74 protein-coding genes, 5 tRNA genes and 1 rRNA gene are annotated in these 81,430 nt (G+C 56.6%); 60 read left to right on the top strand and 20 right to left on the bottom strand.

Annotation, left to right across the window (positions count from 1 at the left end):
- The first annotated feature begins 65 nt into the window (after positions 1-65).
- Positions 66-141, top strand: a tRNA-Trp gene (locus B498_RS09985).
- A gap of 100 nt (positions 142-241) precedes the next feature.
- On the opposite strand, the gene hdfR is transcribed toward B498_RS09985, so the two are convergent.
- Positions 242-1,063 (bottom strand): HTH-type transcriptional regulator HdfR, encoded by an 822-nt coding sequence (gene hdfR, locus B498_RS09990; protein WP_008501578.1) that lies wholly within the window; start codon positions 1,061-1,063, stop codon positions 242-244.
- Positions 1,064-1,181: 118 nt separating this feature from the next.
- Here hdfR and B498_RS09995 point away from each other — a divergent pair, with 118 nt between their 5' ends.
- Positions 1,182-1,520, top strand: coding sequence for a DUF413 domain-containing protein (locus B498_RS09995; protein ID WP_008501577.1), 339 nt, complete (start codon positions 1,182-1,184; stop codon positions 1,518-1,520).
- A 30-nt stretch (positions 1,521-1,550) separates the two neighbouring features.
- On the opposite strand, the gene B498_RS10000 is transcribed toward B498_RS09995, so the two are convergent.
- Positions 1,551-3,071, bottom strand: a complete 1,521-nt coding sequence (locus tag B498_RS10000) for a YifB family Mg chelatase-like AAA ATPase (RefSeq protein ID WP_008501576.1) — start codon at positions 3,069-3,071, stop codon at positions 1,551-1,553.
- A gap of 340 nt (positions 3,072-3,411) precedes the next feature.
- Here B498_RS10000 and ilvL point away from each other — a divergent pair, with 340 nt between their 5' ends.
- The 7 genes from ilvL to ilvA all read left to right on the top strand — a co-directional run bounded on the left by ilvL (position 3,412) and on the right by ilvA (position 9,962).
- Positions 3,412-3,510, top strand: a complete 99-nt coding sequence (ilvL, locus tag B498_RS22355) for an ilv operon leader peptide (RefSeq protein WP_001311244.1) — start codon at positions 3,412-3,414, stop codon at positions 3,508-3,510.
- A gap of 86 nt (positions 3,511-3,596) precedes the next feature.
- Positions 3,597-3,647: a peptide IlvX gene (gene ilvX / locus B498_RS23295; protein WP_192930497.1), complete on the top strand. Its 51-nt coding sequence runs from the start codon at positions 3,597-3,599 to the stop codon at positions 3,645-3,647.
- A 2-nt stretch (positions 3,648-3,649) separates the two neighbouring features.
- A complete protein-coding gene (gene ilvG / locus B498_RS10005) occupies positions 3,650-5,296 on the top strand; it encodes an acetolactate synthase 2 catalytic subunit (protein ID WP_008501575.1) in 1,647 nt (548 codons plus the stop codon).
- The gene (gene ilvM / locus B498_RS10010) at positions 5,293-5,556 is read left to right on the top strand and encodes an acetolactate synthase 2 small subunit (protein ID WP_003860184.1); all 264 of its coding nucleotides are present in this window, start codon (positions 5,293-5,295) and stop codon (positions 5,554-5,556) included. The genes ilvG and ilvM overlap by 4 nt, the downstream gene beginning before the upstream one ends.
- Before the next feature lie 18 nt (positions 5,557-5,574).
- The gene (gene ilvE, locus B498_RS10015; protein WP_003860182.1) at positions 5,575-6,504 is read left to right on the top strand and encodes a branched-chain-amino-acid transaminase; all 930 of its coding nucleotides are present in this window, start codon (positions 5,575-5,577) and stop codon (positions 6,502-6,504) included.
- A 60-nt stretch (positions 6,505-6,564) separates the two neighbouring features.
- Positions 6,565-8,415: a dihydroxy-acid dehydratase gene (ilvD, locus tag B498_RS10020; RefSeq protein ID WP_008501574.1), complete on the top strand. Its 1,851-nt coding sequence runs from the start codon at positions 6,565-6,567 to the stop codon at positions 8,413-8,415.
- Positions 8,416-8,417: 2 nt separating this feature from the next.
- Positions 8,418-9,962: a threonine ammonia-lyase, biosynthetic gene (gene ilvA, locus B498_RS10025; RefSeq protein WP_085930308.1), complete on the top strand. Its 1,545-nt coding sequence runs from the start codon at positions 8,418-8,420 to the stop codon at positions 9,960-9,962.
- Here the strand turns inward: ilvA and ilvY are convergent.
- On the bottom strand, positions 9,959-10,849 hold the full coding sequence (gene ilvY, locus B498_RS10030; RefSeq protein WP_008501572.1) for an HTH-type transcriptional activator IlvY: 891 nt from the start codon (positions 10,847-10,849) through the stop codon (positions 9,959-9,961). The two genes, ilvA and ilvY, sit on opposite strands and share 4 nt — an antisense overlap.
- 152 nt (positions 10,850-11,001) lie before the next feature.
- Here ilvY and ilvC point away from each other — a divergent pair, with 152 nt between their 5' ends.
- Positions 11,002-12,477 carry a ketol-acid reductoisomerase gene (ilvC, locus tag B498_RS10035; RefSeq protein ID WP_008501571.1) on the top strand — a complete coding sequence of 492 codons (1,476 nt, stop codon included), beginning with the start codon at positions 11,002-11,004 and terminating at the stop codon, positions 12,475-12,477.
- An 86-nt stretch (positions 12,478-12,563) separates the two neighbouring features.
- On the opposite strand, the gene ppiC is transcribed toward ilvC, so the two are convergent.
- The gene (ppiC, locus tag B498_RS10040) at positions 12,564-12,845 is read right to left on the bottom strand and encodes a peptidylprolyl isomerase PpiC (RefSeq protein WP_008501570.1); all 282 of its coding nucleotides are present in this window, start codon (positions 12,843-12,845) and stop codon (positions 12,564-12,566) included.
- A gap of 85 nt (positions 12,846-12,930) precedes the next feature.
- On the opposite strand from ppiC, the gene rep reads away from it, so the two are divergent.
- On the top strand, positions 12,931-14,955 hold the full coding sequence (rep, locus tag B498_RS10045) for a DNA helicase Rep (RefSeq protein ID WP_008501569.1): 2,025 nt from the start codon (positions 12,931-12,933) through the stop codon (positions 14,953-14,955).
- Between the two features lie 51 nt (positions 14,956-15,006).
- Here the strand turns inward: rep and gppA are convergent, their stop codons facing one another.
- Both gppA and rhlB read right to left on the bottom strand, forming a co-directional pair.
- Complete coding sequence (gene gppA, locus B498_RS10050; protein WP_008501568.1) at positions 15,007-16,491, bottom strand: guanosine-5'-triphosphate,3'-diphosphate diphosphatase; 1,485 nt, start codon at positions 16,489-16,491, stop codon at positions 15,007-15,009.
- A 6-nt stretch (positions 16,492-16,497) separates the two neighbouring features.
- A complete protein-coding gene (rhlB, locus tag B498_RS10055; protein ID WP_008501567.1) occupies positions 16,498-17,766 on the bottom strand; it encodes an ATP-dependent RNA helicase RhlB in 1,269 nt (422 codons plus the stop codon).
- A gap of 144 nt (positions 17,767-17,910) precedes the next feature.
- Between rhlB and trxA the strand changes: the two genes are divergently transcribed.
- From trxA to B498_RS10140, 17 genes are all read left to right on the top strand, one after another.
- Positions 17,911-18,240 carry a thioredoxin TrxA gene (gene trxA, locus B498_RS10060; RefSeq protein WP_006179218.1) on the top strand — a complete coding sequence of 110 codons (330 nt, stop codon included), beginning with the start codon at positions 17,911-17,913 and terminating at the stop codon, positions 18,238-18,240.
- A gap of 345 nt (positions 18,241-18,585) precedes the next feature.
- Entirely contained in the window at positions 18,586-19,845 is a 1,260-nt protein-coding gene (rho, locus tag B498_RS10065) for a transcription termination factor Rho (protein WP_008501566.1), read from the top strand.
- A 238-nt stretch (positions 19,846-20,083) separates the two neighbouring features.
- Positions 20,084-21,187, top strand: coding sequence for a UDP-N-acetylglucosamine--undecaprenyl-phosphate N-acetylglucosaminephosphotransferase (gene wecA / locus B498_RS10070; RefSeq protein WP_008501564.1), 1,104 nt, complete (start codon positions 20,084-20,086; stop codon positions 21,185-21,187).
- A gap of 13 nt (positions 21,188-21,200) precedes the next feature.
- Positions 21,201-22,247: an ECA polysaccharide chain length modulation protein gene (wzzE, locus tag B498_RS10075; RefSeq protein ID WP_008501563.1), complete on the top strand. Its 1,047-nt coding sequence runs from the start codon at positions 21,201-21,203 to the stop codon at positions 22,245-22,247.
- Positions 22,248-22,303: 56 nt separating this feature from the next.
- Positions 22,304-23,434: a non-hydrolyzing UDP-N-acetylglucosamine 2-epimerase gene (gene wecB, locus B498_RS10080; protein ID WP_032622928.1), complete on the top strand. Its 1,131-nt coding sequence runs from the start codon at positions 22,304-22,306 to the stop codon at positions 23,432-23,434.
- Positions 23,431-24,693: a UDP-N-acetyl-D-mannosamine dehydrogenase gene (wecC, locus tag B498_RS10085; protein ID WP_008501561.1), complete on the top strand. Its 1,263-nt coding sequence runs from the start codon at positions 23,431-23,433 to the stop codon at positions 24,691-24,693. Before wecB ends, wecC begins: the two co-directional genes overlap by 4 nt.
- Positions 24,690-25,367, top strand: coding sequence for a dTDP-4-amino-4,6-dideoxy-D-galactose acyltransferase (gene rffC, locus B498_RS10090; protein ID WP_008501560.1), 678 nt, complete (start codon positions 24,690-24,692; stop codon positions 25,365-25,367). The genes wecC and rffC overlap by 4 nt, the downstream gene beginning before the upstream one ends.
- A gap of 4 nt (positions 25,368-25,371) precedes the next feature.
- Positions 25,372-26,502 carry a dTDP-4-amino-4,6-dideoxygalactose transaminase gene (rffA, locus tag B498_RS10095; protein ID WP_008501559.1) on the top strand — a complete coding sequence of 377 codons (1,131 nt, stop codon included), beginning with the start codon at positions 25,372-25,374 and terminating at the stop codon, positions 26,500-26,502.
- A 1-nt stretch (position 26,503) separates the two neighbouring features.
- Positions 26,504-27,754: a lipid III flippase WzxE gene (gene wzxE / locus B498_RS10100; RefSeq protein ID WP_008501558.1), complete on the top strand. Its 1,251-nt coding sequence runs from the start codon at positions 26,504-26,506 to the stop codon at positions 27,752-27,754.
- Positions 27,751-28,830 (top strand): TDP-N-acetylfucosamine:lipid II N-acetylfucosaminyltransferase, encoded by a 1,080-nt coding sequence (locus tag B498_RS10105; protein ID WP_008501557.1) that lies wholly within the window; start codon positions 27,751-27,753, stop codon positions 28,828-28,830. Before wzxE ends, B498_RS10105 begins: the two co-directional genes overlap by 4 nt.
- Entirely contained in the window at positions 28,827-30,179 is a 1,353-nt protein-coding gene (gene wzyE / locus B498_RS10110; protein ID WP_008501555.1) for an ECA oligosaccharide polymerase, read from the top strand. The genes B498_RS10105 and wzyE overlap by 4 nt, the downstream gene beginning before the upstream one ends.
- Before the next feature lie 12 nt (positions 30,180-30,191).
- Entirely contained in the window at positions 30,192-30,932 is a 741-nt protein-coding gene (gene wecG, locus B498_RS10115) for a lipopolysaccharide N-acetylmannosaminouronosyltransferase (protein WP_008501554.1), read from the top strand.
- A 197-nt stretch (positions 30,933-31,129) separates the two neighbouring features.
- Positions 31,130-32,515, top strand: coding sequence for a bifunctional threonine/serine APC transporter ThrP (gene thrP / locus B498_RS10120; RefSeq protein WP_008501553.1), 1,386 nt, complete (start codon positions 31,130-31,132; stop codon positions 32,513-32,515).
- Between the two features lie 102 nt (positions 32,516-32,617).
- Positions 32,618-32,694 (top strand) — tRNA-Arg (locus B498_RS10125).
- A 67-nt stretch (positions 32,695-32,761) separates the two neighbouring features.
- Positions 32,762-32,837: transfer RNA gene (locus B498_RS10130), tRNA-His, on the top strand.
- A 21-nt stretch (positions 32,838-32,858) separates the two neighbouring features.
- Positions 32,859-32,944 (top strand) — tRNA-Leu (locus tag B498_RS10135).
- A 45-nt stretch (positions 32,945-32,989) separates the two neighbouring features.
- Positions 32,990-33,066, top strand: a tRNA-Pro gene (locus tag B498_RS10140).
- 506 nt (positions 33,067-33,572) lie between these two features.
- On the opposite strand, the gene B498_RS10145 is transcribed toward B498_RS10140, so the two are convergent.
- From B498_RS10145 to hemC, 5 genes are all read right to left on the bottom strand, one after another.
- Positions 33,573-34,784 (bottom strand): MFS transporter, encoded by a 1,212-nt coding sequence (locus tag B498_RS10145; protein ID WP_008501552.1) that lies wholly within the window; start codon positions 34,782-34,784, stop codon positions 33,573-33,575.
- Positions 34,785-34,956: 172 nt separating this feature from the next.
- Positions 34,957-36,156: a protoheme IX biogenesis protein HemY gene (gene hemY, locus B498_RS10150; RefSeq protein ID WP_008501551.1), complete on the bottom strand. Its 1,200-nt coding sequence runs from the start codon at positions 36,154-36,156 to the stop codon at positions 34,957-34,959.
- 2 nt (positions 36,157-36,158) lie between these two features.
- Positions 36,159-37,355, bottom strand: coding sequence for a uroporphyrinogen-III C-methyltransferase (gene hemX / locus B498_RS10155; protein ID WP_008501550.1), 1,197 nt, complete (start codon positions 37,353-37,355; stop codon positions 36,159-36,161).
- Between the two features lie 20 nt (positions 37,356-37,375).
- Positions 37,376-38,116: a uroporphyrinogen-III synthase gene (hemD, locus tag B498_RS10160; RefSeq protein ID WP_008501549.1), complete on the bottom strand. Its 741-nt coding sequence runs from the start codon at positions 38,114-38,116 to the stop codon at positions 37,376-37,378.
- Positions 38,113-39,054, bottom strand: a complete 942-nt coding sequence (gene hemC, locus B498_RS10165) for a hydroxymethylbilane synthase (RefSeq protein WP_032622927.1) — start codon at positions 39,052-39,054, stop codon at positions 38,113-38,115. Before hemC ends, hemD begins: the two co-directional genes overlap by 4 nt.
- A gap of 349 nt (positions 39,055-39,403) precedes the next feature.
- Here hemC and cyaA point away from each other — a divergent pair, with 349 nt between their 5' ends.
- Positions 39,404-41,947, top strand: coding sequence for a class I adenylate cyclase (cyaA, locus tag B498_RS10170; protein ID WP_008501547.1), 2,544 nt, complete (start codon positions 39,404-39,406; stop codon positions 41,945-41,947).
- Between the two features lie 91 nt (positions 41,948-42,038).
- On the opposite strand, the gene cyaY is transcribed toward cyaA, so the two are convergent.
- Positions 42,039-42,359 carry an iron donor protein CyaY gene (gene cyaY / locus B498_RS10175; protein ID WP_008501546.1) on the bottom strand — a complete coding sequence of 107 codons (321 nt, stop codon included), beginning with the start codon at positions 42,357-42,359 and terminating at the stop codon, positions 42,039-42,041.
- 135 nt (positions 42,360-42,494) lie between these two features.
- Here cyaY and lptM point away from each other — a divergent pair, with 135 nt between their 5' ends.
- From lptM to corA, 8 genes are all read left to right on the top strand, one after another.
- Positions 42,495-42,698 (top strand): LPS translocon maturation chaperone LptM, encoded by a 204-nt coding sequence (gene lptM, locus B498_RS0121485; protein ID WP_021242847.1) that lies wholly within the window; start codon positions 42,495-42,497, stop codon positions 42,696-42,698.
- Between the two features lie 35 nt (positions 42,699-42,733).
- A complete protein-coding gene (gene dapF, locus B498_RS10180; protein WP_008501545.1) occupies positions 42,734-43,558 on the top strand; it encodes a diaminopimelate epimerase in 825 nt (274 codons plus the stop codon).
- Positions 43,555-44,262, top strand: coding sequence for a DUF484 domain-containing protein (locus tag B498_RS10185; protein WP_008501544.1), 708 nt, complete (start codon positions 43,555-43,557; stop codon positions 44,260-44,262). Before dapF ends, B498_RS10185 begins: the two co-directional genes overlap by 4 nt.
- Positions 44,259-45,161 (top strand): tyrosine recombinase XerC, encoded by a 903-nt coding sequence (gene xerC, locus B498_RS10190; RefSeq protein ID WP_008501543.1) that lies wholly within the window; start codon positions 44,259-44,261, stop codon positions 45,159-45,161. The genes B498_RS10185 and xerC overlap by 4 nt, the downstream gene beginning before the upstream one ends.
- On the top strand, positions 45,161-45,877 hold the full coding sequence (yigB, locus tag B498_RS10195; RefSeq protein WP_008501542.1) for a 5-amino-6-(5-phospho-D-ribitylamino)uracil phosphatase YigB: 717 nt from the start codon (positions 45,161-45,163) through the stop codon (positions 45,875-45,877). The genes xerC and yigB overlap by 1 nt, the downstream gene beginning before the upstream one ends.
- 107 nt (positions 45,878-45,984) lie before the next feature.
- A complete protein-coding gene (gene uvrD, locus B498_RS10200) occupies positions 45,985-48,147 on the top strand; it encodes a DNA helicase II (protein ID WP_008501541.1) in 2,163 nt (720 codons plus the stop codon).
- A 149-nt stretch (positions 48,148-48,296) separates the two neighbouring features.
- A complete protein-coding gene (gene ysgD / locus B498_RS23375) occupies positions 48,297-48,353 on the top strand; it encodes a YsgD/CorL family protein (protein WP_212743980.1) in 57 nt (18 codons plus the stop codon).
- A gap of 150 nt (positions 48,354-48,503) precedes the next feature.
- Positions 48,504-49,454, top strand: a complete 951-nt coding sequence (gene corA / locus B498_RS10205; RefSeq protein ID WP_008501540.1) for a magnesium/cobalt transporter CorA — start codon at positions 48,504-48,506, stop codon at positions 49,452-49,454.
- 83 nt (positions 49,455-49,537) lie between these two features.
- On the opposite strand, the gene rarD is transcribed toward corA, so the two are convergent.
- Positions 49,538-50,434: an EamA family transporter RarD gene (gene rarD / locus B498_RS10210; RefSeq protein WP_008501539.1), complete on the bottom strand. Its 897-nt coding sequence runs from the start codon at positions 50,432-50,434 to the stop codon at positions 49,538-49,540.
- 51 nt (positions 50,435-50,485) lie between these two features.
- The gene (yigI, locus tag B498_RS10215) at positions 50,486-50,953 is read right to left on the bottom strand and encodes an acyl-CoA thioesterase YigI (RefSeq protein ID WP_008501538.1); all 468 of its coding nucleotides are present in this window, start codon (positions 50,951-50,953) and stop codon (positions 50,486-50,488) included.
- A gap of 163 nt (positions 50,954-51,116) precedes the next feature.
- On the opposite strand from yigI, the gene pldA reads away from it, so the two are divergent.
- The 3 genes from pldA (at position 51,117) to rhtC (ending at position 54,588) form a co-directional block, all read left to right on the top strand.
- Positions 51,117-51,986 carry a phospholipase A gene (gene pldA, locus B498_RS10220; RefSeq protein WP_008501537.1) on the top strand — a complete coding sequence of 290 codons (870 nt, stop codon included), beginning with the start codon at positions 51,117-51,119 and terminating at the stop codon, positions 51,984-51,986.
- 90 nt (positions 51,987-52,076) lie between these two features.
- Positions 52,077-53,906, top strand: coding sequence for an ATP-dependent DNA helicase RecQ (gene recQ, locus B498_RS10225; protein WP_008501536.1), 1,830 nt, complete (start codon positions 52,077-52,079; stop codon positions 53,904-53,906).
- 61 nt (positions 53,907-53,967) lie between these two features.
- Complete coding sequence (gene rhtC / locus B498_RS10230; RefSeq protein ID WP_008501534.1) at positions 53,968-54,588, top strand: threonine export protein RhtC; 621 nt, start codon at positions 53,968-53,970, stop codon at positions 54,586-54,588.
- Here the strand turns inward: rhtC and rhtB are convergent.
- Positions 54,585-55,205, bottom strand: coding sequence for a homoserine/homoserine lactone efflux protein (gene rhtB, locus B498_RS10235; RefSeq protein ID WP_008501533.1), 621 nt, complete (start codon positions 55,203-55,205; stop codon positions 54,585-54,587). The genes rhtC and rhtB overlap by 4 nt on opposite strands.
- Before the next feature lie 109 nt (positions 55,206-55,314).
- Between rhtB and pldB the strand changes: the two genes are divergently transcribed.
- The 3 genes from pldB to B498_RS10250 all read left to right on the top strand — a co-directional run bounded on the left by pldB (position 55,315) and on the right by B498_RS10250 (position 58,121).
- Positions 55,315-56,307 carry a lysophospholipase L2 gene (pldB, locus tag B498_RS10240; RefSeq protein WP_008501532.1) on the top strand — a complete coding sequence of 331 codons (993 nt, stop codon included), beginning with the start codon at positions 55,315-55,317 and terminating at the stop codon, positions 56,305-56,307.
- A 31-nt stretch (positions 56,308-56,338) separates the two neighbouring features.
- Positions 56,339-57,139, top strand: a complete 801-nt coding sequence (yigL, locus tag B498_RS10245; RefSeq protein WP_008501531.1) for a sugar/pyridoxal phosphate phosphatase YigL — start codon at positions 56,339-56,341, stop codon at positions 57,137-57,139.
- A gap of 82 nt (positions 57,140-57,221) precedes the next feature.
- Positions 57,222-58,121 carry a carboxylate/amino acid/amine transporter gene (locus B498_RS10250; protein WP_008501530.1) on the top strand — a complete coding sequence of 300 codons (900 nt, stop codon included), beginning with the start codon at positions 57,222-57,224 and terminating at the stop codon, positions 58,119-58,121.
- Here the strand turns inward: B498_RS10250 and metR are convergent.
- Positions 58,009-58,962 carry an HTH-type transcriptional regulator MetR gene (metR, locus tag B498_RS10255; protein WP_008501529.1) on the bottom strand — a complete coding sequence of 318 codons (954 nt, stop codon included), beginning with the start codon at positions 58,960-58,962 and terminating at the stop codon, positions 58,009-58,011. The genes B498_RS10250 and metR overlap by 113 nt on opposite strands.
- A 115-nt stretch (positions 58,963-59,077) precedes the next feature.
- Between metR and metE the strand changes: the two genes are divergently transcribed.
- On the top strand, positions 59,078-61,339 hold the full coding sequence (metE, locus tag B498_RS10260; protein WP_008501528.1) for a 5-methyltetrahydropteroyltriglutamate--homocysteine S-methyltransferase: 2,262 nt from the start codon (positions 59,078-59,080) through the stop codon (positions 61,337-61,339).
- Positions 61,340-61,383: 44 nt separating this feature from the next.
- On the opposite strand, the gene B498_RS10265 is transcribed toward metE, so the two are convergent.
- Entirely contained in the window at positions 61,384-62,190 is an 807-nt protein-coding gene (locus tag B498_RS10265) for a dienelactone hydrolase family protein (RefSeq protein ID WP_008501527.1), read from the bottom strand.
- A gap of 255 nt (positions 62,191-62,445) precedes the next feature.
- Between B498_RS10265 and udp the strand changes: the two genes are divergently transcribed.
- The 9 genes from udp to tatD all read left to right on the top strand — a co-directional run bounded on the left by udp (position 62,446) and on the right by tatD (position 70,357).
- Positions 62,446-63,207, top strand: coding sequence for a uridine phosphorylase (udp, locus tag B498_RS10270; RefSeq protein ID WP_003860792.1), 762 nt, complete (start codon positions 62,446-62,448; stop codon positions 63,205-63,207).
- 140 nt (positions 63,208-63,347) lie between these two features.
- Positions 63,348-64,805 (top strand): DNA recombination protein RmuC, encoded by a 1,458-nt coding sequence (rmuC, locus tag B498_RS10275; protein ID WP_008501526.1) that lies wholly within the window; start codon positions 63,348-63,350, stop codon positions 64,803-64,805.
- A 66-nt stretch (positions 64,806-64,871) separates the two neighbouring features.
- Positions 64,872-65,627: a bifunctional demethylmenaquinone methyltransferase/2-methoxy-6-polyprenyl-1,4-benzoquinol methylase UbiE gene (ubiE, locus tag B498_RS10280; RefSeq protein WP_008501525.1), complete on the top strand. Its 756-nt coding sequence runs from the start codon at positions 64,872-64,874 to the stop codon at positions 65,625-65,627.
- Between the two features lie 13 nt (positions 65,628-65,640).
- On the top strand, positions 65,641-66,246 hold the full coding sequence (gene ubiJ, locus B498_RS10285) for a ubiquinone biosynthesis protein UbiJ (RefSeq protein ID WP_008501524.1): 606 nt from the start codon (positions 65,641-65,643) through the stop codon (positions 66,244-66,246).
- A complete protein-coding gene (gene ubiB, locus B498_RS10290) occupies positions 66,243-67,883 on the top strand; it encodes a ubiquinone biosynthesis regulatory protein kinase UbiB (protein ID WP_008501523.1) in 1,641 nt (546 codons plus the stop codon). The genes ubiJ and ubiB overlap by 4 nt, the downstream gene beginning before the upstream one ends.
- Positions 67,884-67,959: 76 nt before the next feature.
- Positions 67,960-68,214, top strand: coding sequence for a Sec-independent protein translocase subunit TatA (gene tatA / locus B498_RS10295; protein ID WP_008501522.1), 255 nt, complete (start codon positions 67,960-67,962; stop codon positions 68,212-68,214).
- 3 nt (positions 68,215-68,217) lie between these two features.
- Positions 68,218-68,760 carry a Sec-independent protein translocase protein TatB gene (gene tatB, locus B498_RS10300; RefSeq protein WP_008501521.1) on the top strand — a complete coding sequence of 181 codons (543 nt, stop codon included), beginning with the start codon at positions 68,218-68,220 and terminating at the stop codon, positions 68,758-68,760.
- Between the two features lie 2 nt (positions 68,761-68,762).
- A complete protein-coding gene (gene tatC / locus B498_RS10305; RefSeq protein WP_008501520.1) occupies positions 68,763-69,533 on the top strand; it encodes a Sec-independent protein translocase subunit TatC in 771 nt (256 codons plus the stop codon).
- A 41-nt stretch (positions 69,534-69,574) separates the two neighbouring features.
- Positions 69,575-70,357 carry a 3'-5' ssDNA/RNA exonuclease TatD gene (gene tatD / locus B498_RS10310; RefSeq protein ID WP_008501519.1) on the top strand — a complete coding sequence of 261 codons (783 nt, stop codon included), beginning with the start codon at positions 69,575-69,577 and terminating at the stop codon, positions 70,355-70,357.
- Here tatD and rfaH read toward each other — a convergent pair.
- On the bottom strand, positions 70,354-70,845 hold the full coding sequence (gene rfaH / locus B498_RS10315; RefSeq protein WP_008501518.1) for a transcription/translation regulatory transformer protein RfaH: 492 nt from the start codon (positions 70,843-70,845) through the stop codon (positions 70,354-70,356). The genes tatD and rfaH overlap by 4 nt on opposite strands.
- A gap of 170 nt (positions 70,846-71,015) precedes the next feature.
- On the opposite strand from rfaH, the gene ubiD reads away from it, so the two are divergent.
- Entirely contained in the window at positions 71,016-72,509 is a 1,494-nt protein-coding gene (gene ubiD, locus B498_RS10320) for a 4-hydroxy-3-polyprenylbenzoate decarboxylase (RefSeq protein ID WP_008501517.1), read from the top strand.
- Positions 72,510-72,551: 42 nt separating this feature from the next.
- Positions 72,552-73,253, top strand: a complete 702-nt coding sequence (gene fre / locus B498_RS10325) for an NAD(P)H-flavin reductase (RefSeq protein WP_008501516.1) — start codon at positions 72,552-72,554, stop codon at positions 73,251-73,253.
- Positions 73,254-73,414: 161 nt separating this feature from the next.
- On the opposite strand, the gene fadA is transcribed toward fre, so the two are convergent.
- Both fadA and fadB read right to left on the bottom strand, forming a co-directional pair.
- Positions 73,415-74,578 carry an acetyl-CoA C-acyltransferase FadA gene (fadA, locus tag B498_RS10330; RefSeq protein ID WP_008501515.1) on the bottom strand — a complete coding sequence of 388 codons (1,164 nt, stop codon included), beginning with the start codon at positions 74,576-74,578 and terminating at the stop codon, positions 73,415-73,417.
- 9 nt (positions 74,579-74,587) lie between these two features.
- Positions 74,588-76,777, bottom strand: a complete 2,190-nt coding sequence (fadB, locus tag B498_RS10335; RefSeq protein WP_008501514.1) for a fatty acid oxidation complex subunit alpha FadB — start codon at positions 76,775-76,777, stop codon at positions 74,588-74,590.
- Positions 76,778-76,966: 189 nt separating this feature from the next.
- Between fadB and pepQ the strand changes: the two genes are divergently transcribed.
- The 5 genes from pepQ to B498_RS0121480 all read left to right on the top strand — a co-directional run.
- The gene (pepQ, locus tag B498_RS10340) at positions 76,967-78,298 is read left to right on the top strand and encodes a Xaa-Pro dipeptidase (protein ID WP_008501513.1); all 1,332 of its coding nucleotides are present in this window, start codon (positions 76,967-76,969) and stop codon (positions 78,296-78,298) included.
- A complete protein-coding gene (locus B498_RS10345) occupies positions 78,298-78,912 on the top strand; it encodes an IMPACT family protein (protein WP_008501512.1) in 615 nt (204 codons plus the stop codon). The genes pepQ and B498_RS10345 overlap by 1 nt, the downstream gene beginning before the upstream one ends.
- 39 nt (positions 78,913-78,951) lie before the next feature.
- Positions 78,952-80,403 carry a Trk system potassium transporter TrkH gene (gene trkH, locus B498_RS10350; RefSeq protein ID WP_008501511.1) on the top strand — a complete coding sequence of 484 codons (1,452 nt, stop codon included), beginning with the start codon at positions 78,952-78,954 and terminating at the stop codon, positions 80,401-80,403.
- A 10-nt stretch (positions 80,404-80,413) separates the two neighbouring features.
- Entirely contained in the window at positions 80,414-80,959 is a 546-nt protein-coding gene (gene hemG / locus B498_RS10355) for a menaquinone-dependent protoporphyrinogen IX dehydrogenase (RefSeq protein WP_008501510.1), read from the top strand.
- A gap of 353 nt (positions 80,960-81,312) precedes the next feature.
- Positions 81,313-81,430, top strand: a 16S ribosomal RNA gene (locus B498_RS0121480); the annotation flags it as partial.

Genomic DNA, 81,430 nt, shown 5'->3' with positions numbered 1-81,430 from the left:
TCCGTTCCGCCACTTATTAAGACATTAAGCCTGCCTTACTGGCAGGCTTAATGGCAAAAAACTTTAGGGGCGTAGCTCAGTTGGTAGAGCACCGGTCTCCAAAACCGGGTGTCGCGAGTTCGAGTCTCTCCGCCCCTGCCATGTAGAATCCTTTGCTTCGGCAAAGGATTTTTTTTTTGCCTGAAAGACTGTAAAAACGCCTCTTCTTACTATTCAGCCAGCATTCCTGCTGGCTGATGTATCAATCCATTACATTGATTTTTAACAGATCTTTTATCTGCGACTGCTTATCACTGTTTTGCAGCCAAATCGCATACAGCGGTCTGGTAAGCGTGGTGGAATCCATTACGGTATGCAGCCCAGCTTTAGTGTCTGCCCAGCGAACAGGTAACCAGGTACAACCTCTCAGCAAGGGCAGTTGCTGACAGGCGATCTCTGCAGAGCTGGTCGTTAACTGTGGGACGTCATCAGGTGCAATCAAGCCCGTCTCATGCTGCTGAAAATCAGGCCCCCATTCCAGGCGCAAATAGGTCAGGTCTGCCTTCATCATCGAAGGTTCAGAGGCATAAAGCGCCAGGCCAAACTGGCCCACAATCTGGCTGCTAAATTCGTCCATCTTGGGGGCTTCGGTTGTGAAAAGAAGATCAAGCTGGCGCTCATGAAGTTGCTTAACTAGCGACTGCCGTTGCGCAATCCTGGCTTCAAATTGCAAGTGGCTATGAGATTGATAAAGCCGGGTAAGCCACTGACTTAGCATACATTCCCACAGGGAAGCGCTGGCCCCTATCGAGAACTCATTATGCCTCGAAGTATGTGCAACCTCTTTGCGTGCCGCCTGCCAGGTATTCATCAGCGTTTCTGCGTACGGCAGTAGTTTTTCGCCGGCGGGCGTGAGGCGGATATTGTTGCGATGGCGGGTAAAAAGATTCACACCCAGTTGATTTTCCAGCTGTCGAATACGAAAACTGACTGCTGACTGCGTCAGGTAAAGGGCTTCAGCTGCTCGCCCAAAGTGGCGTGTTCTGCTCACTTCAAGGAAAGTTTTAAGCAATTCCGTATCCACATCTTTCTCCGCAAAATTATTTGTCGTTATGATTTAAATATTTTGTTTTACACTCTGTCAAGCGTAACTAATACTCCGCGCCATAAATAGCTCGGCCAAAGAATTAGGAGCGTGTAGGATGGCGGAAAGCTTTACGACGACTAATCGTTTTTTCGACAATAAACATTATCCGCGCGGGTTTTCTCGTCACGGCGATTTCACCATCAAAGAAGCTCAACTGCTTGAGCGCCATGGTTATGCCTTTAACGAGCTGGATCTGGGCAAGCGTGAGCCTGCTACCGAAGACGAAAAACAGTTTGTTTCCGTTTGCCGTGGTGAGCGTGAGCCGCAGTCTGAAGCGGAACGTGTATGGATCAAGTATATGGCACGCATTAAGCGTCCAAAGCGCTTCCATACGCTGTCTGGCGGTAAGCCGCAGATGGAAGGTGCAGAAGACTACACCGAGTCTGATGACTAAGATGATAAGAAGGGGCTACGGCCCCTTTTTTTATGCCAGCAACTTCTGCAGGTGCAGCAGCAAACGATCGATAGCGCGGTAACTCAGCGCCTCCTGCAAGTGTTTCCTCTCAATGTCAGTACATCCCTCCACGTCAGCAATGGTTCTGGCCACTTTTAGCAAACGTTGCCACGCACGTATAGACAGCCCAAAGCGCGTCAATGTCTCCTCAAGCCATCCTGCATCTTCACTATTAAGCGAACAAAACTGCCGGATCCCGGCATTATCAAGCCGAGCATTCAGCCTGTTTTGACGGGCGTATTGTCGTGCCTGGGCAGCGATCACCCGCTCGCGCACTTTTACTGAGCTCTCACCCGTTATGCCCGTCTGCCTGAGCAGGCCCGGCGGCGGGAGGGGGATTTCGAGGGATAAATCGAAACGGTCGAGGAATGGGCCGGAAAGCTTTCCCAGATAGCGCAGCGTCTGCTCTGGCGTACAGCGGTTATGGTTGCCCTGATAATGCCCCGTGGGGCTGGGGTTCATCGCAGCGACCAGTTGAAATTGCGCGGGATAGCTTATTTTGGCCCTCGTGCGCGAGATATGTATCTCACCAGATTCAATTGGTTCTCTCAGTGCATCCAGCACGCGACGCTCAAACTCAGGCAACTCATCAAGAAACAGAATGCCATTGTGTGCCAGTGAAATCTCACCCGGTCCGGGGATAGACCCACCGCCGACCATTGCCGTCAGTGAAGCGCTATGATGTGGGGAACGAAAAGGGCGACGGCGCCACTGTTTTTGCAACGATGCCGAACTGATGAGGCTATATATGGCAGCGCTTTCCAGCGCTTCATGATTATTGAGCGGCGGGAGCAACCCGCTCAGCCTGCTCGCCAGCATCGTTTTACCTGTACCAGGCGGGCCAATCAGCAGGAGATTGTGTCCGCCTGCAGCCGTAATCTCCAGCGCCCGTTTACCTTGCTCCTGTCCCATGATCTCACTGAGATCTTCTGGCGCATCTGCTACAGCCTCGTCGCACTCTTCCGGCTCGGACAGTTCATGTCGGCCTTCCAGCCAGGCACACACTTCCTGAAGATGCCCGGCGATAAGGCACCCCTTTTCGGCAATAAGACTCACTTCTGATGCGTTTTCATTGGCGACAATGATTTGCCGCCCTGCACGAATGGCTTCCAGCGCTCCCGATATCGCACCGGGAACGCCTCTCAATGCGCCTGTGAGCGCGAGTTCACCCACGAATTCGTACGAGCCTAGCCTGGTCGTAGTAAGCTGCTCAGAAGCCGCGAGAAGCGCAATTGCGATAGGTAAATCGTATCGCCCGCCCTCTTTGGGCAGATCGGCGGGGGCAAGGTTGATGGTGATCTTCTTCGCGGGGAAGGTATAACCGCTATTTATTATTGCGCTGCGAACGCGATCCCTGGCCTCTTTAACCGTCGTTTCAGGTAACCCGACAAGCGTGAGTCCGGGCAGCCCATTACTCAAATGAACCTCTACGGAAACAAGCGGTGCCTTTACCCCGAGAGCCGCACGCGTATAAACAACTGACAGTGACATTTGCACTACCTCCTGGTGTGACTATGCCAGTACGCGTTATGCCTGTTTAGCGCTATTTAGCGAATTTACGCTGCCTGTTCAGGGATTTTAAAAGCACAATGAAACTATTGCACAATCGTGGAACCCTCCTCGCAGAGCGAAAAAAACCTGGTTTGACGGTTAGCGGAGGAGTAAAAAAGTGAAAAATATTCATTTTCTAATTTCCGTATATAAAACAACGCTTTTAAGAAATATGATTCGCGGGCTAACCAAATCCGTCATAAATAAATCTTGTGTTTGATTTAAAAACTGTGATAACTCTTTAGGTATTCCTTCGAACAAGATGCAAAAAGAACTGAAAATGACAGCCCTTCTACGAGTGATTAGCCTGGTCGTGATTAGCGTGGTGGTGATTATTATCCCACCGTGCGGGGCTGCACTTGGACGAGGAAAGGCTTAGAAATCAAGCCTTAACGAACTAAGACCCCCGCACCGAAAGGTCCGGGGGTTTTTTTATGACTAAAAAACGGAAATGAGGAGCAGAGAATGACAAGTAGCACAAAATTCTGTTTCTCCCGATTTATGACGGGGAACTAACTATGAATGGGGCGCAGTGGGTAGTACATGCGTTGCGCGCGCAGGGAGTCGAGACAGTATTCGGTTATCCGGGTGGCGCAATTATGCCGATTTACGATGCACTGTATGACGGCGGCGTGGAGCACCTGTTGTGCCGACACGAGCAGGGCGCAGCGATGGCCGCCATCGGTTATGCCCGTGCCACCGGTAAAACCGGTGTCTGTATGGCGACCTCAGGTCCGGGCGCAACGAACCTGATCACCGGTCTGGCTGATGCACTGCTGGATTCTGTTCCCGTTGTTGCCATCACCGGACAGGTTGCCTCTCCGTTCATCGGCACCGATGCCTTCCAGGAAGTGGATGTGCTCGGTTTATCGCTGGCCTGCACCAAACACAGCTTCCTCGTTCAGTCTCTCGAAGAGCTGCCGCGGGTGATGGCCGAAGCGTTCGAGGTTGCCAGCTCTGGCCGTCCTGGCCCGGTTCTGGTTGATATCCCGAAAGATATCCAGGTTGCACTCGGCGATCTGGAACCGCATTTCTCTACCGTGAAAAGCGATGATGCGTTCCCGCATGCACAGGTGGAAGAGGCGCGTCAGATGATGGTGCAGGCCAAACAACCGATGCTGTACGTTGGTGGTGGCGTAGGTATGGCGCAGGCGGTTCCTGCCCTGCGCGAATTTATCGCGGCAACGCAAATGCCTGCCACCTGCACGCTGAAAGGGTTGGGTGCGGTAGATGCTGATTACCCCTACTATCTGGGCATGCTGGGGATGCATGGTACCAAAGCGGCAAACCTGGCGGTGCAGGAGTGTGACCTGCTCATCGCCGTCGGCGCCCGTTTTGACGACCGCGTCACCGGCAAGCTGAACACCTTCGCGCCAAACGCCAAAGTGATCCATATGGACATCGACCCGGCGGAGATGAACAAACTGCGTCAGGCGCATGTCGCGTTGCAGGGCGATCTTAACGCGCTGTTACCGGCCCTGGAGCAGCCGCTGGATATTAACCTATGGCGTCAGCACACCGCCGATATGCGCGCTGAACACGCCTGGCGTTACGACCACCCCGGCGAGGCCATCTACGCGCCGCTGCTGTTGAAGCAGTTGTCCGACCGTAAGCCCGCCGACAGCGTGGTGACGACCGATGTCGGCCAGCATCAGATGTGGTCTGCCCAGCACATGACCTACACCCGTCCGGAAAACTTCATCACGTCCAGCGGGTTAGGGACGATGGGCTTCGGTCTGCCAGCCGCCGTTGGTGCACAGGTTGCCCGCCCGAACGATACCGTTATCTGTATCTCCGGTGACGGCTCCTTCATGATGAACGTTCAGGAGCTCGGCACCGTGAAGCGCAAGCAGTTACCGTTGAAGATCGTGTTGCTCGATAACCAGCGTTTAGGGATGGTTCGCCAGTGGCAACAGCTGTTCTTCCAGGAACGTTACAGTGAAACCACCCTGACCGATAACCCCGATTTCCTCACCCTGGCCAGCGCCTTCGGCATTCCTGGCCAGCACATCACCCGTAAAGACCAGGTTGAAGCGGCACTCGACACCATGCTGTCAAGCGAAGGCCCATACCTGCTTCATGTCTCAATCGATGAGCTTGAGAACGTCTGGCCGTTGGTACCGCCCGGTGCCAGTAACTCACAAATGCTGGAGAAATTATCATGATGCAACATCAGGTCGCCGTGCAGGCTCGCTTCAACCCGGAAACATTAGAACGCGTTTTGCGTGTGGTGCGTCATCGTGGTTTTCAGATTTGCTCTATGAATATGGAAACGGCCACCGACGCGCAAAACATCAGTATCGAATTAACCGTTGCCAGCCCGCGGCCGGTCGACTTACTGTTTAGTCAGTTATCAAAACTGGTAGACGTTGCCCATGTTGCCATCTGCCAGAGCACAACCACATCACAACAAATCCGCGCTTAAGCGTGACAGGACGAAAAAATGACGACAAAAAAAGCTGATTACATTTGGTTCAACGGTGAGATGGTTCGCTGGGAGGACGCGAAAGTTCACGTGATGTCCCACGCGCTGCACTACGGCACCTCCGTGTTTGAAGGGATCCGTTGCTACGACTCTCACAAAGGACCAGTGGTGTTCCGCCACCGTGAACACATGCAGCGTCTGCATGACTCAGCCAAAATTTATCGTTTCCCGGTCTCCCAAAGCGTTGATGAGCTGATGGAAGCCTGCCGCGAGGTGATTCGCCAGAACAAACTGACCAGCGCCTATATTCGTCCGCTGGTCTTCGTGGGTGATGTCGGCATGGGCGTCAACCCGCCCGCCGGCTATAACACCGATGTGATCATTGCCGCGTTCCCGTGGGGCGCCTACCTGGGCGCGGAAGCGCTGGATCAGGGGATCGACGCAATGGTTTCTTCCTGGAACCGCGTGGCGCCAAACACTATCCCGACTGCGGCTAAAGCGGGCGGTAACTACCTGTCCTCACTGCTGGTCGGCAGCGAAGCGCGCCGTCACGGTTACCAGGAAGGTATCGCGCTGGATGTGAATGGCTACATCTCCGAAGGTGCGGGCGAAAACCTGTTTGAAGTAAAAGACGGCATTCTGTTCACCCCGCCGTTTACCTCGTCCGCGCTGCCAGGCATCACCCGTGACGCCATCATCAAGCTGGCAAAAGATCTGGGTATCGAAGTGCGCGAGCAGGTGCTGTCCCGCGAATCCCTGTACCTGGCTGACGAAGTGTTTATGTCCGGTACCGCGGCTGAAATTACGCCGGTGCGTAGCGTCGATGGCATTCAGGTGGGCGAAGGCCGCTGTGGCCCGGTGACCAAACGCATTCAGCAAGCGTTCTTTGGCCTCTTCACCGGCGAGACAGAAGATAAATACGGCTGGTTGGATCAGGTTAATCACTAAATATAAATTTGGGACGGCACGCACCGTCCCATTAAATAGTCAGACGGGAGTAAATAAAGCATGCCTAAGTATCGTTCAGCCACCACCACCCACGGCCGTAATATGGCGGGTGCCCGCGCACTGTGGCGCGCCACCGGAATGACCGACGCCGATTTCGGCAAGCCAATTATCGCCGTGGTGAACTCCTTCACCCAGTTTGTGCCGGGCCACGTGCACCTGCGCGATCTCGGTAAGCTGGTTGCCGAGCAAATCGAAGCCTCCGGCGGCGTGGCGAAAGAGTTCAACACCATTGCGGTGGATGACGGTATCGCAATGGGCCACGGGGGGATGCTCTATTCGCTGCCGTCGCGCGAGCTGATCGCCGACTCGGTGGAGTATATGGTTAACGCCCACTGCGCCGATGCGATGGTCTGTATCTCCAACTGCGACAAAATCACCCCGGGGATGCTGATGGCCTCCCTGCGTCTGAACATTCCGGTGATCTTCGTTTCCGGCGGCCCGATGGAAGCGGGGAAAACCAAGCTTTCCGACAAAATCATCAAGCTCGACCTGGTCGATGCGATGATCCAGGGCGCGGACCCGAAAGTCTCTGACGAGCAGAGCGACCAGGTGGAACGCTCCGCGTGCCCGACCTGCGGCTCCTGTTCCGGGATGTTCACCGCCAACTCCATGAACTGCCTGACCGAAGCGCTGGGCCTGTCTCAGCCGGGCAACGGCTCGCTGCTGGCGACCCACGCCGACCGTAAGCAGCTGTTCCTTAACGCGGGCAAGCGCATCGTTGAGCTGACCAAACGCTACTACGAGCAGGACGACGCCAGCGCGCTGCCGCGTAACATCGCCAGTAAAGCGGCGTTCGAAAACGCCATGACGCTGGATATCGCCATGGGCGGTTCCACCAACACCGTTCTGCACCTGCTGGCCGCCGCGCAGGAAGCTGAAATCGACTTCACCATGAGCGACATCGACAAGCTCTCCCGCAAAGTGCCGCAGCTGTGTAAAGTCGCGCCGAGTACCCAGAAGTACCACATGGAAGATGTCCACCGTGCGGGTGGCGTGATTGGTATTCTCGGCGAGCTGGATCGCGCCGGGCTGCTGAACCGCGACGTGAAAAACGTGCTCGGCCTGACGCTGCCGGAGTCGCTGGAGCAGTACGACGTGATGCTGACCAAAGACGACGCGGTGAAAAACATGTATCGCGCCGGTCCGGCGGGCATCCGTACCACCCAGGCGTTCTCGCAGGATTGCCGCTGGGACACGCTGGATGACGATCGCGCCGAAGGCTGCATTCGCTCGCTGGAACATGCCTACAGCAAAGACGGCGGTTTGGCCGTGCTGTACGGTAACTTCGCAGAAAATGGCTGCATTGTGAAAACCGCAGGCGTGGACGACAGCATCCTGAAATTTACCGGCCCGGCAAAAGTGTATGAAAGCCAGGACGAAGCGGTAGACGCTATCCTCGGCGGCAAAGTGGTGGAAGGCGACGTGGTGGTCATTCGCTACGAAGGGCCGAAAGGCGGTCCGGGCATGCAGGAGATGCTCTACCCGACCACCTTCCTGAAATCGATGGGCCTCGGCAAAGCCTGCGCGCTGATCACCGATGGTCGTTTCTCTGGCGGCACGTCAGGCCTCTCCATTGGCCACGTCTCGCCAGAAGCGGCAAGCGGCGGCAATATCGCGATCATCGAAGATGGCGACCTGATCGAAATCGACATTCCGAACCGCGGCATTCAGCTGAAGCTGAGTGACCAGGAGATTGCGGCCCGTCGTGAGGCGCAGGAAGCCCGCGGCGACAAAGCCTGGACGCCGAAAGATCGTCAGCGTGAAGTCTCCTTCGCCCTGCGCGCTTACGCGAGTCTTGCCACCAGTGCAGATAAAGGCGCGGTGCGCGATAAATCTAAACTGGGGGGCTAATGATGGCCGAGTCACAACCCTTATCCGCCGCCCCGGAGGGGGCGGAATACCTGAGAGCGGTACTACGCGCGCCGGTCTATGAAGCGGTGCAGGTCACGCCCCTGCAAAAAATGGACAAACTCTCTTCGCGTCTCGACAACGTCATTCTGGTGAAGCGTGAAGACAGGCAGCCGGTGCACAGCTTCAAGCTGCGCGGCGCCTACGCGATGATGGCCGGGCTGACGGACGAGCAGAAAGCACGCGGGGTGATTACCGCCTCGGCGGGCAATCACGCGCAGGGCGTGGCGTTCTCCTCGGCGCGTCTGGGGCTGAAGGCGCTGATCGTGATGCCGGTCGCCACCGCAGATATCAAGGTCGACGCGGTGCGCGGGTTCGGCGGAGAAGTGCTGCTTCACGGCGCTAACTTTGACGAAGCCAAAGCCAAAGCGATTGAGCTGGCGCAGCAGCAGGGCTTCACCTGGGTGCCGCCGTTCGATCACCCGATGGTGATTGCCGGGCAGGGTACGCTGGCGCTGGAACTGTTGCAGCAGGACGCCCATCTCGACCGCGTTTTCGTCCCGGTGGGCGGCGGTGGCTTAGCCGCAGGTGTGGCGGTGCTGATCAAACAGCTGATGCCGCAGATCAAAGTGATTGCGGTTGAAGCGGAAGACTCTGCCTGCCTGAAGGCGGCGCTGGACGCGGGACATCCGGTAGATCTGCCGCGCGTCGGGCTGTTCGCCGAGGGCGTGGCGGTGAAGCGCATTGGCGACGAAACGTTCCGCCTGTGCCAGGAGTATCTCGACGATATAGTCACCGTCGACAGCGACGCTATCTGCGCGGCGATGAAAGATCTGTTCGAAGACGTGCGTGCGGTGGCGGAACCCTCCGGCGCGCTGGCGCTGGCGGGGATGAAGAAATACATCGCCCAGCACAATATCCGCGGCGAGCGTCTGGCGCACGTGCTTTCCGGTGCCAATGTGAACTTCCACGGCCTGCGCTACGTTTCCGAGCGCTGCGAGCTCGGCGAACAGCGTGAAGCCCTGCTGGCGGTGACCATTCCGGAAGAGAAGGGCAGCTTCCTGAAGTTCTGCCAGCTGCTGGGCGGCCGTTCGGTAACGGAGTTCAACTACCGCTTTGCCGACGCCAAAGATGCCTGCATTTTTGTCGGCGTGCGTCTGAGCCGTGGCGTGGAGGAGCGCAAAGAGATCCTCAGCCTGCTGCACGACGGCGGCTACAGCGTGGTCGATCTCTCTGACGATGAGATGGCGAAGCTGCACGTGCGTTACATGGTCGGCGGCCGTCCTTCCAAGCCGCTCCAGGAACGCCTGTTCAGCTTCGAGTTCCCGGAATCACCGGGCGCGCTGCTCAAGTTCCTGCACACGCTCGGCACGCACTGGAACATCTCCCTGTTCCACTACCGCAGCCACGGCACCGACTACGGGCGCGTGCTGGCGGCGTTCGAACTGGGCGAGCACGAGCCGGATTTCGAAACGCGGCTGAACGAACTGGGCTATGAATGTCATGACGAAACCCATAACCCGGCTTTCAGGTTCTTTCTGGCTGGCTAGTGGTTCGGCAATATCGTCCAGAACGCATCAATAAGCGGCTCATGCAGCCGCTTTTTTTGTGCGCACACGCCCAGCTCAAACGGCGTCTTCTCGTCGCTGCGCTCCAGAATCATCACGCGGTTGCGCACCGGTTCCGGGCTGTTTTCCAGCACCACTTCCGGCAGCAGCGCCACGCCGCAGCCCAGCGCCACCATCGACACCATCGCCTCATGGCCGCTGACGGTGGCGTAAATCGACGGGTTGCTGATTTTCTGACGGCGGAACCACAGCTCAATGCGGCGGCGAACCGGGCCCTGATCGGCCATGATAAACGGCACCGTGGACCAGTCCGGTTTTTCCACCGATACCTGGTTACGCACCGGGCAGGGCAGCGCCGGGGCAATCAACACCACCGCCAGATTTTCCAGCATCGAGAACGCTACCGCGCCCGGCAGGGTTTCCGGCTTCCCGGCAATGGCGAGATCCGCTTCGCCTGTCACCACTTTTTCCATCGCGTCGGCAGCGTCGCCGGTAGTGAGCTTAATTTCAACCGACGGATGCGCCGCGCGAAAGCGGTCAAGGATGGGCGGCAGATGGCTGTAGGCGGCGGTCACGGAGCAGAAAATATGCAGCTCACCGGAGAGTGACGGCCCCTGCTGATCGATAGAGTGCCGCAGCTGCTGGTACTGCAACAGCGTCTGCTGGGCAAAAATACGCAGCTCTTCGCCCGCTTCCGTGAGGGTGACGGTGCGGTTATCGCGCACGAACAGCGGCTGGCCGAGGTCTTCCTCAAGGCGCTGGATCTGGCGCGACAGCGTGGAGGGGCTGACGTGCATCGCCCGGGCGCTGCGGCCAAAGTGACGGCTTTCCGCCAGGTGCAGGAACATTTTCAGATCGCGTAAATCCACCGATTCCACTCCCTCTTTTTACATTGCATAAATTGCAATGTGACGTTGTGAATATATCAATTTCCGCAATAAATTTCCTGTTGTAATGTGGGTACATTCTCGCTGAAACGCGAACCGAACAATAAGACACACAACATCACGAGGTATCACCCATGGCTAACTACTTTAATACACTGAACTTGCGCCAGCAGCTGGCGCAGCTGGGCAAATGCCGCTTCATGGCGCGCGATGAATTTGCCGATGGCGCGAGCTACCTTCAGGGTAAAAAAGTGGTCATCGTCGGCTGTGGCGCACAGGGTCTGAACCAGGGCCTGAACATGCGTGACTCCGGTCTGGATATCTCCTACGCACTGCGCAAAGAAGCGATTGCCGAGAAGCGCGCTTCATGGCGTAAAGCGACCGAAAACGGCTTCAAAGTGGGTACCTACGAAGAGCTGATCCCGCAGGCGGATCTGGTGGTTAACCTGACGCCGGACAAGCAGCACTCTGACGTTGTGCGTTCCGTACAGCCGCTGATGAAAGACGGCGCGGCGCTGGGTTACTCCCACGGCTTCAACATCGTTGAAGTGGGCGAGCAGATCCGTAAAGACATCACCGTAGTGATGGTGGCACCGAAGTGCCCGGGTACCGAAGTCCGTGAAGAGTACAAACGTGGCTTCGGCGTGCCGACGCTAATCGCGGTTCACCCGGAAAACGATCCGAAAGGCGAAGGCATGGCGATTGCCAAAGCATGGGCTGCGGCGACCGGCGGCCACCGTGCGGGCGTGCTGGAATCGTCCTTCGTTGCCGAAGTGAAATCCGACCTGATGGGCGAGCAGACCATTCTGTGCGGCATGCTGCAGGCCGGTTCTCTGCTGTGCTTCGATAAGCTGGTGGAAGAGGGCACCGACCCGGCATACGCGGAAAAACTGATTCAGTTCGGCTGGGAAACCATCACCGAAGCGCTGAAGCAGGGCGGTATTACGCTGATGATGGACCGTCTGTCCAACCCGGCAAAACTGCGTGCTTACGCGCTGTCTGAACAGCTGAAAACCATCATGGCGCCGCTGTTCCAGAAACATATGGACGACATCATCTCCGGCGAGTTCTCTTCCGGCATGATGGCTGACTGGGCGAACGACGATAAGAAACTGCTGACCTGGCGTGAAGAGACCGGTAAGACCGCGTTCGAAACCGCGCCACAGTACGAAGGTAAAATCGGCGAGCAGGAGTACTTCGATAAAGGCGTCCTGATGATTGCGATGGTGAAAGCAGGCGTTGAGCTGGCGTTCGAAACCATGGTGGATTCCGGCATCATTGAAGAGTCTGCGTACTACGAATCACTGCATGAGCTGCCGCTGATCGCGAACACCATCGCCCGTAAGCGTCTGTACGAAATGAACGTGGTTATCTCGGATACCGCAGAATACGGTAACTACCTGTTCTCTTACGCCTGCGTACCGCTGCTGAAAGAGTTTATGACCACTCTGCAGCCGGGCGATCTGGGTAAAGCGATTGCAGAAGGTGCCGTGGATAACGCGCAGCTGCGCGACGTGAACGAAGCCATTCGCAGCCACCAGATCGAGAAAGTGGGTCACAAACTGCGTGGCTACATGACCGACATGAAGCGTATCGCGGTAGCGGGTTAACAACCTTGTCGGGTGGCGCTTCGCTTATCCGACCTACAAAACCGTAAGATGTAGGCCGGGTAAGGCGCAGCCGCCACCCGGCTTGTTTATTTGCGGTACAGCACTTTAATCACGTGGTAGCCGAACTGCGTGTGCAGCGGGCCGGTTGGCTCCAGCACCGGGCAGGAGAAGACCACTTTATCGAATGCCGGTACCATCTGACCCTGGCGGAATTCACCCAGATCGCCGCCGCGTTTGCCTGACGGACAGATAGAGTGCTTCTTCGCCAGCTTGCCGAAGTCGGCGCCGTTTTTGATCTGCTCCAGAAGATCCAGAGCCAGTTTCTCTTCTTTAACAAGAATATGCAGTGCTGCTGCTGTTTTTGCCATGATCGTGCCTTGAGTGGTATGGATTAGGCTCGCTATACTACCACGCTGTTATTCTCCCCTCCTGACTTTCATTGAGTGATCATTTATGCGTTTAAACCCCGGACAACAACAAGCCGTCGAATTTGTCACCGGACCGTGTCTGGTGCTGGCGGGTGCAGGATCCGGCAAAACGCGCGTTATCACCAATAAGATTGCGCACCTGATCCGCGGCTGTGGCTACCAGGCCCGGCACATTGCGGCGGTGACGTTTACCAATAAAGCGGCGCGTGAGATGAAAGAGCGTGTCGGCCAGACGCTGGGACGAAAAGAGGCGCGCGGCCTGATGATCTCCACCTTCCACACGCTGGGGTTGGATATCATCAAACGCGAGTATGCTGCGCTGGGAATGAAGTCCAACTTCTCCCTCTTTGATGACACCGACCAGGTGGCGTTGCTCAAAGAGCTCACCGAGGGGCTGATCGAAGATGATAAGGTGCTACTGCAGCAGCTGATCTCGACGATCTCAAACTGGAAAAACGATCTGATGACCCCGGCCCAGGCCGCGGCGATCGCCAAAGGCGAACGGGATCGGATCTTCGCCCACTGCTACGGTCTGTACGATGCGCACATGAAAGCGTGCAACGTGCTGGACTTTGACGACCTGATTCTGCTGCCCACGCTGCTGCTGCAGCGGAACGAAGAGGTTCGCGAGCGCTGGCAGAACAAAATCCGTTACCTGCTGGTGGATGAGTATCAGGACACCAACACCAGCCAGTACGAGCTGGTGAAGCTGCTGGTGGGGCAGCGCGCGCGTTTCACCGTGGTCGGCGACGACGACCAGTCAATTTACTCCTGGCGCGGCGCGCGTCCGCAAAACCTGGTGCTGCTGAGCAAAGATTTTCCGGCGCTGCAGGTGATAAAGCTGGAACAGAACTACCGCTCCTCCGGGCGTATCCTGAAGGCAGCAAATATCCTGATTGCCAATAACCCGCACGTGTTTGAGAAGCGTCTCTTCTCCGAGCTGGGTTACGGTACTGAATTGAAGGTGCTCAGCGCCAATAATGAAGAGCATGAGGCGGAGCGCGTGACGGGCGAACTGATCGCCCACCACTTCGTCAATAAAACCGAATATAAGGATTACGCGATCCTCTATCGCGGCAATCACCAGTCGCGCGTCTTTGAAAAGATGCTGATGCAGAACCGCATCCCGTACAAAATTTCGGGCGGTACGTCGTTCTTCTCACGGCCAGAGATTAAAGATCTGCTGGCCTATCTGCGCGTCCTCACGAACCCGGATGACGACAGCGCGTTTCTGCGCATCGTGAATACGCCGAAGCGCGAGATTGGCCCTGCGACGCTGCAAAAGCTGGGCGAGTGGGCGATGACGCGTAATAAAAGCCTGTTTACCGCCAGCTTCGACATGGGGCTGAGCCAGACGTTAACCGGTCGCGGCTATGATTCGCTAACGCGATTCACCCACTGGCTCGGCGAAGTGCAGCGTCTCGCGGAGCGCGAGCCGGTGGCGGCGGTGCGCGATCTCATTCACGGCATCGACTATGAGTCCTGGCTGTACGAAACCTCGGCCAGCCCGAAAGCCGCTGAGATGCGGATGAAAAACGTTAACCAGCTGTTCAGCTGGATGACCGAAATGCTGGAAGGCTCTGAAATCGACGAGCCGATGACCCTGACGCAGGTCGTCACCCGCTTTACCCTGCGCGACATGATGGAGCGCGGCGAGAGCGAAGAAGAGGCCGATCAGGTTCAGCTGATGACGCTGCATGCGTCCAAAGGGCTTGAGTTCCCGTATGTCTATCTGGTTGGTATGGAAGAGGGGTTGTTACCGCACCAGAGCAGCATTGACGAAGATAACGTCGACGAGGAACGCCGCCTGGCCTACGTGGGGATTACTCGCGCGCAGAAAGAGCTGACGTTCACACTGTGTAAAGAGCGCCGTCAGTATGGCGAACTCGTCCGCCCGGAGCCGAGCCGTTTCCTGCTGGAGCTGCCGCAGGACGACCTGATCTGGGAACAGGAACGCAAAGTGATTACCGCAGAAGAGCGGATGCATAAGGGGCAGGCTAACGTGGCGAACATTCGCGCCATGCTGGCAAAAGCCAAAGAGAAAGGATAATGATGAGTAGGCCGGGTAAGGCGAAGCCGCCACCCGGCAATGTTCAGCGTATTACTTCACTTCCAGCACCCAGTGCACATAGCTCTGCCACTGGCACTCCTGCTCGATCATCTCTGCCCCAAGCGGGTGACGCTCAATCCAGTTTTCCGGTAACGTCAGCGACAGTTTTTCGTCATCGGCCACCAGATTGATTGCAGGCAGCAAATCATCGCGACGGCGGCTGGCAAAGAGAATCGCCAGACGCAGCAGGCGGCACAGATGTTCGGCCACGCGCGGCGGTACGGCGTTTTGCTGATGCAAAGATGAGAGGTCAACGGCGTTGGTCTGGTTCAGCAGCAGCGTTGCCAGCAGCTTTTTCTGTGCGGGCGTGTAGCCCGGTAAATCCAGGTTGCGAACCAGATACGCTGCGTGAGCGGGGGCCTGCTTAAAATCAATGCTCAGCCCCACTTCATGCAGCGCACAGGCGCTCAGCAATAAATCGCGGCTCAGATGATCAAGATCCCAGGCGTTAGCGACCTGGTCGGCAAAGCGTGATGCCAGCTGCGATACGCGTCCTGCCTGATCGATATCAACCAGAAAACGACGCTGTACGTTGCGCAGGGTTCGGCTGCGGATATCCTGATCGACCGACAGATGCAGCATCCCGTAGACCAGGCCTTCGCGCAGCGCGCCGCCGGCAAGGGTCATACACTGGATGTTGAGCTCGGTGAAAATGGCGATCAGAATGGCCAGCCCGCTCGGGAAGACCAGCGCGCGTTCCAGCGTCAGGCCTTCAATTTCCAGTTCTTCCAGGCGTCCGCACTGGATGGCGCGCTGTTTTAGCTGCTGAAGTTTGGCAAGCGTAATCCGCTCGTCCATTCCCTGCGCCATCATGATTTCCTGCAGGGCCTGCACGGTTCCCGACGCACCCACGCACACTTTCCAGCCGTGATAGCGCAATTCGTCCATCACGGGACGTAATACCTCGCGCGCGGCATTTTCTGCCTCGTCGAAGTTCTCTTTACCCAGATTACGATCGGTAAAATAGCGCTCAAGCCAGGTCACGCAGCCCATCGACAGGCTGAACAGCGACGTAGCCTGCGCGCCGGTGCCGGTCACCAGCTCGGTACTGGCTCCGCCGATATCCACCACCAGGCGGCGATCGTCACCCCCCGTGGTGTGTGCAACACCCTGATAAATCAAGCGAGCTTCTTCTTCACCGCGGATAACCTGAACCGGGCAACCGAGAATCTCCTGCGCTCTGGCAATAAAATCCACGGCGTTAACCGCCAGGCGGAGTGTCGCAGTGGCGACAACGGTGATTTGGGCGTGCGGGATATCCTGCAGACGCTCGGCAAAGAGTCGCAGGCACTGCCAGCCACGTTCCATGGCTTCAGGCGAGAGGTGATTGTCGCTGCTCAGGCCCGCCGCGAGGCGGACCTTGCGCTTAATGCGCGTCAGCGTTTGTATGCTTCCCGCCACCTCGCGCACAACCAGCATATGAAAACTATTCGAACCGAGATCAATTGCCGCATAAAGCGAGGTGGAGCTGAGCATATTTTCTTAACCTGAACGACGACGATTACGCGGTGCGCCGCCTGAACGACGCGGACCATTGCCGGAGCGTGGGCGGGTAAGACGCTTAGGCGGCGGCAGTTCGCTTAACAGCGCTTCCGGATTGTATTTGCTCTGCGGAATAGAGTGACCGATGTAGGTCTCAATGGCCGGAAGGTTCAGCGCATACTCTTCACACGCAAGGCTAATAGAGTGACCGCTTGCGCCCGCGCGACCGGTACGACCGATACGGTGTACGTAGTCTTCACAGTCGTCTGGCAGATCGTAGTTAAAGACGTGCGTTACGGCCGGAATGTGTAAACCACGTGCAGCCACGTCGGTGGCGACCAGAATATCGAGATCGCCGCGGGTAAACTCTTCGAGAATTCGCAGGCGTTTTTTCTGCGCCACGTCGCCGGTCAACAGGCCAACACGGTGACCATCGGCAGCCAGGTGGCCCCAGATTTCTTCACAACGGTGTTTGGTGTTCGCAAAGATGATGGCGCGATCTGGCCATTCTTCTTCAATCAGCGTTTGCAGCAGGCGCATTTTCTCTTCATTAGAAGGATAGAAGAGCTCTTCTTTAATGCGGTGACCCGTTTTCTGCTCCGGTTCCACTTCTACGTATTCAGCGTTGTTCATCTGTTCGAACGCCAGCTCGCGAACGCGGTAGGAGAGGGTTGCAGAGAACAGCATATTCAGGCGCTGGTTGGCCGGAGGCATACGGCGGAACAGCCAGCGGATGTCTTTAATGAAGCCCAGATCGTACATGCGGTCAGCTTCATCGAGCACCACAACCTGGATGGCACCGAGGTTAATGTGGTTCTGTTTGGCGTAATCAATAAGACGGCCGGTGGTACCGATCAGGATATCCACACCGCTTTCCAGCACTTTCAGCTGCTTATCGTAGCCGTCGCCGCCATAGGCCAGGCCCAGCTTCAGGCCGGTAGCCTGCGCCAGGGGTTCAGCGTCTGCGTGGATCTGTACCGCCAGTTCTCGCGTCGGGGCCATAATTAGCGCGCGCGGCTGGTTAACTTTGCGGTCTGCAATCGCTGGGTGAGAAAGTAAATAATGAAACGTTGACGTTAAAAACGCCATCGTTTTGCCGGTACCGGTTTGCGCCTGCCCGGCAACATCGCGACCGGCCAGCGTCAGCGGCAGCGCGAGGGCCTGAATGGGCGTGCAGTTATGAAACCCTTTATTTTCAAGGGCTTCAATCACCTTCGGGTGCAGCGCGAAGTCGGAAAACTTCTGTTCTGTTAAATGTGTTTTGCTCATAGTGTGGTAGAATATCAGCTTACTATTGCTTTACGAAAGCGTATCCGGTGAAATAAAGTCAACCTTTAGTTGGTTAATGCGACATCAACGCGTCGTTGGTGGAGACAAAACCAACGTACCAGGCTTATTCCTGTGGAGTTATATATGAGCGATAAAATTATTCACCTGACTGACGACAGTTTTGACACGGACGTACTTAAGGCTGACGGGCTGATCCTCGTCGATTTCTGGGCTGAATGGTGTGGTCCTTGCAAAATGATCGCCCCGATTCTGGATGAGATCGCCGACGAATATCAGGGCAAACTGACCGTTGCCAAGCTGAACATCGACCAGAACCCGGGCACCGCACCAAAATACGGTATCCGTGGTATTCCGACCCTGCTGCTGTTCAAAAACGGCGAAGTGGCGGCGACCAAAGTGGGCGCGCTGTCCAAAGGTCAACTGAAAGAGTTCCTCGACGCTAACCTGGCGTAAGGTTTCTCCGCTGTGCGTTCAGAGCCCCCGGCTAAATGATTCGGAACTCTGGACGCCCGGCTGAAGTCGTGCTAAGTTAGCTATGACTTCGTTTTAAACATATCTTGTTGTTTGAATCTTGTTTTACCCGATACTTCCCGTTGTTAACATGAACAGTGCGTGAAGTGGCTAAATTCCGGGCTTGTCACTCAATCCGTCTTGTCGTTTCAGTTCTGCGTTCTTTCCCTGTGACCAGACAGCGAACAGACATGAGTTGATGGCCGCTAAACAGGCATGGATGACCCTGCCATACCATTCACAACATTAAGTTCGAGAATCACCCCGAGTTTAAGAACCCACACCATTATGAATCTTACCGAATTAAAGAATACGCCGGTTTCTGAGCTGATCACTCTCGGCGAAAATATGGGGCTGGAAAACCAGGCTCGTATGCGCAAGCAGGACATCATTTTCGCCATCCTGAAGCAGCACGCTAAGAGTGGCGAAGATATCTTTGGCGACGGTGTGCTGGAGATATTGCAAGACGGATTTGGTTTCCTCCGCTCTGCAGACAGCTCCTACCTCGCCGGCCCTGACGACATCTACGTATCCCCCAGCCAAATCCGCCGTTTCAACCTCCGCACTGGTGACACCATTTCAGGTAAGATTCGTCCTCCTAAAGAGGGTGAACGCTACTTTGCGCTGTTGAAAGTCAATGAAGTTAACTTCGATAAGCCAGAAAACTCGCGCAATAAGATCCTCTTTGAGAACTTAACGCCGCTGCACGCGAACTCTCGCCTGCGCATGGAGCGTGGTAACGGTTCTACCGAAGACTTAACCGCGCGCGTTCTGGATCTGGCCTCACCAATCGGTCGTGGTCAGCGTGGTCTGATTGTGGCGCCGCCAAAAGCGGGTAAAACCATGCTGCTGCAGAACATCGCGCAGAGCATTGCTTACAACCACCCTGACTGTGTGCTGATGGTGCTGCTGATTGACGAACGTCCGGAAGAAGTGACCGAGATGCAGCGTCTGGTTAAAGGTGAAGTGGTTGCTTCTACCTTCGACGAGCCAGCATCTCGCCACGTTCAGGTTGCGGAAATGGTTATCGAGAAGGCAAAACGCCTGGTTGAGCACAAGAAAGACGTGATCATCCTGCTCGACTCCATCACCCGTCTGGCGCGTGCCTACAACACCGTGGTCCCGGCGTCTGGTAAAGTCCTGACCGGTGGTGTGGATGCTAACGCCCTGCATCGTCCAAAACGTTTCTTCGGTGCTGCACGTAACGTCGAAGAGGGCGGCAGCCTGACCATCATCGCGACCGCGCTGATCGATACCGGCTCTAAGATGGACGAAGTTATCTACGAAGAGTTTAAAGGGACAGGCAACATGGAACTGCACCTCTCTCGTAAGATCGCTGAAAAACGCGTCTTCCCGGCTATCGACTACAACCGTTCCGGTACCCGTAAAGAAGAGCTGCTCACCACCCAGGAAGAGCTGCAGAAAATGTGGATCCTGCGCAAAATCATTCATCCAATGGGTGAAATCGACGCGATGGAGTTCCTCATTAACAAACTGGCAATGACCAAAACCAACGACGATTTCTTCGACATGATGAAACGCTCGTAACGCAAATAAAGCCAGCGAACGCCACGTTTTTACGTGGCGTTTTTCTTTTATGGACTATACGCTAGTACCACCTACTCCCAATTTTGATGTGTAGGTGCGACAATAAGACGATTCGTAGAGTAAAAACATTAATAGCTTGAATAATATACAAATGAGGTCACAAGAAGTTTACTTTTACCTTCGGGCTATGAGCCTTCGTGGTTATACTTCCGAGACTAACATTTGTTGAGAATCCATTGTGAACCTATTCGATACGTTTACTGATCTAACCAGTATTTTTTTATTCACCACCTGTTTTCTGTTTATTGCGCGTAAGGTGGCGAAATACGTGGGGTTAGTGGATAAACCCAACTTCCGGAAGCGTCATCAGGGCATGATCCCCCTGGTGGGTGGTATTTCCGTTTTTGCCGGCATTTGCTATGCCTTCGCAATTGCTAACTACTATGTCCCACATGTCAAATTATATCTGATGTGTTCAACGGTACTGGTCATCGTCGGCGCGCTTGACGATCGTTATGACATCAGCGTTAAAATCCGCGCCTTTGTGCAGGCGGCAGTTGGCATTGCCATGATGGTCTCAGCAAAACTCTACTTGAGTAGCCTGGGCTATATTTTTGGCTCGTGGGAGATGGTGCTCGGCCCGTTCGGCTATTTTCTGACGCTTTTCGCCGTATGGGTTGCTATAAATGCCTTCAACATGGTCGATGGTATTGATGGCTTGCTGGGGGGACTCTCCTGCGTCTCGTTTGCCGCGATCGGTTTTATTTTGTGGTTTGACGGTCAATATAGTCTTGCTATGTGGTGCTTCGCCATGATTGCCGCCATCCTGCCTTATATCCTGTTAAACCTCGGTGCGCTGGGGCGTCGCTATAAAGTCTTTATGGGTGATGCGGGCAGCACACTCATTGGGTTTACCGTCATCTGGATTTTGCTGGAAACGACTCAGGGGCAAGTCCATCCTATCAGCCCTGTCACCGCGTTGTGGATTATCGCAATCCCGTTAATGGATATGGTTGCGATTATGTATCGCCGCTTGCGCAAAGGAATGAGTCCCTTCTCAGCCGACCGACAGCATATTCATCATTTGATCATGCGCGCTGGATTCACCTCCCGGCAGGCATTTGTTTTGATAACCGTGGCGGCCGCCATCCTTGCGGGAGTGGGTGTTGCCGCGGAGTATGCTCATTTTGTGCCAGAATGGGTTATGTTGGCATTATTTTTGCTAGCGTTTTTCCTTTACGGCTACTGCATTAAGCGCGCATGGAAAGTAGCGCGGTTCATTAAACGTATTAAACGCAGGATGCGTCGTAACAGTGGCAAAAACACAACATTAACTAAGTAAAACCGGGACTATGATGACTCAACCGTTGGCGGGAGCGAAATCAGTGGTAACTGAGAATGAACTGGATATTCGGGGTTTGTTTCGCGTGTTATGGGCAGGCAAACTTTGGATTGCGGGGATCGCGCTGGGGTTTGCACTGTTAGCGCTGGCCTATACGTTCTTTGCAAAACAAGAGTGGAGCGCCACGGCAATCACTGACAAACCAACGGTTAACATGCTTGGGGGGTTCTATTCCCAACAGCAATTCCTGCGAAACCTGGATATCAAAGCTAACCTCGCCACGCCGGATCAGGTCTCCGTTATGGATGAGGCCTATAAAGAGTTTGTGATGCAACTGGCTTCGTGGGATACGCGCCGCGACTTCTGGTCCCAGACGGATTACTACAAGCAGCGTCGGGTTGATAACACCAAAGCCGATGCCGCTCTGCTGGACGATCTGATTAACAATATTCAATTTATGCCGGGCGACGCGCTGCGTAATGTGAATGACAGCGTCAAGCTGATTGCAGAAACCGCGCCGGACGCCAACAACCTGCTGCGTCAGTATGTCGCGTTTGCCAGCCAGCGTGCCGCAAGCCATCTTAACGAAGAGCTTAAAGGCGCCTGGTCGGCTCGCACCATCCAGATGAAAGCGCAGGTGAAACGTCAGGAAGAGGTGGCTAAAGCGATTTTCGCTCGCCGTGTACACAATATTGAGCAGGCGCTGAAAATTGCGGAACAGCACAATATTTCCCGTACTGAAACGGACGTGCCGGCTGATGAACTGCCTGATTCAGAGATGTTCCTCCTTGGCCGCCCCATGTTGCAGGCACGTCTGGAAAACCTTCAGGCCGTCGGTCCTGATTTTGACCTCGATTACGATCAAAATCGCGCGATGCTCAATACGCTTAATGTCGGTCCATCTCTGGACCCGCGTTTTCAGACCTATCGTTATTTGCGAACGCCTGAAGAACCTGTAAAACGCGATAGTCCGCGTCGTGCATTCCTGATGATCATGTGGGGGATTGTAGGCGCACTGACGGGCGCTGGCGTGGCGTTAACGCGTCGTCGCACAAACTAAGAATGCCGTCTACGATGAAGGCTGCGGCCTTCATCGCCTAATCGAAGAGAATCGATGTGAAAGTACTAACCGTATTTGGCACCAGGCCGGAGGCCATTAAGATGGCACCTCTGGTTCATGCGCTGGCCAGCGATCCTGATATTGAAGCGAAAGTGTGCGTCACGGCCCAGCACCGTGAGATGCTCGATCAGGTGTTAACGCTCTTTTCCATCGTCCCGGATTACGACCTCAATATTATGAAACCGGGGCAAGGATTGACGGAGATAACCTGTCGCATTCTGCAAGAGCTGAAGCCTATCCTGGAGTCATTCAAGCCTGACGTGGTGCTGGTACACGGCGACACTACCACGACCGTGGCGACCAGCCTGGCCGCGTTTTACCAGCGAATTCCCGTGGGGCATGTTGAGGCGGGTCTGCGTACCGGCAATCTCTATTCGCCGTGGCCGGAGGAGGCCAACCGCACGCTTACCGGCCATTTGGCGATGTACCACTTTGCCCCAACGGAAAACTCGCGTCAGAACCTGCTGCGTGAAAATATCGCCGATAACAAGATCTTTGTGACCGGCAATACGGTCATCGATGCGTTAATTTGGGTACGTGACCGGGTCCTGGCAAACCACGAGCTTAAGAACGAACTCGCTGCCCGCTATCCATTCCTGCACAACGGCAAAAAAACCATTCTGGTCACCGGCCACCGTCGCGAAAGCTTTGGCCGGGGTTTTGAGCAAATCTGTCACGCGCTGGCTGAAATCGCGGCGCAGAACGACGACGTGCAGATTGTCTATCCGGTCCATCTTAATCCTAATGTCAGCGAGCCGGTTAACCGCATCCTGGGTCATATCGAGAATGTCCTTCTGATTGAACCTCAGGACTATCTGCCGTTTGTCTGGCTGATGAACCATGCCTGGCTGATCCTTACCGATTCCGGCGGCATTCAGGAAGAAGCGCCTTCTCTTGGCAAACCGGTGCTGGTGATGCGTGAAACCACCGAACGTCCGGAAGCGGTCAAAGCCGGTACGGTGCGTCTGGTCGGCACCAACGCGGAACTCATCGTCGAAGAGGTCACGCGCCTTCTGCATGACGACGAAACGTATCAGGCGATGAGCCGGGCCCATAATCCGTATGGAGACGGGCAGGCTTGTGGCCGTATTTTGCATGCACTTAAACACAATCGGGTATCGCTATGAGTTTTACTACCATCTCTGTCATTGGTCTTGGCTACATTGGCTTGCCCACCGCGGCGGCGTTTGCCTCTCGTCAGAAACAGGTTGTCGGTGTGGATATCAACGCCCGTGCGGTGGAAACCATTAACCGTGGCGAGATTCATATTGTCGAGCCCGATTTGGATCGCGTAGTGAAAGAGGCGGTGGAGGGCGGCTTCCTGCGCGCCAGTACCACGCCGGTTGAAGCGGATGCCTACCTGATTGCTGTTCCAACGCCCTTTAAAGGCGACCACGAGCCCGACATGGTCTACGTCGAGGCGGCGGCAAAGTCCATTGCCCCTGTGCTGAAGAAAGGGGCGCTGGTGATCCTGGAATCAACCTCTCCGGTCGGTGCTACCGAGCAGATGGCGCAGTGGCTGGCCGACGCGCGCCCTGATTTAAGCTTCCCGCAACAGGCGGGGGAGCAGGCGGATATCAACATCGCCTACTGCCCGGAGCGCGTCCTCCCGGGCCAGGTCATGGTCGAACTGATTAAAAACGACCGCGTCATTGGCGGTATGACGCCCGTCTGTTCCGAGCGTGCCAGCGCGCTGTACAAGATTTTCCTGGAAGGCGAGTGTGTGGTGACAAACTCCCGCACCGCCGAGATGTGCAAGCTGACGGAAAACAGCTTCCGTGACGTTAATATCGCCTTTGCGAACGAACTGTCGCTGATTTGCGCCGATCAGGGGATTAACGTCTGGGAGTTGATTAGCCTGGCGAATCGCCATCCGCGTGTAAACATTCTCCAGCCAGGCCCGGGCGTGGGTGGACACTGCATCGCCGTCGATCCGTGGTTTATTGTGGCTCAGAATCCGGCGCAGGCGCGCCTGATTCGCACCGCGCGTGAAGTGAACGACAGCAAACCTCACTGGGTGCTCAATCAGGTCAAAACCACGGTAGCGGATTGTCTGGCAGAGAGCGGAAAGCGCGCCAGCGAGCTGAAAATTGCCTGCTTTGGTCTGGCATTCAAACCCAACATTGACGACCTGCGCGAAAGCCCGGCAATGGAAATTGCTCAGATGATTGCCGAATGGCACAAGGGTGAAACGCTGGTGGTTGAGCCGAATATCCATGAGTTGCCGGCAAAACTGGCGGGGCACTGCACGCTGGCTGCGCTGGATGAGGCGCTGGCGACGGCGGACGTGCTGGTGCTGCTGGTGGATCATAAAGCGTTTAAAGCGACGTCCGGTGATGCGGTGCGTCAGAATTATGTGGTTGATACCAAAGGTGTCTGGCGTTGAACAGCCTGAACGGGGTACTTGAGCCCCTGCAGTGGGAGAGTGCCTTTTTCGGCCTGCCGTCGGCCATTGTGCGTCTGCGCGATGATGCGCCGGTACTGGCTGAATCGGATTTCATCGCCTGGCAACGGATTCAGGCGAAGATCCCGGCGGACCGTACCGACCTGCTTGATGCGCTCCAGCAACGCGGTTTTCAGCTGGTGGAAGGTGAGGCAGACCTTTCCATAACCCTCACCCGGCATGATGCACCCGGCGCTGAAATCGCAACCGAACAGGATATTCCCGTGCTGCGTCAGATGGCGGCTCAGGCGTTTGCGCAGAGTCGCTTTCGTACGCCCTGGTACGCACCTGACGATAGCGGCCGTTTCTATGCCCAGTGGATAGAGAATGCGGTTAAAGGCACCTTTGACCACGTCTGCCTGGTTTTACGCGCAGGGGACGGTCAACCCCAGGGGTTCGTCTCGCTTCGCAAGCTCAACGTGCGCGAGGCGCGTATTGGCTTATTAGCCGGGCGCGGCATGGGTGAGAAACTTATGCAGGCGGCGCTGCACTGGGCGCAGCAGCAGCAGGTTGAGACGCTGCGGGTGGCGACCCAGGTGGGCAACACCGCCGCGCTTAAACGTTATATTGCGAGTGGTGCCAACATCGACGCCACCGCCTACTGGTTATACAGGTGACAAGATGATTCCATTTAACGCACCACCCGTCGTCGGAACGGAACTCGACTATATGCAGTCTGCCATGGGCAGCGGCAAACTCTGCGGTGACGGCGGTTTCACCCGTCGCTGTCAGCAGTGGATGGAACAGCGTTTTCGCAGCGCCAAAGTACTGCTGACCCCGTCCTGTACGGCATCGCTGGAAATGGCCGCACTGCTGCTGGATATCCAGCCCGGCGATGAAGTGATCATGCCGAGCTACACCTTCGTTTCCACGGCGAATGCGTTTGTCCTGCGCGGGGCGAAAATCGTCTTTGTGGATATCCGCCCGGATACCATGAACATTGATGAGACGCTGATTGAAGCGGCGATCACCGACAAAACGCGCGCGATCGTGCCGGTTCACTACGCAGGTGTGGCCTGTGAAATGGACACCATCATGGCCATCGCCAAAAAACATAACCTGTTTGTGGTGGAAGATGCCGCGCAGGGCGTGATGTCGACCTACAAGGGACGCGCGCTGGGCACCATCGGCCACATCGGCTGCTTTAGCTTCCACGAAACCAAAAACTACACGGCAGGCGGAGAGGGTGGCGCGACGCTGATTAACGACCGGGCGCTCGTGGAGCGTGCGGAAGTGATCCGCGAAAAAGGCACCAACCGCAGCCAGTTCTTCCGCGGCCAGGTAGACAAATACACCTGGCGCGATATTGGCTCCAGCTATCTGATGGCGGATCTGCAGGCCGCGTACCTGTGGGCGCAGCTGGAAGCCGCGGATCGCATCAACCTGCAGCGTCTCTCCCTGTGGCAAACCTATTACGATGCGCTGGAACCTCTGGCAAAAGCCGGGCGTATTGCGCTGCCAACGATTCCGGCGGATTGCGTCCACAACGCGCACATGTTCTACATCAAGCTGCGCGATAACGACGACCGCAGCGAGCTCATCGCCTGGCTGAAAGAAGCCGAAATTATGGCGGTGTTCCACTATATCCCGCTGCACTCCAGTCCGGCGGGCGAAGCGTTTGGAACGTTCGCGGGTGAAGACCGTTACACCACCAAAGAAAGTGAGCGGTTGCTTCGTCTGCCACTGTTCTACAACCTCGCGCCAGTTAACCAGCGTACGGTGATTAATACCCTCCTGAGTTATTTCGGCTGATATGTCACTGGCAAAAGCATCGGTGTGGACCGCCGCGTCCACGCTTGTAAAAATTGGGGCCGGGCTGTTGGTCGTCAAGCTCCTGGCCGTCTCATTTGGCCCGTCAGGAGTGGGGCTGGCGGGTAATTTCCGTCAGCTTGTCACCGTCCTTGGCGTGCTGGCTGGTGCCGGTATCTTCAACGGCGTCACCAAATACGTTGCGCAGTATCATGATGATGCGGCCCAGCTCCGCAGGGTGGTGGGCACCTCGTCGGCGATGGTCACGGGTTTTTCGACCCTGATGGCGATTATCTTTCTGCTGGCGGCGGCGCCCATCAGCCAGGGATTATTCGGTCACACCCACTATCAGGGGCTGGTGCGTCTGGTCGCATTGGTTCAGATGGGGATTGCCTGGGCTAACCTGCTGCTGGCGCTGATGAAAGGGTTTCGTGATGCTGCCGGGAACGCGCTTGCGTTGATCCTGGGCAGCGTCATCGGCGTGATTGCCTATTATTTCTGCTATCGCCTGGGTGGCTATGAAGGCGCACTGCTGGGGCTGGCGCTGGTTCCGGCGCTGGTGGTTGTGCCTGCGGCATTTATGCTGATGCGTCGGGGCGTCATTCCGCTGAGCTACCTGAAACCGCAATGGGACTCGATGCTTGCCAGCCAACTGGGTAAATTTACCCTGATGGCGCTCATCACCTCCGTCACGCTGCCGGTGGCCTACGTGATGATGCGAAACCTGCTGGCGGCGCACTATAGCTGGGATGAGGTCGGGATCTGGCAGGGCGTAAGCAGTATTTCCGATGCCTATCTTCAGTTTATTACGGCTTCCTTTAGCGTTTACCTGCTGCCAACCCTGTCGCGTCTGACGTCCAGACAGGACATAACGCGCGAGATTTTCCGATCGCTGCGCTTTGTATTGCCGGCCGTCGCGGCTGCCAGCTTTACCGTCTGGTTATTGCGCGATGTCGCCATCTGGCTGCTGTTCTCGGCGAAGTTCACCGCCATGCGCGATCTCTTTGCCTGGCAGCTGGTGGGTGATGTACTGAAAGTGGGGGCTTACGTTTTCGGCTATCTGGTGATCGCGAAAGCGTCCCTTCGGCTCTATATCCTGGCGGAAATTAGCCAGTTTGTTTTACTGACGGCATTTTCACACTGGCTGATCCCCACGCACGGTGCGCTGGGGGCGGCCCAGGCCTACATGGCAACCTATATCGTTTATTTCGCCGCCTGTTGCGGTGTATTTTTATTGTGGCGTAAACGCGCATGACTGCACTGATTCACATCCTGGGATCGGATATCCCACACCATAACCAGACCGTTTTGCGGTTCTTCAACGACGAGCTGGCATCGGGCGATCCTGATGCGCGTGAGTTTATGGTTGCAGGTCAGGATAAGGGCCTGAGCGAGGCGTTTCCGGCACTGACGATTCGCTTCTGGCCGGATAAGGCCTCACTGGCGAAGGCGGTGGTTGCCAAAGCCAAAGCGGATCGTAAGCAACGTTTCTTTTTCCACGGGCAGTTCAATACCGGCCTGTGGCTGGCGCTTCTCAGCGGAGGGATTAAACCCTCCCAGTGCAGCTGGCATATCTGGGGAGCCGATCTTTATGAAGTCTCCCGCGGCTGGAAATTCCGTCTTTTTTATCCCCTGCGCCGCATGGCTCAGGGGCGCGTAGGCTGCGTTTTTGCTACCCGCGGCGATCTCAACTATTTTGCTAAACAGCACCCGAACGTGCGCGGCGAGTTGCTCTATTTCCCCACCCGCATGGATCCGGCGCTGAACGCCATGGCGAATGACGCGGTGCGAGAAGGCAAGCTGACGATTCTGGTGGGGAATTCCGGCGATCGCAGTAACGAACATGTCGCGGCGCTCAGGGCGGTGCATCAGCAGTTTGGCGACACAGTGAACGTGGTGGTGCCGATGGGCTATCCCGCCAACAACAGCGCCTATATCGACGAGGTTCGTCAGCAGGGGCTGGCGCTGTTTAGCGCTGAAAATCTGCACATCCTCAGCGATAAGCTGGAATTTGATGACTATCTTGCGCTGCTGAGAAAATGCGATCTCGGTTATTTCATCTTTGCCCGGCAGCAGGGGATTGGCACGCTGTGCCTGCTGATTCAGGCAGGTGTACCGTGCGTGCTCAACCGCGACAACCCGTTCTGGCAGGACATGGCCGAGCAGCATATTCCGGTGCTGTTTACCTCAGACACGCTGAATGTCGAGGTGGTACGTGAAGCTCAACGTCAGCTCACGCTGGTGGATAAAAACAGCATCGATTTTTTCAGCCCGAATTATCTCACGCCGTGGCACCGCGCGCTGCGTATCGCTGCAGGAGACAAAGCATGAGTCAGTTGCAATTCAGCGGCTTACTGGTTGTCTGGCTTCTGAGCAGCCTGTTCATCGCCACGCTCACCTGGTTTGAATTCCGGCGCGTGCGCTTCAACTTTAACGTCTTCTTCTCGTTACTGTTTCTGCTGACGTTCTTTTTCGGCTTCCCGTTGACCAGCATACTGGTCTTCCGTTTTGACGTGAGCGTCGCGCCGCCGGACATTCTGCTCCAGGCGCTTCTGGCGGCGACCTGCTTCTATGCGGTCTACTACGTCACCTATAAAACGCGTCTGCGTTCAGCGCAGGCTGCAGCCCCACGCCGGGCGCTCTTTACCATGAATCGGGTGGAAACCCACCTGACATGGGTGATGCTGATGACTATCGCCCTGGTCAGCGTTGGCATCTTCTTCATGCATAACGGCTTCCTGCTTTTTAAACTCCACTCCTACAGCCAGATTTTTTCGGCAGAAGTCTCGGGCGTGGCGCTTAAGCGTTTCTTCTACTTCTTCATCCCGGCGATGCTGGTGATCTTCTTCCTGCGCCAGGACAGCAAAGCGTGGCTGTTCTTCCTGGTCAGTACCGTCGCATTTGGCATCCTGACCTACATGATTGTGGGCGGTACGCGCGCGAACATCATCATCGCCTTCGCGATCTTCCTGTTTATCGGCATTATCCGCGGCTGGATCTCGCTCTGGATGCTGGTTGCAGCAGGCGTGTTTGGCATTGTGGGGATGTTCTGGCTGGCGCTGAAGCGCTACGGGATGAACGTGGCGGGTGATGAGGCGTTTTATACGTTCCTTTACCTCACGCGCGATACCTTCTCGCCATGGGAAAACCTGGCACTGCTGCTGCAAAATTACGACAAGATTGATTTCCAGGGGCTGGCGCCGATTGTTCGCGACTTCTACGTCTTTATTCCTTCCTGGCTATGGCCGGACCGTCCTGGCGTGGTGCTGAATACGGCGAATTACTTCACCTGGGAAGTGCTGAACAACCATTCCGGTCTGGCAATTTCACCTACGCTGCTCGGTTCCCTGGTGGTGATGGGCGGGGCATGGTTCATTCTGCCCGGTGCGGTTGCCGTGGGGTTGATTATCAAGTGGTTCGACTGGCTTTACCTGCGTGGCAATGAAGAGACCAACCGCTATAAAGCGGCCATTTTGCACAGTTTCTGCTTTGGTGCCATTTTCAATATGATCGTTCTGGCGCGCGAAGGTCTGGACTCGTTCGTTTCGCGCGTGGTGTTCTTCATGGTCGTTTTCGGCATCTGCCTGTTACTGGCCAAGCTGTTGTACTGGCTGTTTGACAGCGCCGGGCTTGTGCACAGGCGCGAGCGGCAGGGCAGCACAACGCTGTCGCAAGTCTGAGTAAGGATAGTAATGACTGATAGAATTTCTGCACCGCGCTATGCGCTACGTGGTCTGCAGCTGATTGGCTGGCGCGACATGCAGCACGCGCTGGATTTTCTGTTCGCCGACGGCCAGATGAAATCCGGTACGCTGGTGGCCATCAACGCGGAAAAGATGCTGGCGGTTGAGGATAACGCGGAAGTCAAAAGCCTGATAGACGCGGCCGAATTTAAATACGCGGACGGGATCAGCGTGGTTCGCTCTATCCGTAAAAAGTATCCTGACGCTAATGTTTCCCGCGTGGCGGGTGCCGATCTCTGGGAGCAGCTTATGGCCCGTGCAGGCGCGCAGGGCACGCCCGTGTTCCTGATTGGCGGGAAGCCGGAGATACTGGCCCAGACGGAAGAGAAACTGCGTCGTCAATGGAATGTTAATATTGTCGGCAGCCAGGATGGTTACTTCAAACCGGAAGATCGGCAGGCGCTGTTTGAGCGCGTTCGTGACAGCGGGGCGAAGATTGTCACCGTGGCGATGGGGTCCCCGCGCCAGGAGATCCTGATGCGTGACTGTCGTCTGGTCTGCCCGGATGCCCTCTACATGGGCGTTGGCGGCACATATGACGTCTTTACCGGCCACGTCAAGCGTGCGCCAGCGGTCTGGCAACATCTGGGGCTGGAGTGGCTGTATCGCCTGCTATCGCAACCGACACGCATTAAACGACAGATCCGTCTGCTTCGCTACCTCGCCTGGCATTACACCGGGAAAATGTAATCAAAATGTAGCGCGATATGCTATTCGCGCTGCAACTCGCCTGCAAAACTGCTGATAATCTGTGCAATGCATTCATTTTTTTTATGCATCGTTTGCCATTTGGCACATTTTAAGAAACCATTCGCTCCGTATTTTAGTCCCCCTAAAAAACAATACCCGGTCTTAAGTCGGGAAACAGCAAACACAATCGAGGATCTATGGCAGAGAAAAAACCGGAGCTACAGCGTGGGCTGGAAGCTCGTCATATTGAACTGATAGCGCTGGGCGGCACTATCGGCGTGGGCCTGTTTATGGGCTCCGCAAGCACGCTCAAGTGGGCAGGCCCTTCCGTATTACTGGCGTACATTATTGCCGGGCTGTTTGTTTTCTTCATCATGCGTTCCATGGGCGAAATGCTCTTCCTGGAGCCGGTAACCGGCTCCTTCGCCGTTTACGCGCACCGGTATATGAGCCCCTTTTTCGGCTACCTGACAGCCTGGTCATACTGGTTCATGTGGATGGCGGTGGGCATCTCCGAGATCACCGCGATAGGGGTCTACGTCCAGTTCTGGTTCCCGGACATGGCCCAGTGGATACCCGCGCTTATTGCCGTGGGGCTGGTGGCGCTGGCAAACCTGGCCGCCGTGCGTCTTTATGGTGAGATCGAGTTCTGGTTCGCGATGATTAAAGTCACCACCATCATCGTGATGATTGTTGTCGGCCTGGGCGTGATTTTCTTCGGCTTTGGCAACGGTGGACACGCTATCGGTTTCGGTAACCTGACCGAAAACGGCGGCTTCTTTGCCGGCGGCTGGAAGGGTTTCCTGACGGCGCTGTGTATCGTTGTGGCTTCGTATCAGGGCGTGGAGCTGATCGGTATTACTGCCGGTGAAGCGAAAAATCCTCAGGTCACGCTGCGTAGCGCGGTGGGCAAAGTGCTGTGGCGCATCCTGATTTTCTATGTGGGCGCGATCTTCGTTATCGTAACCATCTTCCCGTGGAACGAAATTGGCACGACGGGTAGCCCGTTTGTTTTAACCTTTGCCAAAATTGGTATCACGGCGGCGGCGGGCATCATTAACTTTGTGGTCCTGACGGCCGCGCTGTCAGGCTGTAACAGCGGGATGTACAGCTGTGGGCGTATGCTCTATGCGCTCTCGAAGAATAACCAGCTGCCTGCGGCGATGAGCAAAGTGTCACGTGCTGGCGTGCCGGTGGCGGGCGTGGCGGTTTCGATTGCGATCCTGCTGATTGGTTCTTGCCTGAATTACATCATTCCCAATCCGCAGCGGGTGTTCGTTTACGTCTACAGCGCCAGCGTCCTGCCGGGCATGGTGCCGTGGTTTGTTATCCTCATCAGCCAGCTGCGTTTCCGTCATGCGCATAAAAAGGCGATTGAAAGCCATCCGTTCCGTTCAATTCTGTTCCCGTATGCGAACTATTTAACGATGGCGTTCCTGATTTGCGTATTAATCGGAATGTACTTTAATGAAGATACCCGCATGTCGCTGTTTGTCGGGATGATCTTCCTGGCCGCTGTAACGGCTGCCTATAAGCTTTTTGGTCTCGGTCGCCGTGCCACCACGCAGAAAGTGGAGGAATAAGCGGCAAAATGTGCAAACGATAACCAAACGCGCATTTTTTTCAAAAAAGCACTAGACAGCGGGGACGGAGGTACGTAATATCCAGCCCCGCAACGGCGCTAAGCGCCCGTAGCTCAGCTGGATAGAGCGCTGCCCTCCGGAGGCAGAGGTCTCAGGTTCGAATCCTGTCGGGCGCGCCATTTTAGTCCCGGCGCTAGAGCTGCGGTGGTCTGAGAAGTAGTCAGTACCGCGTGAAAGAATACAGTGGTGGCTATAGCTCAGTTGGTAGAGCCCTGGATTGTGATTCCAGTTGTCGTGGGTTCGAATCCCATTAGCCACCCCATTATTGAAAGAGTTGTGAATTGCGAAGGTGGCGGAATTGGTAGACGCGCTAGCTTCAGGTGTTAGTGTCCTTAGGATGTGGGGGTTCGAGTCCCCCCCCTCGCACCACGACTTTTTAAATGAATTGAACTAAAAATTCAAAAAGCAGTACATCGGCGAGTAGCGCAGCTTGGTAGCGCAACTGGTTTGGGACCAGTGGGTCGGAGGTTCGAATCCTCTCTCGCCGACCAATTTTGAACCCCGCTTCGGCGGGGTTTTTTGTTTTGTGCCACTTTTCACCCCTGTAGTGATTCCCCGACAGCGCCCTGTTTCATTGTCGCGATTCAGCGACATATAATGCATTGAAAATAAACATATTTACTATCCATAGGTTTTGCTGTCTCCTCCTGGCGACATATTTCTGCGTTGACCGATATGTTGTAGCGATTAAGACGACGCTTAACAGCATAATTTCCTTTTATCTTAAAATGTTGCGTCATGTAAAAGTTCTGCGTGTCATGTTGGCACGTTACGTGCAATAATATGCGTGTAGATGCTCATTCCATCTCTTATGTTCGCCTTCGTGCCTCATAAACTCCGGAATGACGCAGAGCCATTTACGGTGCTTATCGTCCACTGACAGATGTCGCTTCGGCCTCATCAGACACCATGGACATAACGTTGAGTGAAGCACCAAATATGTTGTCTTACAGACCTGTTTTAACGCCTGCTTTTATAGCAGGCGTTTTTTTATGCCTTATTCCCGATACCGGCGCACGATCAGGGCAACCATCACCAGGGCCGCTGACGAGACAGCATAGAGTGCGGCTACTGAGCCAAACCCGGCAGCCACTGCCGCTGCGATGCCGGTGAAGAGAGAGGCGCTGAGCGTTTGCCAGCGCCAGGCTTTACCACTGGCCGAAGCGGTTTGCGTAATATGAAAACTACTGAGAACGCTAAACGTCCCGGCCGCGAACAGAACATTCGAAGCCAGATGCGCGATAAAGATCATCCCCAGCGCACATGCCATCCACCCGGACAACAACGGTAGCGTTCCATAAGCGGCCAGAAAGATGCCAAGACAAACGATGATGCGTGGCGTGCGAGCGGCAAAGCGCGTCAGGCTCTCTTTTTTTAGCAACATGGGGCCGCAAAGCTGTCCCAGGCTCCTGGCGAAAAGCAGCGGCAGAGCAAGGCCCGCCGCATCCTGAGGATGGATTTGCTGTGCCAGTGCCGGAAGCAGTGCCATGGCCGGCGAGCCGACGGCCGCCAGCGCTGGCAGGATGAGCAGACTGCGTTTCTGCCGAACGGTCAACGTCCGCCAGCGTAATGGCGCAGGGGCTTCCTCTTCCTCGAGGGACGGGAGTGATGGCGCTGAAAACCGGCGTCCAGCCAGCCATAGCATGAGCAGTGACCCGAGAAAGCTGGCGGCATCAATGGCCAGAAGGGTAAATACGGATATCTTCTGAAACAGCATCACGCCCAGGCCGGTCCCCAGCAAAACCTGAGAAGCAAAAATCACATTTTCCAGACAGGTCGCAGCAGGCAGCTCCGCTTCGCTGAGACCGCGCTTGAAGAGCAACGTCAGCGCGGGCCAGCTCATCCCGCTGAGCAGCGCTTCGGTGGATTGCACGGCGAGTAACGCGGTAACGCTGTGATAACTCACACCAACCAGGGGAAAGAGCAGGGCGAGCAATCCCAGCGCCTCGGTCAGTATCAGCAGGGCGATCGGAGAACATCGGGAGCACAGCTTTTCGCCGATCGTACTCCCGATAAACCCCGGCACCGTAGCGAAAAGAAAAGCGAGGGTGAGCAGTGCGGGCGGGGCTGACCATGCTAACAGCAAGCCGAAGACCACGACCTGGGTTAAGCCATTCCCCAGCGAAGAAAAGATAAAAGCACAAGCAAGGAGGCGCAGCCAGCGGTGGCAGCGCAGCGCTTCAATCAGCGCATACAGAAGCGAATTCATGACGATTTCCTTTCAAAAACGATTTAATCCACGCTGCAGAATGTGCGCGTGTGTGAGAAAAAGTTAATGAAAAGAGATCGTTACATTGGCGGGCTCGTTTGCGGATGCAGGTGTAAAGAATGTAGCAGCAGAAAGGCGATAAAAAAAGGAGACCGTCTGGCCTCCTTTTTGTTTATTGCTGGGTACCGTTGTTTTGCAGGGTCAGCAACAGCCCGTCACGGCGCATGGCGGCGGCCTCTTCCGGCTTATGCTGCTTGTCCAGCGTATCGGCAAGCCAGGCGTAGTCGAAGGCGTCCGGACGCTGCTTCAGCGCTGCACGGAAGGCGAGGCTCGCCTCCTGCCATTCGCCGTGCTTCATCAACGACTGGCCGAGCGTGCTCCACAGCAGCGGTCGATCGCCGACGGTTTTAATCTGCTGACGCAGCACTTTTTCGATTTGCTCAGGATTGTTGGTTTTCAGGCGCGGGATCACCATCACCAGACGATCGTCGTACTGACGCTTCAGACCGTCGAGGAGGATCTCCTGAGCCGTGTCGTGATCGTCACACTCGATGAGGTGTTCCGCCATCGCCACCTGCAGAGGAACCTGCTGACGCGTTTTACGGCTCTGATTCTTCCACCACGTTTTCAGACCGTCGCTGCCCAGGTCTGCGCGCGCCTGATCCATCAGGCCAATCCACGCCAGACGCTGAAGCTCATCACGATGTTCATCGTCGCCCACCTCGGCCTTCGCCATCGACGGAATGATGTCCAGCAGTGAGCCCCAGGCGCCGGTACGAATATAGGCCTGCTCGGCAAGACGCAGCACTTCCGGATGACGCGGCGCGACTTCCAGCAGACGGTCGATGCCGTGGCGAGCCGCGTGATTCTCATTGCGTGCCAGCTGCAGACGAACGCGCGTGATTTCCACCGGAATCGGGTCGCCGTGAGCCAGCTCAGCCGCTCGCTCCAGGTGCTGATTAGCGCGGGCTTCGTCACCGCGCTGCTGCGCCGCTTCGGCCGCCAGCAGATAGTTCACCACCGGCTGTTCGGCATGGTCGGCGTTTTTCGACATCAGCTTTTCAACCTGCTGATAGTCACCCTCTGCGAGCTTAAGCAGCGCCTGCTCGGTCTGTTTACGGGCGCGGCGGCGCTTACGGCCAACGAACCAGCCGCGGGTATGGGCACCGGTACGGAAAATACGGCGCAGGATCCACTCGATCGCAAAAAGCACCACCACGCCGAGGATAAGAATGATCGTCAGACCCGTTACGCTGGTTTCAATGTTGTAGTTATCGGTCTGGATCAGGACATAACCCTGATGACCCGCAAGCATAGGTCCCAGGACGATCCCGGCGATCAGCAGGATAAAGAGTAAGAGGACTTTTAGCATCGTTACTCTCCCTGCGGTGCGCTTTCAGGCGCAGGAGCCGGAGCAGGTGCCGCTCCGCTCGTCTGCTCAGCCGGCACGCCCGGCTGCGCCAGCAGGTTACGCACGCGCGTCTGCATCAGTTTCTCCAGAATCGGCTGGCTGGTCAGCTTGTCCGGCACGTTCATGGTGATGTTCTGCTGGCTCAGCTTATCAATGTCTTCGAGGAAGGCGGTGGTCGTCGCATCATCGGTGTTGTAGTAAGCGCGTACCCACGTTGAGACGTTATCCAGCGCCTGTTTATAGGTCTCTTCCTGATGACGTGGCACGGCCTGGGCCGCCACCAGCAGACGGGAACGAATGTTCTCGCGCAGATAGATGTCCTGGTTCGGCGCGAGCAGCGGTACGGCCGTTTCGTCGCGACGGCGGATAGTGATAAAGCTGTCCATAAAGTTCTGCCAGCTTTTCTGCAGGTTTATGCGCCATTCGCTCAGCGAGCTGGAAAGCTCCGTACCGTCGGAATCCATCGGGGAGTCGTCGTCGTTGTTATCCGCCAGCTGCAGGTTATCAATCTGATTCGACAGCTGATTCACTTTAAGGATAATGCCGTCGTAATCCACCTGCGAAACGGCGGAGAGGCTGGCGATGTCTTCGGTAATCGCGCGACGGGCGGTAATGAGGCTTGGGTCGTTCATGTCCGCCAGGCTTGCATCGGCGCTTTTCAGCAGCGCGGCGGCAGTGGTGACGTCCTGATCGCTCCAGAGCTTACGTCCGGCGAGCTTCACCAGGAAGTCAGCCTGCGAGAGCAGCCAGGTTTTGGCATCGGTGCCGGAAATCGTGGCGACTTTCTGCTGAACTTCACCCAGCTGTTTGGTCAGCTCTTCCTGTTTGCTGTTCGCTTCGGCAAGCGCGGCGGCTTGCTGCTTAATCACGGCTTCCAGCTCGGTTTTCTGCGTCTCCTGCTCTTTTTGCAGGGCAGTGAGCTGATTCACCAGCGCATCGCTGGTGGACGTCTGGTTAGCGCTCTGTTGCTTCACCAGCCCGTAGAGGCCAGCCCCCGCTGCCAGCGCAATGGCGATGGCAATCGCGCTCAGCGTGAGGCTTGTTTTGTTGCTGCCGTTTTTCTTCTCAGCGGTTTTCTCAGTCGTCTCTGGCTGTGGCGTCGTCTCCACAGTCTCCCTGGTCTCTTCAACCACGGCGGAGGATTTGTCGTGTTCCGTCATTATGGCTTCCCATTTGAGAGTTATTGTAATGCGCGCAGCAGCGCATCGTTGTCGGCGTTATCAGCGATCCGAATATCCTGCCAGCCCAGTTCCCGGGCCTGGTTCGCCAGACGCTCACTGACGACCAGAAGCCGACAGCGGAGTAACCAGTTTTCGCGATACCAAAGCGGTATCAGCGTCCAAAGCTGTTGTAACATTTCACCGCTGGTGACCACCAGTGTATTGATGCCTCGCGCGTGCCAGCGCATCGCCTCTTCCGCGCCATCGTAGTGTTTTGCACAGCGCTGATAGCACTCAACGAACGTCACGTTCGCACCACGTTCACGCAGCGTTTCGCCCAGCAGCTCGCGCCCCCCATTGCCGCGCAAAATGAGCGCACGCTTTCCGGCAACAGTTTGTAATTCAGGTAATTGTAGCAAGACTTCAGTGATTTCCCGATCTAACGGGTAACGAACGTCCGCGCCGCTTACGGTATGCAGCGCCAGTGCCGTTGTGCGGCCAATCGCGAAATAGCCGGGGGCGGTTGGCCAGGCCATGTCCTGCTGCTGCAGCTGTGCGTGGGCAAATTCCACGGCATGCTGCGACAGCGCAAACAGCAGGTCATCGTCCTGAAGGGTATTCATCTGGTCGGCGAGCGCAGAGAGCTCGTGACCGGGGGAGAATTCAATGAGCGGAAAACTCCAGGCCACCTGCCCCAGTGTGCGCAGACGGCTCACTAACTGCTCTCCTGCGGGAGAAGGGCGGGTGACGAGAATACTCATGCAGGGGGCTCTCCATTATATACGTCAGCCAGGATCTCGCGGGCGCCGTTATCCAGTAACTCTTCCGCCAGCGACACGCCAAGCTGCTCGGCATCTTGCGCGTTACCGCGACGTTCGCCGCGCACCATCTGCGAACCGTCCGGGGCGCCTACCAGCGCGCGCAGCCACAGTTCGCCATTCGTCAATTCAGCATAGCTGCCAATTGGCACCTGGCACCCGCCTTCGAGGCGGGTATTCATCGCCCGCTCCGCTTTTACGCGCGTAGCGGTTTCTTCATGATTCAGTGGGGCAAGCAGCTCGCGAGTACGCGCATCGTCCAGACGGCACTCGATGCCGACGGCACCCTGGCCAACAGCGGGCAGTGAGAGCTCTGGCGGCAGCGCTACGCGAATACGTTCTTCCAGCCCCAGACGCTTCAGGCCGGCAACGGCGAGGATAATGGCATCGTAATCGCCATTATCCAGCTTGCCCAGACGCGTGCCGACGTTACCGCGCAGCGAGCGGATGATCAGGTCAGGACGACGCTCTGCCAGCTGACACTGACGGCGTAAACTGGACGTGCCAACCACGCTACCCGCTGGCAGCGCGTCGAGCGAGTCATAGCGGTTAGAGACAAACGCATCGCGCGGGTCTTCGCGCTCGCAGATGGTCACTAGCCCCAGCCCTTCCGGGAACTCGACGGGCACATCTTTCATCGAATGTACGGCGATATCGGCGCGGTTCTCAAGCAATGCCAGTTCCAGTTCTTTGACAAACAGGCCCTTGCCGCCCACTTTCGCCAGCGGCGTATCGAGGATCACGTCACCGCGCGTGACCATCGGCACCAGCTCGACGCGCAATCCACTGTGGCAGGCTTCCAGGCGCTGCTTCACATAATGTGCCTGCCAGAGCGCGAGAGGGCTTTGGCGTGTGGCAATTCTCAAAACATTGTCTAACATGCTTGTTACCGTCATTATCAATCGCTAACCATCCTAACATTGTTGACTCTGGGATGGCAGTTTTACGGTTGATGAAGAGTGAGAGGGACAAGGCGGCGTATTCGTCAGCCAGAGCCGTATTCAGGAATTTACACGTACAGAACGGTGCTACACTTGTATGTAGCGCATCTTTCTTTACGGTCAATCGGCAAGGTGTTAAATTGATCACGTTTTAGACCATTTTTTCGTCGGTACCACCAAAAATGATAAGGGCGAAAAAGGGTAACGGTTATCTTTTTGAAATACTGCGGGTCCGCTGTTACTCGTGTTTTGAATAGCTGCGACACCCGGAAACATCAGGCGATACGTCTTGTACCTCTATATTGAGACTCTGAAACAGAGACTGGATGCCATAAATCAACTGCGTGTGGATCGCGCGCTTGCTGCTATGGGCCCTGCTTTCCAGCAGGTATACAGTCTGCTGCCGACATTATTGCACTATCACCACCCGCTGATGCCTGGCTACCTTGATGGTAACGTTCCCCAGGGCATTTGCCTTTTCACGCCTGATGAAACCCAACAGCATTATTTGAACGAGCTGGAACTCTACCGGGGCATGCCGCCACAGGAGTCCCCGAAAGGTGAGCTGCCGATTACCGGCGTTTACTCTATGGGGAGCACCTCATCGGTAGGGCAAAGCTGTTCTTCTGACCTGGACATCTGGGTCTGTCATCAGTCATGGCTCGACAACGAAGAGCGTCAGCTGCTGCAGCGTAAATGCAGCCTGCTGGAGAGCTGGGCGGCCTCGCTCGGCGTGGAAGTGAGCTTCTTCCTGATTGATGAAAACCGTTTCCGCCATAACGAAAGCGGCAGTCTGGGTGGTGAGGACTGCGGCTCGACCCAGCACATCTTATTGCTGGATGAATTCTACCGTACTGCCGTTCGCCTGGCCGGGAAACGTATTCTGTGGAATATGGTCCCGTGCGAAGAAGAAGAGCATTACGACGATTACGTCATGTCGCTTTATGCGCAGGGCGTACTGACGCCAAACGAATGGCTGGACCTCGGCGGTCTCAGCTCACTGTCTGCGGAAGAGTATTTCGGCGCAAGCCTCTGGCAGCTCTATAAGAGTATCGACTCACCGTACAAAGCGGTGCTGAAAACGCTGCTGCTTGAAGCCTACTCCTGGGAATACCCGACGCCGCGCCTGCTGGCGAAAGACATCAAGCAGCGCCTGCACGACGGGGAGATCGTCTCCTTCGGGCTGGACGCCTACTGCATGATGCTGGAGCGCGTAACCGAATACCTGAAAGCCATTGATGACACCACGCGTCTGGACCTGGTACGTCGCTGTTTCTATCTCAAAGTCTGTGAGAAGTTGAGCCGCGAACGCGCCTGCGTGGGCTGGCGTCGTGAAGTGGTCAGCCAGTTAGTAAAAGAGTGGGGATGGGACGACGCGCGTCTGTCCATGCTCGACAACCGGGCCAACTGGAAAATTGATCAGGTGCGAGAAGCGCACAACGAACTGCTCGATGCGATGATGCAAAGCTACCGTAATCTGATCCGCTTTGCGCGCCGCAACAACCTCAGCGTTTCCGCCAGCCCGCAGGACATCGGGGTATTGACCCGTAAGCTGTACGCCGCGTTTGAAGCGCTGCCGGGTAAAGTCACGCTGGTTAACCCGCAGATTTCGCCTGACCTGTCAGAACCGAACCTGACCTTTATCTACGTGCCGCCGGGCCGCGCGAACCGCACCGGGTGGTATCTGTACAACCGTGCGCCAAGCATGGATTCCATCATCAGCCATCAGCCGCTGGAATATAACCGCTATCTGAACAAGCTGGTGGCCTGGGCCTGGTTTAACGGCCTGCTGACCTCGCGCACGCGCCTGTTTATCAAAGGCAACGAGGTGGTCGATCTCGCTAAGCTGCAGGAGATGGTCGCGGATGTGTCGCACCACTTCCCGCTGCGTCTGCCTGCGCCGACGCCAAAAGCGCTCTACAGCCCGTGCGAGATTCGCCATCTGGCGATCATCGTCAACCTGGAATATGACCCGACGGCGGCCTTCCGCAATCAGGTGGTCCATTTTGACTTCCGCAAGCTGGACGTCTTTAGCTTTGGCGAGCAGCAAAACTGCCTGGTGGGCAGCGTGGACCTGCTCTACCGCAACTCGTGGAACGAAGTGCGTACCCTGCACTTCAACGGCGAGCAGGCGATGATCGAAGCGCTGAAAACCATTCTCGGCAAGATGCACCAGGATGCCGCGCCGCCGGACAGCGTGGAAGTGTTCTGCTACAGCCAGCACCTGCGCGGGTTGATTCGTACCCGCGTGCAGCAGCTGGTCTCCGAGTGTATCGAGCTGCGTCTCTCCAGTACCCGTCAGGAAACCGGGCGCTTTAAAGCGCTGCGCGTCTCCGGCCAGACCTGGGGTCTGTTCTTTGAACGTCTCAACGTGTCGGTACAGAAGCTGGAAAACGCCATTGAATTCTACGGCGCGATTTCGCATAACAAGCTGCATGGCCTGTCGGTGCAGGTGGAAACCAACCACGTTAAGCTCCCGCAGGTGGTGGACGGCTTTGCCAGTGAAGGGATTATTCAGTTCTTCTTTGAAGAGTCGGGCGACGATGCCGGGTTCAACATCTACATTCTGGATGAGACCAACCGCGCCGAGGTGTATCACCATTGTGAAGGCAGTAAAGAGGAGCTGGTGCGCGACGTCAGCCGCTTCTACTCCTCTTCGCATGACCGCTTTACCTACGGCTCAAGCTTTATCAACTTTAACCTGCCGCAGTTCTATCAGATTGTGAACGTCGATGGCCGTGCGCAGGTGATCCCGTTCCGCACTCAGGCCGTCACGCCTGCCGCGCCTGCCAATCAGGACACCGCGCCGCTGTTGCAGCAGTATTTCTCCTGAGCCTTTTCGCCGGGTGGCGCTTACGCTTACCCGGTCTACGGTTCGAGCCGTTGTAGGCCCGGTAAGGCGCAGCCGCCACCGGGCAACAAAACTACCTGAAACGCACTTCCTCACCCGCCTGCGCGGTCGCGGCCTGTTCCAGCAGATCCCAGAACGGTACGCCGCTACGGTCGCACACCCACTCATCACCCTTCAGATCGAAGTGATAGCCGCCCTGTTTGGCCGCCAGCCACACCTGGTGAAGCGGCTCCTGACGGTTAATAATAATTTTGCTGCCATTTTCGAAGCTCAGGGTCAGAATACCGCCGTTGATTTCACAATCGATATCGCTGTCGCCGTCCCAGTCGTCAAGACGCTCTTCGATGGTCATCCACAGGTTGTCGGCAAGGCGATGGAATTCACTGTCGTTCATGGTTTTGTTCCTGTTTTTCGTGATGCCGGCAGTATAACCCTAAATAATTCCCGTTGCAGGAAAGCGGCAAACTCTTGCTTTTGTGTCTTCTCCTGCGATGATAGAAACAGATTTGAACTTACGGGCAACTTTATAATGAAAAACGCTTTCCGAACGCTTGCCGTTCTCATCACGCTGTTTAGCCTGACTGGCTGCGGACTGAAGGGACCACTGTACTTTCCGCCTGCGGATAAAACCGCACCGCCGCCGACGAAACCGGTTAACAGCGGCATTGAGTCTTCCACGCCAGATACTAACGACCGTGGCGACAACGGCGGCCCGACTCAGGTTAATCTCTGACGACAACGTTCTGTACCCGCGCAATGGAGCAAATGATGCAGTTCTCTAAAATGCATGGCCTTGGCAACGATTTTATGGTCGTCGACGCGGTAACGCAGAATGTGTTTTTCTCACCGGAACTGATCCGTCGTCTGGCGGATCGGCATCTGGGCGTGGGGTTCGATCAGCTGCTGGTGGTGGAGCCGCCGTACGATCCCGACCTCGATTTCCACTACCGTATTTTTAACGCGGACGGCAGCGAAGTGAACCAGTGCGGCAATGGCGCGCGCTGTTTCGCCCGCTTTGTCCGCCTGAAAGGGCTGACTAACAAGCGTGATATTCGCGTCAGTACAGCCAATGGTCGCATGGTGCTCAGCGTCACCGATGATGAGCTGGTGCGCGTGAACATGGGCGAGCCTAACTTCGAGCCTTCCGTCGTGCCGTTTCGCGCAAACAAAGCGGAAAAGACCTATATTATGCGGGCGGCCGAGCAGACAGTATTGTGCGGCGTCGTCTCTATGGGTAACCCACACTGCGTGATCCAGGTTGATGATGTGGAAACCGCGGCGGTCGAAACGCTCGGCCCGGTGCTGGAAAGCCACGAACGTTTCCCGGAGCGCGCGAACATCGGTTTTATGCAGGTGGTGAAGCGCGAGCACATTCGTCTGCGGGTTTACGAGCGCGGTGCGGGCGAGACGCAGGCCTGCGGAAGCGGAGCCTGTGCGGCAGTGGCCGTGGGCATCTCCCAGGGGTTACTGGCTGAAGAGGTTCGCGTGGAATTACCGGGCGGTCGGCTTGATATCGCCTGGAAAGGACCGGGTCATCCACTGTATATGACGGGCCCGGCGGCACATGTCTATGACGGGTTTATCCATCTATGAAACAACCAGGGGAAGAACTGCAGGAAACAGTGACGGAACTGGACGACAGAGCTGTTGTTGATTATCTGCTGCGCAATCCTGAGTTTTTTATTCGCAATGCACGCGTCGTCGAAGAGATGCGCGTGCCGCATCCGGTTCGCGGAACCGTGTCGCTGGTAGAATGGCACATGGCGCGCGCGCGCAACCACATCAGCCAGCTTGAAGAGAACATGACGCTGCTGATGGAGCAGGCCAGCACCAATGAAAGCCTGTTCTATCGTCTGCTGCATCTGCAGGCGCGTCTGGCGTCGGCGCACAGTCTTGACGAGTTCCTCAGCCGCTTCCACCGCTGGGCCCGCGAGCTGGGGCTGGCGGGTGCAACGATTCGTCTTTTCCCTGACCGCTGGCGCATCGGCGCACCGTCGGGATTTACCCATCTGGCACTGAGCCGTCAGGCGTTTGAACCGCTGCGCATTCAGCGTCTGGGCCATGAGCACCACTATCTGGGGCCGCTTAACGGACCTGAGCTGCTGGTCGTGTTACCGGAGGCCAAAGCGATTGGCTCGGTGGCGATGTCGCTGATGGGGCGCGATGGCGATCTGGGCGTCATCTTATTTACCAGCCGCGACGCGCATCACTATGAGCAGGGGCAAGCCACGCACCTGCTGCAGGAGATCGCCCTGATGCTGCCCGAGCTGCTGGAACGCTGGATTGAGCGCGTATGACGGACGGACTGCTCGCCACTGACGTCTCGCGCTTTCTGCGCTATCTCGGCGTGGAACGCCAGCTTAGCCCCATTACGCTCCTTAACTATCAGCGTCAGCTTGATGCCATCATGCAGATCGCCGACGAGATCGGCCTGAAAAGCTGGCAACAATGTGATGCTGCGACGGTACGCGCGTTCGTTGTGCGTAGCCGCAAAAAAAATCTCAGCCCGGCAAGCCTGGCGCTCAGGCTCTCTGCGCTGCGCAGCTTCTTCGACTGGCTGGTCAGCCAGGGCGGCATAAAAGCCAACCCGGCAAAAGGGATCGCCACGCCGAAAGCGCCGCGCCATCTGCCTAAAAATATTGACGTTGACGACGTAAACCGCCTGCTGGATATCGATCTGAACGATCCGCTGGCCGTCCGCGATCGCGCGATGCTGGAGGTGATGTACGGTGCCGGGCTGCGTTTATCTGAACTCGTCAACCTTGATCTCAAGCATCTCGACCTGGAATCGGGCGAAGTGTGGGTAATGGGGAAGGGCAGCAAAGAGCGCCGCCTGCCGATTGGCCGCAATGCGGTTTCCTGGATTGAGCACTGGCTTGACCTGCGCGGGCTGTTTGGCACCGACGAAGATGCGCTGTTCCTGTCGAAACTCGGCAAGCGGATCTCGGCGCGTAACGTGCAGAAGCGCTTTGCGGAGTGGGGCATTAAGCAGGGGCTAAACAGCCACGTGCATCCCCACAAGCTGCGCCACTCTTTTGCAACACACATGCTTGAGTCGAGCGGCGATCTGCGCGGCGTGCAGGAACTGCTTGGCCACGCGAACCTGTCGACGACTCAAATTTATACCCACTTAGACTTCCAACACCTTGCCTCGGTGTATGACGCGGCGCATCCACGCGCCAAACGGGGGAAATAATGCGTTTTTACCGCCCACTCGGTCAGATCTCAGCCCTGACGTTTGACCTTGATGACACTCTTTATGACAACCGCGAGGTGATCCTGCGTACCGAGCAGGAGTCGCTGGCGTTTGTGCAGAACTATCATCCCGCGCTGAAGACGATGCAGAACAAGGACTTCCAGAAGCTGCGTCAGTCCCTGCGGGAGACCGAGCCGGACATTTACCACGACGTGACCGAATGGCGTCGTCGCGCGGTTGAGCAGGCGATGCTGAATGTAGGCCTGAGTGCGCAGGATGCCGCCATTGGGGCGGAAGCGGCCATGGAAAACTTCGCCAAATGGCGCAGCCGTATCGACGTGCCGCAGGAAACCCACGACACGCTGGCGACGCTTGCCGAAAAGTGGCCGCTGGTGGCCATCACCAACGGCAATGCCCAGCCGGAGCTGTTCGGCCTCAGCGATTACTTTGAATTCGTGCTGCGTGCGGGTCCTCATGGGCGCGCGAAGCCGTTCAGCGACATGTACCATCTGGCGGCGGATAAGCTTAACCTGCCGCTGGGTGAGATCCTGCACGTGGGGGATGACCTGACCACAGACGTGGCGGGCGCCATCCGCTGCGGCATGCAGGCCTGCTGGATCAAGCCGGAAAATGCTGACCTGATGATCGCCTCCGATAGCCGTCTTCTGCCGCACGTGGAAATTTCGCGGTTGGCATCCCTCACGACGCTGATATAATCACCAGTAATATTGTATAAATTACCAGGGTTTTGCTGTTGTAGGCCCGGTAAGCGAAGCGCCACCGGGCGTTTTGCTCTGTTCCTGAATACTATGTGACGGTGCCAATGGACGTTTCTTACCTGCTCGACAGCCTTAATGACAAACAGCGTGACGCGGTTGCCGCCTCGCGCACCAACCTGCTGGTGCTGGCTGGAGCGGGCAGTGGTAAGACGCGCGTGCTGGTTCACCGTATCGCCTGGCTGCAGAGCGTGGAAAACTGCTCGCCGTACTCCATCATGGCGGTCACGTTCACCAACAAGGCGGCGGCGGAGATGCGCCACCGCATCGCCCAGCTGATGGGCACCAGCCAGGGCGGCATGTGGGTTGGCACCTTCCACGGTCTGGCGCACCGCCTGCTGCGTGCGCACCACATGGACGCCAACCTGCCGCAGGATTTCCAGATCCTCGACAGCGAAGACCAGCTCCGTCTGCTGAAGCGCCTGATCAAGGCGATGAACCTCGACGAGAAGCAGTGGCCGCCGCGTCAGGCGATGTGGTACATCAACGGCCAGAAAGACGAAGGGCTGCGCCCGCACCATATTCAGAGCTTCGGCAACCCGGTCGAGCAGACCTGGCAGAACGTCTACAAGGCCTATCAGGAAGCGTGCGATCGCGCCGGCCTGGTGGATTTTGCCGAGCTGCTGCTGCGCGCTCACGAGCTGTGGCTCAACAAGCCGCACATCCTGCAGCACTACCGTGAACGCTTCACCAACATTCTGGTGGACGAATTCCAGGATACCAACAACATCCAGTACGCGTGGATCCGCCTGCTGGCCGGCGATACCGGCAAGGTGATGATCGTGGGCGATGACGACCAGTCGATCTACGGCTGGCGCGGGGCGCAGGTGGAGAACATTCAGCGCTTCCTCAACGATTTCCCCGGCGCGCAAACCATCCGTCTGGAGCAGAACTACCGCTCTACCAGCAATATCCTGAGTGCGGCTAACGCCCTGATTGAGAATAACAACGGGCGTCTGGGTAAAAAGCTGTGGACCGACGGCGTCGACGGCGAACCGATTTCGATTTACTGCGCCTTCAACGAGCTCGACGAAGCGCGCTTCGTGGTCAACCGCATCAAAACCTGGCAGGACAACGGCGGCGCGCTGGAGCAGTGCGCCATTCTCTATCGCAGCAACGCCCAGTCGCGCGTGCTGGAAGAGGCGCTGCTGCAGGTGGGGATGCCGTACCGCATTTACGGCGGTATGCGCTTCTTCGAACGTCAGGAAATCAAAGATGCGCTCTCGTATCTGCGTCTGATTGCCAACCGTAACGACGACGCGGCGTTTGAACGCGTGGTCAACACGCCGACCCGCGGGATTGGCGACCGTACGCTGGACGTGGTGCGTCAGGCCTCGCGCGACCGTCAGCTGACGCTGTGGCAGGCGTGCCGCGAGCTGCTGCAGGAAAAGGCCCTTGCCGGACGCGCGGCCAGCGCCCTGCAGCGCTTCCTTGAACTGATTGACGCCCTGGCGCAGGAAACCGCCGACATGCCGCTGCACGTGCAGACCGACCGGGTGATTAAAGACTCCGGCCTGCGCACCATGTACGAGCAGGAAAAAGGCGAGAAGGGCCAGACCCGTATTGAGAACTTAGAGGAACTGGTCACGGCAACGCGCCAGTTCAGCTACAACGAAGAAGACGAGGACCTGATGCCGCTGCAGGCATTCCTCTCCCACGCCGCGCTGGAAGCGGGGGAAGGGCAGGCGGACACCTGGCAGGATGCGGTTCAGCTCATGACCCTGCACTCCGCCAAAGGTCTGGAGTTCCCGCAGGTGTTTATTGTTGGCATGGAAGAGGGGATGTTCCCGAGCCAGATGTCGCTGGATGAAGGCGGACGTCTGGAAGAGGAACGCCGTCTGGCCTACGTGGGCGTGACGCGAGCGATGCAAAAGCTGACGCTGACCTACGCTGAAACCCGCCGTTTGTATGGCAAAGAGGTCTATCACCGTCCGTCGCGCTTTATCGGTGAACTGCCGGAAGAGTGTGTCGAAGAGGTACGTCTGCGGGCGAGCATCAGCCGTCCGGTCAGCCATCAGCGCATGGGCTCGCCGATTGCGGAAACCGACACCGGCTACAAGCTGGGCCAGCGCGTGCGCCATTCGAAGTTTGGCGAAGGCACCATTGTGAATCTGGAAGGCAGCGGCGAGCACAGCCGCCTGCAGGTGGCGTTCCAGGGGCAGGGGATTAAATGGCTGGTGGCCGCCTACGCGAAGCTGGAAACAGTCTAACTTTCAGAAAAATATCATTATTTTGTAATAATCTGCTAGCCTTATACGTTGAAGGTCAATTAATGCCCTTCAGCGTTTCGTTGCGTGTTGACGCCACAGTTATAGCTGGCGTAACATGCGCGCACGATTACGCTAAGAGGACATTCGCCTTGGACACACCCAGTAGATACTGGCTCAATTCCCTGTCATCCAGGAACAACTCCTAAGGCTATCTCCTCTTGCTGATGGCCTTAGTGGTTGTCAGCGACTGCATTATTCCCGTCGCGCTGAGTCAGGCTGTTTAATGGTCTGAAACCCAATTTGTTTCTGTGTGCCCACCGAACTGTCCGATATTTTTTGCATTGGGAGTCCCGGTCATGTTGAGCGCATTTCAACTCGAAAATAACCGACTGACTCGGCTTGAAGCCGAAGAGTCACAGCCCCTCATTGATGCCGTATGGGTGGATCTGGTCGAGCCGGACGACGATGAGCGCCTTCGCGTACAATCTGAGCTGGGGCAAAGCCTGGCAACGCGCCCGGAACTGGAAGACATCGAAGCATCCGCCCGTTTTTTTGAAGACGAAGACGGCCTGCACATTCACTCCTTCTTCTTCTTCGAAGATGCCGAAGACCACGCGGGCAACTCCACCGTGGCGTTTACCATTCGCGACGGTCGTCTGTTTACCCTGCGCGAGCGTGAGCTACCGGCATTCCGCCTTTACCGCATGCGCGCCCGCAGCCAGGCGATGGTGGACGGCAACGCCTATGAGCTGCTGCTCGATCTGTTCGAGACCAAAATTGAACAGCTGGCGGATGAAATTGAAAACATCTACAGCGATCTGGAAAAGCTGAGTCGCGTGATCATGGAAGGCCATCAGGGCGATGAGTACGACGAAGCGCTCTCCACCCTGGCGGAGCTGGAAGATATCGGCTGGAAGGTGCGTTTGTGTCTGATGGATACCCAGCGCGCGCTGAACTTCCTGGTGCGCAAGGCGCGTCTGCCGGGCGGTCAGCTGGAGCAGGCGCGTGAGATCCTGCGCGATATCGAATCCCTGCTGCCGCACAACGAATCCCTGTTCCAGAAGGTCAACTTCCTGATGCAGGCGGCGATGGGCTTTATCAACATCGAGCAGAACCGCATCATTAAGATCTTCTCGGTGGTGTCCGTGGTGTTCCTGCCGCCGACGCTGGTGGCGTCCAGCTACGGGATGAACTTCGAGTTTATGCCGGAGCTGAAGTGGAGCTTTGGCTACCCGGGGGCGATTATCTTCATGATCCTCGCCGGGCTGGCGCCGTATCTGTACTTTAAGCGTCGTAACTGGCTTTGAGAATCCGCCCGGTGGCGCTACGCTTACCGGGCCTACAGATCTTGTAGGCCGGATAAGGCGCAGCCGCCATCCGGCAAAAAGGCCTACAGCCCTTTGCGCCCCCTGCGCTGGGTATAAATCGCATCCGCAACAAAGATCGCCAATGCCACCCAGATAAAGGCGAACGTCACCATCTTATCCGCACCCGGCACTTCGCCGTAAAACACCACTGCCAGCAGGAACATCAGCGTCGGGCCAATGTACTGGAAGAAGCCCAGCGTGGAGAGACGCAGGCGCGTCGCTGCACCGGTGAAGCACAGCAGTGGAATGGTGGTTACCACGCCCGCCGCCATCAGCATCAGGTTCAGCGACCACGGATTGCTGCCCATGTGGCTGGTTGGGCTGTCGGCGATGCCGAAGAGATAAATCGCCGCCACCGGCAGCAGCCACAGGGTTTCAAACAGCATCCCCGTCTGCGCTTCCACCGCAATCTTCTTACGCACCAGGCCGTAGAAGGCAAAGCTGAACGCAAGACCGAGGGCGATAATTGGCAGCGAGCCGAACGTCCACAGCTGCACCAGCACGCCGCAGAAGGCCAGAATCACCGCCACCCACTGCATCCGGCGGAAGCGCTCACCGAGGAAAATCATCCCCAGCACGATGTTCACCAGCGGGTTAATGAAGTACCCCAGGCTCGCTTCGAGCATGTGATGGTTATTCACTGCCCAGATAAACAGCAGCCAGTTACCGCCAATCAGCACGGCAGAGAGCGCCAGCAGGAAGATCTTCTTCGGGGTCTGCAGCAGCGTTTTGACGCCCGACCACTGACGGCTGAGGCTCATCAGCGCAATCATAAAGAAGAAAGACCAGATGACGCGGTGAGTGAGGATCTCATCAGCCGGAACGTAGGCGATTAGCTTGAAGTACGCCGGGGCGATACCCCAAATAAAATAAGCGGCAAGGGCGAGTAAAACGCCCTGCCGCGTCTGTTTAGCATCCATCGGGAAAATCCGTTACAAAAAAGTGAATCAATTTTACCCGATTTTGCCGCCTCAACCCACCATATAAGTGGCGGTTGCGCTGGCGATATAAACCTGTTCTTCGTTGTGCAATTCCACGCGCGCCACGGCAACTTTATTCCCGGCGCGCAGCAGGCTGCTGGTACAGGTGAAGCGGTTTCCGCGCCCCGGGCGAAGATAGTCGACGCGCAAATCAATGGTGCCCATGCGCGCCAGACGCTGGCGAAGTTCGTCTTCGTTGATGGTGTCATGGCGCGTCAACGTACTGCCCACGCAGACCAGTCCTGCCGCCACGTCCAGCGCGGAGGCAATCACGCCGCCGTGTAAAATACTTTGCGCCCAGTTCCCGACCATCATCGGCTGGTTATTGAAACTCAGCTGGGCAAAGTCTTTCTCGTAACGCTCCAGCTCCAGTCCCAGCGCGCGGTTAAACGGCATATGGTAAACAAATATCTCGCCCACGAGTTTTAACACTTCTTCGGCGGTAAGCATGGCTGACATGAGGCATCACATCCTTATTGTTAACGAAATGTTGATTTTATGCCTCAGCAACTAGGAATGCTACTTTCAGAAACGAGGATGCAGCAGTTGTCGCAGAAGTCTGTAGAATGTTCGCCACATAACTATTCAGGTAATTTTACTCTTTTGCAGGAGAACACCACCGATGCGGACGTATCTGGCCTGGTTACTGGCGGCGATTTCGCTGCCCCTCACAGCCTATGCGCAGGAAGCGACAATTAAAGAGGTGCATGATAAGCCTGCCGTGCACGGTAGCATTATCGCGAACCTTCTTCAGGAGCATGACAATCCGTTCACGCTCTATCCGTACGACACCAACTACGTGATTTACACCCAGACCAGCGACCTCAACAAAGAGGCGATAAGCTCCTATAACTGGTCTGATAATGCGCGTAAAGATGAGGTGAAGTTCCAGCTCAGCCTCGCGTTCCCGTTCTGGCGCGGCATTCTGGGGCCGAACTCGGTGCTTGGTGCGTCTTACACGCAGAAGTCCTGGTGGCAGCTCTCTAACAGCGGGGAATCCTCGCCGTTCCGCGAAACCAACTACGAGCCGCAGCTGTTCCTCGGGTTCGCAACGGATTATGAATTCGCCGGCTGGACGCTGCGTGACGTCGAAGTGGGCTTTAACCATGATTCTAACGGACGTTCCGATCCGACATCCCGTAGCTGGAACCGCGCCTATACGCGCCTGATGGCGCAGAACGGTAACTGGATGGTGGAGGTGAAGCCGTGGTATGTGGTCGGCAGCACTGATGACAACCCGGACATCACCAAATACATGGGCTACTACCAGCTCAAAGTCGGCTATCAGCTGGGCGATGCCGTACTGAGCGCGAAGGGGCAGTATAACTGGAATACCGGTTACGGCGGCGCGGAAGTGGGCTTAAGCTATCCTATGACGAAGCACGTTCGCATCTATACGCAGGTCTACAGCGGTTACGGCGAGTCGCTTATCGATTACAACTTCAACCAGACCCGCGTCGGCGTGGGCGTGATGCTGAACGATATTCTCTAGGTTGCTCGAATGTTTTTGCGTTAAACGTTGAAGTTTCTCTCTCAGGCGCTGAAAATAGCGCCTGTTTTATTTTTCGCATATGGGGTTAATGTGGCGCAGGCGGAAGTATTGAATCAGGAGTCGCTGGCTAAACAGGTTTTGCATGAAACCTTTGGCTACCAGCAGTTCCGCCCTGGCCAGGAAACCATCATTGAAACGGTGCTGCAAGGCCGTGACTGTCTGGTGGTGATGCCGACCGGCGGCGGTAAGTCCCTCTGTTATCAGGTGCCCGCGCTGGTGCTTAACGGCCTGACGGTCGTGGTATCCCCGCTCATTTCGCTAATGAAAGACCAGGTTGACCAGCTGCTCGCCAACGGCGTCGCGGCGGCCTGTCTGAACTCGACGCAAACCCGGGAGCAGCAGCAAGAGGTGATGGCCGGGTGCCGCACCGGGCAGATCCGCCTGCTGTATATCGCGCCGGAACGCCTGATGCTGGATAACTTCCTCGACCATCTCGCGCACTGGAATCCGGTTCTGCTGGCGGTGGATGAAGCGCACTGTATCTCCCAGTGGGGACACGATTTCCGCCCGGAATACGCCGCCCTCGGCCAGCTGCGTCAGCGCTTCCCCGAGCTGCCGTTTATGGCACTTACCGCCACGGCGGATGACACCACGCGCCAGGATATCGTTCGCCTGCTGGGGCTGAACGACCCGTATATTCAGGTCAGCAGCTTCGACCGTCCGAACATCCGCTACATGCTGATGGAAAAATTCAAGCCGCTGGATCAGCTCCTGCGCTACGTCCAGGAGCAGCGCGGCAAGTCCGGCATCATCTACTGCAACAGCCGCGCAAAGGTGGAAGACACCGCTGCGCGTCTGCAAAACCGTGGCTTTAGCGCGGCGGCATACCATGCCGGGTTAGAGAACCACATCCGCGCCGACGTGCAGGAAAAATTCCAGCGCGACGACCTGCAAATCGTCGTCGCGACGGTGGCGTTCGGGATGGGGATCAACAAGCCGAACGTGCGCTTTGTGGTGCACTTCGACATTCCGCGCAATATCGAATCCTACTATCAGGAGACCGGCCGCGCCGGACGTGACGGCCTGCCTGCGGAAGCGATGCTGTTTTACGATCCGGCCGATATGGCGTGGCTGCGCCGCTGTCTGGAAGAGAAGCCGCAGGGCCAGCTGCAGGATATCGAGCGCCACAAGCTCAACGCGATGGGCGCGTTTGCCGAAGCGCAAACCTGCCGTCGTCTGGTGCTGCTCAACTACTTTGGTGAAGGGCGGCAGGAGCCGTGCGGTAACTGCGATATCTGCCTGGATCCCCCAAAACAGTACGATGGCCTGATGGACGCGCGTAAGGCGCTCTCGACCATTTACCGCGTAAACCAGCGCTTCGGGATGGGCTACGTGGTGGAAGTGCTGCGCGGTGCCAACAACCAGCGTATCCGCGACATGGGCCACGACAAGCTGCCTGTCTACGGTATTGGCAAGGATCAGAGCCACGAGCACTGGGTCAGCATTATTCGCCAGCTGATTCATCTCGGCTTTGCTACGCAGAACATTGCTCAGCACTCCGCGCTACAGCTGACCGAAGCGGCGCGTCCGGTGCTGCGCGGTGACGTTGAACTGAAGCTCGCCGTGCCGCGCGTGGTCGCCCTCAAGCCGCGCGTGATGCAGAAATCCTACGGCGGCAACTACGACCGCAAGCTGTTCGCCAAACTGCGCAAGCTGCGTAAGGCCATCGCTGATGAAGAGAACATCCCGCCTTACGTGGTGTTCAACGACGCGACGCTCATTGAGATGGCCGAGCAGATGCCGCTCAGCGCCAGCGAAATGCTCAGCGTCAACGGCGTCGGTACGCGCAAGCTGGAGCGCTTCGGTAAAGAGTTTATGGCGCTCATCCGTTCCCACGTTGATGGTGATGATGAGGAGTAGTCAGCCGGGCGAAAAAGTGCCAGGATGATGACTTACTGAATTATTTCCCCGCGAGCTAATTATGTTAATGCTATTTCTCACCGTGGCGTTAGTGCACATCGTTGCGCTGATGAGCCCGGGACCTGACTTTTTCTTCGTGTCGCAAACGGCCGTCAGCCGCTCCCGCAAGGAGGCGATGATGGGTGTGCTCGGTATCACCATGGGCGTAATGGTCTGGGCGGCGGTTGCGCTGCTCGGTCTGAACCTGATCCTGGAGAAGATGGCCTGGCTGCATAACATCATTATGGTCGGCGGCGGGCTGTACCTGTGCTGGATGGGCTACCAGATGCTGCGCGGGGCGCTGAAAAAAGAAGAGAAAAAACCGGAAGAGCCAAAGGTCGAGCTGGCAACGGGCGGCCGCAGCTTTGTAAAAGGGCTGCTGACCAACCTGGCGAACCCGAAAGCGATTATCTATTTCGGCTCCGTGTTCTCACTGTTTGTGGGAGATAGCGTCGGTGCGGGCGCACGCTGGGGCATCTTCCTGCTGATCGTCGTTGAAACCTTTGCCTGGTTTACCATCGTGGCCAGTCTGTTCGCCTTACCGGCGATGCGCCGCGGCTACCAGCGTATTGCGAAGTGGATCGACGGCTTCGCCGGCGCGCTGTTCGCCGGCTTCGGCATTCATCTCATCATTTCTCGCTAAGCATGACGCGCTGACGCAAGCAGCGCGCCAACCAGCATAAACAGCGAACCAAAGACTTTATTCAGGGCCTTCATCTGCTTAGGCCCTTTAATCCACGCCGCAATCCGCTGCGCCAGCGTCGCGTAACCAATCATGACGATAATATCGACGATAATGGTGGTCGCGCCCAGCACTACGTACTGCATCACCTGCGGCTGATGCGGCACGATAAACTGCGGGAACAGCGCGGCGAGGAAAACGATGCTCTTCGGGTTGGTCAGGTTGACGAAAACCGCACGCTTAAACAGATGACCGCGGTTTTGCGTCTGAGCGAGCGTATTCAGGTTAATGGAGCCTGCCGCGCGCCACTGCTGGATGCCGAGCCAAATCAGATAGGCCGCCCCGGCCCATTTCAGCACTTCAAAGGCCAGTACGGAGCGGGAGAACAGGGTGCCCAGACCAATCCCGACCAGCACGATATGAATGCCCAGCCCGGTCTGCAAACCGGCAATGGACGCCGCCGCGCCGCGATAGCCGTGGTTGATGGAGGTGGTCATGGTGTTAATGGCGCCCGAGCCCGGTGAAAGGCTAAGGATGATGGATGTCAGCAGGTAAGCGAACCACCACTCGAAGGTCATTTGAAACTCCCGAATTGTCTGTTTTTATGCCACAATACGCTATTGTTGAGTCATTTTGTGACCGGTTACGAAAAAACGATATTCCTTGGCTTAGGTGAGTAGAAACCCAATGTTTCAGCAGAAAAAGGACTGGGAAACACGAGAAAACGCATTTGCTGCTTTCTCCATGGGGCCGCTGACCGATTTCTGGCGCCAGCGTGAGGAAGATGAGTTTACGGGCGTCGGCGATATTCCAGTACGCTTTGTGCGTTTTCACGACAAGAAAAATGACCGGGTCATTGTGGTCTGCCCCGGACGTATTGAGAGCTACATCAAATACGCCGAACTGGCCTATGACCTGTTCCATCTGGGCTTCGATGTGCTGATTATCGATCACCGCGGGCAGGGGCTGTCAGGGCGCCTGTTATCGGATACCCATCGCGGCCACGTGGATAACTTCAGCGATTACGTCGACGATCTCGCCGCGTTCTGGCAGCAGGAGGTCGAGCCAGGCCCCTGGCGGAAGCGCTATATTCTGGCGCACTCAATGGGCGGTGCGATTTCAACGCTGTTTTTACAGCGCCACGCTCACCAGTGCGACGCCATTGCGCTCACCGCGCCGATGTATGGCATCGTCATGCGCTTTCCTGACTGGATGGTACGCCATATTCTCGACTGGGCTGAGGGCCATCAGCGCATTCGGGAAGGCTATGCCATCGGGACGGGACGCTGGCGGGCGCTGCCGTTTGCGATGAACGTGCTGACGCACAGTCGCCAGCGCTATCGTCGTAACCTGCGTTTTTATGCCGATGAGCCCCGCCTGCGCGTGGGTGGCCCGACATATCACTGGGTACGGGAAGGTATCCTTGCCGGTGAGCAGGTGCTGGCTGGTGTCGACAACGACGACACGCCAACACTCCTGATTCAGGCGGAAGAAGAGCGTGTGGTGGATAACCGCATGCATGACCGCTATTGTGAACTGCGCGCTGCCGCCGGTCACCCTTGTGAAGGGGGAAAACCGCTGGTCATTAACGGCGCGTACCATGAGATCCTTTTTGAAAAGGACGCTATGCGCTCAGTCGCGCTCAACGCCATTGTTGAATTTTTCAACAGGCATAATTGATTTTTGTTTTCCACCAGAGGTTGAAATCCCTATGTACCAGGTTGTTGCATCTGATTTAGATGGCACGCTGCTTTCCCCTGACCACACGCTGTCGCCTTACGCGAAAGAGACCCTGAAGCTTCTGACCGCCCGTGGCGTGAACTTCGTATTTGCCACCGGCCGCCACCACGTCGACGTGGGGCAGATCCGCGATAATCTTGAGATCAAATCGTACATGATCACCTCCAACGGTGCGCGTGTGCACGATACCGACGGCAACCTGATCTTTACCCACAACCTGGATCGCGATATTGCCGCCGATCTGTTCGGCGTGGTGCACAACAACCCGGCTATCGTTACGAACGTTTACCGCGACGACGACTGGTTCATGAACCGCCACCGCCCGGATGAGATGCGTTTCTTCAAGGAAGCCGTATTCAACTACTCCCTGTACGAGCCAGGCCTGCTGGAGCCGGAAGGGATCAGCAAGGTGTTCTTCACCTGCGACAGCCACGAAGAGCTACTCCCGCTGGAACAGGCGATCAACGCCCGCTGGGGCGATCGCGTCAACGTCAGCTTCTCAACCCTGACCTGTCTGGAAGTGATGGCGGGAGGCGTCTCCAAAGGGCACGCGCTGGAAGCGGTCGCGAAACGTCTGGGCTTCGAGCTGAAAGACTGTATCGCCTTTGGCGACGGCATGAACGATGCTGAAATGCTGTCGATGGCGGGTAAGGGCTGCATCATGCAGAACGCGCATCAGCGTCTGAAAGATCTGCACCCGGAGCTGGAGGTGATTGGTTCTAACGCTGACAACGCGGTACCGAAATACCTGTGCAAGCTGTTCCTTGAATAATCCTCATTTGGTTGTTTATTGCTCAGTTGTCAACTAAAGAGTTCGCTACAATGCCTGTCCTTCTTTCTGAGAGACAAGCATTGTGGCGCTACTCATTATCACCACTATCCTGTGGGCCTTCTCCTTTAGCCTGATTGGCGAATACCTTGCCGGTTCGGTCGACAGCTACTTCTCGGTGCTGATGCGCGTGGGGCTGGCGGCGCTGGTGTTCCTGCCGTTTCTGCGCACGCGCGGGCAGTCGCTGAAAACGATTGTGCTGTATATGCTGGTGGGGGCGATGCAGCTCGGCATCATGTACCTGTTCAGCTTCCGGGCTTACGTCTACCTGTCCGTCTCGGAATTCCTGCTGTTCACCGTGCTAACACCGCTCTATATCACGCTGATCTACGATTTGCTTAGCAAGCGCCGCCTGCGTTGGGGATATCTGCTGAGCGCGGCGCTGGCGGTGATTGGCGCGGCAATTATTCGCTACGACAAAGTGAGCGATCACTTCTGGACCGGGCTGATGTTCGTCCAGCTCGCCAACATCAGCTTCGCCATCGGCATGGTGGGCTACAAACGCCTGATGGAAACCCGTCCGATGCCGCAGCATAACGCGTTTGCGTGGTTCTACATGGGGGCTGCGATCGTCGCGGTGGCGGCGTGGTTTATGCTGGGTAACCCGCAAAAGCTGCCTACCACCACCGTACAGTGGGGTGTTCTGGTCTGGCTGGGCGTCGTGGCTTCCGGGTTGGGGTACTTCATGTGGAACTACGGCGCGACGCAGGTCGACGCCGGTACGCTCGGGATCATGAACAACGTACATGTTCCTGCAGGGCTGCTGGTCAACCTTGCCATCTGGCAGCAACAGCCGCACTGGCCAAGCTTCCTTATTGGGGGAGCGGTGATCCTGGCTTCGCTGTGGGTCCATCGACGCTGGGTCGCTCCGCGCTCCGCACAAACGGAAGATGGTCGCACGCGTGGTTCCGCGCTGAGCGAATAAACGCCTCCGTAATCGGCTGACGCTGCTCGCCATCGCGCACGGCGGCGTACAGCCGGCTCCACAGTCCTTCACCCAGGGTTTTGGTGACCACCAGGCCCTGGCGTTCAAAACTCTCCACCACCCAGTGCGGCAGCGCCGCGATACCCATGCTGGCCGCTACCATCTGAATCAACAGCAAGGTGTTATCCACGCTTTTCAGCTGCGGGCTAATGCCTGCGGGCTGCAGGAAGTGGCGCCAGATATCCAGACGACTGCGCTGCACCGGGTAAATCAGCAGCGTTTCCGTTGCCAGGTCTTCCGGCGTGATGCGCGTTTTGGTCGCCAGCGGATGGTCCGGTGCCAGCACCAGGCGCACCTCATAATCAAACATCGGCGAATAGTGCAGGCCGCTGCGCGGCAGAATATCGGACGTCATCACCAGATCCAGCTCGCCCTGCTGCAGCGAGGGCTGCGGGTCGAACGTCACGCCGGATTTAAAGTCCATCTCCACCTGCGGCCACTTCTGGCGGAAGTTCTCAAGCGCGGGGGTCAGCCACTGAATACAGCTGTGGCACTCAATGGCGATACGCAGCGTGGTCTGCTGCGGTTCGTTACACGCCTGCAGCGCGCTGGCGATCTGCGGCAGAACCTGATTCGCCAGCTGAAGCAAAATTTCGCCCTGCGGCGTAAAGCGCAGCGGCTGGCTCTTACGCACAAAAAGACGGAAGCCGAGGCGTTGTTCCAGATCGCTGAACTGGTGAGAAAGGGCGGACTGGGTCTGGTGCAGCGTGGCCGCCGCTGCCGCGAGCGATCCGCAGTTCCGCAACGCTTGCAGCGTTTTCAGGTGTTTTATCTCGATCATGAAAGTCCTTCACTTCGCCATGAACATTTTGCGCTTGAGGAATATACAGTACCTGCCAATTATAGAAGTGTAAACATCTGGACGTCTAAATAACGAATTTCACAAGGGGCATACCATGACAATCCGCAATCACACTCTCGGTTTCCCTCGCGTTGGCCTGCGTCGCGAGCTGAAAAAAGCGCAAGAAAGCTACTGGGCGGGGAACGCCACCCGTGAAGAACTGCTGGCAGTGGGGCGCGAGCTGCGCGCCCGTCACTGGGCGCAGCAGAAGCAGGTGGGAATTGACCTGCTGCCGGTGGGCGATTTCGCCTGGTACGACCATGTTCTGACGACCAGCCTGCTGCTTGGCAACGTGCCGGCTCGTCATCAGAACAACGATGGATCGGTAGATATCGATACCCTGTTCCGCATCGGCCGTGGCCGTGCGCCAACGGGTGAGCCAGCGGCAGCGGCGGAAATGACCAAGTGGTTTAACACCAACTATCACTATATGGTACCGGAGTTCGTAAAAGGTCAGCAGTTCAGGCTGACCTGGACGCAGCTTCTGGATGAAGTGGACGAAGCGCTGGCGCTGGGCCACCAGGTGAAACCCGTACTGTTGGGGCCGGTGACCTATCTGTGGTTGGGGAAAGTCAAAGGCGAGCCGTTTGACCGGCTCAGCCTGCTGAAGGACATTCTGCCGGTCTACAAACAGGTGCTGATTGAACTGGGCAAACGTGGCATTCAGTGGGTGCAAATCGACGAGCCCGCGCTGGTGCTCGAACTGCCTCAGGTTTGGCTTGATGCTTTCAAACCGGCTTACGATGCACTCAACGGACAGGTGAAGCTGTTGCTTACCACCTACTTTGAAGGTGTGACGCCGAACCTCAGCACCATCACCAGATTGCCGGTGCAGGGGCTGCACGTTGACCTGGTGCACGGTAAAGATGACGTCGCAGAACTGCACAAGCGCCTGCCAGCAGACTGGCTGCTCTCCGCCGGTCTGGTCAACGGCCGTAACGTCTGGCGCGCCGATCTGACCGAGAAATACGCCCAAATTAAAGACATCGTCGGCAAACGCGAGCTTTGGGTGGCTTCATCCTGCTCGCTGCTGCACAGTCCGATCGATCTGAGCGTGGAAACCCGTCTCGACCCTGAAGTAAAAAGCTGGTTTGCCTTCGCCCTGCAAAAATGTGAAGAGCTGGCGCTGCTGCGCGATGCGCTGAACAGCGGCGACACGGCGGCGATTCGCGAATGGAGTGCACCAATCCAGGCGCGCCGCCACTCGGCTCGCGTGCACAACCCGGCGGTAGAAAAACGCCTGGCGGCCATCACCGCCCGGGACAGCCAGCGCCATAGCCCGTATGAAGTGCGTGCCGAAGCCCAGCGCGCCCGGTTCAACCTGCCTGCGTGGCCAACCACCACTATCGGTTCCTTCCCGCAGACCACCGAAATCCGCGGCCTGCGTCTGGACTTCAAAAAGGGGAATCTGGATGCGAATCACTACCGCACCGGGATTGCCGAACACATCAAGCAGGCGATTATCGAGCAGGAGCGGCTGGGGCTGGACGTGCTGGTGCACGGCGAGGCCGAGCGTAACGACATGGTGGAATACTTCGGTGAACACCTGGACGGGTTCGTCTTTACCCAGAACGGCTGGGTGCAAAGCTATGGCTCCCGCTGCGTCAAGCCGCCGGTGGTCATCGGTGACGTCAGCCGTCCGGAGCCGATCACGGTTGAGTGGGCGAAGTACGCCCAGTCCCTGACCGACAAGCCGGTAAAAGGCATGCTCACCGGTCCGGTGACCATTCTTTGCTGGTCCTTCCCGCGTGAGGACGTGACCCGCGAGACCATCGCGAAGCAAATCGCGCTGGCGCTGCGTGATGAAGTGGCGGATCTGGAAGCCGCAGGCATTGGCATTATCCAGATTGACGAACCGGCGCTGCGCGAAGGTCTGCCGCTGCGCCGCAGCGACTGGGATGCCTACCTGAAGTGGGGCGTGGAGGCGTTTCGCATCAACGCCGCGGTGGCGAAGGACGACACCCAGATCCACACCCACATGTGTTACTGCGAATTCAACGACATCATGGATTCGATTGCCGCGCTGGACGCTGACGTGATCACCATCGAGACCTCGCGTTCAGACATGGAGCTGCTGGAGTCGTTTGAAGAATTCGACTACCCAAACGAAATCGGTCCGGGGGTGTACGACATCCACTCTCCGAACGTGCCGAGCGTGGAGTGGATTGAGTCGCTGCTGAAAAAAGCGGCCCAGCGCATTCCGGCAGAGCGTCTGTGGGTGAACCCGGACTGCGGCCTGAAAACTCGCGGCTGGCCGGAGACGCGTGCCGCGCTGGCGAACATGGTGAAGGCGGCGCAAAACTTGCGTCAGGCTTGATGATGCGTAGGCCCGGTAAGGCGTAGACGCCACCGGGCTTTTTTTTACGCTTTTTTACCGCCGTACTGGCTGAACCACGCCAGCATTCTCTGCCAGCCGTCTTTGGCTGATTCCGCGTGATAGCTCGGACGATAATCCGCGTTAAACGCGTGCCCGGCATCCGGATACACCACGATCTCCGCCTTCGCATTGGCCGCACGGAGCGCATGGCGCATGGTCTCTACCGAATCCAGCGAAATACCGGTGTCCTGACCGCCATACAGCCCTAATACGGGGGCATTCAGCTCCGTGGCGATATCCACGGGATGTTGCGGTGAATTGAGTGTTTTTTCACCTACCAGTTTACCGTACCAGGCCACAGCGGCTTTAAGCTGCGGGTTATGCGCGGCATACAGCCAGCTGATGCGTCCGCCCCAGCAGAAACCGGTGACCAGCAGACGATGGGGATCGCCCCCGTTGCGCGCCGCCCAGCTGGCGACGTGGTCGAGATCGGCCAGCACCTGCGCATCCGGGACTTTGCTGACCAGGTTGCTGAGCAAGGTGGGAATATCGCTGTAATCGTTCGGATCGCCCTGGCGAAAGTAGAGCTCTGGCGCAACGGCCAGATAGCCTTCCAGCGCCAGCCGGCGGCAGAGGTCGCGAATGTGTTCGTGAACGCCGAAAATTTCCTGGACCACGATTACGATGGGCAGCGGACCGTCTGCCGATTTTGGTCGGGCGTGGTAAGCAGGCATATTCTCTCCCTGCGAGGGAATAGAGGTGTCACCCGCCGTGATGGCCTCTTCAGACGTTGAGACGATGGTTGAGGCATGCGGGGCCGCAGCAGGTGCAAAACCGGTTTTTTCAGTCATGGCATTCTCCGTACCAATGAGTTAGCGCAAAGGTAAATATAGTCACCAGGTTAACAACTCACAGTGCCTTAAACGGTCTATCTTTTGTGCAGCACCTGACGATATAACTTGTTAATGTGATGTAAATCACTTTTTTATGGAAATTCAATGCAATCATTTTCATTCATGGTGAGATGTGTCACGAAATTATGCTTTCCGCTTCTGTAAAGTACCGTTTTACTTCTTCTGACTAACCGACCCACAGAGGAGTCACCTATGTCTAAGTCTGATGTTTTTCATCTCGGCCTCACTAAAAACGATTTACAAGGGGCTACGCTCGCTATCGTCCCTGGCGATCCGGAGCGTGTGGAAAAGATCGCCGCGCTGATGGATAAGCCGGTTAAGCTGGCAGCCCATCGTGAATTCACCACCTGGCGCGCAGAGCTGGATGGTAAAGCCGTGATCGTGTGTTCTACCGGTATCGGTGGCCCGTCTACGTCTATTGCTGTTGAAGAGCTGGCACAGCTGGGCATTCGTACTTTCCTGCGTATCGGTACGACCGGCGCTATTCAGCCGCACATCAACGTGGGCGACGTGCTGGTCACGACCGCGTCCGTGCGTCTGGATGGCGCAAGCCTGCACTTTGCGCCGATGGAATTCCCGGCAGTAGCAGACTTTGAATGTACCACCGCGCTGGTTGAAGCCGCGAAATCCGTTGGCGCGACCACTCACGTGGGTGTAACCGCTTCGTCCGATACCTTCTATCCCGGTCAGGAGCGTTACGACACCTTCTCTGGCCGCGTGGTAAGCCGCTTCAAAGGCTCTATGGAAGAGTGGCAGTCCATGGGCGTGATGAACTACGAAATGGAATCCGCCACGCTGCTGACCATGTGCGCAAGCCAGGGCCTGCGTGCCGGTATGGTGGCGGGCGTTATCGTCAACCGTACTCAGCAGGAGATCCCGAACGCTGAAACCATGAAGCAGACCGAAAGTCATGCGGTGAAAATCGTGGTTGAAGCCGCGCGTCGCCTGATCTAATCCTCTCCTTTCGAAATCAAAGGCCGACACGTTCGGCCTTTATTTTTTGCGTAGCGCCTCGCAGGAAAACCCTTTCAAACTGGACGTTTATACAGCACAATCTTATTTTGTGCGGGTAATACGTTGATGCAGGGGGCATTGTGGATATCTCAGTCCTGATTTATGCGGTGATTGCGCTGGCGGGCGTGGCGATAGGCTGGCTCATTTCCAGCTATCAGCATGCACAGCAGAAGGCCGATCAACTGGCTGAACGCGAAGAGATCGTCGCCGAATTAAGCGCGGCAAAGCAGCAGCTTGTGCTGAGTGATCACTGGCGAGAGGAGTGCGAGTTACTCAACAACGAGCTGCGCAACCTGAGAGATATCAACACCTCGCTGGAGGCCGATCTCCGCGAAGTGACCACCCGTCTGGAATCCACTCAACTGCATGCGGAAGATAAAATCCGCCAGATGATCAACAGCGAGCAGCGCCTCAGCGAACAGTTTGAAAACCTCGCGAACCGTATTTTTGAGCACAGCAACCGCCGCGTTGACGAGCAGAACCGCCAGAGCCTGAACAGCCTGCTGACGCCCCTACGTGAACAGCTGGACGGCTTCCGACGCCAGGTACAGGACAGCTTTGGTCAGGAAGCCCGAGAGCGGCACACCCTGGCGCATGAAATCCGCAATCTCCAGCAGCTGAATGCCCAGATGGCGCAGGAGGCGGTCAACCTCACCCGCGCGCTTAAAGGGGATAACAAAACCCAGGGCAACTGGGGAGAAGTGGTGCTGACCCGCGTCCTGGAAGCCTCTGGCCTGCGGGAAGGGTATGAATACGAAACGCAGGTGAGTATCGAAAACGATGCCCGCTCGCGAATGCAGCCGGATGTGATTGTGCGGCTGCCGCAGGGCAAAGATGTGGTGATTGACGCCAAAATGACGCTGGTGGCGTATGAGCGTTACTTCAATGCGGAGGATGACTACACCCGAGAATCGGCGCTGCAGGAGCACATTGCCTCGGTGCGTAATCATATTCGCCTGCTCGGCAGGAAAGACTATCAGCAGCTACCGGGGCTGCGCTCGCTGGACTATGTCCTGATGTTTATTCCGGTCGAGCCCGCGTTTCTGCTGGCACTCGACAGGCAGCCTGAACTCATCACCGAAGCGCTCAAAAATAATATTATGCTGGTCAGCCCCACCACGCTGCTGGTGGCCTTACGCACGATTGCGAACCTGTGGCGCTACGAGCACCAGAGCCGCAACGCGCAGCAGATTGCCGACCGCGCCAGCAAGCTGTACGACAAAATGCGCCTCTTCGTGGACGACATGTCCTCAGTCGGGCAGAGCCTGGACCGCGCGCAGGATAACTACCGTCAGGCGATGAAAAAACTCGCCTCAGGACGTGGCAATCTTCTGGCGCAGGCCGAATCATTCCGCAGCCTGGGGGTTGAGGTGAAACGCGAGATTAATCCGGAATTGGTTGAACAGGCTACCGCCCAGGACGACGAGTTTCGCCTGCGTGAAGGGGCGGACGAACAAAAGACAAACAGTGAAGACAACACGTTAGCGGTGGATTTATCACCAGACGAGACTCCGACGCGTTTCTTTCGCGGTGGTTGAAACGTAGGGCAATTGCGCCCAATCTGTTACACTTCACGAACATTTTACTGATAAGCAGGCTCTGAGATGGTTGACGATTCACAAGACACAACGCACTTTGGCTTTCAGACTGTCGCCAAAGCGCAGAAAGCTGACATGGTGGCCCATGTATTTCATTCCGTGGCGGCGAAGTACGATGTGATGAATGACCTGATGTCGTTCGGCATTCATCGCTTGTGGAAGCGCTTCACTATCGACTGTAGCGGCGTGCGTCGTGGACAAACGGTGCTGGATTTAGCCGGTGGTACGGGCGATTTAACCGCGAAATTCTCTCGTCTGGTGGGCGAAACCGGGCGCGTTGTCCTCGCCGATATTAATGACTCCATGCTCAAAATGGGCCGCGAAAAGCTGCGTAACATCGGCGTGGTGGGGAACGTGGAATATGTGCAGGCCAACGCTGAAGCGCTGCCATTTCCGGATAATACCTTTGACTGCATCACGATCTCCTTCGGTCTGCGTAACGTGACCGATAAAGAAAAAGCGCTGCGCTCCATGTATCGCGTGCTGAAGCCGGGTGGACGCCTGCTGGTGCTTGAATTCTCCAAACCGATTATCGAGCCGCTGAGCAAAGCTTACGACGCCTATTCCTTCCACGTGCTGCCGCGCATCGGTGAGCTGGTGGCTAACGACGCGGAAAGCTATCGCTATCTGGCGGAATCTATCCGTATGCACCCGGATCAAGACACCTTAAAAGCCATGATGCAGGATGCTGAATTCGAGAACGTTGAATATTTCAACCTGACGGCGGGTGTCGTCGCGCTGCATCGCGGTTACAAGTTCTGAGTGGAGGTGTCCCGTGCCCTTTAAACCCTTAGTCTCCGCAGGTATCGAAAACGTACTGAATGCCTTTCTCTATCGTGCACCAGCGCTGAAGGCTGCGCGTCAGCGGCTAAACGGGAAGGTATTGCGCATTGTTTTAAAAGAGTTCTCGACGCCGCTGGTGCTGGTCTTCAGCGAACGCCAGCTTGACGTTCTGGGGGCGTGGGAAGGTGACGCCGACTGCTCGGTCATCACGCACATGAGCGTGCTGCCAAAACTGCGCGATCGCCAGCAATTAACGGCACTTATCCGCAGCGGTGAGCTGGAAGTGGAAGGCGACATTCAGGTCGTGCAGAACTTCGTTGCGCTTACCGATCTGGCGGAGTTTGATCCGGCAGAGCTGCTCGCGCCGTTTATCGGTGACATTGCCGCGGAAGGCATCGGGAAGGTTCTTCATGGTGGCGCGTCCTTTGCGCGTAAAAGCCTGCTACGTCAGCAACGCTATGCGGCGGAAGTACTGACTGAAGAGTGGCGAATGGCCCCCGGACCGCTGGAAGTGGCATGGTTTGCGGAAGAAACCGCGGCTGTTGAACGTGCGGTTGATGCGTTAACCAAACGGCTGGAAAAACTGGAGGGCAAATGACGCCTGGTGAAATTCGGCGCCTCTACTTCATTATTCGTACCTTTTTGAGCTACGGGCTCGACGAGCTTATCCCTAAAATGCGTATCACGCTGCCGCTTCGTATCTGGCGGCGGATGCTGTTCTGGATGCCTAACCGCCATAAAGGTCAGCCGCTTGGCGAACGCCTGCGCCTGGCGCTGCAGGAGCTTGGCCCGGTATGGATTAAGTTCGGGCAGATGCTGTCGACCCGCCGCGATCTCTTTCCGCCGCACATTGCCGATGAACTGGCGATGCTGCAGGACCGTGTTGCCCCGTTTGACGGGGTGAGGGCGAAGAAACAGATCGAAGAGGCGATGGGTAATCTTCCCGTTGAAACCTGGTTTGACGATTTCGAAATAGAACCGCTGGCGTCGGCTTCTATTGCTCAGGTGCACACTGCGCGTCTGAAAGAAAACGGCAAAGAGGTGGTAATTAAGGTGATCCGCCCGGATATTCTGCCGATCATCAAAGCCGACATGAAGCTGATTTACCGTCTGGCCCGTTGGGTTCCGCGTTTATTACCTGATGGCCGCCGACTGCGCCCGATGGAAGTGGTGCGGGAATATGAAAAAACGCTGATTGATGAGCTTAACCTGCTGCGCGAATCGGCAAACGCTATTCAGCTGCGTCGCAACTTTGAAAACAGCCCGATGCTTTATGTCCCTGAAGTCTATTCTGACTACTGCAGCCAGAACATGATGGTGATGGAGCGTATCTACGGTATTCCGGTTTCGGATGTGGTGGCCCTGGAGAAGCAGGGAACGAACATGAAGCTGTTGGCCGAGCGTGGCGTGCAGGTCTTCTTCACCCAGGTGTTCCGCGACAGCTTTTTCCATGCGGACATGCACCCGGGCAATATCTTCGTGAGCTACGAGCACCCTGAGGATCCGAAGTATATCGGTATCGACTGCGGGATTGTGGGGTCGCTGAATAAAGAAGATAAACGGTATCTGGCCGAGAACTTCATCGCGTTCTTCAACCGCGACTACCGTAAGGTGGCCGAGCTGCACGTCGATTCCGGCTGGGTGCCGCCGGACACCAACGTCGAAGAGTTCGAGTTTGCGATCCGGACCGTTTGCGAACCGATTTTTGAAAAACCGCTGGCGGAAATCTCCTTCGGACATGTGCTGTTGAACCTGTTCAACACGGCTCGCCGCTTTAATATGGAAGTTCAGCCACAGCTAGTTTTACTTCAGAAAACACTACTTTACGTTGAGGGTGTAGGCCGACAGCTCTATCCTCAGTTAGACTTGTGGAAGACCGCGAAACCCTTCCTGGAATCCTGGATTAAGGATCAGGTTGGCATTCCGGCGCTGGTGCGCTCGCTGAAAGAGAAAGGCCCGTTCTGGATAGAAAAAATGCCTGAAATTCCTGAACTGGTTTATGACAGTTTGCGTCAGAGCAAGAACCTTCAGCACAGCATGGATAAAATCGCTCGCGAACTTCAGTCCAGCCGTGTTCGCCAGGGCCAGTCACGCTATCTCTTTGGGATTGGCGCAACGCTGCTGCTGAGCGGCACGCTGCTGCTGATCAACCGCCCGGAGTGGCAGATGATGCCCGCCTGGCTGATGGCCGCCGGGGTGGTTGTCTGGCTTGCCGGATGGCGAAAAACGCGCTGAGTTTGCGTCGCTATCGACAGGTCGCATACGTATAATGCGACCTGACTTATTAATCATCTATCCCTGAGGAACATGTATGGGTGGTATCAGTATCTGGCAATTGTTGATCATTGCCGTCATCGTCGTGCTGCTGTTTGGCACCAAAAAGCTCGGTTCTATTGGTTCCGATCTGGGCGCGTCTATCAAAGGCTTCAAAAAAGCGATGAGCGATGATGAGAGCAAGCAGGATAAAACCAGCCAGGACGCTGACTTTACTGCTAAATCCATCACCGACAAGCAAGAAGAAGCCAAAAAGGAAGACGCTAAACGCCACGATAAAGAGCAGGTGTAAGTCGTGTTCGACATTGGTTTTAGTGAGCTCCTGCTGGTCTTTGTGATTGGCCTGATCGTGCTGGGGCCTCAGCGTCTGCCGGTGGCGGTGAAAACCGTTGCGGGCTGGGTTCGTGCGCTGAGATCGCTGGCATCGACCGTTCAGAATGAACTGGCCCAGGAGCTTAAGCTGCAGGAATTTCAGGAAAGCCTGAAAAAGGTTGAGAAGGCGAGCATGGATAACCTGACGCCGGAACTGAAAGCGTCAATGGATGAGCTGCGCGAAGCGGCGGAATCCATGAAGCGCTCCTATAGCATCAACGATCCTGAAAAAGCGAGCGATGAAGCGAACACCATCCATAACCCGGTGGTGAAGGGCAGCGAAGAACAGCGTGAGGGCGTCACGCCTGCCAGCGCTGAACATCAGGCTGCTGCGCCTGAACAGACGCCGCAGGAAACCGAAGTGAAAAAACAGGTGCAGCCGGAAAAGCCCGTGGTTAACGCTGCCGAGGCAAAGCCCGCCGCGCCCGTTTCCGAATCATCCCCCTCGTCGAGTGATAAAGCGTAAACATGGCTGTAGATGATACTCAACCGCTGATTACGCACCTCATAGAGCTGCGTAAGCGCCTGTTAAACTGCATTATTGCGGTTCTCGTTATTTTTCTATGCCTGGTCTATTTCGCCAACGATATCTACCAGGTGGTTTCTGCGCCGCTGATCAAGCAGATGCCGCTGGGCGCAACGATGATTGCAACAGACGTTGCTTCCCCGTTCTTTACCCCCATCAAGTTGACCTTTTGGGTGTCGTTGATTGCCTCTGCGCCCGTGATTCTGTACCAGGTGTGGGCCTTTGTGGCGCCGGCACTGTATAAGCACGAACGCAAGCTGGTCATTCCGCTGCTGGTATCCAGTTCGCTGCTGTTCTATATCGGCATGGCGTTTGCCTATTTCGTTGTCTTCCCGCTGGCCTTCGGCTTCCTGACGCATACCGCGCCGGAAGGCGTCCAGGTGTCGACGGATATCGCCAGCTATCTTAGCTTTGTGATGGCGCTGTTTATGGCGTTTGGCGTGGCATTCGAAGTGCCGGTGGCCATTGTGCTGCTCTGCTGGGTAGGGGTCACCACGCCGGATGACCTGCGTAAGAAGCGTCCGTATATCCTGGTCGGCGCCTTCGTTGTCGGCATGCTGTTGACCCCGCCGGATGTATTCTCCCAGACGCTGCTGGCCATACCGATGTACTGCCTGTTTGAGGTCGGCGTCTTCTTCTCACGGTTCTACGTGGGTAAAGGGCGTCGGTCGGATGACGAAGACGATACCTCCGACAAGACCACTGAAGAGTAAAACCAGCCGCCCGTCAGGGCGGTTGTTATATGGGGATTCGCATGTTTGATATCGGACTCAACCTGACCAGCTCGCAGTTTGCGAAAGATCGTGATGAGGTGGTTGCGCGCGCGTTTGCCGCCGGGGTGAAAGGACTGCTGCTGACGGGCACCAACCTGCATGAGAGCGAGCAGGCACAGCAGCTGGCGCAACGCTACGAACGCTGTTGGTCTACCGCTGGCGTGCATCCTCACGACAGCAGCCAGTGGACCCCGGAAAGCGGTGAAATCCTGCGCAGGCTGGCGAAGACACCTGAAGTGGTGGCGATTGGCGAATGCGGCCTCGATTTTAACCGTAACTTCTCCACGCCTGAAGAGCAGGAAAAGGCATTCACTGCCCAGCTTGCGCTGGCGGCAGAGCTTGAAATGCCCGTATTTATGCACTGCCGCGACGCGCATGAGCGTTTCCTGACGCTTCTGGATCCGTGGGTCGAGAAACTGCCCGGCGCGGTGCTGCACTGCTTCACCGGCTCACGGCAGGAGGCGCTGGAGTGCCTGGAGCGCGGGCTTTATCTGGGGATTACCGGCTGGGTTTGCGACGAGCGCCGCGGGCTTGAGCTTCGGGAGCTGCTACCGACGATCCCAGCTAACCGCTTGCTCCTTGAAACGGATGCACCTTATCTTCTGCCGCGCGATTTGAAACCCAAACCGGCATCGCGACGCAATGAGCCCGCTTATCTGGGGCACATAGTTGAGCGCGTCGCGACGTGGCGCGGAGAGGATCCGCACTGGCTTTCCGCACAGACGGATGACAACGTGCGTAATCTGTTTGGGATAAACGTTTAAAGTTTGCGGAAGTCGGTGTTTTTAACGCTCTGCAGCACCTGCTTGTTCAGCAGATTAAGCAACAGCATAGAGCGCGCTTCCCCGTCCGGCTCGGCAAAAATCGCCTGCAGGCCTTCGAAAGCCCCTTCGGTAATCACGACGCTATCGCCCGTGTAGGGCGTTTCCGGGTCGGTAAGGTCTTCGGGCTGCTGATAAATCGACAGCTGGTGGATGACCGATGAGGGAACCGTCGCGGGGTGAGCGCCGAAGCGAACAAAATGGCTGACGCCGCGCGTGGCGCTGATGGTGGTGGTGTGGATCACCTCCGGATCGAACTCCACGAACAGGTAGTTCGGGAACAACGGCTCGCTAACGGTTGTGCGCTTCCCGCGCTGCATTTTTTCAAGCGTGATCACGGGCGTCAGGCAATTAACTGACTGACGTTCAAGATGTTCCTGCGCGCGCTGAAGTTGCCCGCGTTTGCAATACAGTAAATACCAGGCCTGCATAATCACTCTTTCCCTTAGTTCGGGGCGCAAGCATATCAAAACCCTGGCGGGATCGCTAAGTTGATTATAATGGGCGAAAATGGGACAGAACGCATAACTTCACGCTAATTTAACAAAATTACAGCATCAAGCAGTCTTACGCCGTATAATGAAGCGCTTACAGAGAGGCCATGATTAACTGCATGAAATACCACGATCTCCGCGACTTCCTGACGCTGCTGGAAAAGCAGGGTGAACTCAAACGTATAACACTTCCTGTCGATCCTTATCTGGAGATGACAGAAATTGCTGACCGCACCCTGCGTGCCGGTGGCCCCGCATTACTGTTTGAAAATCCGAAAGGGTACGCCATGCCGGTGCTGTGCAACCTGTTTGGCACACCGCGTCGCGTCGCACTGGGGATGGGGCAGGAAGACGTCACGGCCCTGCGCGAAGTCGGTAAGCTGCTGGCCTTCCTGAAAGAGCCGGAGCCGCCGAAAGGCTTCCGCGATCTGTTCGACAAGCTGCCGCAGTTTAAGCAGGTGCTGAACATGCCCACCAAACGCCTGCGCGGCGCGCCCTGCCAGCAGAAGGTGCTGGAAGGCGATGCGGTTGATTTGACTAAAATCCCTATCATGCAGTGCTGGCCGGAAGATGCCGCGCCGCTGATCACCTGGGGACTGACCGTCACGCGCGGTCCGCACAAAGAGCGCCAGAATCTTGGTATTTACCGCCAGCAGTTGATTGGCAAGAATAAGCTCATCATGCGCTGGCTGTCGCATCGCGGCGGCGCGCTCGATTTTCAGGAGTGGTGTGCTGCGCGTCCGGGTGAACGTTTCCCGGTGTCTGTCGCGCTCGGCGCCGATCCGGCCACCATTCTGGGAGCCGTCACGCCCGTACCGGATACGCTCTCGGAATATGCCTTTGCAGGCCTGCTGCGCGGAACGAAAACGGAAGTCGTGAAGTGTATCTCAAACGATCTCGAAGTCCCGGCCAGTGCAGAAATTGTGCTGGAAGGTTACATTGAGCAGGGTGAACTGGCGCCAGAAGGCCCTTACGGCGACCACACCGGCTATTACAACGAAGTGGATAACTTCCCGGTGTTTACCGTGACGCACATTACGCAGCGTGAAGATGCGATTTATCACTCCACGTATACCGGGCGTCCACCGGATGAACCGGCAGTACTGGGCGTGGCGCTGAATGAAGTGTTTGTGCCGATCCTGCAAAAGCAGTTCCCGGAAATTGTTGATTTTTATCTGCCGCCTGAAGGATGCTCGTATCGCCTGGCAGTGGTCACGATGAAGAAGCAGTATCCTGGTCACGCGAAACGCGTGATGATGGGCGTGTGGTCTTTCCTGCGCCAGTTTATGTATACCAAATTTGTTATTGTCTGCGATGATGACGTTAACGCCCGCGACTGGAATGACGTAATCTGGGCTATTACCACGCGAATGGACCCGGCGCGCGATACGGTGTTAGTCGAAAACACGCCGATAGATTACCTGGATTTTGCCTCGCCGGTTTCCGGCCTTGGCTCAAAAATGGGACTGGATGCCACAAATAAATGGCCTGGCGAAACCGATCGTGAATGGGGTCGCCCGATCAAAAAAGATCCTGCTGTGACCGCGCGCATTGATGCGATCTGGGACGAACTGGCCATAATGAATAACGGTAAACCCTGAGCTGACCGTTAAGCCCTATAGACTTCCCGACAGAGAGAGCGAATGACAACCTTAAGCTGTAAAGTGACCTCGGTAGATGCCATCACCGACACCGTATATCGCGTCCGTTTAGTGCCAGAAGCGCCATTCTCTTTCCGCGCGGGTCAGTATCTGATGGTCGTGATGGATGAGCGTGATAAGCGTCCTTTCTCTATGGCCTCAACGCCAGCGGAGCAGGAATTTATTGAGCTTCATATTGGTGCGTCAGAGCTTAACCTGTATGCGATGGCCGTCATGGACCGCATTCTGAAAGAGCGCGAGATCGTGGTGGATATTCCGCACGGTGATGCGTGGCTGCGCGATGATGAAGACCGTCCGCTGATCCTGATTGCCGGTGGTACAGGTTTCTCCTACGTGCGCTCCATTCTGCTGACCGCCCTGGCGCGTAATCCCGACCGTGATATCACCATCTACTGGGGTGGCCGTGAAGAGAAACACCTGTATGACCTGTCCGAACTCGAAGCGCTGAGCGTCACCCATCCTAACCTGCGCATTGAGCCGGTGGTTGAGCAGCCGGAAGAGGGCTGGCGCGGGCGTAGCGGTACGGTACTGACGGCAGTGCTGCAGGATCACGGTACGCTGGCAGGACATGACATCTATATTGCAGGGCGTTTCGAGATGGCGAAAATCGCCCGCGATCTGTTCTGTAACGAACGTGATGCGCGTGAAGACCGCCTCTTTGGCGATGCGTTTGCCTTCATTTAAATAAAAAACCCGCCCCTGACAGGCGGGAAGAACGGCAACTAAACTGTCTCTCTTCGCCAGTGACACGACTGGCGGCGAGGTACCTCTCGTAGGCCGGGAAAGCGCAGCGCCTCCCGGCAAAAGCCCGATGGCGCGATGCTTATCGGGCCTACGTTATAGCCTTACACTCTCTCAAACACCGTCGCGATACCCTGACCCAGACCGATACACATCGTTGCCAGACCAAACTGGGCATCTTTGCGTTCCATCAGGTTGATCAGCGTCGTGCTGATACGCGCCCCGGAACAGCCCAGCGGGTGTCCGAGGGCGATCGCGCCGCCGTTGAGGTTAATCTTCTCGTCGATCTGCTCCATCAGCCCCAGATCTTTAATGCACGGCAGGATCTGCGCGGCGAACGCTTCGTTCATCTCAAACAGATCGATGTCGCTGGCGGTTAAGCCCGCTTTTTTCAGCGCCAGCTTTGAAGCCGGAACCGGGCCGTAGCCCATGATCGACGGATCGCAGCCCACGACCGCCATCGAACGCACGCGGGCGCGAGGCGTTAACCCCAGCTCGCGGGCGCGACTTTCGCTCATCACCAGCATCGCGGCGGCGCCGTCGGACAGCGCCGACGAGGTCCCTGCCGTGACCGTACCGGTGACGGGGTCAAACGCCGGACGCAGGGTGGAAAGCGCTTCGACGGTGGTTTCCGGGCGAATGACTTCATCGTAGCTGAACTGCTTCAGAACGCCGTCTGCATCGTGGCCGCCGGTCGGGATGATCTCGTTCTTAAAGGCACCGGACTGCGTGGCGGCCCAGGCGCGAGCGTGAGAGCGCGCGGCAAAGGCATCCTGCATTTCGCGGCTGATGCCGTGCAGGCGGGAGAGCATCTCGGCGGTCAGGCCCATCATCCCCGCAGCTTTCGCCACGTTGCGGCTCATCCCAGGGTGGAAATCGACCCCGTGACTCATCGGGACGTGACCCATGTGCTCGACGCCGCCCACCAGGCAAGCCTGCGCATCGCCGGTCATGATCATGCGGGCCGCGTCGTGCAGCGCCTGCATTGACGAACCGCACAGGCGGTTGACGGTGACGGCCGGAACCGAATGCGGGATCTCCGCCAGCAGCGACGCGTTGCGGGCGATGTTGAAGCCCTGCTCCAGGGTCTGCTGCACGCAGCCCCAGTAGATATCGTCCAGCGCAGCCGGATCCAGCGCCGGGTTACGCGCCAGCAGGCTACGCATCAGGTGCGCGGAGAGGTCTTCCGCACGCACGTTACGGAACGCGCCGCCTTTTGAACGGCCCATCGGGGTGCGAATCGCATCAACAATGACAACCTTTTCCATTGTGACTCCTTAAGCCGTTTTCAGCTCGCCAACCGGACGGGCTGGCTCAACTGCGGGATAGTAGGGTTCGTTATGGCGCGCTTTGTTACGCAGCCCTTCCGGCACTTCGTACAGCGGGCCGAGGTGCTGATACTGCTGAGCCATATCGAGATAGCGGGCGCTGCCGAGCGTGTCCAGCCAGCGGAACGCACCGCCGTGGAACGGAGGGAAGCCGAGGCCATACACCAGCGCCATGTCGGCTTCTGCCGGGCTGGCGATAATGCCTTCTTCGAGGCAACGCACCACTTCGTTAATCATCGGGATCATCATCCGGGCGATGATTTCATCGTCGGTGAAGTCGCGTTTTGGCTGACTGACGTCGGCCAGCAGGCCATCCACCGCCGGATCTTCTTCTTTCTTCGGTTTGCCTTTGCTGTCTTCTTTATAGCGCCAGAAGCCCAGGCCGTTTTTCTGACCGAAGCGGTTAGCGTCGAACAGCGCGTCAATGGCGTCGCGATAGTCTTTCTGCATGCGCTGCGGGAAACCTGCCGCCATCACCGCCTGGGCGTGGTGGGCGGTATCAATGCCCACAACGTCCAGCAGATACGCCGGGCCCATCGGCCAGCCGAACTGTTTTTCCATCACTTTGTCGATTTTGCGGAAGTCCGCGCCGTCGCGCAGCAGCTGGCTAAAACCGGCGAAGTAAGGGAACAGCACGCGGTTGACGAAGAAGCCCGGGCAGTCGTTAACGACGATCGGCGTTTTGCCCATCTTGCTGGCCCATGCCACCACTTTGGCGATGGTGTCGTCTGAGGTTTTTTCCCCGCGGATCACTTCGACCAGCGGCATACGGTGTACCGGGTTGAAGAAGTGCATACCGCAGAAGTTTTCCGGACGCTTCAGCACGCTCGCCAGTTCGCTGATTGGAATGGTGGAGGTGTTAGAGGCCAGAACGGTACCCGGGCGAACCTTGTCTTCCGTTTCCGCCAGCACCGCTTTTTTCACTTTCGGGTTCTCGACGACGGCTTCGACCACCACGTCGACACGATCGAAACCGCTGTATTCCAGCACGGGCTGAATGGTGGAGATCACGCCTGCGAGCTTCAGCCCGTCAATTTTGCCGCGCTCAAGCTGTTTATTCAGCAGCTTGGCCGCTTCGGTCATGCCCAGCGTCAGGGATTTCTCGTTGATGTCTTTCATCACTACCGGCACGCCTTTCCAGGCAGACTGGTAGGCGATGCCGCCACCCATAATGCCCGCGCCGAGTACCGCCGCATGTTTTGGCGTCTCAACGTTTTTGGTCAGCTGTTTGGCTTTGCCTTTCACGAACTGATCGTTCAGGAAGATACCGACCAGCGCGCGAGCCTCATTGGTGTGCGCCAGCGGGACAAAGCTCTGATTTTCGAGCTTCAGCGCTTCATCGCGCCCGAAACGGGCAGCCGCTTCAATGGTTTTCACCGCCGCGATCGGCGCCGGGTAGTGTTTACCCGCCGTCTGCATCACCATGCCTTTGGCGATGGTGAAGCTCATGGTGGCTTCAATCTTGCTGAGTTTTAACGGCTCCAGCTTCGGCTGGCGTTTGGCCTTCCAGTCGAGCTCGCCGTTAATGGCCTGACGCAGAATGGCGAGTGCGCCTTCAACAAGCTTCTCATGTTTTACAACGCCGTCGACCAGGCCAATTTTCTGCGCCTGTTCTGCGCTGACGTCTTTACCCGCGGCAATGATCTCCAGCGCGCTGTCGGCGCCCAGCATGCGCGGCATACGGACGGAGCCGCCAAAGCCCGGCATAATGCCCAGCTTGGTTTCCGGCAGGCCGATGCGCAGATCCGGCGTCGCCAGGCGGTAGTCGGTCGCCAGCACGCACTCACAGCCGCCGCCCAGCGCGTAGCCGTTAACGGCGGAAATGGTCGGGACAGGCAGATCTTCCAGACGATTAAAGACGCTATTGGCAAAGTGCAGCCACTGGCTCAGCTGTTCTTCCGGCACCAGGAAGAGCGAAAGGAATTCGGTGATATCGGCACCGACGATAAAGGCCGCTTTGTTCGAGCGCAGCAGCAGCCCTTTTAATTCAGTTTGTTTTTCCAGAACATCCAGCGCCTGGCCAAGACTGGCCACCGTCGCGGTATCGAGCTTATTGACTGAGCCGGGGGCATCGAACACGAGTTCGGCAATGCCATCTTCCAGCCAGTTGAGGTACAGGGTGTCGCCTTTGTAGAGCATGTCAGTCTCCTGAATCCAGCAAGTGGATCTGGTCATACCAGATGAGTCGGAGTGTGGGATTTATGTTAATAAAATGCAAATTACTCATTAAGAAATTGCTGCATTGATCACGGTCGGTGGAAATCACGCAGGCGGAGTGAGGTGTGCTAAGATGCGATGACTTGAGGTCAAAAAACGAAAGGAATAATGATGGACTCACTGGCTTCGCTTTATAAAAATCATATCGTTACCCTACAGGAACGTACCCGCGATGTACTGGCCCGCTTTAAGCTGGATGCGCTGCTGATCCACTCCGGCGAGCTGATGAATACCTTTCTGGATGACCACGCTTATCCGTTTAAGGTGAACCCACAGTTTAAGGCCTGGGTACCAGTGACGCAGGTTCCCAACTGCTGGCTGCTGGTGGATGGTGTGAACAAGCCGAAACTGTGGTTCTACCTGCCGGTCGATTACTGGCACAACGTTGAGCCGCTGCCGACCTCTTTCTGGACGGAGGAAATTGAGGTCATTGCGCTGCCAAAAGCGGACGGCATTGGCGGCCAGCTGCCTGCCGCGCGTGGCAACATCGCTTATATTGGCCCTGTTCCGGAGCGTGCATTAAGCCTGGATATTGCGGCAGACAAGCTCAACCCGAAAGGGGTGCTGGATTACCTCCACTATTACCGCGCGTATAAAACTGACTACGAACTTTATTGCATGCGTGAAGCGCAAAAGACCGCGGTAAACGGTCACCGTGCGGCGCATGAAGCCTTCCAGTCCGGCATGAGCGAGTTCGATATCAACCAGGCGTACCTGACCGCCACCGGTCATCGCGATACCGACGTGCCGTACAGCAACATTGTCGCGCTCAACGAGCACGCGTCCGTCCTGCACTACACCAAACTGGATCACCAGGTTCCTTCAGAAATGCGCAGCTTCCTGCTGGACGCAGGGGCCGAGTACAACGGCTACGCGGCCGATCTGACCCGTACCTGGGCGGCAAATGCGGATACCGATTTTGCACAGCTGATCAAAGACGTGAACGATGAACAGCTGGCGCTGATTGGCACCATGAAGGCGGGAACCAGCTATGTGGACTACCACATCCAGTTCCATCAGCGCATTGCTAAACTGCTGCGTAAGCATCAGATTGTGAAAGACATGAGCGAAGAGGCGATGGTCGAGAACGATCTGACCGGGCCATTTATGCCGCACGGTATCGGCCACCCGCTGGGCCTGCAGGTGCACGACGTTGCGGGCTTTATGCAGGATGATACCGGTACGCACCTGGCGGCACCGTCTAAATATCCTTACCTGCGCTGCACCCGTATTCTGGAGCCGCGCATGGTGTTGACGATTGAACCGGGGATCTACTTTATCGAATCCCTGCTGGCGCCGTGGCGTGAAGGCCAGTTCAGCAAGCACTTCAACTGGGCAAAAATTGACGCGCTGAAGCCGTTTGGCGGCATTCGTATCGAAGATAACGTGGTGATTCACGAAAACGGTATCGAGAATATGACGCGAGATCTGAAGCTGGCCTGATGGAAAGCTGGCTGATACCGGCTGAACCGGTCACCTTTGTTGAGGAAATCAAGAAAAGCCGCTTCATTACCCTGCTGGCGCATACCGACGGCGTAGAGGCGGCAAAAGCGTTTGTCGAGTCCGTCCGGGCTGAGCATCCTGACGCCCGTCACCACTGCGTGGCGTGGGTAGCAGGGCCACCGGACGATTCGCAGCAGCTGGGGTTTTCCGATGACGGTGAACCGGCGGGCACGGCCGGTAAACCCATGCTCTCGCAGCTGATGGGTAGCGGCGTGGGTGAAATTACCGCCGTGGTGGTGCGCTACTACGGCGGCATCCTGTTAGGTACGGGTGGGCTGGTAAAAGCGTATGGCGGCGGCGTTCAGCAGGCACTGAATATCCTGAAGACCACCCGCAAAACGCCTCTCACCGAATATACTTTGTTATGCGATTACGCCCAGCTCTCGGGTATTGAAGCGCTGCTGAGGCAGTTTAACGGTGTCATCGCACACAGTGAATATCAGGCGATGGTGCAATTACGCGTGGCGCTTCCTCAGGCGGAACTGGCTGCTTTTTCAGCAAAACTGGCTGATTTTAGTCGTGGTTCGTTGCAATTGCTGCCGATTGAAGAATAATCCCCACCTCACTTTTGAATACCAAAGGAAGCGGCAGAGATGCATTTTCGTGCCATAACCCGAATCGTTGGACTGCTGGTCATACTCTTTTCCGGGACGATGATTATCCCTGGACTGGTGGCGCTTATCTACCGGGACGGGGCGGGGCGGGCATTTACCCAGACCTTCTTTGTCGCGCTGGCGATCGGCTCCCTGCTGTGGTGGCCGAACCGTCGTCAGAAAGGTGAGCTGAAATCTCGCGAAGGCTTTCTGATTGTGGTCCTGTTCTGGACGGTGCTGGGGAGCGTCGGTTCGCTGCCCTTTATCTTCTCTGAACAGCCTAACCTGAGCATCACGGATGCCTTCTTTGAATCCTTCTCCGGCTTAACGACGACCGGGGCCACGACGCTGGTGGGGCTGGATTCGCTGCCGCACGCGATTCTCTTTTATCGCCAGATGCTGCAGTGGTTTGGCGGTATGGGGATCATCGTCCTGGCGGTGGCCATCCTGCCGATTCTGGGCGTCGGGGGGATGCAGCTCTATCGCGCCGAAATGCCAGGACCGCTGAAAGATAACAAGATGCGGCCGCGTATTGCCGAGACGGCGAAAACCCTGTGGCTGATTTATGTCTTGCTGACGGTAGCCTGTGCGCTGGCGCTATGGTTTGCCGGGATGCCTGCGTTTGATGCTATCGGACACAGTTTTGCGACGATTGCCATCGGCGGGTTCTCCACCCACGATGCCAGCGTGGGCTATTTCGACAGCCCAACGATTAACACTATCATTGCCATTTTCCTGCTGATCTCCGGCTGTAACTACGGCCTGCACTTCTCTTTACTGAGCGGGCGCAGCCTGAAGGTGTACTGGCGTGACCCTGAGTTCCGCATGTTCATTGGGGTCCAGCTGACGCTGGTGATCATCTGTACGCTGGTGCTGTGGTTCCATGATGTCTATAACTCCGCGTTGACCACGCTAAACCAGGCCTTCTTCCAGGTGGTGTCGATGGCGACGACCGCCGGGTTTACCACGGACAGCATCGCCCGTTGGCCGCTGTTCCTGCCGGTGCTTCTGCTCTGTTCCGCGTTTATCGGCGGCTGTGCGGGGTCGACGGGCGGTGGTCTGAAGGTGATCCGTATTCTGCTGCTGTTCAAGCAGGGCAACCGTGAGCTGAAGCGTCTGGTCCACCCAAATGCGGTCTACAGCATTAAGCTGGGGAACCGCGCGCTGCCGGAACGTATCCTCGAAGCGGTGTGGGGATTCTTCTCGGCGTATGCGCTGGTCTTTATCGTCAGTATGCTGGCGATTATCGCGACGGGAGTGGATGATTTCTCCGCCTTTGCGTCCGTCGTCGCAACATTGAATAACCTCGGGCCTGGCCTGGGCGTGGTGGCGGATAACTTTGCCAGTATGAACCCGGTCGCGAAATGGATCCTCATCGCCAATATGCTGTTTGGTCGTCTTGAGGTCTTTACGCTGCTGGTGCTGTTCACCCCTACATTCTGGCGCGAGTAAGGAGCCGTTGATGAAAACACTGATTCTTTTTTCTACGCGAGACGGACAAACGCGTGAGATTGCCGCATACCTTGCATCGGAATTAAAAGAGTTGGGTATTTACTCGGATGTGGTGAACCTGAACCGTGCGGAACAGATTGCCTGGCAGGATTACGACCGCGTGGTGATTGGTGCATCTATTCGTTACGGGCATTTCCATCCGGCGCTGGATCGCTTTGTGAAAAAGCACACGGCAGTACTCAACAAAATGCCAGGCGCGTTTTACTCGGTCAATCTGGTTGCGCGTAAAGCGGAGAAGCGCACGCCACAGACCAACAGCTACACGCGCAAGTTTTTACTCAGCTCGCCGTGGCAGCCAGACCTGTGCGCCGTTTTTGCCGGCGCGCTGCGCTACCCTCGCTACCGCTGGTATGACCGCTTTATGATCCGTCTAATTATGAAGATGACGGGGGGAGAAACCGATACGCGTAAAGAAGTGGTTTATACCGACTGGTCGCAGGTAGCCAGTTTTGCGCGGGAAATCGCACATTTAACGGGCGATTCGCGACTTAAATAAGCGTTAAGTTTGAAAAGTGAGCGAACGAAAAGTTTTTTGTATTTTGTGCTTGTCACTTCAGAATAACTCCCTATAATGCGCCTCCACTGACACGGAACAACGGCACACACGCCGCCGGGTCAGCAGAGAATAGCGAAAATAAACGCTTGACTCTGAAGCGGGAAAGCGTAATATGCACACCCCGCGCCGCAGCGAAAACGAAGCGGCACTGCTCTTTAACAATTTATCAGACAATCTGTGTGGGCACTCAAAGTGACATGGATTCTTAATGTCTTCGGACAATAAATGAATGCCAAGTCTCTGAGTGAACATACGTAATTCATTACGAAGTTTAATTCACGAGCATCAAACTTAAATTGAAGAGTTTGATCATGGCTCAGATTGAACGCTGGCGGCAGGCCTAACACATGCAAGTCGAGCGGCAGCGGAAAGTAGCTTGCTACTTTGCCGGCGAGCGGCGGACGGGTGAGT

Origin of the sequence: Enterobacter sp. SST3, assembly GCF_000286655.1 — a bacterium.
GTDB classification, from domain to species: Bacteria; Pseudomonadota; Gammaproteobacteria; order Enterobacterales; family Enterobacteriaceae; genus Enterobacter; species Enterobacter roggenkampii.
This window is presented reverse-complemented; position numbering and strand designations above follow the sequence as displayed.

What these genes read in the sequence shown, in the direction of transcription:
- B498_RS09995 (WP_008501577.1), top strand. Translation starts at nt 1,182, where the DNA reads ATGGCGGAAAGCTTTACGACGACTAATCGTTTTTTCGACAATAAACAT.
- B498_RS10000 (WP_008501576.1), bottom strand. Translation starts at nt 3,071, where the DNA reads ATGTCACTGTCAGTTGTTTATACGCGTGCGGCTCTCGGGGTAAAGGCA.
- ilvL (WP_001311244.1), top strand. Translation starts at nt 3,412, where the DNA reads ATGACAGCCCTTCTACGAGTGATTAGCCTGGTCGTGATTAGCGTGGTG.
- ilvG (WP_008501575.1), top strand. Translation starts at nt 3,650, where the DNA reads ATGAATGGGGCGCAGTGGGTAGTACATGCGTTGCGCGCGCAGGGAGTC.
- ilvM (WP_003860184.1), top strand. Translation starts at nt 5,293, where the DNA reads ATGATGCAACATCAGGTCGCCGTGCAGGCTCGCTTCAACCCGGAAACA.
- ilvE (WP_003860182.1), top strand. Translation starts at nt 5,575, where the DNA reads ATGACGACAAAAAAAGCTGATTACATTTGGTTCAACGGTGAGATGGTT.
- ilvD (WP_008501574.1), top strand. Translation starts at nt 6,565, where the DNA reads ATGCCTAAGTATCGTTCAGCCACCACCACCCACGGCCGTAATATGGCG.
- ilvA (WP_085930308.1), top strand. Translation starts at nt 8,418, where the DNA reads ATGGCCGAGTCACAACCCTTATCCGCCGCCCCGGAGGGGGCGGAATAC.
- ilvC (WP_008501571.1), top strand. Translation starts at nt 11,002, where the DNA reads ATGGCTAACTACTTTAATACACTGAACTTGCGCCAGCAGCTGGCGCAG.
- ppiC (WP_008501570.1), bottom strand. Translation starts at nt 12,845, where the DNA reads ATGGCAAAAACAGCAGCAGCACTGCATATTCTTGTTAAAGAAGAGAAA.
- rep (WP_008501569.1), top strand. Translation starts at nt 12,931, where the DNA reads ATGCGTTTAAACCCCGGACAACAACAAGCCGTCGAATTTGTCACCGGA.
- gppA (WP_008501568.1), bottom strand. Translation starts at nt 16,491, where the DNA reads ATGCTCAGCTCCACCTCGCTTTATGCGGCAATTGATCTCGGTTCGAAT.
- rhlB (WP_008501567.1), bottom strand. Translation starts at nt 17,766, where the DNA reads ATGAGCAAAACACATTTAACAGAACAGAAGTTTTCCGACTTCGCGCTG.
- trxA (WP_006179218.1), top strand. Translation starts at nt 17,911, where the DNA reads ATGAGCGATAAAATTATTCACCTGACTGACGACAGTTTTGACACGGAC.
- rho (WP_008501566.1), top strand. Translation starts at nt 18,586, where the DNA reads ATGAATCTTACCGAATTAAAGAATACGCCGGTTTCTGAGCTGATCACT.
- wzzE (WP_008501563.1), top strand. Translation starts at nt 21,201, where the DNA reads ATGACTCAACCGTTGGCGGGAGCGAAATCAGTGGTAACTGAGAATGAA.
- wecC (WP_008501561.1), top strand. Translation starts at nt 23,431, where the DNA reads ATGAGTTTTACTACCATCTCTGTCATTGGTCTTGGCTACATTGGCTTG.
- rffA (WP_008501559.1), top strand. Translation starts at nt 25,372, where the DNA reads ATGATTCCATTTAACGCACCACCCGTCGTCGGAACGGAACTCGACTAT.
- wzxE (WP_008501558.1), top strand. Translation starts at nt 26,504, where the DNA reads ATGTCACTGGCAAAAGCATCGGTGTGGACCGCCGCGTCCACGCTTGTA.
- B498_RS10105 (WP_008501557.1), top strand. Translation starts at nt 27,751, where the DNA reads ATGACTGCACTGATTCACATCCTGGGATCGGATATCCCACACCATAAC.
- wzyE (WP_008501555.1), top strand. Translation starts at nt 28,827, where the DNA reads ATGAGTCAGTTGCAATTCAGCGGCTTACTGGTTGTCTGGCTTCTGAGC.
- wecG (WP_008501554.1), top strand. Translation starts at nt 30,192, where the DNA reads ATGACTGATAGAATTTCTGCACCGCGCTATGCGCTACGTGGTCTGCAG.
- thrP (WP_008501553.1), top strand. Translation starts at nt 31,130, where the DNA reads ATGGCAGAGAAAAAACCGGAGCTACAGCGTGGGCTGGAAGCTCGTCAT.
- B498_RS10145 (WP_008501552.1), bottom strand. Translation starts at nt 34,784, where the DNA reads ATGAATTCGCTTCTGTATGCGCTGATTGAAGCGCTGCGCTGCCACCGC.
- hemY (WP_008501551.1), bottom strand. Translation starts at nt 36,156, where the DNA reads ATGCTAAAAGTCCTCTTACTCTTTATCCTGCTGATCGCCGGGATCGTC.
- hemX (WP_008501550.1), bottom strand. Translation starts at nt 37,355, where the DNA reads ATGACGGAACACGACAAATCCTCCGCCGTGGTTGAAGAGACCAGGGAG.
- hemD (WP_008501549.1), bottom strand. Translation starts at nt 38,116, where the DNA reads ATGAGTATTCTCGTCACCCGCCCTTCTCCCGCAGGAGAGCAGTTAGTG.
- hemC (WP_032622927.1), bottom strand. Translation starts at nt 39,054, where the DNA reads ATGTTAGACAATGTTTTGAGAATTGCCACACGCCAAAGCCCTCTCGCG.
- cyaY (WP_008501546.1), bottom strand. Translation starts at nt 42,359, where the DNA reads ATGAACGACAGTGAATTCCATCGCCTTGCCGACAACCTGTGGATGACC.
- lptM (WP_021242847.1), top strand. Translation starts at nt 42,495, where the DNA reads ATGAAAAACGCTTTCCGAACGCTTGCCGTTCTCATCACGCTGTTTAGC.
- dapF (WP_008501545.1), top strand. Translation starts at nt 42,734, where the DNA reads ATGCAGTTCTCTAAAATGCATGGCCTTGGCAACGATTTTATGGTCGTC.
- B498_RS10185 (WP_008501544.1), top strand. Translation starts at nt 43,555, where the DNA reads ATGAAACAACCAGGGGAAGAACTGCAGGAAACAGTGACGGAACTGGAC.
- xerC (WP_008501543.1), top strand. Translation starts at nt 44,259, where the DNA reads ATGACGGACGGACTGCTCGCCACTGACGTCTCGCGCTTTCTGCGCTAT.
- yigB (WP_008501542.1), top strand. Translation starts at nt 45,161, where the DNA reads ATGCGTTTTTACCGCCCACTCGGTCAGATCTCAGCCCTGACGTTTGAC.
- uvrD (WP_008501541.1), top strand. Translation starts at nt 45,985, where the DNA reads ATGGACGTTTCTTACCTGCTCGACAGCCTTAATGACAAACAGCGTGAC.
- corA (WP_008501540.1), top strand. Translation starts at nt 48,504, where the DNA reads ATGTTGAGCGCATTTCAACTCGAAAATAACCGACTGACTCGGCTTGAA.
- rarD (WP_008501539.1), bottom strand. Translation starts at nt 50,434, where the DNA reads ATGGATGCTAAACAGACGCGGCAGGGCGTTTTACTCGCCCTTGCCGCT.
- yigI (WP_008501538.1), bottom strand. Translation starts at nt 50,953, where the DNA reads ATGTCAGCCATGCTTACCGCCGAAGAAGTGTTAAAACTCGTGGGCGAG.
- pldA (WP_008501537.1), top strand. Translation starts at nt 51,117, where the DNA reads ATGCGGACGTATCTGGCCTGGTTACTGGCGGCGATTTCGCTGCCCCTC.
- rhtC (WP_008501534.1), top strand. Translation starts at nt 53,968, where the DNA reads ATGTTAATGCTATTTCTCACCGTGGCGTTAGTGCACATCGTTGCGCTG.
- rhtB (WP_008501533.1), bottom strand. Translation starts at nt 55,205, where the DNA reads ATGACCTTCGAGTGGTGGTTCGCTTACCTGCTGACATCCATCATCCTT.
- pldB (WP_008501532.1), top strand. Translation starts at nt 55,315, where the DNA reads ATGTTTCAGCAGAAAAAGGACTGGGAAACACGAGAAAACGCATTTGCT.
- yigL (WP_008501531.1), top strand. Translation starts at nt 56,339, where the DNA reads ATGTACCAGGTTGTTGCATCTGATTTAGATGGCACGCTGCTTTCCCCT.
- metR (WP_008501529.1), bottom strand. Translation starts at nt 58,962, where the DNA reads ATGATCGAGATAAAACACCTGAAAACGCTGCAAGCGTTGCGGAACTGC.
- metE (WP_008501528.1), top strand. Translation starts at nt 59,078, where the DNA reads ATGACAATCCGCAATCACACTCTCGGTTTCCCTCGCGTTGGCCTGCGT.
- B498_RS10265 (WP_008501527.1), bottom strand. Translation starts at nt 62,190, where the DNA reads ATGACTGAAAAAACCGGTTTTGCACCTGCTGCGGCCCCGCATGCCTCA.
- udp (WP_003860792.1), top strand. Translation starts at nt 62,446, where the DNA reads ATGTCTAAGTCTGATGTTTTTCATCTCGGCCTCACTAAAAACGATTTA.
- ubiE (WP_008501525.1), top strand. Translation starts at nt 64,872, where the DNA reads ATGGTTGACGATTCACAAGACACAACGCACTTTGGCTTTCAGACTGTC.
- ubiB (WP_008501523.1), top strand. Translation starts at nt 66,243, where the DNA reads ATGACGCCTGGTGAAATTCGGCGCCTCTACTTCATTATTCGTACCTTT.
- tatA (WP_008501522.1), top strand. Translation starts at nt 67,960, where the DNA reads ATGGGTGGTATCAGTATCTGGCAATTGTTGATCATTGCCGTCATCGTC.
- tatC (WP_008501520.1), top strand. Translation starts at nt 68,763, where the DNA reads ATGGCTGTAGATGATACTCAACCGCTGATTACGCACCTCATAGAGCTG.
- tatD (WP_008501519.1), top strand. Translation starts at nt 69,575, where the DNA reads ATGTTTGATATCGGACTCAACCTGACCAGCTCGCAGTTTGCGAAAGAT.
- rfaH (WP_008501518.1), bottom strand. Translation starts at nt 70,845, where the DNA reads ATGCAGGCCTGGTATTTACTGTATTGCAAACGCGGGCAACTTCAGCGC.
- ubiD (WP_008501517.1), top strand. Translation starts at nt 71,016, where the DNA reads ATGATTAACTGCATGAAATACCACGATCTCCGCGACTTCCTGACGCTG.
- fre (WP_008501516.1), top strand. Translation starts at nt 72,552, where the DNA reads ATGACAACCTTAAGCTGTAAAGTGACCTCGGTAGATGCCATCACCGAC.
- fadA (WP_008501515.1), bottom strand. Translation starts at nt 74,578, where the DNA reads ATGGAAAAGGTTGTCATTGTTGATGCGATTCGCACCCCGATGGGCCGT.
- fadB (WP_008501514.1), bottom strand. Translation starts at nt 76,777, where the DNA reads ATGCTCTACAAAGGCGACACCCTGTACCTCAACTGGCTGGAAGATGGC.
- pepQ (WP_008501513.1), top strand. Translation starts at nt 76,967, where the DNA reads ATGGACTCACTGGCTTCGCTTTATAAAAATCATATCGTTACCCTACAG.
- B498_RS10345 (WP_008501512.1), top strand. Translation starts at nt 78,298, where the DNA reads ATGGAAAGCTGGCTGATACCGGCTGAACCGGTCACCTTTGTTGAGGAA.
- trkH (WP_008501511.1), top strand. Translation starts at nt 78,952, where the DNA reads ATGCATTTTCGTGCCATAACCCGAATCGTTGGACTGCTGGTCATACTC.
- hemG (WP_008501510.1), top strand. Translation starts at nt 80,414, where the DNA reads ATGAAAACACTGATTCTTTTTTCTACGCGAGACGGACAAACGCGTGAG.